This window comes from Mesorhizobium sp. EU05-FHT14A09 (assembly GCF_058790995.1).
Genome location: NZ_JBYTDF010000014.1, coordinates 56,689 through 139,860, shown reverse-complemented (window position 1 = coordinate 139,860; position 83,172 = coordinate 56,689). Strand labels below are relative to the sequence as shown.

At 63.1% G+C, this 83,172-nt stretch carries 76 protein-coding genes, 2 tRNA genes and 1 pseudogene (1 of these 79 only partly in view); 33 read left to right on the top strand and 46 right to left on the bottom strand.

The features are described from left to right. From AC3WTO_RS29755 to AC3WTO_RS29705, 11 genes and pseudogenes are all read right to left on the bottom strand, one after another. Positions 1–854: ABC transporter permease (locus AC3WTO_RS29755; RefSeq protein ID WP_492464433.1), on the bottom strand; the 854-nt coding region annotated here is incomplete at its 3' end. Beyond that, positions 851–1,918 (bottom strand): ABC transporter permease, encoded by a 1,068-nt coding sequence (locus AC3WTO_RS29750; protein WP_492464434.1) that lies wholly within the window; start codon positions 1,916–1,918, stop codon positions 851–853. The genes AC3WTO_RS29750 and AC3WTO_RS29755, both read right to left, overlap by 4 nt. A 21-nt stretch (positions 1,919–1,939) precedes the next feature. Next, on the bottom strand, positions 1,940–3,583 hold the full coding sequence (locus AC3WTO_RS29745; protein WP_492464435.1) for an ABC transporter substrate-binding protein: 1,644 nt from the start codon (positions 3,581–3,583) through the stop codon (positions 1,940–1,942). A gap of 241 nt (positions 3,584–3,824) precedes the next feature. After that, positions 3,825–5,033, bottom strand: a complete 1,209-nt coding sequence (gene pcaF / locus AC3WTO_RS29740) for a 3-oxoadipyl-CoA thiolase (RefSeq protein ID WP_492464436.1) — start codon at positions 5,031–5,033, stop codon at positions 3,825–3,827. A 69-nt stretch (positions 5,034–5,102) separates the two neighbouring features. Continuing rightward, positions 5,103–6,154 (bottom strand): annotated as a pseudogene (locus tag AC3WTO_RS29735) (D-alanine--D-alanine ligase family protein). Positions 6,155–6,274: 120 nt separating this feature from the next. After that, positions 6,275–7,147, bottom strand: coding sequence for an SMP-30/gluconolactonase/LRE family protein (locus AC3WTO_RS29730; protein ID WP_492464437.1), 873 nt, complete (start codon positions 7,145–7,147; stop codon positions 6,275–6,277). Beyond that, complete coding sequence (locus AC3WTO_RS29725; RefSeq protein WP_492464438.1) at positions 7,144–7,785, bottom strand: 2-dehydro-3-deoxy-6-phosphogalactonate aldolase; 642 nt, start codon at positions 7,783–7,785, stop codon at positions 7,144–7,146. Before AC3WTO_RS29725 ends, AC3WTO_RS29730 begins: the two co-directional genes overlap by 4 nt. Continuing rightward, positions 7,782–8,726: a 2-dehydro-3-deoxygalactonokinase gene (locus tag AC3WTO_RS29720; RefSeq protein ID WP_492464439.1), complete on the bottom strand. Its 945-nt coding sequence runs from the start codon at positions 8,724–8,726 to the stop codon at positions 7,782–7,784. Before AC3WTO_RS29720 ends, AC3WTO_RS29725 begins: the two co-directional genes overlap by 4 nt. Next, positions 8,723–9,490 (bottom strand): SDR family NAD(P)-dependent oxidoreductase, encoded by a 768-nt coding sequence (locus AC3WTO_RS29715; protein WP_492464440.1) that lies wholly within the window; start codon positions 9,488–9,490, stop codon positions 8,723–8,725. The genes AC3WTO_RS29720 and AC3WTO_RS29715 overlap by 4 nt, the downstream gene beginning before the upstream one ends. Before the next feature lie 158 nt (positions 9,491–9,648). Beyond that, positions 9,649–10,998, bottom strand: a complete 1,350-nt coding sequence (locus AC3WTO_RS29710) for a putative bifunctional diguanylate cyclase/phosphodiesterase (protein ID WP_492464441.1) — start codon at positions 10,996–10,998, stop codon at positions 9,649–9,651. A 117-nt stretch (positions 10,999–11,115) separates the two neighbouring features. After that, positions 11,116–13,119: a GtrA family protein gene (locus AC3WTO_RS29705; RefSeq protein ID WP_492558468.1), complete on the bottom strand. Its 2,004-nt coding sequence runs from the start codon at positions 13,117–13,119 to the stop codon at positions 11,116–11,118. On the opposite strand from AC3WTO_RS29705, the gene AC3WTO_RS29700 reads away from it, so the two are divergent. From AC3WTO_RS29700 to AC3WTO_RS29675, 6 genes are all read left to right on the top strand, one after another. Further along, positions 13,017–13,997: a glycosyltransferase gene (locus tag AC3WTO_RS29700; RefSeq protein ID WP_492464443.1), complete on the top strand. Its 981-nt coding sequence runs from the start codon at positions 13,017–13,019 to the stop codon at positions 13,995–13,997. The genes AC3WTO_RS29705 and AC3WTO_RS29700 overlap by 103 nt on opposite strands. A gap of 23 nt (positions 13,998–14,020) precedes the next feature. Continuing rightward, entirely contained in the window at positions 14,021–14,719 is a 699-nt protein-coding gene (locus AC3WTO_RS29695; protein WP_492464444.1) for a class I SAM-dependent methyltransferase, read from the top strand. Positions 14,720–14,721: 2 nt separating this feature from the next. After that, positions 14,722–15,084 carry a DMT family transporter gene (locus tag AC3WTO_RS29690; RefSeq protein WP_492464445.1) on the top strand — a complete coding sequence of 121 codons (363 nt, stop codon included), beginning with the start codon at positions 14,722–14,724 and terminating at the stop codon, positions 15,082–15,084. Between the two features lie 192 nt (positions 15,085–15,276). Further along, positions 15,277–16,218 (top strand): glutathione synthase, encoded by a 942-nt coding sequence (gshB, locus tag AC3WTO_RS29685; protein ID WP_492464446.1) that lies wholly within the window; start codon positions 15,277–15,279, stop codon positions 16,216–16,218. A gap of 165 nt (positions 16,219–16,383) precedes the next feature. Further along, positions 16,384–17,916, top strand: coding sequence for a YifB family Mg chelatase-like AAA ATPase (locus AC3WTO_RS29680; RefSeq protein WP_492464447.1), 1,533 nt, complete (start codon positions 16,384–16,386; stop codon positions 17,914–17,916). 36 nt (positions 17,917–17,952) lie between these two features. Then, positions 17,953–19,044 carry a hypothetical protein gene (locus tag AC3WTO_RS29675; RefSeq protein ID WP_492464448.1) on the top strand — a complete coding sequence of 364 codons (1,092 nt, stop codon included), beginning with the start codon at positions 17,953–17,955 and terminating at the stop codon, positions 19,042–19,044. 69 nt (positions 19,045–19,113) lie between these two features. Here AC3WTO_RS29675 and AC3WTO_RS29670 read toward each other — a convergent pair whose 3' ends face one another. The 12 genes from AC3WTO_RS29670 to AC3WTO_RS29615 all read right to left on the bottom strand — a co-directional run bounded on the left by AC3WTO_RS29670 (position 19,114) and on the right by AC3WTO_RS29615 (position 31,395). Next, positions 19,114–19,737: a transglutaminase-like cysteine peptidase gene (locus tag AC3WTO_RS29670; protein WP_492464449.1), complete on the bottom strand. Its 624-nt coding sequence runs from the start codon at positions 19,735–19,737 to the stop codon at positions 19,114–19,116. A gap of 249 nt (positions 19,738–19,986) precedes the next feature. After that, a complete protein-coding gene (locus AC3WTO_RS29665) occupies positions 19,987–21,264 on the bottom strand; it encodes a polyhydroxyalkanoate depolymerase (protein ID WP_492464450.1) in 1,278 nt (425 codons plus the stop codon). Positions 21,265–21,566: 302 nt separating this feature from the next. Further along, the gene (locus tag AC3WTO_RS29660) at positions 21,567–21,929 is read right to left on the bottom strand and encodes a septal ring lytic transglycosylase RlpA family protein (protein WP_492464451.1); all 363 of its coding nucleotides are present in this window, start codon (positions 21,927–21,929) and stop codon (positions 21,567–21,569) included. A gap of 443 nt (positions 21,930–22,372) precedes the next feature. Then, positions 22,373–22,457 (bottom strand) — tRNA-Leu (locus tag AC3WTO_RS29655). A 208-nt stretch (positions 22,458–22,665) separates the two neighbouring features. Beyond that, positions 22,666–23,286 (bottom strand): 2,3-bisphosphoglycerate-dependent phosphoglycerate mutase, encoded by a 621-nt coding sequence (locus AC3WTO_RS29650; protein WP_492464452.1) that lies wholly within the window; start codon positions 23,284–23,286, stop codon positions 22,666–22,668. A gap of 117 nt (positions 23,287–23,403) precedes the next feature. Then, positions 23,404–24,225 (bottom strand): 4-hydroxy-tetrahydrodipicolinate reductase, encoded by an 822-nt coding sequence (dapB, locus tag AC3WTO_RS29645; RefSeq protein WP_492464453.1) that lies wholly within the window; start codon positions 24,223–24,225, stop codon positions 23,404–23,406. A 3-nt stretch (positions 24,226–24,228) separates the two neighbouring features. Then, positions 24,229–26,070, bottom strand: a complete 1,842-nt coding sequence (locus AC3WTO_RS29640; protein ID WP_492464454.1) for an ABC transporter ATP-binding protein — start codon at positions 26,068–26,070, stop codon at positions 24,229–24,231. Between the two features lie 174 nt (positions 26,071–26,244). Further along, a complete protein-coding gene (locus tag AC3WTO_RS29635; RefSeq protein ID WP_492464455.1) occupies positions 26,245–27,261 on the bottom strand; it encodes a glucokinase in 1,017 nt (338 codons plus the stop codon). Between the two features lie 231 nt (positions 27,262–27,492). Then, the gene (gene mepA, locus AC3WTO_RS29630) at positions 27,493–28,587 is read right to left on the bottom strand and encodes a penicillin-insensitive murein endopeptidase (RefSeq protein WP_492464456.1); all 1,095 of its coding nucleotides are present in this window, start codon (positions 28,585–28,587) and stop codon (positions 27,493–27,495) included. 66 nt (positions 28,588–28,653) lie between these two features. Beyond that, positions 28,654–29,559 (bottom strand): SDR family oxidoreductase, encoded by a 906-nt coding sequence (locus AC3WTO_RS29625; RefSeq protein WP_492464457.1) that lies wholly within the window; start codon positions 29,557–29,559, stop codon positions 28,654–28,656. After that, a complete protein-coding gene (gene queG / locus AC3WTO_RS29620) occupies positions 29,556–30,722 on the bottom strand; it encodes a tRNA epoxyqueuosine(34) reductase QueG (RefSeq protein ID WP_492464458.1) in 1,167 nt (388 codons plus the stop codon). Before queG ends, AC3WTO_RS29625 begins: the two co-directional genes overlap by 4 nt. Further along, positions 30,703–31,395, bottom strand: a complete 693-nt coding sequence (locus AC3WTO_RS29615) for a glutathione S-transferase family protein (RefSeq protein WP_129412184.1) — start codon at positions 31,393–31,395, stop codon at positions 30,703–30,705. The genes queG and AC3WTO_RS29615 overlap by 20 nt, the downstream gene beginning before the upstream one ends. Positions 31,396–31,647: 252 nt before the next feature. On the opposite strand from AC3WTO_RS29615, the gene AC3WTO_RS29610 reads away from it, so the two are divergent. Continuing rightward, positions 31,648–32,586, top strand: coding sequence for an undecaprenyl-diphosphate phosphatase (locus AC3WTO_RS29610; protein WP_492464459.1), 939 nt, complete (start codon positions 31,648–31,650; stop codon positions 32,584–32,586). 176 nt (positions 32,587–32,762) lie between these two features. On the opposite strand, the gene AC3WTO_RS29605 is transcribed toward AC3WTO_RS29610, so the two are convergent. From AC3WTO_RS29605 to AC3WTO_RS29580, 6 genes are all read right to left on the bottom strand, one after another. Then, positions 32,763–33,740 (bottom strand): complex I NDUFA9 subunit family protein, encoded by a 978-nt coding sequence (locus AC3WTO_RS29605; RefSeq protein WP_492464460.1) that lies wholly within the window; start codon positions 33,738–33,740, stop codon positions 32,763–32,765. Positions 33,741–33,938: 198 nt separating this feature from the next. Further along, positions 33,939–34,940 carry an Ldh family oxidoreductase gene (locus AC3WTO_RS29600; protein WP_492464461.1) on the bottom strand — a complete coding sequence of 334 codons (1,002 nt, stop codon included), beginning with the start codon at positions 34,938–34,940 and terminating at the stop codon, positions 33,939–33,941. Between the two features lie 150 nt (positions 34,941–35,090). Continuing rightward, entirely contained in the window at positions 35,091–35,888 is a 798-nt protein-coding gene (locus AC3WTO_RS29595; RefSeq protein WP_492464462.1) for an ABC transporter permease, read from the bottom strand. After that, positions 35,888–36,637: an ABC transporter permease gene (locus AC3WTO_RS29590; RefSeq protein ID WP_492464557.1), complete on the bottom strand. Its 750-nt coding sequence runs from the start codon at positions 36,635–36,637 to the stop codon at positions 35,888–35,890. Before AC3WTO_RS29590 ends, AC3WTO_RS29595 begins: the two co-directional genes overlap by 1 nt. Before the next feature lie 248 nt (positions 36,638–36,885). After that, positions 36,886–37,683, bottom strand: a complete 798-nt coding sequence (locus AC3WTO_RS29585) for a transporter substrate-binding domain-containing protein (protein ID WP_379064762.1) — start codon at positions 37,681–37,683, stop codon at positions 36,886–36,888. Between the two features lie 67 nt (positions 37,684–37,750). Next, complete coding sequence (locus AC3WTO_RS29580) at positions 37,751–38,566, bottom strand: ABC transporter ATP-binding protein (protein ID WP_492464463.1); 816 nt, start codon at positions 38,564–38,566, stop codon at positions 37,751–37,753. A gap of 211 nt (positions 38,567–38,777) precedes the next feature. Here AC3WTO_RS29580 and AC3WTO_RS29575 point away from each other — a divergent pair, with 211 nt between their 5' ends. Genes AC3WTO_RS29575 through AC3WTO_RS29560 form a run of 4 tightly spaced genes read left to right on the top strand, consistent with a single transcriptional unit; the run spans position 38,778 to position 42,680 of the window. Further along, complete coding sequence (locus AC3WTO_RS29575; protein WP_492464464.1) at positions 38,778–39,650, top strand: dimethylarginine dimethylaminohydrolase family protein; 873 nt, start codon at positions 38,778–38,780, stop codon at positions 39,648–39,650. Then, positions 39,620–40,339 carry a TetR family transcriptional regulator C-terminal domain-containing protein gene (locus tag AC3WTO_RS29570; RefSeq protein ID WP_492464465.1) on the top strand — a complete coding sequence of 240 codons (720 nt, stop codon included), beginning with the start codon at positions 39,620–39,622 and terminating at the stop codon, positions 40,337–40,339. Before AC3WTO_RS29575 ends, AC3WTO_RS29570 begins: the two co-directional genes overlap by 31 nt. Beyond that, positions 40,336–41,913 (top strand): 5-guanidino-2-oxopentanoate decarboxylase, encoded by a 1,578-nt coding sequence (locus tag AC3WTO_RS29565; RefSeq protein WP_492464466.1) that lies wholly within the window; start codon positions 40,336–40,338, stop codon positions 41,911–41,913. Before AC3WTO_RS29570 ends, AC3WTO_RS29565 begins: the two co-directional genes overlap by 4 nt. 59 nt (positions 41,914–41,972) lie before the next feature. Then, positions 41,973–42,680 (top strand): SDR family NAD(P)-dependent oxidoreductase, encoded by a 708-nt coding sequence (locus AC3WTO_RS29560; RefSeq protein WP_492464467.1) that lies wholly within the window; start codon positions 41,973–41,975, stop codon positions 42,678–42,680. Positions 42,681–42,867: 187 nt separating this feature from the next. Here the strand turns inward: AC3WTO_RS29560 and AC3WTO_RS29555 are convergent, their stop codons facing one another. The 3 genes from AC3WTO_RS29555 to cmk all read right to left on the bottom strand — a co-directional run bounded on the left by AC3WTO_RS29555 (position 42,868) and on the right by cmk (position 45,961). Next, positions 42,868–43,242 carry a VOC family protein gene (locus AC3WTO_RS29555; RefSeq protein ID WP_492464468.1) on the bottom strand — a complete coding sequence of 125 codons (375 nt, stop codon included), beginning with the start codon at positions 43,240–43,242 and terminating at the stop codon, positions 42,868–42,870. A 177-nt stretch (positions 43,243–43,419) separates the two neighbouring features. Beyond that, positions 43,420–45,120, bottom strand: a complete 1,701-nt coding sequence (gene rpsA, locus AC3WTO_RS29550) for a 30S ribosomal protein S1 (RefSeq protein WP_492464469.1) — start codon at positions 45,118–45,120, stop codon at positions 43,420–43,422. A gap of 190 nt (positions 45,121–45,310) precedes the next feature. Continuing rightward, complete coding sequence (cmk, locus tag AC3WTO_RS29545) at positions 45,311–45,961, bottom strand: (d)CMP kinase (protein WP_492464470.1); 651 nt, start codon at positions 45,959–45,961, stop codon at positions 45,311–45,313. A 163-nt stretch (positions 45,962–46,124) separates the two neighbouring features. On the opposite strand from cmk, the gene AC3WTO_RS29540 reads away from it, so the two are divergent. Continuing rightward, positions 46,125–46,655: a dihydrofolate reductase family protein gene (locus AC3WTO_RS29540; protein ID WP_492464471.1), complete on the top strand. Its 531-nt coding sequence runs from the start codon at positions 46,125–46,127 to the stop codon at positions 46,653–46,655. Between the two features lie 135 nt (positions 46,656–46,790). Here the strand turns inward: AC3WTO_RS29540 and AC3WTO_RS29535 are convergent, their stop codons facing one another. Together AC3WTO_RS29535 and aroA are read right to left on the bottom strand one after the other, a co-directional pair. Then, the gene (locus AC3WTO_RS29535; RefSeq protein WP_492464472.1) at positions 46,791–48,413 is read right to left on the bottom strand and encodes an ABC-F family ATP-binding cassette domain-containing protein; all 1,623 of its coding nucleotides are present in this window, start codon (positions 48,411–48,413) and stop codon (positions 46,791–46,793) included. 119 nt (positions 48,414–48,532) lie between these two features. Continuing rightward, entirely contained in the window at positions 48,533–49,885 is a 1,353-nt protein-coding gene (gene aroA / locus AC3WTO_RS29530; RefSeq protein ID WP_492464473.1) for a 3-phosphoshikimate 1-carboxyvinyltransferase, read from the bottom strand. A 202-nt stretch (positions 49,886–50,087) separates the two neighbouring features. On the opposite strand from aroA, the gene AC3WTO_RS29525 reads away from it, so the two are divergent. The 4 genes from AC3WTO_RS29525 to AC3WTO_RS29510 all read left to right on the top strand — a co-directional run bounded on the left by AC3WTO_RS29525 (position 50,088) and on the right by AC3WTO_RS29510 (position 52,733). Further along, positions 50,088–50,474, top strand: a complete 387-nt coding sequence (locus AC3WTO_RS29525; RefSeq protein ID WP_492464474.1) for a TIGR02300 family protein — start codon at positions 50,088–50,090, stop codon at positions 50,472–50,474. A gap of 176 nt (positions 50,475–50,650) precedes the next feature. Next, positions 50,651–50,726 (top strand) — tRNA-Ala (locus tag AC3WTO_RS29520). A gap of 202 nt (positions 50,727–50,928) precedes the next feature. Then, positions 50,929–52,029: a hypothetical protein gene (locus AC3WTO_RS29515; RefSeq protein WP_492464475.1), complete on the top strand. Its 1,101-nt coding sequence runs from the start codon at positions 50,929–50,931 to the stop codon at positions 52,027–52,029. An 86-nt stretch (positions 52,030–52,115) separates the two neighbouring features. Continuing rightward, positions 52,116–52,733 (top strand): nucleoside triphosphate hydrolase, encoded by a 618-nt coding sequence (locus tag AC3WTO_RS29510; RefSeq protein WP_492464476.1) that lies wholly within the window; start codon positions 52,116–52,118, stop codon positions 52,731–52,733. Positions 52,734–52,847: 114 nt separating this feature from the next. Here AC3WTO_RS29510 and AC3WTO_RS29505 read toward each other — a convergent pair whose 3' ends face one another. The 3 genes from AC3WTO_RS29505 to AC3WTO_RS29495 all read right to left on the bottom strand — a co-directional run bounded on the left by AC3WTO_RS29505 (position 52,848) and on the right by AC3WTO_RS29495 (position 55,157). Next, the gene (locus AC3WTO_RS29505; RefSeq protein WP_492464477.1) at positions 52,848–53,552 is read right to left on the bottom strand and encodes a glutathione binding-like protein; all 705 of its coding nucleotides are present in this window, start codon (positions 53,550–53,552) and stop codon (positions 52,848–52,850) included. A 131-nt stretch (positions 53,553–53,683) separates the two neighbouring features. Next, entirely contained in the window at positions 53,684–54,892 is a 1,209-nt protein-coding gene (locus tag AC3WTO_RS29500; protein ID WP_492464478.1) for a beta-ketoacyl-[acyl-carrier-protein] synthase family protein, read from the bottom strand. A 10-nt stretch (positions 54,893–54,902) separates the two neighbouring features. After that, positions 54,903–55,157, bottom strand: a complete 255-nt coding sequence (locus AC3WTO_RS29495) for an acyl carrier protein (protein ID WP_326894184.1) — start codon at positions 55,155–55,157, stop codon at positions 54,903–54,905. A 266-nt stretch (positions 55,158–55,423) separates the two neighbouring features. Here AC3WTO_RS29495 and AC3WTO_RS29490 point away from each other — a divergent pair, with 266 nt between their 5' ends. The 6 genes from AC3WTO_RS29490 (at position 55,424) to AC3WTO_RS29465 (ending at position 58,818) form a co-directional block, all read left to right on the top strand. After that, positions 55,424–55,681, top strand: a complete 258-nt coding sequence (locus tag AC3WTO_RS29490; RefSeq protein WP_492464479.1) for a DUF1272 domain-containing protein — start codon at positions 55,424–55,426, stop codon at positions 55,679–55,681. 65 nt (positions 55,682–55,746) lie between these two features. After that, a complete protein-coding gene (locus AC3WTO_RS29485; RefSeq protein WP_492464480.1) occupies positions 55,747–56,103 on the top strand; it encodes a GFA family protein in 357 nt (118 codons plus the stop codon). Between the two features lie 37 nt (positions 56,104–56,140). Next, on the top strand, positions 56,141–56,734 hold the full coding sequence (locus AC3WTO_RS29480) for a hypothetical protein (RefSeq protein WP_492464481.1): 594 nt from the start codon (positions 56,141–56,143) through the stop codon (positions 56,732–56,734). A 56-nt stretch (positions 56,735–56,790) separates the two neighbouring features. After that, complete coding sequence (locus tag AC3WTO_RS29475) at positions 56,791–57,390, top strand: glutathione S-transferase family protein (RefSeq protein WP_492464482.1); 600 nt, start codon at positions 56,791–56,793, stop codon at positions 57,388–57,390. A 142-nt stretch (positions 57,391–57,532) separates the two neighbouring features. After that, entirely contained in the window at positions 57,533–57,973 is a 441-nt protein-coding gene (locus AC3WTO_RS29470; RefSeq protein WP_492464483.1) for a DUF3995 domain-containing protein, read from the top strand. Positions 57,974–58,056: 83 nt separating this feature from the next. Beyond that, positions 58,057–58,818, top strand: a complete 762-nt coding sequence (locus AC3WTO_RS29465; protein WP_492464484.1) for a class II aldolase and adducin N-terminal domain-containing protein — start codon at positions 58,057–58,059, stop codon at positions 58,816–58,818. A 213-nt stretch (positions 58,819–59,031) separates the two neighbouring features. On the opposite strand, the gene AC3WTO_RS29460 is transcribed toward AC3WTO_RS29465, so the two are convergent. The 3 genes from AC3WTO_RS29460 to pncA form a co-directional block, all read right to left on the bottom strand. Further along, positions 59,032–59,664 (bottom strand): HAD family hydrolase, encoded by a 633-nt coding sequence (locus AC3WTO_RS29460; RefSeq protein WP_492464485.1) that lies wholly within the window; start codon positions 59,662–59,664, stop codon positions 59,032–59,034. A 171-nt stretch (positions 59,665–59,835) separates the two neighbouring features. Beyond that, entirely contained in the window at positions 59,836–61,236 is a 1,401-nt protein-coding gene (locus AC3WTO_RS29455; protein ID WP_492464558.1) for a sodium:proton antiporter, read from the bottom strand. A gap of 88 nt (positions 61,237–61,324) precedes the next feature. Beyond that, on the bottom strand, positions 61,325–61,924 hold the full coding sequence (pncA, locus tag AC3WTO_RS29450) for a bifunctional nicotinamidase/pyrazinamidase (RefSeq protein WP_492464486.1): 600 nt from the start codon (positions 61,922–61,924) through the stop codon (positions 61,325–61,327). Between the two features lie 288 nt (positions 61,925–62,212). Between pncA and AC3WTO_RS29445 the strand changes: the two genes are divergently transcribed. The 6 genes from AC3WTO_RS29445 (at position 62,213) to AC3WTO_RS29420 (ending at position 69,382) form a co-directional block, all read left to right on the top strand. Continuing rightward, positions 62,213–63,070 carry an FAD binding domain-containing protein gene (locus AC3WTO_RS29445; RefSeq protein WP_492464487.1) on the top strand — a complete coding sequence of 286 codons (858 nt, stop codon included), beginning with the start codon at positions 62,213–62,215 and terminating at the stop codon, positions 63,068–63,070. Then, positions 63,067–65,841: a molybdopterin-dependent oxidoreductase gene (locus AC3WTO_RS29440; RefSeq protein WP_492464488.1), complete on the top strand. Its 2,775-nt coding sequence runs from the start codon at positions 63,067–63,069 to the stop codon at positions 65,839–65,841. Before AC3WTO_RS29445 ends, AC3WTO_RS29440 begins: the two co-directional genes overlap by 4 nt. After that, positions 65,838–67,373, top strand: a complete 1,536-nt coding sequence (locus AC3WTO_RS29435) for a 6-hydroxynicotinate reductase (RefSeq protein WP_492464489.1) — start codon at positions 65,838–65,840, stop codon at positions 67,371–67,373. The genes AC3WTO_RS29440 and AC3WTO_RS29435 overlap by 4 nt, the downstream gene beginning before the upstream one ends. Then, positions 67,370–68,263 (top strand): UPF0280 family protein, encoded by an 894-nt coding sequence (locus AC3WTO_RS29430; protein WP_492464490.1) that lies wholly within the window; start codon positions 67,370–67,372, stop codon positions 68,261–68,263. The genes AC3WTO_RS29435 and AC3WTO_RS29430 overlap by 4 nt, the downstream gene beginning before the upstream one ends. Beyond that, positions 68,256–68,840 (top strand): amino acid synthesis family protein, encoded by a 585-nt coding sequence (locus tag AC3WTO_RS29425; protein WP_492464491.1) that lies wholly within the window; start codon positions 68,256–68,258, stop codon positions 68,838–68,840. The genes AC3WTO_RS29430 and AC3WTO_RS29425 overlap by 8 nt, the downstream gene beginning before the upstream one ends. 62 nt (positions 68,841–68,902) lie before the next feature. After that, positions 68,903–69,382 (top strand): MarR family winged helix-turn-helix transcriptional regulator, encoded by a 480-nt coding sequence (locus tag AC3WTO_RS29420; protein WP_492464492.1) that lies wholly within the window; start codon positions 68,903–68,905, stop codon positions 69,380–69,382. A gap of 30 nt (positions 69,383–69,412) precedes the next feature. On the opposite strand, the gene AC3WTO_RS29415 is transcribed toward AC3WTO_RS29420, so the two are convergent. From AC3WTO_RS29415 to AC3WTO_RS29400, 4 genes are read right to left on the bottom strand one after another with little or no spacing between them, the layout of a single operon-like run. Beyond that, on the bottom strand, positions 69,413–69,853 hold the full coding sequence (locus tag AC3WTO_RS29415) for a hypothetical protein (protein WP_492464493.1): 441 nt from the start codon (positions 69,851–69,853) through the stop codon (positions 69,413–69,415). 58 nt (positions 69,854–69,911) lie between these two features. After that, positions 69,912–72,974: an efflux RND transporter permease subunit gene (locus tag AC3WTO_RS29410; RefSeq protein ID WP_492464494.1), complete on the bottom strand. Its 3,063-nt coding sequence runs from the start codon at positions 72,972–72,974 to the stop codon at positions 69,912–69,914. Between the two features lie 10 nt (positions 72,975–72,984). Next, a complete protein-coding gene (locus tag AC3WTO_RS29405) occupies positions 72,985–74,049 on the bottom strand; it encodes an efflux RND transporter periplasmic adaptor subunit (protein WP_492464495.1) in 1,065 nt (354 codons plus the stop codon). Further along, positions 74,046–75,188 (bottom strand): efflux RND transporter periplasmic adaptor subunit, encoded by a 1,143-nt coding sequence (locus tag AC3WTO_RS29400; RefSeq protein WP_492464496.1) that lies wholly within the window; start codon positions 75,186–75,188, stop codon positions 74,046–74,048. The genes AC3WTO_RS29405 and AC3WTO_RS29400 overlap by 4 nt, the downstream gene beginning before the upstream one ends. A gap of 354 nt (positions 75,189–75,542) precedes the next feature. Here AC3WTO_RS29400 and AC3WTO_RS29395 point away from each other — a divergent pair, with 354 nt between their 5' ends. After that, the gene (locus AC3WTO_RS29395; RefSeq protein WP_492464497.1) at positions 75,543–76,817 is read left to right on the top strand and encodes a 4-aminobutyrate--2-oxoglutarate transaminase; all 1,275 of its coding nucleotides are present in this window, start codon (positions 75,543–75,545) and stop codon (positions 76,815–76,817) included. Positions 76,818–76,871: 54 nt separating this feature from the next. Here the strand turns inward: AC3WTO_RS29395 and AC3WTO_RS29390 are convergent, their stop codons facing one another. Together AC3WTO_RS29390 and AC3WTO_RS29385 are read right to left on the bottom strand one after the other, a co-directional pair. Then, complete coding sequence (locus AC3WTO_RS29390; RefSeq protein WP_492464498.1) at positions 76,872–77,747, bottom strand: EamA family transporter; 876 nt, start codon at positions 77,745–77,747, stop codon at positions 76,872–76,874. 131 nt (positions 77,748–77,878) lie between these two features. Next, positions 77,879–79,120 (bottom strand): NAD(P)/FAD-dependent oxidoreductase, encoded by a 1,242-nt coding sequence (locus AC3WTO_RS29385; protein WP_492464499.1) that lies wholly within the window; start codon positions 79,118–79,120, stop codon positions 77,879–77,881. Between the two features lie 581 nt (positions 79,121–79,701). Between AC3WTO_RS29385 and AC3WTO_RS29380 the strand changes: the two genes are divergently transcribed. The 4 genes from AC3WTO_RS29380 to AC3WTO_RS29365 all read left to right on the top strand — a co-directional run. Next, on the top strand, positions 79,702–81,006 hold the full coding sequence (locus AC3WTO_RS29380; protein WP_492464500.1) for an imelysin family protein: 1,305 nt from the start codon (positions 79,702–79,704) through the stop codon (positions 81,004–81,006). Positions 81,007–81,097: 91 nt separating this feature from the next. Further along, complete coding sequence (locus AC3WTO_RS29375; RefSeq protein WP_448116051.1) at positions 81,098–81,409, top strand: (2Fe-2S)-binding protein; 312 nt, start codon at positions 81,098–81,100, stop codon at positions 81,407–81,409. Further along, positions 81,375–81,860, top strand: a complete 486-nt coding sequence (gene bfr / locus AC3WTO_RS29370) for a bacterioferritin (RefSeq protein WP_492464501.1) — start codon at positions 81,375–81,377, stop codon at positions 81,858–81,860. The genes AC3WTO_RS29375 and bfr overlap by 35 nt, the downstream gene beginning before the upstream one ends. An 11-nt stretch (positions 81,861–81,871) precedes the next feature. After that, a protein-coding gene (locus tag AC3WTO_RS29365) for a di-heme oxidoreductase family protein (protein WP_492464502.1) crosses the window boundary here: on the top strand, positions 81,872–83,172 show its 5' portion. It continues 322 nt past the right edge of the window; only the first 1,301 of its 1,623 coding nucleotides appear in the window; its start codon is at positions 81,872–81,874; its stop codon lies beyond the right edge, outside the window.

The following is an 83,172-nucleotide window of genomic DNA, read 5'->3' as shown; positions in this document are numbered from 1 at the left end:
ATGAGGATGGCCATGCCGGGCATGGCTGCCACCCACCACTGGTCGAGGATGAACCGGCGGCCCGACGCGATCATCGCACCCCATTCCGGCAACGGCGGCTGCGCGCCGAGGCCAAGGAAACCGAGGCCGGCGGCAATGATGATGATGCCTGCCATGTCGAGGGTGACACGCACGATCAGCGACGAGATGCACATCGGCATGATGTGACGCAGGACAATGCGCCCCGGTGACGCCCCCATGATCTCGACGGCCTTGATGTAATCGGAGTTGCGCACCATCAGCGTTTCGGCGCGCGCAATGCGGGCATAAGGCGGCCATGAGGTGATGGCGATGGCGATGATGGCGTTCTCGATACCAGGCCCGAGTGCCGCCACGAAGGCGAGCGCCAGGATCAGCTTCGGAAAGGCCAGGAAGATGTCGGTGATGCGCATCAGGATCGCATCGGTCCAGCCACCGGCGTAGCCGGCGACAGTCCCGACGATAAGGCCGATCGGCGCGGCAATCAGCGCAACCAGCACGATGACATAAAGCGTCAGCCGCGAACCATAGATGACTCGCGAAAGGATATCGCGGCCTTGGTCGTCGGTTCCCATCCAATGCGTCCAGTCAGGCGCCAGCAAGCGCGAGCCGCGCAGATCGCCGACCACCGGCGAATAGGGCGCCAGCAGGCCGGCGAAAATGGCGACGAACACCAGCGCCAGGATGATGAAGAGCCCGATCACCGCCAGTCTGTTGGCGGTGAAGCGGCGCCAGGTCATGTAGGAGCGGCCAAGTCGCGCCTGCGTGCGCGATTGAGGCCGCTCCGACAGCAGCCATTCGCGCCAACTCGTCTTCGAGGTGTCGGCTATGCTCATGACCGGGTCCTCGGATCGAGAAGCTGGTAGAGCAGGTCCGAAAGCAGGTTGAGTGCAATGAACACCGCACCGATGACAATGGTGGCTCCGAGTACGGCATTCATGTCGGCGTTCTGCAGCGAGTTGGTCAGATAGAGCCCGATGCCCGGCCAGGAGAACACCACCTCGGTCAACACCGATCCCTCGAGCAGCGTGGCGTAGGACAGCACAATCACCGTCACCAATGGCACCGCTGCGTTACGCAGCGCATGGCCCCAGATGATGCGCGCTTCCGACAGGCCCTTGGCGCGCGCGGCGACGACATACTCCTGGCTGAGTTCGTTCAGCATGAAGGAACGCGTCATGCGGCTGATATAGGCCATGGATGTGTAGCCGAGCAGCGAAGCCGGCAGGATGATGTGGGAGAAGACATCGCGGAATGCGCCCCAGTCGCGCTGAATGACGGCGTCGACCAGATAAAGGCCGGTTATCGGCGTGAAAGTATATTCGTAGGCGATGCCGATACGACCAGGTCCTTCGACCCAGCCGAGCCTTGCGTAGAAGACGAGAAGACCGAGCAGGCCAAGCCAGAAGATCGGCATCGAATAACCGATCAGGCCGATGACGCGCACGGCCTGGTCTATGAACGAGCCGCGTTTGACTGCTGCCAGCACGCCGAGCGGGATGCCGAACAGCAAGCCGATCAGCGTACCAACGGTCGCCAGTTCCAGCGTCGCCGGGAAGACGCGTCGGATATCCTGCATGACCGGATAGGTCGACAGCACCGAAGTTCCGAAATCACCGGCCAACGCCTTCTTCAGATAGAGGAAAAACTGCTGCCAGACCGGCAGGTCGAAGCCGTATTGCTGGCGCGCCGCCGCGACGACGCTGGCCGGCGCACGATCTCCGACGATCGCCAGCACCGGATCGATCGGCATGACGCGGCCGATGAAGAAGGTCACCGCGATCAGCCCAAGGAAGGTGGCCGCGGCAATGAATACGAAGCGCAAAAGCGCAAGCGCAAGGGCGGAAGCGCTTTTGCGCCTCCGCCCCTGGTCATGGAAGGTTGGTTCGGCGAGGGACAAGAATCCGGACTTTCCGGTTCGTTACTTGGTCACCGGCGCCACAAAGTTGGTGTCGAATGTGGGTCCAAGCTTGAAGCCCTGCACGTTCTTGCGCAGGCCGGCAACCTCGGTCTGTTGCCAGATGAAGTTGAATGGACCCTGTTCACGAATCTTCTTCTGAACGTTCTGGTACATCTCGGTGCGCTTGGCAGGATCGCGCTCGAGCAAGGCGGCCGCCGATTCTTTCTGGATGTCCGCCGGCACGTCCCAGGCGTTCCGCCAGGCCAGCGTCTTGTTCATGGAATCGTCGGCATTGTTCGGATTGGTGGCGAAGGTTTCTGAATTCGAATTCGGATCCCAGTAGTCGACGCCCCACATCAGGATCGCTGCATCGTGCTGGCGGGCACGGTAGCGGGTCAGCAGTTGCTTGAAGTCCTCCGGGACCAGTTCGATCTTGATGCCGGCTTGCGCCGCGGTCTGCTGGATCGACTCGGCAACGCCGGATTCCGGCTGGCCGCTACGGGTATCGAGCGTGATGGTGAACCCGTCCTTCAGACCAGCCTTCTCCAGCAGTTCCTTGGCCTTGGCGATATCGAGCTTGTAAGGCTTTTCGTCCACCGAGCCGAGAATGCCCTTGGGCAGGAAGTTCTGGTGCACCACGCCGATGCCGTTGAGCAGCGTATCGCCGAGCGCGTCGTAGTCGATCAGGTATTTGAAGGCTTCCCGCACTTCCGGCTTGGCCAGGTTGGGGTTCTTCTGGTTGAGGCTGACGTAATAAACCGTGCTCTTCGGCACTGAAGCAGTGGCGAGATCGGCATTCTTGCCGACAGCCTCGTAGTCGCCTGGCTGCAGGTTGCGCGCGATGTCGATGTCGCCCTTTTCCAGCAGCAGGCGCTGCGCGGCACTTTCCTTGACGTGACGGTAGATCACGCGCGTCATGTTGCCCTTGGTGCCGTAGTAGTTGTCGTTGCGCTCCAGCACCACGACTTCGTTCGCACGCCATTCACGGGTCTTGTACGGGCCGGAACCGGCATAGTTGGTCTTCATCCAGGCATTGCCGAAGTCGTTGTCGAACTTGTAGTCGGCGCTCGGCGTGGCGGCGGCGACATGTTCCTTGACCAGCTTGCTGTCGACGATGGCGCCGACGGTGGCGGTCAGGCAGTTCAGCACGAAGCTTGGCGCATAGGCCTTGTCGACCGTGAACACGAAGGTGGACGCATCCGCCGCTTTCGCCTTTTCGGCGACATTGTCGGCGGTCAGTCCGAACTGCTGGATGATGAAGGCAGGGCTCTTGTTGAGTTTGACAACGCGCTCGAACGACCAGGCCACGTCCGCGGCAGTGATTTCGTTGCCGGAGGCGAACTTCAAGCCAGGCTTCAGCTTGAAGGTGTAGGTCAGCGCATCGTCCGAGACGGTCCAGCTTTCAGCGATGCCGCTGACCACCTTGGTGGTGTCGTTCGCGTCGAGGCGGACCAGCATGTCGTAGGTGTTGCCGGTGATCTCGCCGGTCGACAATTCGAAGGCTTCGGCCGGGTCGAGCGAAATGATGTCATCGATTGCCCAGGCCTGGACCAGCGTATCGGGCGGGGTGTCGGCCAGCGCCGGGGCGCCGGCATAAACCAGGGCTGCAAGCGCGGCACCCGTCAGAAAAGTGCGCGAGCGGAGAGCGATCTTGTGCATCATCATCTTCGGTTTTCCTTGTTTCGTCGCCCCTGTTCCCCGATGGGACGCGACGTCGTTGCGCCGACAGGCTCTATTTGTTGAAGCCTCGAACAACCATATCCGGCGCCCTTCGGCCCGGCAACGAGCATTTGTGTGACAAAAGCCGATTGAGCACGGCGTGTTGAGTTTCGAGCGACGCTGGCCCGTTCATGATGGCTTGCACCTCTCTCGCAGGGCAGCAACACGCCCCAAAACGTCTTTCCGCTCACACCCTTTCGAGTGCGATGGCGATGCCCTGTCCGACACCGATGCACATGGTGGCGAGTGCGAGGCGGGCGTTGCGTTCCTTCAGTTCCAGCGCAGCCGTGCCGGTGATGCGCGCACCCGTCATGCCGAGCGGATGGCCGAGTGCGATGGCGCCACCATTCGGGTTGATGTGAGCAGCGTCTTCGGCGAGGCCGAGTTCGCGCAGCACGGCCAGGCCCTGCGCCGCGAATGCCTCGTTGAGTTCGACCACGTCGAAGTCCTGTGGCGTCAGTCCAAGCCGAGCGCACAGCTTGTTGGTCGCCGGCACCGGACCGATGCCCATGATGCGCGGCTCGACACCGGCCGTGGCGGCGCCCAGCACGCGAGCGATCGGAGTGAGGCCGTATTTTCGCACGGCGGCTTCCGAGGCCACGATCAGCGCGGCCGCGCCGTCATTGACGCCCGATGCATTGCCCGCCGTCACCGTGCCGCCCTCCTTGCGGAATGGCGTTCCGAGCTTGGCCAGCGTTTCCATGGTGGTGCCGGCACGCGGATGCTCGTCCTGCGCCACCACGATGGCATCGCCCTTCTTCTGCGGAATGGTGACAGGGACGATCTCCTTCGCCAGCCGGCCATTGGCCTGGGCTGCCACCGCCTTGTCCTGGCTGCGCACCGCAAAGGCGTCCTGGTCTGCACGGCTGATGGCGAACTGTTCGGCGACGTTTTCGCCGGTCTCCGGCATGGAATCGATGCCATACTGCTTCTTCATCAGCGGATTGACGAAACGCCAGCCGATGGTGGTGTCGTGGATCTCGGCATGGCGCGAGAAGGCGGTCTCGGCCTTGGGCATGACGAAGGGCGCGCGGCTCATCGATTCGACGCCGCCGGCAATCAGCAGTTCGGCTTCACCTGCCTTGATGGCGCGGGCGGCAATGGCCACCGCGTCCATGCCCGAGCCGCACAGCCGGTTGACGGTCGAGCCTGGCACCGCCACCGGCAGGCCGGCCAGCAGCGCCGCCATGCGGGCGACATTGCGGTTGTCTTCGCCGGCCTGGTTGGCGCAGCCATAATAGACATCGTCGACCGCTTCCCAGTCGATGCCGGCATTGCGGGCAAACAGCGCCCTGATCGGCGCAGCGCCGAGATCATCCGCACGAACCGACGCAAGCACCCCGCCAAACCGGCCGATCGGCGTGCGAACATAGTCGCAGATATACGCTTCGCTCATGTCGTGATTCCTTCCCTCGCCCGCGCCGGCCAGCGCAGAACCATCCGATCGCATCGGAGTTTCGTAATTTCAGCCCACCAGACGGCGGGCAGCGGTTTCGGCCATGGCCTCTGCGAGGCTCATCGACCACTGCGCGCGACAATAGGCGCGGAAATCGAAACAGGGCAAGCCGGGACAGACCTCGAATTCGATCAGATGGACCGTGCCGTCCGCTTCCACCCGCAGGTCCATGGAAAAGACGTCGCGCAGGCCAAGACCCGTCATAAGCCTTGCCGCGACCCGGCGAATTTCGCCATCCGCCCGGGGCTGGCTTGCGGCGAGCGGCACCAGCTCTGGCTCAACATAAACACCGGTCGATTTGGCCACGGCGCCGGTATCGCCATAAAGCGCCAGGCTGTCGGCCATGGTCTGGAAGTCAGCGCCGGACTCGACCAGGAAAACTCCCAGCGACGACATGTCGGCATGTCCTGTCACGTCGAGGAAGCTTGCGCGCACATTGCGGCCGGCGACATATGGCTGCACGACGACATCGTCGTGGTAATGCGAAAAGACACGGCGACTGAGTTCCAGCGCATGGTCGAGATCATGGCAGTGCGAATCCGGCCAAATGCCGATCTTGGCGCCGAGCCGGTTCGGTTTCACGAACCAGCCCTTTTCGCTGGCCGGCGGCTCGACCAGCCACAAGCCGTTCCGGGCCAGGCCGGCTTGCGGAACTGGCAGGCCGAGAGCGGAAAGCACGGCACCCGAGCGGAATTTATCCTGGCAGAGAGCGAAGAGGGAATCGTCGGCACCAAGCGTCTTCATGCCCGCAAGCCGGGCCAATGCAGGGGCTGTACCGCCACGGAAGTAGGCAATGCCATCCGTCAATGTCCAGACAAGCGAAGTGCCAGGGTCTGCACTGGTGATCACCGCAGCAGCTTCATCCAGTTCCAGGGGCGTGAAGGTCAGGCCTCGTTTGCCTGCCTCACGCCAGAGCTCGGCAAACTCCGGCGCGAGGTCGGTCGATTGGGCAAGATATGACGAGATCTCCGCAGCGCGGTCCCGCGGATAGCCTTGCTGGATCAGCCGGTCGAGGCAGGCTTTTCCGGTTCATAGACAAGGAAGAGACGCGGCTGCGGCATGGCGGACTGGACCATTGGATCGGAACCAGTCTCGCTGTTGCACCATCGCTCGGTTCCGACGAAATCGACCTGTGCGGCAACGCCAGCGACCAGAGTTGAGCGCGCTCAAAAGCCTGTGGTTCAGATCAGCACGCGTGGCTCAAACCGACCCCGGACCGGGAAATCGATCACGAAGGTCTTGCCGGCATCGGGATCGGCCGCCCGCTGCGCCTCATTCTGGTCAGCCCAAGCCGAAGTCACTGCCAGCCGATCGGCGTTTGCGCCGATGAAAGCCGGGCAGGACGGCTGGGTGACGGGCATTGGAATGGAACGCACCAGCTTGCCGTCCGGCGCATAGGCATTGACCGCGGAAGCACCCCAGCACGCATTCCAGAGAATGCCGTCGCGATCGACGACCGAGCCGTCGACATCGCCGACACTCTGCCGATGGTCGCCGAACAGCCTGGGCTCGCCCACCGGCAGCCCGGTCGTCGGATCGCAATCCACGCGCATCAGCAGCTTTGCGTCACTGTCGACATAGTAGGCGAAGGTCCCATCCTCGCTGAAGGCAATCGAGTTCGGGATGGTGATGCCATCATAGAGTTTACGCAGTTCGCCCTTGAAGAACCAATAGATCGCGCCTGCCTTCTTTTCATGGGTCTTGCTCATCGTTCCGAGCCAGAAAGCGCCGCAGGGATGCACGCGCGCGTCGTTGGATCGGGTACTCTTGTTCTCGGCCTCGACCGGCGTGTGAAGTGTGAGTTTGCCGGTAGCCGTGTCCCGCACGTGCAAGCCGGTTTCGGTGAAGACCAGTTGCCGCTTGTCGTCGACGATGGCGATGGCGCTCGCCATCTGGCCGAGTTCGTGCGCTTTGGTTGCACCGCTGCGGTTGCGCTGGAGCAATTGGCCATGCACGATGTTGAACCAGTAGAGCGTTCCCGTCGTCTGGTCGTAGCTCGGACCCTCGCCGAGTTCGCAGACATAGTCGGACAGGACCGAGACGATACCAGTCATTTCAGCTCTCCAAAAACCTGATCCCAGACGGTGACGGCAGCTTCGGCACGCGCGCTGACATCAGCCACCATCATGCCGGGCTTGAACAGGCTGGAACCCAGCCCGAAGACTGTCACGCCCGCCGTCTTGTAGCCGGCGAAGTCTTTTTCCGAGACGCCTCCCACTGCCCCCACCAGCGTGTCGGCAGGCAGGACCGCGCGCATGGCGGCAATGCCGCCGGCGCCGAGCGCGCTCGCCGGAAAGAACTTGAGCGCCGAGGCACCAAGCCGGATCGCCTGGAAGGCTTCGGTTGGGGTGAAGACACCCGGCATGGTGACCATGCCATGATGTGCGGCGCGGCGCATGACATCGACGTCGATGTTCGGGCTGACCAGAAGCCGTCCCCCGGCGTGCTTCAAGGCGTCGACATCCGCGGCGGTCAGTACCGTGCCGGCGCCGACGAGCGCGTTGTCCGGCAACGCCTTGACGATGGCAGCAATCGACATGAACGGATCGGGCGAGTTCAGCGGCACCTCGATGGCTTCGATGCCGGCGTGATAGATCGCCTCGGCGATGGCGACTGCTTCGTCGGGACGCAAGCCGCGCAGAATGGCGACGAGGCCGCGCTTCAGTTTCGGGAATGGCGCGGTCTGGCTCATCTGGTTTCTTCCTCGCGGGCAATCATGCCGTTTTCCCGTGCGGCGGCAAAAAGGCCGGCGCGTACGGCGGCATCGGCGTCGACGGACCGAACCTCAAGTCCGGCCAAACTCAAAGCTTCGGCGTAAAGTGCGCCGAGCGCGCCCGATCCCACCAGCACGACTGAGTCGCCGACGATATCATAGCGCCGCTTGGCTGAAGCGATCTCGCCACCGATGAGCAACCCCGACAGGCGAGCGGCGGCATCGCCCGGCGTCAGGTCTTGCAGCAAGCCGGCGGCACGGATGGCAAACAGCCGCGACGTGACATCGCCACCGTCGGTGAGAGCCTGCCGGCACCAATATCGAAACCCCTCGTTGCCGGCGGCGACCGCGGCAGGCTGCTCACCCAGCGAATGGCGCAGGATCGAATGGGCCGCCAGAACGGAAAACAATTCGCCTGTCGGCCAAGTACCGAAGCTGGCCACTGCGCCATCGTCCACAAGTACCCATTTCGAGTGGGTTCCAGGCATGCAGACGAGATGCTGTCCCTTGGCCGGCAGACCCGCGCCTGCGAGTTGCGTTTCCTCGCCGCGCATCACGTCCGGTGCGTCCGCAAGCCGCTGCGCCAGGCCAGGGACAATGCGCACGTCGCGCGCCGTATCGGGCACACGGATGGCACCCTTCAGGATGGCATTGATAGGGGCAGGCACATCGACATAAGGCGCCTCGATCCAGCCCTGGCGCGAGCCGGCCATGCCGCAGATCACCACCGGCAAGCTGGCCGGCGCATCCATGGCGGCAATATGCCTTTCGAGCACGGTGGAAAAGCCGACTTCTCGCGCCGTAATCAGGCCGTCGTCGCCACGCCGTTCGGCCAGCACCTGGCCGTCGTCGGCAAGCAGCCAGGCACGCAACCGGGTCGTGCCCCAATCGACGGCGGCGATCACGGGTTTTGTGCTCACAAGAGCCCTCCGTCGACGATCAAAGTCTGCGCCGTCAGCATGGCCGACGCGTCCGACGCCAGGAACAGGCATGGTCCGACCATGTCGTCCGGATGCATTTCACGTGGAATGGCCTGACGAGCGATGTGGGCTTCGAGCTTGCCGGGCGCGGCCCAGAGCTCACGCTGGCGCTCGGTGATGACCCAGCCGGGCGCGATTGCGTTGACCCGAATGCCATCCTTGCCGTAGCGGCCGGCAAGTCCCTTGGTCAGGCCGATGATCCCGGCTTTGGCTGCTGTGTAGGCCGGCATGTCGCCGATGTTCAGCATGAAGGATGTGGAGGTGAAATTGACGATGGCCCCATGTCCCAATTTCTTCATTCCCGGCACGACCGCCTGAATAGTGAAGAAATGCGGCCTCAGATTGATCGACAGATTGTCATCCCATTCGTCGGCGGTCACAGTTTCGGCGGCATGGCGAATGTCGTTGGCGGCGTTGTTGACCAGGACGCTGATCGGTCCATGCGCTGTCTCGGCGGTCTTTACCGCTGCCCGCAGTGCTTCGATGTCGCGCAGGTCGGCATGAAGGAACAGCGGCTTGCTGCCGGTCAGGCTTGCAATGTCGTCACACAAGGCCCGACTCGCCGTTTCGGCGATATCGATGAAGGCAACCCTGGCGCCTTGGCGGGCGAAACCTTCCGTCAACCTGGCGCCGATACCGGTGCCTCCGCCGGTGATCAACACCGACGCGCCTTCCAGATCGGCGAAACGCGCCGATGGCATCATGTAGCGTCCTCCACTCGTCTGACGGCGCCGCATCCTAGCCAGCGGCTTGGCCGGAGCAAGCGTGAAAGTGCTCACCGGATCATTTTGTCGGACAAATGAGAAACAGGAAGAAAAGCCGCCGATCCGCGTGGACCCGCAGCATCGCAGTGTTTCAGATATCAGATCGCCTTGGCGCGCAATGCACCGCGAAAGGAATCGCGAAGATAGCCGAGCGTCGCATCGGCATTGGCCGGCTTGCCGAACAGATAGCCCTGGCCGCCGGCACAGCCGAACTGCACCAGCCGGTCGGCTTGTGCCTCCTGTTCGATGCCCTCAGCGACCACATCCATGCCAAGTCCCTCGCACATGGCGAGGATGGCGCGGATGATGTGCTCCGAAGGGCGATCTTCGAGGATCGATGAGACGAAGGCGCGGTCGATCTTGAGCTTGTCGAAGTTGAACTCGCGCAAGCGGCCGAGTGACGACTGGCCCGTGCCGAAATCGTCGAGCGAAACACGGATGCCGACGCGGCGCAGATCCTCGACGATCTTCTCTGCCGAGATGGGATCGTTCATCAGGCCTGTCTCGGTGATCTCGATCTCCAGCCGGCGTGGATCGAAGCCGGTGCGATCGAGGATCGACAGGATGTGCAGCCCGGTGTTCTGGTCGACGAGCTGCGACGGCGACAGGTTGAAGGACAGGAACAGGTCGCCAGGCCAGCCGCGCGCTGCTTCGGTCGCCTTGCGCAGCACCAGTTGCGACAACGGTCCGATGATGCCGCGTTCTTCGGCGATCGGAATGAAAACGGCCGGCGAGACCGGGCCGAGATCTGGATCCGACCAGCGCGCCAGCGCCTCAAAGCCGATGGTGCGCCGCGTGCCGAGATCGACGATCGGCTGGAAATGCGGCTCGACCTCGCCGGCAGAAACGGCACGTCGCAACGCCTGCTCGATGCGGGTGACGCGTTTGGCCGCCTCTTCCATCTCGCGGGTGTAGACGACAACCTTGCCGCGGCCTGAGCGCTTGGCGTGATAGAGCGCCGTTTCCGCCTTGTTGAGCAGGATCTCGGTGGTCTCTTCTCCGGAATAGAACAGCGAGCAGCCGGTGGAGGCGGAAAGCCTGGCAGTGCGTTCGCCGACATCGTAGGGCGCCGACAGGATCTCGATCAGCATGCGCGCCCGCTCGGTGGCTGCCTCTTCGCTGAACACCATCGGGTAGAGGAAGGCGAATTCATCGGCGCCGATGCGGCAGACGGTGGAATGGCTGTCCATCGAGGCGCGCAGGCGCATCGCCACCTGGATCAGGATGTCGTCGCCGGCCTTGTGGCCGAACAGATCGTTGATCGGCTTGAAGCCATCGAGGTCCAGGATGCCGACGGCAAAAGGGGCAGGGTCGTCCGAACGGTCCGCAATGAGGCGTTCCACCTTGTCGAAGAAGCGACGGTGGTTGCCAAGGCCGGTCAACGGATCGGTGAAGGCCAGATCCGTATTCTCCCTGTTTGTCTGCCCGGTGCCAAACGAGGTTTGCATCGGCGTCCCTGTTCTTATTCTGGTATTTCTTATCAGAGTGACAGCAAACCGTTTAAGAAAGGTATCTCGAATATAAGCCGGCGCTTTCGAATTGAATCGCCTCGGCGGCGCTGAAGATTAGCCGGGCCTGACCCGATAAAGCTCGATTGGCCTGCCCGGTGTGCCGGGTACCGGTTCCAGCCAGGCTGGCAGTTGTCCTTTGATCAGGGCTGCAAGAAAGCCATCCGGCGCGACGTTGGAGAAATTTTGAGTTTCAGCATCGCTGCGGCAAAGGGCAACGAGCCCGACATGCTGATCGCGTATGATTTTTTCGGCAGCCGTGGCCGACCCCAGAAATGCATCCATGACGAGAAGATTGCCGTCGACATTGCGATGATAAGGGCCGGCTAAAACGCGGTGTCCTGTGAGGACAAGGATTGGCGAGCCGAGATTGGACACCGCCAGCACAGTCGTGGTGGGTTGGGCAGCCAGCGGCATGTAATCGCCGGGATTTGCGCAGGTGTAGCTTATGGTGCCAGCTACCGGATTTGCCTTGCCGTCGGTGAGCATGGAAATCGTGGCCGCGCCGACGCTCCATACGCCGTTCAGGGAAACGAGCCAGGCCGCAACCATGGCGATTGCCGCTTTCGTTGACGGCGTTGCCGCAGCGTAGCTGCGCCAACTGGCTACCCAGGTGGAGAGCGGGATGACGGCGATGGCGATCGAGAAATTGGCACCACGCACCTGCCAGACGCTGATGGCGAAGGCAGCCGAGAGAAGAACGGCGACGATCCAGACTTCGCGGCGTCGATCGCCATTCAGCAATTGGCGCATGAGCAGGATGAGAGCGATCAACGGCGTAACATATGCGCCGATCACGGCCGTGGGCTTCTCGGTTGCAAGTTGAAAGAGGGACTGGGCCTCTGAAACCGTGTCCAGCCACAGCGTGTGCAGGCGTGGATCGAGATCGGCGAATGGCGTGCGCAGACACTGCGGAAAGAACAGCAGTGTGACCGCTGCCCCGACGGTGCCGAGTAAACCTAGCGCCATCAGTCTGCGCAGCCGGTTCGATCGAAGCGAGGGTACCGATGCGGTGAGAGCAAGGCCGAGGCCTCCAACGGCTGCCAGTGTGAACTGTACGACCGAAAAGGCATCACAGGCCGCGACACCCCACGCGGATGGTCCGATGGTCGAGACGAAGACCACCGCCGAGATCATCGCAAAACCCAGTCCGAAACCGATCGGCGTGCTCGCTTCTTGATCGCCTCGGAAGAAGAAAATACCCGCTACGCACAACCCGATCACCGCGACAAGCGGGGCGGTTTCCATCCCGACAGCCAGCGTCAGCGCGGCGCAGGCGCCAGACAGCGCGGCGGCTGGCCGCCAATCCGGAGCCGCGAGCAGGAAATGCAGGCTCGCTGCAACAAGCATCAGCTGGACATTGTGGTGGTCGATGTTGCCGGGCTCATAAGCAGCAAGAAAAAACAAACCGGCGGCGGCGATCACCATGGCCGGCAGCGCCACACAATCGCCGCCAAAACGGCGCGCGGCACGGACAAAAAAGAAGACCGTCAAGGCGTAGGTCAGCGTTGGCCAGGCGATTTTCGCGAAATACTCAGCGGCAGACGCGGAAAAACCGAACGCTTCGGCAGTTTTTATGAGCGCGGCAAGTGGCGCATCCACAAGGCGCGACCAATGCATGATGAAGCCACCATTCGGACCCATGCGGTACTGGTGCATATCGAACCAGCCCTGGCCGGCCAGGAGGTCGCGGACTTGAACCAGCCTCAAAAGGCTGTCGTTGTCGCCATTGCCTTGAGTCATGGCCCGAAAGCCATTGCCGGCATTGATCGCCAGCGCAACGAAGGCCGCGACCACCGCCCAGGCGAGATCGCGCCGCCACCCGACGACTGAATTTTCGGCCGCGCGCATCGAAAGTCCCCAAACCCCGGATGTGTCTAAACCTAGCCTTAACGGCTTCAATAAATAGTAAAGCCGCCCCGCGCGCTCGGCCGCCCTGGGGTTTGCGAGAGCCACCCATGGTACACGAAGTCCGCTACGAACCAACGATCGCGGTACTGTTGCCCTGCTACAATGAAGAACCGACCATCGCTGACGTTGTGTGTCGATTTCGCGAGGCACTGCCCGCCGCGACCATCTATGTCTATGACAACAATTCCAAGGACCTCACCGCACTGAAGGCGCGCGCGGCCGGTGCGGTCGTGGTGCGTGAACCCAGGCAGGGCAAGGGCAATGTCGTGCGGCGCATGTTCGCCGACATCGATGCCGATATCTATTTGATGGCCGACGGCGATGGCACCTACGCGCCCGAGGATGCGCCGCTGCTCATCAATACTCTGCTGACCGAGCGTTGCGACATGGTCGTTGGCACACGTCGCGGTGTGACAGACGATGCCGGCCGGCAGGGCCATGCTTTTGGCAATCGTCTGTTCAACAGCCTGTACAAGCGTCTGTTCGGACGGGATTTCACGGACATTTTCTCCGGCTATCGCGTCTTCAGCCGGCGTTTCGTCAAGAGTTTCCCGGCGGTCTCGGGCGGTTTCGAGATCGAGACGGAGATGTCGGTGCACGCTTCACAGCTCAAGCTGCCGGTCAGCGAGATCGCGCTCGACTATGGCCGCCGTGTTGAAGGCTCATCGTCGAAGCTCTCGACCTTTCGGGATGGCGCCAAGATTTTGTGGATGTTCACCATGCTGATGAAGGAAACGCAGCCGCTGCGCTTCTTCGGAGGGATTTCCGTTTTTCTGCTGACTGCCAGCGCAATTCTGGGCGTGCCGGTGTTTGTCGAATTTGCCGAAACGGGTCTCGTGCTGCGCATTCCCACCTGGGTGCTTTCGGTCGGATTGCTGCTCCTGTCGATGTTGATGCTGGCAACCGGACTGGTTCTTGATTCCGTCTCGCGTGGCCGGGCAGAGCAGAAGCGTATTTTCTATCTCAGCATGCCGGGTCGCCAAAGTAATACTGCCTCGACACCAGCTGCGTCGAAGAGAGCGGCCTGACAGCCATCGTTGGAGAGTTCTGCTTGAATCGCGAAACCACCAATCGCATCCGTTTCGTTCTGGAAGATGTTCTGCCGCCGGTCATCCGTGACTCACGACTGTTCCGGTCGGTCGCCAGTCTGGCCTGGGGCGATCATATCTCTCGGCTGGCGTCATTTCGGGAACGCGCACCTTTTCTGACCGCTGAGGAGTACGAGACGCTCTATCGCGACCATCCAAGGGTTCATGAGGGCACAGACAACTCCGAAGCCTGTATAGAAAAGATCATTGCTGCGGCCGTTGGCCAGTCGCTCTGCGACGTCGGCTGCGGCACCGGCGTTCTCTTGAATCGTATCCGCGCTTCGCATGGAAGCGGACGCTATGTCGGCGTCGATTTTGTGGTGGACGACGCAGCGGCAATCGACGGTATCGACTATGTTGCCGCGCGCATCGAAGACCTGCCGTTTGAAGACGGCACCTTCGACACGGTGGTCTGCACGCATGTCATCGAGCATGTCCTCGAATACCGGCAGGCCATTGCCGAATTGCGGCGTATCGCGCGCAAGCGCCTGATCATCGTCGTACCGCGCGAGCGGGAGTACCGCTATTCCTTCAACCCACATTTCAATTTCTTCCCCTACACGCACTCGTTCCTGCGGGCGATGCATCCTGTGCCGACCAACCATGTCTGCGTCGATATCGGACGCGATATCTTCTATTGCGAAGACCGGCCCGGGGCCTGATCGTGATCGGTGCGCTGCCTTTTCCCGTTCTGGCCGGGCTGTTGCTGACGCCGCTGATGATTTCGGCAGGTCAGGTACTCTTCAAGCTCACAAGCGCCCGGGCCGGCGCCGCTGATCTGGCAGGTCTGATGGCGACCATCCTGGATCCTTATCTGCTTTCGGCCTTTGCCATCTATGGCATCGGCACGATCGTCTGGGTCTATGTGCTGAAATCCGTGCCGCTCACGGTTGCCTATCCTTTCATGGCGATGACTTTCTGTGTCGTGCCGCTCCTGGCCTGGGGTCTGCTGGGAGAGGCACTCACCTTGAGATACATGCTGGGCACGGCACTGATTGTCGGTGGACTGATCGTCATCAACGCCTGATGCAGACGAACCTTGCGTTGTGGGCCGATGCGGCGCTTGACAGGTTCAGGCTCGTCCCTTCATGTCCTGCTCATTGAAGCGTTTCGGCTTTTCGCGGAAACGCGGAGCGCCCTAACTCTTTGTTATTGTGCAATTCCGAACGCAAAACCGCCACGCACTTTTGCTGGAAATGCTCTAGATCGGAGACCCTGCATGTCCCTCAAAGTCGCTGTCCAGATGGACCATGTCTCGACCGTCAACATCGCCGGCGACACGTCCTTCGCGCTCTCGCTCGAGGCGCAGCGGCGCGGGCACACGCTGTACCACTACACGCCCGACCGGCTATCGCTGCGTGACGGCAAGGTCTTCGCCCGCATCGAGGAGATGCAGGTGCGCGATGTCAAGGGCGACCATTTCACGCTCGGCGGAGCCGTGCGCACCGATCTCTCCGAGATGGATGTCATCCTGCTGCGTCAGGACCCGCCCTTCGACATGAACTACATCACCACCACACACATTCTGGAGCGCATCCATCCGAAGACGCTGGTGGTCAACGATCCGGCCTGGGTTCGCAACAGTCCGGAGAAGATATTCGTCACCGAATTTGCTGATCTGATGCCGGAAACGCTGATCACCAAGGATCCGCAGGAAGTGGCGGCTTTCCGCAAGGAATTCGGCGACATCATCGTCAAGCCGCTTTACGGCAATGGCGGCGCCGGCATCTTCCATCTGCAGGAGGCCGACCGCAATCTGGCCTCGCTGCTGGAAATGTTCGGCCAGCTGTTCCGGGAGCCCTATATCGTCCAGCGCTATCTGAAGGATGTGCGCAAGGGCGACAAGCGCATCATCCTCATTGACGGCGAGCCAGTCGGCGCCATCAACCGCGTGCCGGCCGAATTCGAGTCGCGCTCCAACATGCATGTCGGCGGGCGGGCCGAAAAAACGGATTTGACGGCGCGCGAGCGCGAGATCTGCGCCCGCATCGGCCCGTCGCTGAAAGAACGTGGCTTCATTCTCGTCGGAATCGATGTCATCGGCGACTACATGACCGAGATCAACGTCACCTCGCCGACTGGCATCCGCGAAGTGAAGCGTTTCGGCGGTGCCGACATCGCCGCGCTGTTCTGGGGTGCGGTGGAAGCCAAGCGCGGTTAGCCTTGTTCCAGGTCACCTCGGCGCGGCAGTACAACCGGCCGCATGCGATGCAATTCCTGCGATTATTTGTTCCTGTATTGTTCTTGATCTGATCGGAAAACCATGCTTTCTTGATCCAGTGGCCGTTCCGGCCATGCGGGTTGGGTACCCGCCCTGGGGGCTCGGATGGTTTCTCGCGTTCGCACGGTGGCGTTCCAGGGCATCGAGGCCGTTCCGGTCGACGTGCAGGTGATGATCGCGCCCGGCAAGGTTGGCATGTCGATCGTCGGCTTGCCCGACAAGGCGGTGGCTGAGAGCCGCGAACGCGTCCAGGCAGCGCTTCATGCCTCCGGCCTGTCGATGCCGGCCCGCAAGGTGACCGTCAATCTGGCTCCCGCGGATCTGCCGAAGGAAGGCAGTCACTACGACCTGCCGATTGCGCTCGGCCTGATGGCCGCGCTCGGCGCAATCCCCGGCGACATGCTGGCCTCCTACGTCGTGCTGGGCGAGCTGTCGCTGGACGGCACGATCGCGGCGGTTGCCGGAGCCTTGCCGGCGGCAGTGGGTGCCAACGCCGAGGGACGCGGGCTGATCTGCCCGCATGCTTGCGGCCCCGAGGCGGCCTGGGCCGGCCCCGACATCGATATCGTGGCGCCGCGCAGCCTGATCGCCATGGCCAATCATTTTCGCGGCACGCAGGTGCTGTCGCGCCCCGAGCCCGGCGTGCATCAGAGCGCACGCAACCTGCCCGACCTCGCCGATGTCAAAGGTCAGGAGAGTGCCAAGCGCGCGCTGGAAGTCACGGCCGCGGGCGGGCACAACCTGCTGATGGTCGGCCCACCAGGTTCCGGCAAGTCGATGCTGGCACAGCGCCTGCCTTCGATCCTGCCGCCGCTGGAGCCGAAGGAGCTGCTGGAAGTCTCGATGATCGCCTCGGTCGCAGGCGAACTCGCCGGCGGCAAGTTGACCGACCGGCGGCCATTTCGAGCGCCTCATCATTCGGCTTCGATGGCGGCGATGGTTGGCGGTGGCCTGAAAGTACGCCCTGGGGAGGTATCGCTCGCCCACAACGGCGTGCTCTTCCTCGATGAATTTCCCGAGTTCTCGCCGCAGGCGCTCGATGCGCTACGCCAGCCACTGGAGACTGGCGATTGCGTGATTGCGCGCGCCAATCATCGCGTTGCCTATCCGGCGCGCTTCCAGCTGATCGCGGCGATGAATCCGTGCCGGTGCGGCATGGCCGGTGAACCCGGCTATCGCTGTCTGCGCGGCGATCGCTGCCGCACCGACTACCAGGCCCGCATCTCGGGACCGCTGCTCGATCGCATCGACCTCAGGGTTGATGTGCCGGCCGTCTCGGCCAGCGATCTGATCCGTCCGGACCGGGCGGAGGCGAGCGTGGTGGTTGCCGAGCGGGTGGCACGGGCGCGAAATATCCAGCGCCGGCGTTTCGAGACTCAGGGCATCAGCGGCGTTGCTCTCAATGCCCATTGTTCGCCGGCCATGATCGAGGTGATCGCGGCGCCGGACAAGGCGGGCCTTGCTCTGCTGAGCGAAGCCAGTGAAAAACTCGGTTTTTCGGCTCGGGCCTATCACCGTGTGCTGAAAGTTGCCCGCACGCTTGCCGATCTCGATGATTGCGAAACCGTCGGGCGGATCCATCTCGCCGAGGCGATCTCGTATCGCATGGCTCCAGAGCGTTTGTCGCATGCAGCCTGACGCTGCAGCCGGTTCCAGAAATGAGCGAGATCCGTTTTGTCGATCAAGTTGTTCATCACTACGATGTTTCTGTTGCTGGCGAATGCGAGTTCCAGCCATGCGGCAGGGGTGAGCATCGAGAAATGGCGGGGCCACACCGTTCTTCGCCTGTCCGGCCGCATCGCCGAGGGGACGGCGGACGAATTTGCGAAGCTCATCGACGCTGTCCCACCACTCCCGCATGGGGTTCCGGTTCTGTTGCTCGACAGCCCGGGAGGTCTGGTTGAGGAAGCCCTGGTGATCTCAAGATTGATGGATACCCATCCGTTCCATGTGATTGTGCCCGATGGAGCCAGATGCGCATCCGCCTGCGCATCCATCATTTTCGTGGCCGGCGGCTATCGCACCGTCGAAGAGCATGGGCTGCTCGGGCAGCATTCCTGTTCTCTTGCAGGGGTGCCCAGCCAGAAGTGCAATGACTTGCTCGGCCAACATGCCGTTGCGCATGGCGTACCGCATGGCAGCGTCGCGGCTTTTGTCACCGATGTCGCGCCGGATGACATTCTCTGGTTCAGCCGGGAGGATGCCGAAGGCTGGGGGCTAACCCGTTATCCGGGGGAAGTGCAAAGCGGATTTGTCGCGTCGGCACCCCGGGTGACCCGGGCGTTGACTGGCGAAATGCCGCCAGCGCAGGCGGCGTGGCGCCTGCAATTTCGCGAGGATGGCTACCAGGCGTTTTCGCGAACCGTGTCTGATGTCGAACGAGAAATGCAGATCGGTTTCTTCTGCACTGCCAAGCGTCCTGGCCGATTGTTCCTGTCCATGGAGGTCAATGGCCCGGTATCGACCTTGTCCGACGCCCTGGTAAAGATCCGGGTCGAAACCGATAAATTCTCCTGGGAGGATCCGGCACCGGTTGTCTGGCAGGAAGACGAGCGCGTTTCCGAAATGATCACCGAAATCCCACGGCAGCATCTTGCCGAATTTCTCCACGACGCCGATGCCCTTGCCTTCAAGGTGTCGCTTCGCAGTCCGTTCCAGCCCATGGTCGGGGAAACATATCTCGCGTCCAGCCGCTCGATCCTGGAATTTGTCGCAAACCACTGCGTCAGTGGCGACCCTCAATCCAGCAGAATGCCTCTGCAATAGCCACGGCAAAGGGTAGCGGCATCCTGCGGGCACTCTTGCGACAGCCTGTTCTGTCGAGAGAAACTGAGCTTACTGAACAGCGCCGACCAGCACCTGCTGACCTTCGCGGATCGAGACCCAGCGGCCGGTGTTGTCGATGGCTTGCCGCTTCAGGAAGCGATAGCCGCTCTGATCCCACGGCTTGACCTTGTCGGTCAGGTTGTCGAGCACGAAATCGCCCTTGTCGGTGCGAACCGTCAGCACGGCGTGGCCTTCGCCATCCGGCTTGCGAACCACCGTCACCAGCAGGTTGGCCAGCGAAACGCCCTGCCTGGCCAGCCGACGACGCTTTTCGAGCACATAGTCCTCGCAGTCACCCACACCCTTGTCCGGGTAGGCCCAGACCTCGTCCTTGCCGTAGATTTCCTGGTCGCTCAGCGGCTTGACCGCGGCGTTGACCGCAACGGTAACACGGGTCAGCTTACCCCAGAGTGCTGACGTCAGCCTGGCCGGCGCCAGATCTTTCGGGCGAACCGAGCACTCGGCTGGGCGCGTCTTGCAGAATTCGTAGTGACCGATGGGTTGGGTGGTCGGGCCGCCGGTTGCCATCGCGCTCGCGGCAAAAGCCGAAGGCGTCGTCCAGATCGCCGCGGCCAGCCCGATCGCTGCCACAGCAAACACACGCAAACCTTGCGTCGCTGGTGAGGAATTCATCGTCCCCCGCTCGCCCCTGTTATTAACGAAACGTTAATGAGGATTTACATGGCGTGTCAATTCATCCGTGCGGCGGATTCGTCGAAAGGGTTAACCGCGTCCCGACCATTGCGCTGATTGCGCAACACTCGGCGCTGGCGATTTCATCCAAAATCCGATCTGGCTGGAAAAATAGACGCGCGGCAGCCGGTTTTGTCGAACCGTCCGTGCGTCGACTGCAGCGCGCTGCTGCAGTTCACAACTGTGTGATCAGGCCTGAGCCGGCCTGGTAGCTCTCCGCTTCACCACGACCTTGTTGGTGCGGCCGTAGCTGGTGATGAAGTCGACGATGCGCGGCACGATCTCGGAACGGAAGCGCGAGCCGTTGAAGACGCCATAGTGGCCAACGGCAGGCTGCATGTAGTGCGCTTTCATGTCGGCGGGGATGTTGGCGCACAGGCGATGCGCAGCCTCCGTCTGGCCGAGACCGGAAATGTCGTCGTTCTCGCCTTCGACCGTGAACAGCGCGACATTGCGAATGGCGCCGGTGTCGACTTTGGTGCCACGATGCTTCATCTCGCCCTTCGGCAAGGCATGGCGCACGAACACCGTTTCCACGGTCTGCAGGTAGAACTCGGCGGTCAGGTCCATCACCGCCAGATATTCGTCGTAGAACTCACGATGTTTCTCGGCGCTATCGCCATCGTTCTTCACGAGGTGCATGAAGAAGTCCTTGTGGGCGATGATATGCCGGTCGAGATTCATGCTCATGAAGCCGGAAAGCTGCAGGAAGCCGGGATAGACATCACGCCCGAAGCCAGGCACCGGCCATGGCGCCTGCATGACGACGTTGTCGCGGAACCAGTCGATGCCCTTTTCCTCGGCCAGCAGATTGACCGCGGTGGGGTTGCGACGGGTGTCGATCGGACCGCCCATCAGGGTCATGGTGGACGGTGCGAAACGATCGCCGCGCGCTTCCATCAGCGCCACTGCGGCCAGCACCGGCACCGAAGGCTGGCATACCGCCATCACATGGGTGTCTGGCCCAAGCTCATGCAGCATCTCGATCACGTAGTCGATGTAGTCATCGAGATCGAAATGGCCGGCCGAGAGCGGAACCATGCGCGCATCGACCCAATCGGTGATGTAGACCTCGGCATGAGGCAGCATCGCCTCAACCGTGCCACGCAACAGCGTCGCATAGTGGCCTGACATCGGCGCCACGATCAGCAGCTTCGGGTCGTTGCGACGACCAGCCGGAACCTGGCGCTGAAAATGGATGAGGTTACAGAACGGCTTCGACCAGACGACATGCTCGGTCACCGGCACCGTTTTCCAGTCGACCACTGTCTTGTCGAGGCCAAAAGCCGGTTTACCGTAGCGGCGCGTGGTCCGCTCGAACAGTTCCGCTGTCGCCGCGATCGAGCGGCCCCATGGCGTGTGCGAAAACGGGTTCAGTGGATTGGTGTAGAGAACCCGTACGGCCTCGGCATACGCACGTGCCGGCTGCAGGGCAGCATGGTTCATCTCGTAGAATTGGTAGAACATCTGAAACTGTCTCCGCTGCCCTCGGATCGAAGGGCGATAAGCGGCCCAGCCGCTTCACTCTGTCGCAACGAAGTTAACAAGAAATTGTTGCGGCGCAATAGATCACGCAGGGTGAGTTATCCCCATACTTTAGGCCAAAGCCTTGGAAAAAGCCGAGTCAGGGGCTCAGCCGGCTATGGGTGCAGGTGCGAAGGGCGCCTTTCGATCCGCCGCGCAGGCGCAAAGCATCACACGTGGCGAATCAAACAAAAAGCGCCGCAGCATGGCGGCGCTTTTTGTTGTTTCGCGAATGGAGGCCTTGATCAGACCCGGGCCATGCAGACCGCCGCGTGACCGGAACTGACGAAACCCAGCTGGTTCGCCGCGCCACGCGACAGATCGAGCACCCGGCCCTTGATGAACGGGCCACGGTCGTTGATGCGCACGACGACGCTCTTGCCGTTATTTTTGTTGGTAACCTTGAGCCGGGTGCCGAAAGGCAGGCTGCGATGTGCGGCAGTCAGGGCTGAAGGGTTCATGCGCTCGCCCGATGCAGTCTTCGAATGCAGGGCATACCAGGAAGCGCGGCCGCATTGAGCAGCGGCAGAGGAGGTGGACGCGCCAGCGAAAAGGCCGACTGCGACGGTGGCCGCGGCAAAGGCGGCCTTCTTTTTGTTGATGGTCATCCCGAGGGAACGGCTCCGTTAATCGTATAGGAGGCCGTTAGGGGGAAATGCGGCGGCAAATCCGGCACGTTTCGGGCGATTCCGTGGCGAGCGCGCACGTTTTGAAACACCGGGAAACAGTCTGTCAGAATATTGTCCGACAATTGGGCAGTGCAGATTGCGAATCGCGGCGCCCAGAGACAGAATCCCAGTAGCGCGTGCGAGTCTGATCTCCAAGTACAGTTTCGGAATTCATCTGTGTAATCTGAGCCATCGCTCAATCATGCTGCATCAGCCATGATGCGGACCATCCCATGGCCTGAGACGGGCTTCACTCTTCCATCGCAGATCAGAGTCATCTGTCGGGACCCCATTGGTCTGCCGAGGCTGGAAAATGAAAAAGCCCGGCATTGCCGGGCTTTTCAAAATGCGAACTGCTCCTCATCGAAGCAGCTGCGGAAACTTGGTGCCCAGAAGAGGACTCGAACCTCCACGCCTCGCGGCACACGGACCTGAACCGTGCGCGTCTACCAATTCCGCCATCTGGGCTGGTGGGCGCTCATGTAAGCGGGCAGACGGACCCTGTCAACGCGCTTTTTTCAAGCAATGCGAAGGCAGGTCATAAATGCCGCTGACTGGCGCCGGCAAATTGTCACAACCTGGTCGATTTGCCGGAAATCAGGCTCGTTTTTCGGCAAGCACGGCGCCAAGGCAACTCCAGCAAAAGTGCGTAGCGGTTTGCTGGAGTTGCGCCAGCTCAGTCGGCCAGGACTTCCTTCGATGCCACGGTCGAATCGGCATTGAGCTGGTAGATGACCGGCACGCCGGTGCCGAGCTCCAGCTTGACGATCTCGTCGCCGGTCAGCCCGTCCAGCGCCATGATCATCGCGCGCAGTGAATTGCCGTGGGCGGCGACCAGGACGGTTCCGCCGGCGAGCACATGCGGCTGCAGCGTGTGCAGATAGTAGGGCCAGACACGGGCGCCAGTGTCCTTCAGGCTTTCGCCGCCGGGCGGCGGCACGTCATAGGAGCGGCGCCAGACATGCACCTGGTCCTCGCCCCATTTCTGGCGGGCATCATCCTTGTTGAGGCCCGACAACTCGCCATAGTCACGCTCGTTGAGCGCCTGGTCACGTATCGTGTTCAGGTCGCCCTGGCCAACGGCGTCGAGAATGTGCTGGCAGGTCTTCTGCGCGCGCTGCAAGGTGGACGTGAAGGCGATGTCGAACTTCAGCCCGCGTGCCTTCAGCTTGGCGCCGGCGGCCTTGGCCTCGGCATGGCCCTGTTCGGTCAGGTCGGGATCGCGCCAGCCGGTGAACAGGTTCTTCAGGTTCCATTCGCTCTGGCCGTGGCGCACGAGCACGAGAGTTCGCGACATATGTTCTCCTTAGGGGCGTGATCCCGAAAAGTTGCAGACCTTTCGGGCAAAGATCATGCGATGAATCAATCAACAGACTGCCGTGATCCATTGAATGCGGCGTTCTGATATTCTTTGTCAGGCGACCCGGCCGAGGCCTAGCACGTCCCGCATGGAATAGAGCCCTGGCTTGCGGCCATGCGCCCACAACGCCGCCTTGACGGCGCCGCGAGCGAAAATGGCACGATCCTCGGCGTGGTGGCTGAGCGTTATCCTCTCGCCTGGCCCGGCAAGGAACACCGAGTGTTCGCCGACGACCGAGCCGCCACGCAGCGTGGCGAAGCCGATGGTCTTTGCCTTGCGGGCGCCGGTGTGGCCGTCGCGCGTGCGCACGCTGTTTTCGGCGAGCGCGATTTCGCGGCCGGCCGCAGCGGCTTCGCCAAGCAGGAGGGCGGTGCCGGACGGTGCATCCACCTTCTGCCGGTGGTGCATCTCCAGGATCTCGATGTCGAAATCCTCCGGGTCGAGCGCCTTGGCCGCCTGCTCGACCAGAACGGCGAGCAGATTGACCCCGAGACTCATATTGCCGGATTTGACGATCGTGGCATGTCGCGCTGCTGCGGCGATCGCCGCGTCGTCCTCGTCTGAGCAGCCGGTGGTGCCGATGACGTGCGCGATGCGCGCCTGGGCAGCATAGCCGGCGAATTCGACGGTCGCAGCAGGCGACGTGAAGTCGAGCACGCCGTCAGCCTTGGCGAAAGCGGGTAGCGGATCATCGCCGATCGTCACGCCGATCGGACCGATGCCGGCGATCTGGCCGATGTCCTTGCCGACATGGGGCGAACCCTTGCGCTCGACGGCGGCGGCAACGGCTGCGCCGGGTATGGTGGCGATGGCACGGACCAGTGCCTGGCCCATCCTGCCTGCCGCACCCACAACCACCAGCTTCATTTCGCTCATGCGCTATCCCCCGGTCGTTCCATCGGCCCTGTTTGCGATCGTCTCGACCTCGCCATCATCGACCAGGCCAAGCCCTTGCCCACCTTGCAGATTGTAGAAATGGGCATAAGCGCCGTTCGGCCTGGCGAGCAGCTCGCCATGCGTTCCCTGCTCGACAAGACGGCCTTGTTCCAGCACGACGATATGATCGGCGTTGATCACTGTCGACAGCCGGTGCGCGATGACGATGGTGGTGCGGCCTTGCATGATGGTGGCCAGTGCCTGCTGGACCCGTGCTTCCGACTCATTGTCGAGAGCCGACGTCGCCTCGTCGAGGAGCAGGATTGGCGCCTGACGCACGATGGCGCGCGCGATCGACAGACGTTGGCGCTGTCCGCCCGACAGCGTGACGCCGTTTTCGCCGACCGGCGTGTCATAGCCCTCCGGCTGCCGGCGGATGAAATCATCGGCTGCGGCCTGTTGCGCCGCAAAGCGGATTTCGCTGTCGCTGGCGTTCGGGCGACCGTAGCGGATGTTGTCGCTGATGGTGCCTTCGAACAGGTAGGGCTGCTGCGAAACGAAGGCGATCGACTCGCGCAGGGATCGTTTGGTGACCTTGGAGATATCCTGGCCATCGATTTCGATCAGGCCGTCATTCACGTCGTAGAAGCGCTGCAGCAAGGCAACCAGCGTCGACTTGCCGGCACCGGATGCGCCGACGATCGCAGTGGTCTTGCCGGCGGCCGCGGTGAAAGTGAGGTTGCGGATCACCGGCTGGTCGGGTGTGTAGCCGAAAGTCACATTGTTGAAGCGGATCTCACCCTTCTCGATCCTGGCTTCTTTCGCACCCTCCGCGTCGCCTTGCCGCGGCTCGACATCCAGCAGTTCGTAGATCATGCGCGCATTGACCATCGCACGCTCGACATTGACCTGGGTGCGGGCAAGGCGGCGTACCGGATCATAGGCCAGCATGAAGGCGGTGATGAACGACATGATGTTGCCGGGCGGCTGGCTGCTGTAGGCCGAACGGTACACCGAATAGGCGACGACGCCGGCAATGGCGAAACCGGCCAGCATTTCGGTAATTGGCGCCAACCGCTCCGAAACGCGGGCGATCTTGTTGTAGCGCGACTCCGCCCGGTCAACGAGGTCGCCGATCTTGTGGGTCAGCTGCTCTTCCATGGTGAAGGCCTTCACCACGGCGATGCCTTGCACCGATTCCTGCATGGCGCCGATCAGGCGCGAATTGATCTCGACAGATTCACGCGTCACCCGGCGCACACGACGCATGATGTAGCTGACCGCCCAGACCAGCGGCGGCCCGATCAGGAAGGTGCTGGCAGCCAGGAAAGGCGCCTGATAGACCATCACAGTCACCAGCCCAATCAGGGCAACCAGGTCGCCGGCGATCGATTTCAGCGTCATCGAGAACAGGTCGCGGATACCGGCGACGTTTTCGTTGATGCGAGCCGCCAACTGGCCGGAGCGTGTTTCGGTGTAGAAATCGATGCCAAGCTTCATCAGATGGCCGAAGACGCGCTTCTGATAGTAGGCAACGATGCTGTTGCCGATCTTGGCGAGCGTGACGGCGGAGCCGTAGGTGGCAAGGCCGCGCACCAGGAAAATGCCGACGATGGCGCCACAGATCCACGGCACCTTGTCATATTGGCGCCTGTAGAACAGCTCGTCGATCATGGGCTGCATGATCCAGGCCGCGCCGCCGGTCGTCGCCGCCAGGGCGATCAGGCAGAATGCCGCCAGCCAATAGGACTTCAGATGCCCTCGGCCCGCCTCGTCGTAGATGCGGCGCAACACAGCGAAGACTTCGCCGGGTTCAGCTCTTCTTTTGGGTTCGTTGGAAGCCAAATTTCAGTCCGCGCACTGTCTTCGTCGGGTCGCCCTTCGGCGTCGGGGCATCCTATTAGCCTCATCGGCCGTTTTTGCCTATGGCCAATGGGCAACGCGCACCAAAATGCTTTGGCGTCCCAGGCAGGTTTCGCAAAATATCCCACAGTTTCGCGATCGGAACCTGCGGCTGGCTCAGGCACTCCAGCGGCGACCGTCGGTCTCCACGCCAAACAAGGACGGCGCCCGTGCATAGGCAGCGAGCCCGGCCAGTGCGGCCAGCGGGTGCGTGATGACATAGACGGGTAGTGAGCGCATCATCTCGCTGTGTGGCGCCTTGTCTTCGAAGGCGGCGCGGAAATTGCCGGCTTTCAGCGCCGGTACGATCTTCTGGGCAATGCCGCCGGTGAGGAAAACGCCTCCGCGGCTCTTGAACACCAGGGCGAGATCGCCGGCCGTGCGGCCAAGGCAGGTTACGAAAAGCGACAAGGCCTCTTCCGCGACCGCATCGGAATGCGCCAGCGCCGCGGCCGTGATCTCGGCCGGCTTGGTGAAAGGCGCGGTCTTGCCGTCTGCCTCGGCGACAGCCCGGTAGACGTTGACCAGCCCGCGTCCGCACAGGATCTGCTCGCCGGAGATGCGGCCGTCGATCTTCTCGATATGCGGAAACACCTGGAAGTCGCGCGGCGTACGCGGTCCGATATCCATGTGTCCGCCTTCGCCCGGCACCGGGATCCAATGCCCCAGCGCATGGATCAACCCGGCAACGCCCAGTCCTGTGCCTGGACCCAGCACGACCCGGCCGGCATTCGGTTCGGGTTCGCCGCCACCGATCTTTTCCATATGTTCGTCGCCGAGCGCCACCACGGCAAGCGCCTGTGCTTCGAAATCGTTCAGCACGACGACATCGCTGAAGCCGAGATCGCTTATCATCACCTTGGGGCGGATCACCCATGGGCAGTTGGTGAGGGGGATTTCATCGCCGTCGACCGGTCCGGCAATCGCCAGGACCGCCGAATTCGGCCGCACCGAAGAGCGATCGAGCACGGCTGCCTGAATGGCTGCGTCGATAGTCTCGTAGTCGGCTGTCTGGACGATATGCGGCTCGCCGGCTTCCGCATTGGCATCCACCACGACAGAAAAGCGCGCATTGGTGCCGCCGATGTCGCCGATCAGGATCGGGAATCTCAGCCCTCCGGTTGCATCAGTCATACCCATCCCCGGTTCGACGCGGCGACGCCTCGCGCTCTGTCCGCCTGATTGCAGTTTTCACGCCGATTCGGCTGCCTGCAACCTTCTCAATCGATTGAACGCTATAAACAAACAGAAGCGCCCCTGAAAGAGGTGCTTTTCGGGCCGCCGCCCTGGATCATGGGGTTCGCAATCGATCTGAAAAGCACCCGGGAAAGGGCGCTTTTCGTGTCCGTTCAAAGGTGCGGAGCGTCAGTTGCCGGGGCGCGGGCGTGGCAGCGGGATGCCGACCTTCGGCGTCGGTGCGAAGGCATTGGCGGTCACGGGTGTGAGCGGCGCCTCGCCGATCGTGCCTGCCGGTGCGGGAGCCGGCTCCGGCGATGCGGCCACGGCGACCGGCGGCCGGCCGCTGCCGTAGTAGGTCGCAGCCTCGGCCGATACCGGCCCCGGCGCCTGCAGCACCAGCCGGCACTCCTTCGGCAGGCTCGCCATGGTCATGATATCGCGTGCCTTGGGCGCGTCCGGATTCTTGTTCGGGCGCCATGGTTCCTCGGTGAACCACCAGGCCAGCGACTTGTCGCAGCCGTCGCCCACTGCTGTCGCCGCCTGCTCCTTGCAGCCATGCGACCCGGGCTGGCAGCCGATGCGGACGTGGAAATGATAGTCATGACCCCAGAACGGCCGGACCTTGCGCAGCCAGCCGCGGTCGCCGGTCACCGTGTCGCAGAGCTTCTTCTTGATGCCCGGGTTGACCAGGATGCGCTCGACTTCGGGATAGCTCGCCGCACGCTTGAGCAACTGGGTGTGCTGGGCGGTCCAGAGCTTGTCGTAAACACGGTGCGTCTTGGGATCGACCATCAGCATGGCGCTCTTGTTCTCGCGCTCGGCGATGGTCAGGTCGCGACGTGGTTTTGGCGTCAGCCAGATGTCGGCATCGAGGCCGATCTGGTGCGAAGCGTGGCCGGTCAGCATCGGCCCGCCGCGCGGCTGCGAGATATCGCCGAGCAAGAGACCCGGCCAACCGTCAGCCTCGGCGTCGCGCGAGAATTTCTCGAGCAGCGCGATCATCGCCGGATGACCCCAGCGCCGGTTGCGCGAAGGACGCATCACTGTCCAGGTATCCCCTTCCAGCGGGATGGCGACGCCACCGGTGAAACAGCCCTTGGAATAAAAGCCGAAAGACTGAGGCTCGGTTGCCGCCGGCAGCTTCTCGGCACCGAACAGGTTCTTGGCCAACTCCTCGGCCATGACCGGACGTGCCTCGAGCTCGAGAGCGCCCGCAAAAGCAGCCACCCCTGCCAGCGTCAGGATCGTCTTGCGAGCAATGGTTCGCAGCCGTTTTCTCACTTACCCTCTCCCTGCTCGCGCGTCGTCCCGCTGCGAATCATACCACGGAGCGATCGTTGCCCGCGATCACGAGCGCTTCATCGCGCTGCGCGCCGTTCCCTTGTCCCAGTCTCCGCTTGCCCACATCTGGTCGAAGGCGGCGTGGTAGTCCGGGAAACGGAATGCATAACCCGTGGCCTTGATCGCCGCGTTGGAGACACGTTTGTTCTCGCCATAAAAGGACCGCGCCATGGGCGAAAGTTGGGCAGTGGCGAAATCGGTCTCCGGGGGCGGCGGCACATCCATTACCGTCGCGGCATAGGTCACGACGTCCTGCGGTGGTGCGGGCATGTCGTCGGTGACATTGAAGACGCCGCCTTTGTCGCTCTCGGCCAGGTGGCGAAGTGCGCCCGAAATGTCGTCGCGATGGATGCGGTTGAAGACCTGGCCGGGCTTGATCAGCCGCTTGGCGGTACCGTCCTTCAGATTGACGAAAGCGTTGCGGCCAGGGCCATAGATGCCGGACAGGCGCAGCACGGCGACCGGCAGTCCGGTTTCGTCACCAAGGCGCTGCCAGGACTGTTCCGCCCGCAGTCGCAGGGTCGAACGATCCGATACCGGGCGGCATTCGGCGTTTTCGTCGACCCATGCGCCGCTGTGGTCGCCATAGACGCCGACCGTCGAGAGGTAGCCGATCCAGCGCAGTGCCGGCATCCGAGTCGCAATCGTGCCGTGGAAGGCATTCAGCACCGGGTCGCCGGCCGTCTCGGGCGCGATCGAGATCAGCAGATGCGTGGTTTCGGCGAGAGCGGCTTCGATCTCTGCCGTTGACGTTCCATCGAAGCGAAAGGGCTCGATGCCGGCTTGCCGGAGCGCCTCGAACTTGTCCTGCGAACGCGTCGTGCCGACAAAGCGACCGTAGTCGCGGTTCTGGCTGGCGAAGGCCTGGGCGGAATAGCCGGCGCCGAAAATGAAGATCCTGTTGCCGGTCATGCTGCTCTTCCGTTGTTGTCAGTTGCACCGAGAGCCAATCGCCATTCATCCCGGACGGTAGCCTCGTCCTCAGCCTGCAATGCCGTCGCTGCCAGCTCGCGCACTGTATCGTCTGCCGCCAGCCGCGACAGTGCCCACACCGCCGCACCCCGAACCAGAGGCGAAGGATCGGCGAGCAGTTCCAGGGTCGGCGCGATCAGGTTTTGGTCATCGGAATTGCCGGCGGCAATCAGCACATTGCGGATGAAGCGGTCGCGGCCAATGCGCTTGACTGGCGAACCGGAGAAGAATGCACGGAAGCCGACGTCGTCGAGCCTAAGCAGGTCGGCGAGTGCGGGTTCGCGCAGATCAGCGCGCGCAACGAGTTTCGCCTCCGAGGCGGCCTGGGCGAACTTGTTCCAGGGGCACGCAGCCAGGCAGTCGTCGCAGCCGTAAATGCGGTTGCCGATGGCGCTCCGGAATTCAGGAGGGATCGGCCCTTTGTTCTCGATGGTGAGGTAGGAGATGCAGCGGCGCGCATCGAGCTTGTAAGGCGTGGGAAACGCATCGGTCGGGCAGGCATCAAGGCAGGCACGACACGAGCCGCAATGGTCGTCTTCCGTCTTGTCCGGCTCGAGTTCCGCCGTCGTGAAGATGGAACCGAGAAACAGCCATGATCCATGCGCCCGGCTGACAAGATTGGTGTGCTTGCCTTGCCAGCCCAGTCCAGCCGCCTCGGCCAAAGGCTTTTCCATCACCGGGGCGGTGTCGACGAACACCTTCACATCGCCGCCCGCAGCAGCGACGATCTTGCCGGCAAGTTCCTTCAGCCGACCCTTGATGACGTCGTGATAGTCACGGTTGCGTGCATAGACGGAGATCGCGCCGCGATCTGGTTGCCCTTGAAGCGTTCGCGGGTCGTGATCAGGGCCGTAGTTCATCGCCAGCACGATGATGGAGCGGACGTTCGGCCATAAAACGGACGGGGCGGCGCGACGTTCGAGCGTTTCGGCCATCCAGCCCATCGAGCCGTGATAGCCCGCGGCCACGAACTCCGCCAGCCGTGCCGGTGCCTGTGGGATGGCAACTGGTGTGGTGACAGCGACGGCATCGAAACCGGCACGCCGCGCTTCACGGTCGATCAGCTTGCGCAGCTTGGCCCGGTCAGAAGTCGAGGTCCGCATAGTGCGATACCGGCGAAAGGCCGCGAACGCGGTCGGCCAGAAGTGGCCGGAAGGAGGGGCGCGATTTCACGCGTGTGTACCATTCGCGCGCCGCGCCATGTTCACGCCAGTCGATCTCGCCCAGATAGTCGAGCACGGAAAGCGTGGCCGCCGCGGCGAGATCCGCATAGGTGATGCGGCTGCCGGCCAGCCAATGGCGCGTGCCAGCCAGCCAGTTGGTGTACTTCATATGCTGTCGGATGTTGGCGCGCGCCGCGCGGATGGCGGTCGAATCCGGTGAGCCACCGCCCGCGTCTGCCGGCATATGCGGTTTCAGCACCCGCTCGCGCACGAGATGGCGCGTCACTTCGCTTTCCGCCTTGATGAGGTACCAGTCTGTCAGCCGGCGGATTTCCGCGCGCTCCATCGGCCCTTCCACGAACAGGCGCTTCTCGCGCTTCAGCACGCCGCGTGTCTCGTCGAGATATTCGGCAATCACGCCGGCGCCGATGATCGGCACGTCGCCTTCGGCAAGCAGGATCGGCAGCGTGCCGGCTGGGTTGAGCGCCAGGAACTCCTTGCGCCGCGTCCAAGGTTTCTCTTCGATCAGCGCAAGCTCCTCGCCATACTCGCCGAAAGCGAGGCGTACGAAGCGGCAACTGGCGAACATGGGGTGGTGGAAAAGCGTCAGCATCGTCCGAATGATTATATGCGCTGGCGAATCGCTGGCCGCGCCGATAAGTCTTTATTGCCCGAGTACACGGGTTGTCAGGGTGCTGCGAGCTATAGGAGCAGTTGGGCACGCTGACAAGCAAGCCCCGACGCTGCATTCGTCACAGTTTTGCAACTTTGGCAGTGTTCTAAGCGCCTGTTCTACAGATTCGAGCGCGAGCGGACACAAAGACCGGGTCCCGCTTTGCCGGTCGCGCCGCCCGCGAGGTACTTTATGAATTTCCAGACTTTGGTGGAAGCGCTGCTGCTTGGCCTGCTTGAAGGGCTGACCGAATTCCTTCCTGTGTCCTCGACAGGCCACATCCTGCTGGCGGGCCATTTCCTCGGCTTCGAGTCCACCGGCAAGGTTTTCGAGGTGCTGATCCAGCTCGGTGCCATTCTCGCCATCCTCAGCCTCTACGCCGGCAAGATCTGGGCGTTCCTGCGCCGACCAGGTGCGTTCGGCCGGCTGGTCGAGGCTGCGATCGGCTCCATTGCTTCGATCATATGGCTGGGAGGCTGCGCCTTCGAACTGGTTGCAGCGACCGTCAAGCGCCGGCGCGTCAACATGTTCGTGCCGCCGGAAATCTCCAGCGACCACAGCGTACGCCTGCTTGTCGGTGTTTTTCTGGCCTTTCTGCCGGCGGTCGTCATCGGTGTCCTGGCACATGACTTCATCAAGACGGTTCTATTCGAAACGCCGAAGCTGATCTGCCTCATGCTGATCCTGGGCGGCATCGTGCTGCTGTGGATCGACCGGCTGGACCTGAAGCCGAAATATCACAACGCCTCCGAACTGCCGCTGTCGATGTGCCTGAAGATCGGCCTGTTCCAGTGCCTGGCGATGATCCCCGGGACGTCGCGTTCCGGCGCGACCATCGTCGGTTCGCTTCTGATGGGCGTCGACAAGCGAGCTGCGGCCGAATTCTCGTTCTTCCTCGCCATTCCGACCATGCTGGGCGCCTTCACGCTCGACCTGATCAAGAATCGCCACCTGCTTACGAGCGGCGATTTCCCGATCATCGCAGTCGGCTTCATCGCGGCCTTCATCACGGCGGTCATCGTCGTGCGCAGCCTGCTCGGCTACGTCTCGCGGCATGGCTATTCACTGTTCGGCTGGTGGCGATTGATCGTCGGCAGCGTCGGACTGGCTGCGCTGTTCATCTGGGGCTGATAGCCCGGAGCATTTTGTAGCCAAGTGGAATCACTTGGCGTTAACAAAATGCAGCGAAAACTGGAACTTAGAGCGTGTCCGCGTTTCCGTGAAAAACGGAAACGTCCTAGCGAGCAATCTAAAAGAAAAGGCCGGATTGAACCGGCCTTTTTTGATGCTTGCGAGATCGGGAAAGATCAGGCGGCAGGCTTGCGCTGGTCGAACTGTCCGGTGGCGCGGAAGCGCCAGAGGTAGCTCGGCAGGATCGCCCCGATCGTGCGCGGTGTGATGCCGACTGCGGCGAAGGTACGGCCTTCCTTGATCGCTTGTTCCGAAACGACATTGTCAGACTGCAGCTGCGTGACCTGGTCGTTGGTGAGCAGCGGCTTCGGCAGCAGGCCCAGGATCGATGCCTGCAGCCGGGCAGCCCACCATGGCACCGACACCAGCAGGCGCTTGCGTTCGATCACCGCCAGCATGTCCTGCATGCACTCCTTGAAGGTCAGCACCTTCGGTCCGCCGAGTTCGTAAATCTTGCCGCCTTCGACGGCACCGTCGACCGAACGTGCGATCGCCTCGGCGACATCGCCGACATAGACCGGCTGCAATCGGGTCTCGCCGCCGCCGAGCAGCGGCAGAACGGGCGAGAGGCGCGCCATGGCGGCGAAACGGTTGAAGAAACCATCCTCCGGACCGAAATTGATCGACGGGCGATAGATGACTGCGTCCGGTACCGTGTCGAGAACGGCTTTTTCACCGAGCGCCTTGGTGCGGGCGTAGTCGGATTCGGAATCGACACTGGCGCCGAGTGCCGAGACATGGGTCAACCCGGCACCGACCGAACGGGCAGCCTCGGCGATCGCGCGAGCCCCGAAATCCTGCACGGCGCCGAAGCGCTGGCGGCCACTCTCGTAGAGAATGCCGACGAGATTGACGACGTGGTCGGCACCTTGGACGGCGTGGTCGACCGACCAGCGCACGCGCACATTGGCTTGGATCGGCTGAATCTGGCCGACATTGCCCAGCGGCTGCAGGTGGCCGGCAAGGTCAGGACGGCGGCAGGCGACCCGGATGCGATAACCGCGCATGGCCAGCGCGCGCACCACATGCCGCCCGACGAAGCCTGAGCCGCCGAAAACGACGACGAGCTTGGGGGTTTGCAGGATTTCGGTCATGGCTGGCTCCGGCGCTCGAAAGCTTGGCTGAAGCCGTTTCATAGTCGGTTTCTCGCCAAAGGCAAAGGGCGACGGGAGGTCGCCGTAACGGGTTTTGTCGGGGCCTGATCGGGTTCTCCATCGATCGTCGAAAACCTCGGAGCGTTTCCGGTTTTCACGAAAAGACGGAAACGCTCTTATGCGCTATTGCGCTCGACGTCAGCGCTTGTGCCGCTCGGCGAAATCGGCGATGCGCTCGATGATGTCCTTGGAAACGGTGATGCCACGCGCTGCCGCCTTTTCGGTTGCCGCCGCTTTCGAAAGACCTGGAATGTGAACACCGTAGCGGCGGTCCAGCCGGTTGACCTGGTCTCTCATGCGCTTCTCGAAGTCGGGATCGAGCAGCTTGGGTTCGATCGCCAATACGAACAGCCCGGTGCCGGGGCTATCCGGCCCGCCGCTGAACCAGGGTGCGTCGAGCGACCAGTTGGCACCGGAAAGGCCGGCTGCCAACACCTCGACCATCAGGGCGATGTTGGCACCGCGCGCGCCGCCAAAGGCCAGCAGCGCGCCCTTCATGGCGGAGGTCGCGTCGGTCGTCGGATTGCCGTCGGCATCGAGCGCCCAGCCTTCCGGGATCGCCTTGCCGTCGGCGGCGGCCTTGCGAATGTTGACGAAAGCGGTGGCGCTTGAGGACTGATCGATGATCAGCGGCGCGCCATCGGCCTGCGGGCAGGCAAAGGACATCGGGTTGGTGCAGTAGACCGGTTTTGTCGAGCCGGAGCCGGCTAGCACGGCGGGGCCGTTGGTTGCGGCAAAGGAGATCAGTCCCTGTTCGGCAAGCCGGCCGGTGAAATAGCCGAGTGCCCCGGCGGTATAGGCATTTCTCTGCGAGAAGATGGTGACACCGAACAGTCGCGCCGCCTTGGCAAGATCGTCGAAGACGCGGTCGAAGCCGGTATGAGCGGCTCCACCCTGCGCGTCCGAGAGATAGACGGCGAGTGCTGGCCGGGTGATCACCGGCTCCGCCTTGCCGCGGATGCGGCCGGCTTCCAGTGCTTCAAGATAGTCGATGTAGTGGGACAGGCCGACGGCCTTGTTGCCCTCGGCCTCGGCAGCGATCGCGGCGGCGGCGATGGAGCGCGCGGTTTCGTCGCTGGCGCCGGCTCCCAATGCCGCCATGCGGCACAGCGCACTAGCCTGTTCGAGACTGAGCTGCATGTCTTCCACCCCTAGAGCGTTTCCGTTTTCCACGGAAACACTCTATCTATTTGTTTTTACACATGATCTCTGTCCGAAAAGTCTGCAACTTTTCGGGATCATGCTCAAGCTGCGTCCGCAATTCTACCTATGCCGCGATCCGGGCCGCAATTAGCCTAGCCTTGCCGGAATGCGCGCTTCGATCTTGCGGAACGCAAAGACGATAACCCCGGTAATCGCCATATAGACCAGCGCGAGCAGCAGCAAGGGTTCATAGGTGACGAAGGTCTCCTGGCGAACCCGCGAGGCGACGGAATAGATGTCGACCATGGTAATGGTCGCCACCAGCGGGGTCGCTTTCAATTGCAGGACGGTCTCGCCGGCCAGCGTCGGCAGCGCCCGCCTCAGCGCCTGCGGCAGCCAGATCCGGCGGAAAGCGGTCCAGCGCCGCATGCCGAAGGCGCGGGCTGCTTCCAGCTGTCCTTTCGGCACGCCGGCAAAGGCGCCGCGCATCACCTCGCCTTCATAACCGGCATAAGACAGGGTGAGCGCCAAAACGCCATACGGCCAAGCCTGCCTCAGATATGGCCACAGGAATGACTCGCGGATCCAGGGAAATTGCGGGAACAGCGAGCCGAGCCCGTAATAGAGCAGCCACAGCTGCAGCAGCAGCGGCGTGCCGCGGATGACGGTGCAGAACAGGCGCGCCGGCACCGCCAGGAAGGCCGGTCCGGCCGCTTGCGCGAAGCCGATCGGGACCGCCAGCAGGATGCCGAGCGTGGCCGTGACCACCAGCAGCCAGATGGTGCGCCATATGCCTTGCAGGGCGAGCGGCAGATAGGCCGGCAGCCAGTCCCAGCGCATGAAGAACGCGCAGGTCAGCACGATCGCCGCTGCCAGGATGACGAGGATGATGCGGTGCGGCTGCAGCCATTCCGATTTACGGGCAACCGTTGTCGTCATGGCCATCAGCGTGTCTCCACCACGGAAGGCATGCCGCGCCGCGAATGGCGTTCGAAGCGTGAAATGATCACGTTCGAGACCAGCGTCAGCGCAAGATAAAGCACACCGGCGGCGATGAAGAAGGTGAAGTAGGCCTTGGTGGCGCCGGCAGCGAGGCGTGTCGTCTGCGTCAGCTCATTGAAGCCGACGACAGCCAGAAGCGCCGTATCCTTGGTTGCGATGAGCCAGAGGTTGGCGAGGCCGGGGATTGCATAGGGGGCCATTGCCGGCAAGGTGATCCGCCTGAGCTGCAGCGACGGCGACATGCCATAGGCGCGCGCTGCCTCGATCTGGCCCTGCGGGATGGCGAGAATGGCGCCGCGCAGCACTTCCGTCGAATAGGCGCCCTGGACGACGCCGAGCACGCAGATGCCGGCAACCAGGCCGTTGATGTCGACAGGGGCATAGCCGAGCAGCGTGAGCAGCCGGTTCACCAGGTCGGTGCCGGCGAAATAGAGCAGCAGGATCAGGACAAGTTCCGGAACCGCGCGCACGATGGTGGTGTAGAGGCCGAACAGGTCGCGCACCATCGGGCTGCCGTAAAGCTTGCCATAAGCGCCGCAGATGCCGATCAGCAGGCCGAGGCCGAACGACCCGCAGGCAATGCCGACCGAAGCCAGCAGGCCGCGCAGCAGGTTGCCGCCCCATCCGGGTGGATCGAATGCCAGAAGTTCGCCAAGGCTGGCCGCCGAGGCTGAAAGGAAGAAGTCTGTCAGCGTCGTCACTCCGACTGAGGCGATTTCGAAGAATTATTGCCTTCCGATGAGCGCGACTTTTGGTCCAAAATCGATGCAATAATTCTTCGAAATCGCCTTGAACGGCGCCGCATGCCGCCGTTGGAGGATCTCGAATGAGCCGGCGCGCCCCCCGACGTGCCGGCTCACGACCCAGCCTGACGCGAAGCGCCGGCCGGATGGCGCGTCGTTTCTCGGGAACGACGCGCGGAACCTGCTACGCTGCGGTGCTAGTTCGACTGCACCGCGTCGCCATAGACATCGAAGTCGAAATACTTCTTGGTGATCTCGGCATATTTGCCATTGGCGCGGATGCCCTTGATGGCGGCGTTGATCTTGTCCTTCAGTTCGGTATCGCCCTTGCGCACGCCGGCGCCGACGCCCGGCCCGAGCACTTCGAGGTCAGGGGCCACGTTTCCTTTCATGTCGCAGCAGGCCTTGCCCTGATCGGACTTCAGGAAGGCGTCGAGCGCGATCTGGTCGGCTTGCGTGGCATCGATGCGGCCGGCGGCGAGATCCTGGTTGGCCTCATCCTGGGTCTGGTATTCCTTGATCTCGGCCGCGGTCGAGGCGAAGTGCTTCTTGGCATAGGCGGCATGGATGGTAGAGACCTGCACGCCGATCACCTTGCCTTTGAGGCCTTCCGGCGAGGCGTCGAACTTCTGGTCCTTGGCGCCGGCGATCGAGGTTGGTGTGTTGTAGTATTTGTCGGAGAAGTCGATCTCCTTCTGGCGCTCCGCTGTGATCGACATCGAGTTCATGATCGTGTCGATCTTCTTGGTCTTGAGACCCGGGATCAGGCCGTCCCAAGGAATCGGCGTCAGCACGCAATCGAGCTTGGCTTCGGCGCAGATGGCCATGGCGATATCGACTTCCCAGCCGCCCCATTTGCCGGAGGAGTCCTGTGAATAGAAAGGCGGATAGGCCTCCGGCGAGAAGCCGACCTTCACCTGTTCGGCGCTGGCCGCGAAGGTTCCCGCCAACGCGATCGCGGCAGCGGCGACTGCCGTCTTCAGAAATGTTTTCATGCCTTGTTCTCCCGTTGTTTTTGATTGTTCCCGTAGTCTTTTTCTTGCAGCCGCCCGTCCCTGAAGGTCAGCCGACATTGCGCAGAAACTGCTTCAGCCGTTCGGATTTCGGCGCACCGAACACCTGTTCCGGCGACCCTTCCTCCTCGACCAGTCCGTTGTGAAGGTAGATGACATGTGTCGCCACTTCGCGGGCAAACTTCATTTCATGCGTGACCAGCACCATGGTGCGTCCCTCGCGCGCCAGATCGCCGATCACCCTCAGCACCTCGCCGACCAGTTCCGGATCGAGTGCCGAAGTCGGTTCGTCGAACAGCATCACCCTTGGCTGGATGGCCAGCGCCCTCGCGATCGCCGCACGCTGCTGCTGTCCGCCCGACAGGAAGTGCGGATAGACATCACGCTTCTCCGCCAGCCCGACACGCGCCAGCAGCTTTTCGGCGGTGGCGATCGCTTCGTCGCGCTTCACGCCCAGCACATGCACCGGCACCTCGATGACGTTCTGCAGAAGCGTCATGTGGCTCCAAAGATTGAAACTCTGGAACACCATGCCCAGCCGTGAGCGGATGCGTTCGATCTGGCGGCGGTCGGCCGGCACGGTGTGGCCGTGGCTGTCCGCCTTGAGCTTGATCTCTTCGCCGTTGACCCGAATGATGCCGCTGGTCGGGTTCTCCAGACAGTTGATGCAGCGCAGCAGCGTCGACTTGCCCGAGCCGCTGCCGCCGATAATCGCCACGACCTCGCCGTCGCGCGCCGACAGCGACACGCCTTTCAGGACGTGAAGTTCGCCGAATTTCTTGTGTAGGTTCTCGACATGAATGGCTTCGGCGGCGCTGTTCAGCGCCTCGCCGGCTGGGATTGTGGCAACTTGTGCCGCGCTCACCGGGCGGTCTCCGTACGGTCGACGGCAGTTCGTCGAACGACTATCCGGCTAATCAACATACGCTGTGTTGTCCCGCTCCAGACTTCAGCATGGACCCGGCGGCGCGAGCCCGTCAATCCCGCTCATTACGGCACTTGCGACCTTGTTGTGCAAGTGTATAAATAGCCTTCGATGAAAATTTCTCGATTTTTTTCAGCTTAGAAGGGCATCGATGAGCGCTTTCGGATCACAGTCCATGGCGGCCCCGCTGCGTCGCGTGCTGATGCGGTCAGCGGCCAATGCCATGCGCGACGCTGACCGGGCCGCCTGGCACTATGGACCGGGATTCAATCCGACGAAAGCGGCAGCACAGCACAAGGCGCTGGCCGATCTTGTGGCGGCTTCCGGCGCCGAGATCGAGTGGATCGAAGACAGGGCCGACGGCTTGTCGGATTCGGTGTTCACCCACGATCCATCCCTCATGACCGACCGCGGCGCGCTGATCCTGTCCATGGGCAAGCCCCTGCGCGCCAAGGAACCCTCCCTGCACGAGGAAACCTACAAAAGACTGGGCATTCCGATCCTCGGTCGTGTCGAGGCGCCCGGCCAGGTCGAAGGTGGCGATTGCGTATGGGTGGATGCCCATACGCTGGCGATCGGACGCGGCGTCCGCTCCAACCAGGAGGGTATCCAGCAGGTGTCCAACCTGCTGACGCCGCTCGGCATTTCCGTCTACGGCTTCGACCTGCCGCTGTGGCAGGGCGAAGAAGCCTGCCTGCATCTGATGTCGGTGATCAGTCCGCTGGCAGACGATCTTGCACTGGTCTATTCGCCGCTGTTGCCGGCGGCCTTCTACCAGATGCTGAAGGCGCGCGGCATCCGGCTGGTCGAGGGCGATGCCGAAGAATTCGCCGCCTCCAACGGGCTTAGCCTCAACGTGCTGCCGACCAGCCCGCACAAGGTCATCGCGGTCGCCGGCTTCCCCAGGACCAAGGCTGCGATGGAAGCAGCCGGCTGTGTTGTCGAAACCTTCGAAGCGGATGCGCTCTGCATCGCCTGTGAAGGCGGGCCGACATGCCTGACGCGGCCAATCCTGCGGCAATGAATGCGCCGTCGCGCCGCAAGTTCCGCCGCGAGGGCGAGGAGCGGCGGCGGCAGGATCTGATCGAGGCGACCCTGGACAGCGTGGCCGAGCGTGGCCTGCAGGGCGCGACCTTGCGCACCATCGCATTGCGCGCCGGTGTCACCGCAGGGCTGATCCGGCACTATTTTCCGGGCAAGGAAGACCTGTTGCAGGCGGCCTACACGACGCTGGTCGGCCGCATGACGGAACAGGCCAAGGCGGCATTGGTCACGGAAGGCGCGTCGCCGCGCCGGCGTCTCGCGGCTTTCGTTACTGCCAACCTCAATGCGCCGATCATCGATGCGCGGGTGTTTTCGCTGTGGGCGACCTTCATCGGCCGCGCCAGCGCGGATCCGGCTCTCGCCCATGCCCATCGCGAAGGTTATCTGGGTTTTCGCAACGAGGTGGAAGCGCTTGTCGCCGACGTGCTCGCCGCCGAACGGCGCAAGGCGGACGCAAGCCAGCTGCGCCACCATGCCATCGCGATCAACGCAATCATCGACGGACTGTGGATCGAAGGCTGTCTCGCGGGTGAGATGTTCTCGCCCGGCGAACTGGCGACCATCGGTATTCGGGCTGTCGAAGCCGAGCTCGGCCTTGCGCCGGCAAGGTCCGAAACGCTGCAGTCTTTTCGCACCATGCGTCTCGCGCAAAAGGGAGAGAGCCAATGACCACCGTCGGCGAGGCGTTGATTGCGCTGCTCGAGGCGCATGGTGTGGATACCGTGTTCGGCATTCCCGGCGTGCATACGGTCGAGCTCTATCGCGGTCTTGCCGGTTCGCGCATCCGTCACATCACGCCGCGCCATGAGCAGGGCGCCGGCTTCATGGCCGACGGCTATGCGCGTGCCAGCGGCAGACCGGGCGTCGCCTTTGTCATCACCGGGCCGGGCCTGACCAACACCATTACGGCCATGGGGCAGGCACGGGCCGATTCGGTACCCATGCTGGTCATCTCCGGCGTCAACGCGACGGCGACGCTAGGGCGCGGCCTGGGTTATCTGCACGAACTGCCCGACCAGCAGGGCATGATGGCCAAGGTGGCGGCGTTTTCGGAACGCATCACCGATCCGGCCCGGCTGCCCGCCGTTCTCGGCCGCGCCTTCGATCTTTTCCGCTCCGCCCGCCCCGGTCCGGTGCACATCGAAATCCCGCTCGACGTCATGGCCTTGCCTGCCGGAGCATTGCAGGCGGTATGCTCCGAAGCTCGGCCGGCGGCGCCGGACGCCGCTGCGATCGAGCAGGCCGCCGCGCTTCTTGGCGGCGCTCGACGACCTCTCATCCTCGCCGGCGGCGGTGCGCGCCATGCCGAAGCGGCGCTGCGCCTGCTGGCCGAACGCCTCGATGCTCCCGTTGTGCAGACCGCCAATGCGCGCGGCCTCATGCATGGCCATGCGCTGACCGTTCCAGCCAGTCCGAGCCTCAAGGCAGTGCGGGCGATGATGGCCGACAGCGATGTCGTGCTGGCAGCGGGCACAGAATTCGGGCCGACCGACTATGACATGTATGGCGACGGCGGTTTCGTGGTGCCGGGCCAGCTTGTGCGCATCGACATCGACGCAAGCCAGCTCCGGCGACATCCGGCCATGGTTGCCATCGAGGCCGATTGCAAGGCAGCGCTCGAGGCGCTGGTCACGGCAATCGATCGGCCGAAGGCCTCGGCCAACGGCGCCGAGCGCGCCAAGACCGCACGACTGGCAGCCTTTGCCGAGATTGGTGCCGCCATGCAGGCGCAGGTGGCAGCCGTCGAAAGCATCCGCACAAGCCTGCCGGGGGCCATCATCGTCGGCGATTCGACGCAGCCGATCTATGCCGCCAACCTCTACTACGATCACGATCGCCCCGCCGGTTGGTTCAACGCGGCGACGGGTTTTGGCGCCCTCGGCTATGGCCCGCCGGCGGCGATCGGAGCAGCCCTGGCCGTCCCCGATGCGCCGGTTGTGTGCCTCACCGGCGATGGCGGCTTCCAGTTCACCTTGCCGGAGATGGCAGCCGCGCTCGATGCGCAGGCGCCGGTCATCTTCGTCGTCTGGAACAATCGCGGCTACCGGGAGATCGAAACCTCGATGCGCGATGTCGGTGTTGAGCCGGTCGGCGTCTCGCCTGCACCGCCGGATTTCTGCAAATTGGCCGATGCTTATGGCATTCTTTCGCAGAGACTGGAGGGGCCGGCTGGGTTCGGGCAGGCTCTCGGCAGGGCGCGGGCGACAAAAAAGCCTTTCCTCATAGAGATTTCGGTTGAGTGAGAGCGCGAAAGGCGCGACTTTCGAATATCCTTCAAATGACTGAGCAGGAGTTGTCGCGGATGGCGGCTACGCTGGACCAAAAACATGTTGTCGTCACCGGCGGGACGGGTGCGCTGGGCAGTGCCGTGGTGGCGCAGCTCTTGCAGGAAGGCGCTATCTGCCACGTGCCGAACAGCCATGCCGCGGCGCCAGCGCATTTCCCCTTCACCAAACACGACCGCGTGCATCTGGTGAACAACGTCTATCTCGAAGACACCGAAGCCGTCACCGCTTTCTACGCTGGCGTGCCGGACCTGTGGGCCTCGATCCATCTGGCCGGCGGCTTTGCCATGGCGTCGGTCGAGAAGACCGAATCGGCTGCCTATAACGAGATGATGGACACCAACGCCCGCACCGCCTTCCTGTGCTGCCGCGCGGCCGTTCGTGCCATGCTTGCCTCCGGCACGCGCGGCCGTATCGTCAATGTTTCGGCGCGCGCCGGGCTCGATCCGCGTCGCGGCGCCGGCATGGTCGCCTATGCCGCCAGCAAGGCCGCGGTGGCGGCAATGACGGTGGCACTGGCCGAAGAGCTGAAGGGCAAGGGCATCCTGGTCAATGCCATCGCCCCCTCGACACTCGATACGCCGGCCAACCGGGCAGACATGCCCGACGCCGATTTCTCGAAATGGGTAAGTCCCGACGCCGCGGCCGAGACGATCGTCTATCTTGCCTCGCCGCGCAACGAGGCAATGAGCGGAACCCTGGTTCCGCTCTACGGGCGCGCCTGAGCGGCGCAACCCGAACCCATAGATTCGCAGGGGCGACCGCCCGTCGGCCGCCAGGCCGCCCCATCGGAGCCGTGAGCGAAGCGAACTGGCGTGAGATCAGGTCGAACGCTTGGTTTCGCAAGGGCGACGGCCCGTCGGCTGCCAGGCCGCCCCATCGGAGCCGTGAGCGAAGCGAACTGGCGTGAGATCAGGAAAACGGCGCGTCGATCATGGCCTCGATGTTGTAGCCATTCGGATCGATCACGAAGGCTGCGTAGTAGTCCGGCGTGTAGGCCGGTCGCGGTCCCGGCGCGCCATTGTCGGTTGCGCCGGCGGCCAGCGCCGCGTGATAGAAGGCATCCACCTCGGCGTGGCTTTTGGCGCGGAACGCGACATGCAGGCGGGTCAGCGGGCCGGCGCTTGCCGACTGCATGATCTCGAACAGGCCGTCGCCGATGTCGAAGGCCCAGAAGACGCCATCTTCCCCGAATGAAAGCTTGTAGCCGAGCGGCTCGAAGGCCTTCTCGTAGAACAGCTTGCTTGCAGCAATGTCGCTGACCGCGACGGTGACGTGATCGATCATCCTGAATTGCTCCCGCCCAACACCAGCATTCTGCCGGCGCGGCGAATGTTCCCGGCCGCCCGTCGACTTGCAAGGCTGGCCATTCGACGCAGGGACAACAAAAAACCCGCCGGATCGCTCCGGCGGGTTTCTTTTGACTTTGGCTTTGCGCCGCGAAGGCGGCGCAAAGGGGCTGACTTAGTTGCCGCCTTGCTTCTTCAGCGCGGCGCCAAGGATATCGCCCAGCGAAGCGCCGGAGTCGGTCGAACCGTACTGAGCAACGGCTTCCTTCTCCTCGGCGATCTCCAGCGCCTTGATCGAGACCTGCAGCTTGCGGGTCTTCTTGTCGAAGGCGATGATGCGGGCGTCGACCTTCTGGCCAACGGTGAAGCGTTCCGGACGCTGCTCGTCACGATCACGCGACAGGTCGGAGCGCTTGATGAAGGTGTCGATGCCGCTTTCGACCAGCCGCACGTCCAGACCACCATCCTTCACACCGGTGACTTCGCAGGTGACGACGGCGTTCTTGCGCAGTTCGCCCGAAGCGGCGGCGTCGCCCGCCGCATCGCGCTCAAGCTGCTTGACGCCGAGCGAGATGCGCTCCTTGTCGATGTCGACGTCGAGAACCTGGGCGCGCACGATCTGGCCGCGCTGGTACTCTTCGATGACCTGCTCGCCCGGACGGTTCCAGTCGAGATCCGACAGGTGCACCATGCCGTCCACGTCGCCGTCGAGGCCGATGAACAGACCGAACTCGGTCTTGTTCTTGACTTCGCCTTCCACGGTCGAGCCGACCGGATGGTTGGCAGCGAAGGCATGCCACGGGTTCTCCAGCGTCTGCTTGAGACCCAGCGAGATGCGGCGCTTGGCCGGATCGACTTCCAGCACGACCACGTCGACCTGCTGCGTGGTCGACAGGATCTTGCCCGGATGCACGTTCTTCTTCGTCCACGACATTTCCGAAACGTGGATGAGGCCCTCGATGCCCGGCTCCAGCTCGACGAACGCGCCGTAGTCGGTGATGTTGGTGACAGTGCCGGTGATCTTCTTGCCGATCGGGAACTTGGTACCGATATCCGACCACGGATCGCTCTCGAGCTGCTTCATGCCGAGCGAGATACGATGGGTTTCCTGGTTGATGCGGATGATCTGCACCTTGACCGTCTGACCGATGTTGAGGATCTCGGTCGGATGGTTGACGCGGCGCCAGGCCATGTCGGTGACGTGCAGCAGGCCGTCGATGCCGCCGAGGTCGACGAACGCACCGTAGTCGGTGATGTTCTTGACCACGCCTTCGACCACCTGACCCTCTTCGAGGTTCTGGACGATCTCGGAGCGCTGCTCGGCACGGCTCTCTTCAAGCACGGTGCGGCGCGAAACGACGATGTTGCCGCGACGGCGATCCATCTTGAGGATCTCGAACGGCTGCGGGTTGTGCATGAGCGGGGTGACGTCGCGGATCGGACGGATATCGACCTGCGAACGCGGCAGGAAGGCCACGGCGCCGTCCAGATCGACGGTGAAGCCGCCCTTGACCTGGTTGAAGATGACGCCTTCGACGCGCTCGCCCTTGGCGAACTTCTCTTCCAGCTTGACCCAGCTTTCTTCGCGGCGAGCCTTGTCGCGCGAGAGCATGGCTTCGCCCAGCGCGTTTTCGATGCGCTCGACATAAACTTCAACGGTATCGCCTGGCTTGAGGGTGCCGTCCTTGCCCTTGGTGCCGAATTCCTTCAGTGCCACGCGGCCTTCGACCTTGAGGCCGACGTCGATGATGGCCATGTCCTTTTCAATGGCAGTGACGATACCGCGAACAACCTGGCCTTCGCCCGAGTGACCGTCCGAGAACGATTCTTCGAGCATGCTCGCGAAATCGTCGCGAGTCGGAATGGATTGAGACATACTTTCTCCTGAAAGCCTCTCGTGGAGGCTGGCGCCGTGGGTTAGCGTTGCGATGACCTGCCGGTATTCCGGGTCAAGACCCTGTGCCGCTGTGAAGCGGCGGTTCGGCGCAAAGAATGCTGGCAGGCCGGTTATTGCCCTAAATAGGTATTTTCACGCAGCTCGCAAATGCGGGCGGTAAAACACCTGATCAGGCCTTGTCTCCATCGGCCAGAACGTCGTCAACGATCGTTTTGGCCGCCAGAAACGCGGCTTCTATAGACATTTGCGACGTATCAAGCAAGTGCGCGTCGCTGGCAGGCCTCAGCGGTGAGTCGGCGCGGCCCATGTCGCGTTCGTCGCGGCGGGTGATGTCGGCAAGGATGGTGGCGAAATCGCCGGTGCCGTCATTGGCCTCGATCTCCGCGAGCCGGCGCCGAGCCCGCACTTCCGCGCTTGCGCTCACGTAAAGCTTCACCGCCGCGTCCGGGCACACCACGGTGCCGATATCGCGGCCGTCGAGAACCGCACCACCCGGTTGCGCCGCGAAGGCGCGCTGCTTCTCGACCAGGATGCGGCGCACCTCCGGAATGACGGCTACTTTCGACGCGGCCTCGCCGACGGCATGCGCCGACAGCACCGAGCGGTCGAGATTGCCGAGGTCGATCAGCCGTGCGGCTTCGACCGCATGCGGCTCATCGCCAAGCGGCCAGCCCTTGGCAAGCAGCATCTGCGCCACAGCGCGATAGGTCAGGCCGGTGTCGAGGTGTGGCAGGTGGTAGTAATCCGCCAGCCGCCGGGCCAGCGTTCCCTTGCCGGCGCCAGCCGGACCGTCGATCGCTATGGTGAGAGACTGAGGCATAGCCATGCTTCAAGCCGAGACGCCAGGGGAAAGCAAGTGTGTTCCTGGCCAAACCCGCTTCCGGTCGACAGAATGTCTGATCGACGGAATTTGGACGGGCTGCGTACCGTTATCGTCCTTGTTGCATTCTTCCTGGTGTGCGTTTCCTGCGATGGAGAGCCGAATGAGGAAAGTCATCGTCACCGAATTCATCAGCGCCGACGGTATCGCCGAGGTCGAGAAACTGACGGGCGTCGCCTGGAATGCCGAGATGGACAGGTTCAAGGAGGATGAGCTTTCCGACAGCGGCGCCATGCTGCTGGGGCGTGTGACCTACCAGATATTTGCAAGGTCCTGGCCGCACGAGACTGGGGATTTCGCCGACAAGTTCAACGCATTGCCGAAATATGTCGCATCGACCACGTTGAGGCAGCTCGACTGGCAGCCCGTTCAAAAGCTGGAAGGGCCCTTGCCCGAGGCTGTCAGGAAGCTGAAGCAGGGCGCCGGCGGCAATATCTATGTCCACGGCAGCATCAGCCTGGCCCAGCAACTGCTGCACCACGGTCTCGTCGACCGCATCAGGCTGCTCAGCTATCCGCTCGCTGTCGGCCAGGGAAAAGCGTTTTTCGCACCCGGAGAACAACAGACATTCGAGCTGGTTTCAGCAGCGCCGTTCAGCAACGGTGTCGTGGCTCTGGAATATGCGCCGACGTAGAGCGTTTCCGTTTTTCGCGGAAACGCAGAAACACTCTAACTCTCTGTTTCGACGCAATTCCGGACGCAAAACCGCTGCGCACTTTTGCTGGAATTGCTCAACGCCAGCCTAGAGACAGCCGGCTGGCGCGCTTTCCTACCCGCGCAGGCCCGGCGCTTCATGTCCCGTGCGCTCGACATATTCGGTGTAGCCGCCGCCATAGGCGTGCATGCCGTCTTCCGTCAGCTCCAGCACGCGGTTGGACAGCGCCGCCAGGAAATGGCGGTCGTGGCTGACGAACAGCATCGCACCTTCATAGCGTGACAGCGCCTCGATCAGCATCTGCTTGGTGGCGATGTCGAGGTGGTTGGTCGGCTCGTCGAGTACCAGGAAGTTCGGCGGATCGAACAGCATCTTGGCCATCACCAGCCGGGCTTTTTCGCCACCGGAAAGCACGCGGCACTTCTTCTCCACCTCATCGCCGGTGAAGCCGAAGCAGCCGGCGAGTGCGCGCAGCGGCGCCTGGCCGGCCTGCGGGAAGGAATCCTCCAGCGATTCCAGCACGGTGCGCTCGCCCTCGAGCAATTCCATCGCGTGCTGCGCGAAATAGCCCATCTTGACGCTGGGGCCACGCGACACCGTGCCATCGTCAGGCTCGGAGGCACCAGCCACCAGTTTCAGCAGCGTCGACTTGCCGGCGCCGTTGACGCCCATCACGCACCAGCGCTCGCGCCGGCGCACCTGGAAGTCGAACCCGTCATAGATGGTGCGGCTGCCATAGCTCTTGGAGACATTCTTCAGCGTCGCCACGTCTTCGCCCGAGCGCGGCGCCGGCTGGAATTCGAAGCGCACGGTCTGCTGGCGCTTGGGCGGTTCGACCTTGTCGATCTTCTCCAGCTTCTTGACGCGGCTCTGCACCTGCGCGGCGTGCGAGGCGCGCGCCTTGAACCGCTCGATGAAGGCGATTTCCTTGGCCAGCATCGCCTGTTGGCGCTCGAACTGCGCCTGCTGCTGCACCTCGGCGATGGCGCGCTGCTGGCGGTAGAATTCGTAGTCGCCGGAATAGCTGGTCAGCGCGCCGCCGTCGATCTCGACGATCTTGCCGACGATGCGGTTCATGAATTCGCGATCGTGCGACGTCATCAGGATGGCGCCGTCGTACCCTTTCAGGAAGTTCTCCAGCCAGATCAGGCTTTCAAGGTCGAGATGGTTGCTCGGTTCATCGAGCAGCATGGCATCGGGCCGCATCAAAAGGATCTTGGCGAGCGCGACGCGCATCTTCCAGCCGCCCGACAGCTTGCCGACGTCGCCGCTCATCATCTCCTGGCTGAAGCCGAGCCCGTCGAGCACCTCACGCGCACGGCCATCGAGTGCATAGCCATCCAGTTCGTCGAAATGAGCCTGCACCTCGCCATAGCGAGTGATGATCTCGTCCATGTCGTCGGCACGATCCGGGTCGCCCATGGCGGCTTCCAGCTCGGCCATTTCGGCGGCAAGCGCGCTGACGGGGCCGACGCCGTCCATCACCTCGGCCACGGCGCTGCGGCCGGCCATGTCGCCGACGTCCTGGCTGAAATAGCCGATCCGTACGCCGCGATCGATCGCAACCTGGCCTTCGTCAGGCAATTCCTCGCCGGTGATCATGCGAAACAACGTGGTCTTGCCGGCGCCGTTCGGACCGACAAGCCCGACCTTCTCGCCGCGCTGGATCGTGGCCGAGGCCTCGATGAAGACGATCTGCTTGCCGTTCTGCTTGCCGATATTTTCAAGGCGGATCATTGGTTCGAGCTCAAAGCGTTCTTTAGGATGCCGGTCTGCTGAAACAGGACCGGCAGTGAATATGAGGTGTGAGCCGGGCTTGTATCACCCGGCCCATGACAGGATGGAGGCGTTTATGACTAGTCGATCTTGGCGCCCAGGCGCGTCATCAACCCCATGAATTCCGGGAAGCTGGTGGCGATCATGGCGCGGTCGTCTACCGTGACCGGCTTTTCGCTGGCAAGGCCCATGACGAGGAAGCTCATGGCGATGCGGTGGTCGAGATGGGTTTTCACCGCCTCGCCCTTTGCTTCGCCGCCCAGGCCCTTGCCGTCCGGAACACCGCGCACGCTGAGCGAAGCTTCGCCTTCCGTGCAGTCGACGCCATTGAGCTTGAGGCCGTTGGCGACGGCGGCGAGCCGGTCGCTTTCCTTCACCCGCAGCTCTTCCAGGCCCTGCATCACCGTTTCGCCCTCGGCGAAAGCGGCCGCGACCGCCAGCACCGGATATTCGTCGATCATCGACGGCGCGCGTTCAGCCGGCACGGTGACGCCCTTGAGCTCTGAATAGCGCACGCGCAGGTCCGCGACATCCTCGCCGCCGGCGTTGCGCGGGTTGAGGATGTCGATCTGGCCGCCCATCTCCTGCAGCGTCAAAAGCAGGCCGGTGCGGGTCGGGTTCATCAGCACGTTTTCGATTGTGATGTCGGAGCCGGGCACGATGAGCGCGGCCACCAGCGGGAAACCGGCCGACGACGGGTCGCCTGGCACGGCGATGACCTGGCCGGTGAGTTTGCCCTGGCCTTCGATGAAGATGTGGCGCACGCCGCGCTCGTCGGTTTCGACCGTGAGATTGGCGCCGAAGCCCTTCAGCATCTTTTCGGTATGGTCACGCGTCATCACCGGTTCGATCACCGTGGTGATGCCCGGCGTGTTGAGACCCGCCAGCAGCACCGCGGATTTCACCTGCGCGGAAGCCATCGGCACGCGGTAGGTGATCGGCGCGGCATGTTTCGGTCCGCGCAGGGTGATCGGCATGCGGTCGCCGGCTGCTGCCTGCAACACCTGCACGCCCATCTGGCGCAATGGCTCCAGCACCCGGCCCATTGGGCGGCTGGACAGCGAGGCGTCGCCGATGAAGATGGTTTCCATGTCGTAGGTGCCGACCAGGCCCATGGTGAGGCGCGAGCCGGTACCGGCATTGCCGAAGTCGAGCGGGCTTTCGGGTTGCAGCAGCGCGCCGTTGCCGGTGCCGCGGATCACCCACTCGTTGCCATGTTTCTCGATATGGGCGCCCATCGCCTTCATGGCCTGTCCGGTGCGCATCACGTCCTCGCCCTCGAGCAGGCCGGTGATGCGGGTCTCGCCGGAAGCCAGCCCGCCGAACATGAAGGAGCGGTGCGAGATCGATTTGTCGCCCGGCACGCGCGCCGTGCCGGAAAGCGGCGGCGAGCGCCGCGCGGTCGCAGGTTGGTGTGTGGCGTCGTGCGCCATGTCGGATGTCCTGGATTTGTCGGGCCGAGCTTTGCTCGAGGCCTTGGGTGGTCATTGTTGCAAGGAAGTTCCTAACACGCCCGTTCCATGTCGTCATCCCGAAAAAGGCGGCAAAACGGCTGATGGCAAGGCGGTGGCATTAGGCTTTGACAGCGCCGCAAACTGCCATTAAGGGGACCAATCTTTCTGTACGAGGCTTGCCGTGGCAAAAGCAGAACTTGGCACAAAACGCGTGGACCCTGAAACGGGCCGCAAATTCTATGATCTGAACAAAGATCCGATCGTCTCTCCCTATACGGGCAAGAGCTATCCCCGCACCTACTTCGAGGACGGCAAGGCTGTCGTGATCGAAGAAGAGGACGAAGTCGAGGACAAGGAACTCGACAACGAGGAGGAAGGCGCTGAAGTCGTGTCCCTGGAGGATGCCGACGAAGAGGCGAAGGGTGACGACCTGCCGGATCTGGGCGACGACGATGACGACGTCGACCTGGGCGACGACGACGACGACACCTTCCTCGAAGACGAGGAAGAAGAAGATGACGACGTTTCCGACATGATCGGCGTCGGCGACGACGACGACGACGTCTGATATTGTGGCAGGCGGAAAGCGCCTGCCAGCTTTCGAGCCGGCTTTGCGAAAAAAGCTGTTTCGAAAGACTTGCTATTGCGGCAAGGCGGCGCTAGAAGCCGCCCTGCACTGACCCGGCGGGGTCCCAACCTCGCCAGAATATCCCGCCCGAAACGGCGGTCGGCGGAAGCCGGAGTGGGGCCATAGCTCAGTTGGGAGAGCGCTTGAATGGCATTCAAGAGGTCGTCGGTTCGATTCCGATTGGCTCCACCAATTTTCTAATATCTCACGGCAGTTCGCTTCGCTCACGCCTCCGATGGGGCGGGCAAGGCCCGGGCCGCGGTCGCGGCCTTGTTCCGATTTGACTGCTGCCTGATTCCCCGGAGTGTCTGAAAAGCGGTTGCCATGCCTGGCCGCATCTTGCGCGTCACCCTGCCGTCACGCTTTGCTGGCTACACGCGAATCGGAGCAGGCGATGGACACGGTCACATTCACGGCCAAGGGCATTTCGGTTTCAGTTGATACAGCCGTCGGCCACATCGCGGACCTGACCATCGAGACGGGCGGCCGCAGCCTCAAACCACTGCACCGGGCGCCTTGGATTGATGAACCGCAGGAGGCGCTGCCTCAGGGCTTGCCCGATGGCGTAACGCGGCTTTCCGGCGATTTTCTGTGTGCGCCATTTTCGCGCAGCGATGTCGAGGAAGCGCCGTTGCATGGCTGGCCCGCCAACAGCCGCTGGGATCTTGTCGACAGTTCTGCGACAGCCGATGGCTGGCGCGCAGCCTTCAAGCTCCAGCGTCCTGTGATGGGAGCCGTCGTCGAGAAGATCATCACGCTGCGTGACGGCCACCCGTTCCTATATCAGGAACATGCTTTCATCGGCGGAAACGGCGCGATCTCTGTTGCACACCATCCCATGACGGTGATGCGCGAAGGCGGACACCTTGCCTTTTCGCCAAAGCGAGCAGTGGTGACCGACGGCAATCCGCCGGAACCGGATCCGGCGCGGGGTCGTTCCCTGCTTTCCTACCCGGCTCGCAGCGAAGACCTGCATCATTTTCCCGGCAAGGATGGTGCCGTCGTCGATCTCGCCGAATACCGGCTCGACCGGCGCCATGAGGACTTCGTCACGCTTATCGAGGCCAGCCATGGCGGTCCGGGCTGGACCGCGGTTTCGCGCACCGCGGAAAAGGATGTCGTGCTGATCCTGAAGAACCCGGCCGATCTGCCGGTTACCATGCTCTGGATCTCGAATGGCGGGCGCGACTACGCGCCTTGGAACGGCCGCCATCGCGGCGTGATCGGCATCGAGGACGGGCGCACGGCGGTTGGCCATGCTGCGTCGCTCGGCGACAACTGGTTGAAACGGGAAGGGGTGGCAACCGCTTTCGAGCTCGCCCCCGACCGTCGCGTCGCCTTCCGTCATGTCATCGGAGTTCTGCCTGTGGCAACGGACAAGGCGGTGCGTGACGTTTCCGCCGCTGCGGGCCGGCTGCAGGTCGCGACCGCCGCCGGCGCCGTGCTCGACGCCACCTATGATGCCGAATTCCTGCGCGGCGGCGGTCTCGGCTGAGCCGGATAGTCTTCCGTCACGGGAGATTTGAAAGTTTCATGGATGACCGGCAAGATGCCATCACTGTAGCGCGGAGGGAACGGCTCATGTCTGAAATTGCCACCATTGCCGCAACGATCTTCAAGCGTGCGGCCAAGGCGAAACGTTTCGTCGTTGCCATCGCCGGCCCGCCCGGCTCTGGCAAATCGACGCTCTCGGCGGCGCTGCATGACGTGCTGCCGGATGGCACCGCGGAAGTGGTGCCGATGGACGGGTTCCACTATGACGACATCATCCTCGACAAGCGCGGCCTGCGCGCCCGCAAGGGCGCGCCGGAAACCTTCGACTTCGCCGGCTTCGAAGTCCTGCTCAGGCGCATCCGCGCCGGCGAACCGGACATCGCCATCCCGGTCTTCGATCGCAGCATCGAGTTGTCGCGGGCAGCTGCAAGTATCGTGAGCAGCGATACCCGTTTCATCCTTGTGGAAGGAAACTACCTGCTTCTGGATGAAGAGCCATGGTCGCGGCTGGCGCCGATGTTCGACTTCACCATTTTCGTCGACGTGACGCGTGGCGAGCTCGAGCGTCGATTGCGCCAGCGCTGGCACGAGCATGGACGCAGCGACGAGGATGCGATCGCCTGGATTGCGTCCAACGACATGCCCAACATCGAACGCGTCCTGACCCGCCGCCGATCGGCGGACCTTGTCATCCAGCAGGACTGACGAGCGGCCGCGCCGATAGAGCAAGTCCAGCAAAAGTGTGAGCGGTTTTGCGTCCGGAATTGTGTGAAGACAAAAGTTGGAGCATTTCCGCGATTCAGAGAAAACGGAAATGCGTCAGGGCTTGGCCGGAATGGCGAGGCCGCGCTGCACGGCTGGCCGCGCCAGGCAGCGTTCCAGCCAGGCTGCGACGTTCTTGAAATCGGCGAAGCCGACCAGTTCGCCGGCTTCATAGAAGCCGATCAGGTTGCGTACCCAGCCGACCAGCGAGATGTCGGCGATGGTGTAGTCGTCGCCCATGATCCACTGGCGGCCTTCGAGGCGCTTCTCGAGCACGCCAAGCAGGCGGCGCGATTCGTTGCGGTAGCGCTCGAGTGGGCGCTTGTCGGAAATTTCGCGGCCGGCGAATTTGTGGAAGAAGCCGAGCTGGCCGAACATCGGGCCCACGGACGCCATCTGGAAGAACACCCACTGGATGGTTTCGTAGCGCAGCGCCGCATCTTCGGGCAGCAGTTTGCCGGTCTTCTCGGCCAGATAGAGCAGGATGGCGCCGGATTCAAACAGAGGCAGCGGCTTGCCGTCCGGTCCGTTGGGGTCGATGATTGAAGGGATCTTGCCGTTCGGATTGAGGGACAGGAACTCCGGCGTCCAGCTTTCGTCCTGGCCGATGTTGACGAAATGGGGTTCGTAAGGCAGCCCGATCTCCTCAAGCATGATCGACACCTTCACGCCATTGGGCGTTGCCGTCGAATAGAGCTGCAGGCGGTCCGGGTGTTGTGCCGGCCAACGCGCATTGATCGGGAAGGCGGAAAGATCGGTCATTGTTGCCTCGGAAAAGGGGCGGTGCGAACGCCTCGCCAGGGTGGGTTTGGAAGAATTAGACCTGCCTGCGCCATATTCAAGAAGCGCCACAGCGTCTCGGCGTTTCCGTGGAAAACGGAAACGCCCCAGCGTCAAACCGCCTTGAACGCCAGCACGGCGTTGGTGCCGCCAAAAGCGAACGCGTTGCTCAGCGCGGCACGAACAGGGCGTTCCTTCGCGACGTTCGGGGTGATGTCGAGATCGCAGTCCGGGTCCGGCTCGCGGTAGTTGGCTGTCGGCGGCACGATACCGTCGCGGATGGCCATGACGCAGGCAATCATCTCCAGCGCGCCGGACGCGCCCAGTGCATGGCCGTGCATCGACTTGGTCGATGACACCGAGAGCTTGTAGGCATGATCGCCGAAGGCGCGCTTGATCGCGGCTGTCTCGATCTGGTCGTTCGCCTTGGTGCCGGTACCGTGCGCATTGAGATAGTCGACGTCTTCCGGGCTGAAGCCGGCATCGGCAAGACAGAAGCGCATGGCGGCCTCAGGCCCTTCGACGGTCGGCGCCACGATATCCGAGGCATCCGCCGAAATGCCGACGCCGGCGATCTCGCCCAGGATGGTAGCACCACGTGCCATAGCGTGTTCGTAGCTTTCCAGAACGGCCATGCCGGCGCCTTCGCCCATCACCAGGCCCTGGCGATCGGCCGAGAACGGCCGGCACGTGTCGGGAGAGAGCACGCGCAGAGCTTCCCAGGCCTTCATGATGCCCCATACCAGCGGGGCGTCCGAGCCCCCGGCCAGCATGACATCCGCCCGGCCGAGCCGAATCTGGTCGACGGCCGAGGCGATGGCGTGGTTGGCGGAAGCGCAGGCCGAGGTGACACCGAATACCGGGCCGCGCAGGCCGAATTGCATGCTGATTTGGCCAGCCGCAGCGCCCGGCATCACCTTGGGCACGGAAAAGATATCGGCTCGGCTTCTGCCATTCAGAAGCAGAGCGCGGTAATTCTCCTCGACGGTCTCCCAGCCGCAGACGCCGACGCCGACGGTTGCGCCGATGCGATAAGTGTTCTCGGCGCCGACGGTGAGGCCAGACTGCTGCATGGCCTCGGTGGCGGCGATGATGGCGAGAAGACTGAAACGGTCGAGCGTGACCAGCCGCTTGCGTTCCAGGCCATGCTCCGGCAGCGTTTTGATCTCGCTGCCAACTTGCACCTTCAACTGATGCAGATCCGCGCCGACCACCTGCCCGATCGCCGAGCGGCCTGCCTTCATCTCGTTCCAGATGGAGGTGGCATCATTGCCAAGTCCGCAGATGCCGCCAATACCGGTGATAACGACGCGTGTGCGCATGGAGCCTCGGTCAGGCTTTCTTCGCGATCAGCGCGCGAACAGCCTCGACCATGTCACCGACATTCTTGAGGTTGCTCCAGGCATCGACCGTGTTCATCTCGATTTCGATATTATAGGCCTCTTCGAGATCGAAGATGATTTCAGTGAGCTCGAGCGAATGGATGCCGAGCGCCGTCAACTCGGTATTGGTCGTGATCTCTTCGCCGCCGGGCTCGGCATGAGCCTTGATCTTAGCGATGATCTCGTTTGCCAATTCGTCAGCCATTCGAAGTCCTTCCCCCAAATCCGCATTTCGTGCCTGGGAGGCGTCTCGACGCCCCTGTTCTCGTTGCCCCTGACGGAAGCATGACGCGTAGAGCCGCCGGTTGTGGCGGCATCAAGGCCGCACTCTCTATAGAAACCGAAACCCGGCGAGGCAACAACCGATATGGACATAGCCGTTCCATACTTAACTTGCAGGATCGCTAACTTTCCACGACAAAGGGCAAACGCCGGCTCCAGCCGCCGGAATCCGACGATTGGGAGAACGTAATGCTCGAACTGCGCCCCGGATGCGAATGCTGCGACAAGAATCTGCCGCCAGATGCCACCAACGCCATGATCTGCACCTTCGAGTGCACCTTTTGCACGGAATGCGTCGAGATGGTGTTGAAGGGTGTCTGCCCGAACTGCGGCGGCAATTTCTCGCAACGGCCGATCCGTCCGGCAACTCTCCTGCAGAAATACCCGGCGTCGACCAAACGGGTGTTCAAGGCCGAAGGCTGCCAGTCGCGCGCGGACGCGGCCTGAGCAGGCGTCCCACGGCTTAAGGTTTGGCTACGAAACACGAACAAGCGGCGGTAGAGGGATTTCACATGGCGATTAAGACATACAACGGCAGTTGCCACTGCGGTGCGGTGAAGTATGAGGCAACCGTCGATCTCGACCACACCATATCCTGCAACTGCTCACGCTGCGGCAGGTTGGGCAGCATCCTCACTTTCGCACCGGCGGAGAACTTCACCTTGCTGTCCGGTGAGGATGTCTTGACGGATTACCTGTTCAACAAACATGTCATCCATCACCTGTTCTGCCGGGTCTGCGGCATCGAATCCTTTGCCCGCGGAACCAAGCCCGACGGCACGGCATCGGTTGCCATCAACGCGCGCTGCCTCGAAGGGGTCGAACCCGATGCGCTGACGCCGCAGAAATTCAACGGGCGGGATCGCTAGGTGGTGGCGGACTTCTGACAAAGCGACGGTGAGCCCGATGGAGCAGCCTCTATCCCAGGCGCATGACGTTTTCCCGCATCTGCGCATCGTCATGGGCATGGTGATCGGTCTCGGTGTCACGCGCCTGCTGTCCGGTGTCGCCCGCATCATCCAGCACCCCGCGGCCTACAGGCTCTATCCGGTGCATCTGGCCTGGGTGGCGTCGCTGCTGCTGACGCTGGTGCATTTCTGGTGGTGGCAGTTCGGACTCTTTGAGGTCGCCGAGTGGACCTTCGGCAAGTATCTCTTCATCATCGGCTATTCGGTGACGCTCTATCTGTTGTGCGCGTTCCTGTTTCCCGATTCGATGCAGGATTACCAAAGCTACGAAGACTACTTCTTTGCGCGCCGGAACTGGTTCTTCGGCCTGCTGGCAGCGACCTATCTGCTCGATGTCGTCGATACACTGTTGAAGGGCGAGGCGCATTTCGCGCGTTTCGGTCACGAGTATCTGATCCGCACGCCACTGTTTGTCGTCCTGTGTGGCATCGCGATCTTCACTGCGAACCGGCGCTTTCACCTGGCTTTCATCGTCTTCACGATGATCTACCAGGCATGGTGGATCCTGCGGCTCTTCGACACCATCGTCTGACCGTGCTTGGGTGCGAGAGCGCGATGGTCTAGAACGCGATCTTCGGAGGTAGCGGCATGTACAAGGCTGTCGGATCGCGTGGGTCGCGGGTTTCCCGCGTCACGTGGATGCTGGAAGAACTCGGCGAACCCTATGAGTTCGTTCCGGTGAAGCTGCGTTCGGCGGAGGCTTATGCGCTGAACCCCTCGGGCAAGGTGCCGATCCTGATCGACGACGATTTGACCATCACGGACTCTGCCGCGATCTGCATCTACCTGGCCGACAAGCACGCCGACAAAGGCATGGGCGCCAATGCCGGGCTTGCCGGGCGTGCGGAAATGGATTCCTGGATGCATTTCGCGCAGTCGGAGTTCGAGGCCCCGCTGTGGAACAAGCTGCGTCATCGTTTCATCCTGCCAAGCGACGTACGCGTCGATGTCGGGCCGGCGGCGGCGTATGATTTCGCCTCCGAAGTGAAGGCGTTGGAGCGCCGCCTGGGCGAAAAACAATTTGCGCTGGGCGATCGCTTTTCAGCAGTCGATGTGTTGTTGGGCGACATGGGCGCCTGGGCACGCGCCGGCAAGTTCCCGATCGCGTCGGACAGCGTCAACGCTTACATGGATCGTGTGCTGGAACGGTCCGCCCGCACCCGCTCGCAAGCCGTTTGCGGCTACTAGGGCGCCGCGCGTCCTTTTGGACGCGCAAAGGTCGCTCTAGCACTTTGATTTTGCGCATGATCCTTTCCGAAAATCGATTCCGATTTTCGGGGTCATGCGCTGATAGCCAGCTCAGCCATCGCCCATTTCGAGCATATCGTTCATGATCGTTCTTGCCTTCGCGCTTTCCGCAATCCTGCTGGTGATCACCACGCTGCATGTCTATTGGGGCATCGGCGGCATCTGGCCCGGCCATGATGCCGCCTCCTGCGCCCGTGCGGTCGTCGGAACGCGCGGCATCAGCGAGATGCCCTCGACCTTTGCCTGCTTCGCGGTTGCCGCCTGCCTGGTCCTGGCAACGCTTTGGCCGTTGGCGTTGATGGGTGTTTTCGCAACGCCGTTTCCACAGCAGGGCCTTGCCGCCACGTCGGTAATGATCGCCTTTGTGTTCCTCGGCCGTGGTCTGCTCGGCTTCACGTCCTGGTGGCGCCACCAGGCCCCGGAGCAGCCTTTCGCGCGGCTCGACCGGAGTTTCTACTCGCCGCTCTGCCTGTTGATCGGTCTGGGCTTCGTGGTTCTCGGCGTCTCACAGTTCCCGACCTGATTTCGGAAAACTGGATCATCCGTTTCCGGTTGCCGTCACCTCAGGCGCGCGTCATGCTCGCATCTCCACGGAGGAGAATGACGATGAGCCTTGCGCGCCTGCAAAAGCAGTCCAATCTGCCCTTCTATGACGAGCGGGTCGACCTTGCCTGCGCCTTCCGCTGGACCGCGCGCCTCAACATGCATGAAGCCGTTGCCAATCATTTTTCCTTGGCGGTCAACGACGATGGCACGCGCTTCCTGATGAATCCCAACCAGGTGCACTTCTCGCGCGTCAAGGCGAGCGACCTCATCCTGATCGACGCCAACGACCCCGAGACCCTGAGCGGCCCCAACGCACCGGACCCTACCGCCTGGGGCCTGCATGGCGCCATCCATCGCAATGTCCCGCACGCGCGTTGCGTCATGCATGTGCATTCGATCCATGCCACCGTGCTGGCGTCGCTGGCCGACTCCACCTTGCCGCCGATCGACCAGAACTCGGCTGCCTTCTTCAACCGCACCATCGTCGACGAGCACTATGGCGGGCTTGCCTTCGAGGAGGAGGGCGAGCGCTGTTCGAACCTGCTGGCCAATCCGAAGCACAGGGTGATGATCATGGGCAACCACGGCGTGCTGGTCATCGGCGACAGCGTGGCCGATGCCTTCAACCGCATGTTCTATTTCGAGCGTGCGGCCGAGACCTATATCAAGGCTCTATGGACCGGCCGGCCGTTGCGGGTGCTTTCCGACGAGGTCGCCGAAAAGACGGCATCGGAAATGGACGATTATCCCGGCCAGGCCGAACGACATCTGGCCGAGTTGAAGGCGATCCTCGACGAGCAGGAGCCTGCCTACCGCAATTGACCCGGCGGTTGATACCAATGGTCGTATGACCGTTGGAGCGCGCGCCAATTGACCGTGTGCTTGGGCGCCGCGCCTGTTGGCGCGTAGGCTGGAGCGTTTCCCTTTTTCGGAAACGCGGGGACGCTCCAATTCTTGCTGGAATTACTCTGGCAGCCCGGATGGGCCGCGCCGGCGATTGAGGCGTCCTGGATGTATCAACATCCAGGACCGTATTCAGAGCCCGAGTTCGGCGCGCAGTTCGTTCGCCGTATCGATGTTGACAGCGCCGTCGGGGCCTGGCATCGGCCGTTCCGGCCAGAAGATCGTCTTCATGCCGGCGGCCAGGCCCGACATCGCGCCCGTCACGCTGTCGTCGATCGCGACCGCTTCACTGGGGTCGACATCGAACAGCCAGGCCGCGCGCAGGAACGGTTCGGGGTGTGGCTTGCCCTCGCGCACGTCGTTGCGGCTCACAGTCTTCATGCCGGCATGGGAAAGGCCGACCGCACCCAGATTGGCATCGACGATCAGCCGGTCCGAGTTCGACACCACCGCCTGCGGCACGCCAAGCGCCCGCAGTTCCTGATAGATTTCGATCGCCCCCGGCCGCGGCTGCAAGCCGGCGACATTGGCCATGTAGTAATCATATTTGAGCGTGATCCATTCATCGAACGGCAGCGTCAGGCCGAATTCGTCGCGCATCATGTCGTAGACGAAGGCGGCGGTCTTGCCGAGCACGCGCTCGTGCAGGTCGGCGGGTGCCTCAAGGCCCACACTGCGCATCGCCGAAACCAGCGCCGCATCGTGCAGCGGCTCGCTGTCGACGAGCGTTCCATCCATGTCCCAGAAAACGGCTTTTGGCAGCATTGGTTATCCTTTCGCCGTTATAGCGCCGCGCGTTCTTTCGAATGCGCGGCGCTATAACACGTTGATTTGGCGCATGACGGGTGACGCATGTCACCCCGGGTGACGCATGCCACCCCTGCCTTTCCGAAAATCAATTCCGATTTTCGGAGTCATGCGCTGGTCTTTACAGCCTCACCGGAAGAAGACAAACCCGGCGAGGATGAAAGTTGGGATCAGCACCGCGCCCGACCATAGCATATAGCCGAAGAAACCAGGCATCCTGACGCCCTGATGGCGAGCAATGGCGTAGACCATGAAGTTGGGTGCATTGCCGATATAGGTGTTGGCGCCCATGAAGACGGCGCCGGCCGAGATCGCGGCCAGCGTCGTCGCCAGTTCCGTCATCAGATGACGCGCATCGCCACCGGCCAGTTCGAAGAAGACGAGATAGGTCGGCGCATTGTCGAGGAAGGAAGACAGCGCTCCGGTCAGCCAGAAATAGGCGAGATCATTGGGTGTTCCGTCAGCGGCCGTCACCAGGGCAACCAGGGGCGCCAGGGCGCCGTCCTTGCCGGCTTTCAGGATGGCGATCACCGGCACGATGCAGATGAAGATCGCGGCGAAGAGTTTCGCCACCTCCGCGATCGGTCCCCAGGCAAAGCCATTGGCATTGCGGTATTCGGCGCGCGACACCGCCAGCGAAACGAAGGCAAGCGCCAGGATGATCGCGTCGCGCACCAGGTTCTGCAGTTCCAGCACCACGCCGAACACCGGGATCTCGACACCGGGTTTCCAGGATGCCGACAGCAGGATGGCGGCGATCACGCCGGCAAGCAACGGCAGGTTGGGCAGGCCGCGCAGGCGCACTTTGGAATCCGGCGTCGGGTCCTTGATCTTTGGCCGGCCCCCTTCGCGCCGATGCAGGATGAAGTCCAGCACCAGGAAGGCGGCCAGCACCAGCACGCTGACGAACAGCGTTTCCCGCCACAGGTTCGCCGTCGTCCAGAAGAAATCGACGCCACGCAGGAAACCGACGAAGAGCGGCGGATCGCCGAGCGGGGTCAGCGAGCCGCCGATGTTGGAGACCAGGAAGATGAAGAAGACGACGACATGGGCGTTGAACGGCCGGTTGTCGTTTGCGCGGATGACGGGCCGGATCATGATCATCGAGGCGCCGGTGGTGCCGACCACCGAGGCAAGGATCGCGCCGATCAGGAGCAGGCCGGTATTTGTCCACGGCGTGCCATGGATGTTGCCGGCAACGAGGATGCCGCCCGCGATGGTGAACAGGGCAAACAGCAGGATGATGAACGACATGTACTCGGTGAGTAGTGCATGCAGCACGGCGCCGAGGGAAAGCTCCGCCCCGAACGCCATCGCCATCGGCGCGACGGCCAAGGCAGCCCAGCCCGCTGCGATCTTGCCGTAGTGGTGTTCCCACAGATGCGGAAACAGCAGCGGTCCGCTGGCGATCGACAACAGCAGGCCGGCGAAAGGCAACGCCCACCAGAGTGACATCGCCGCGCCTGGCAATCCCTCGGATGCGAAAGCGGGAACGATGCTCCCACACAGCAGCGCAGCAGCCGCGAGAATTTTCCTGAAATGCACTCTGCCCCTCAAACGCCTAAAGCGTGATCCCGAAAAGTGGGAACCGGTTTCGGATCACGCTTCCAACAAGAACTTAAACCAGCACCACGCCGGCGTCGCGCATGCGGCCAAGCATGGCATCGAGCGAGCCGTTCAGGTCGATGCCGCGGCAGGCATCGAGGCGTACCGTCGTCGCGAAACCCTGGCTGATCGCATCGAGCGCCGAGAAGGCCACGCAGAAATCCGTTGCCAGGCCAACCAGCGTGACGGCGCCGATGCCGCGCTCACGCAGGTAACCGGCGAGGCCGGTCGGCGTCGAATGATCATTTTCGAAGAAGGCCGAATAGCTGTCGATGCCGGGGCGGAACCCCTTGCGGATGATCAGTTCCGCCTTGCTCCAGGCGAGGCCTGAGTGGAAGTCGGAACCGAGGCTGCCCTGGATGCAATGGTCGGGCCACAGGGTCTGCGGGCCATAAGGCATCTCGATCATCTCGAACGGCTGCTTGCCCGCATGGCTGGATGCGAAACTGGAATGACCGGCCGGATGCCAGTCTTGTGTCATCACCACGTGCCCGGCGTTGCGGATCAGGTCGTTGACCAGCGGTACGATCTCATCGCCATCAGTCACGGCAAGGGCACCGCCCGGACAGAAATCGTTCTGCAGATCGACAACGATCAATGCTTCGTCAGCCATGGGGTTTCCTTTCGACATGCAGGAGAAGGCCGCCCGTTGAGGACATACCCCGACGACCGGGGTGGAGAAACTTTATCAGATGGCCGCCCGCGTCAACCTTCTAAAGCGAGAGACCGCCGAAGACGGCCACCAATGCCGTCCGCTTTGACAAAGCCGGTGCGACTGATATCATTTGCATACGAATGAATTTGCCGGCGATGCACCGGTCGATCGTGGTGTATGAGCCTGAAAAGATCATGCGCCAATCAGGGGAAGAAACCTCCTTCGGGAGGAACCGGGAAGGCAGGCGTGATCCGTTACGCGAAACCCGCCACACTCGACGAAGCGCTCGCGCTGCTCGGCGAAACATCGTGGCGTGTGCTTGCCGGCGGCACCGACTTCTACCCGGCCTTGGGCAATAAACCCATTCGCGAAAACATCCTCGACATCAACGGCATCGGCACGCTGCGCGGCGTTGTCGAAGACGAGACGTGGTGGTCGATCGGCGCCCGCACGACCTGGACCGACATCATCCGCCAGCCGCTTCCTGCCGCTTTCGACGCGCTGAAGCAGGCCGGGCGCGAAGTCGGCTCGCCACAGATCCAGAATGTCGCGTCGGTCGCCGGCAATCTCTGCAACGCATCGCCCGCGGCAGATGGTGTGCCCGCATTGCTGGTACTGGACGCCGAGGTGGAATTGCGCTCGCTCGAAGGTGTCCGGCATCTGCCGCTGGCAGACTTCATCCTTGGCAATCGCCGCATCGCCCGCCGACCCGACGAACTGCTCACTGCAATCCGTGTCCCCAAGACCGGTGCGGTCGGGACGTCTGGTTTCGTCAAGCTCGGCGCGCGGCGATATCTGGTGATCTCGATTGCCATGGCGGCTGTCCGGCTGTCCGTCGAGGACGAGGTCATCCGGCGCGCCGCAGTTGCCGTCGGCGCCTGCTCGGCCGTCGCGACGCGGCTGCCGCATCTCGAGCAGGCGCTTGTCGGCAAGATGCTCGCCGATCCCCTGGTCGATATCGTCAATGCCGCTCCGATGCCACAGCTGGCGCCGATCGATGACGTGCGTGGCTCCGCCGCCTATCGACTCGAGGCGGCCCGCGAAATCGTTGCCCGCGCCGTCCAGGCTGTCGCCGGTGAATGCTCGGAGAGGGCTGCGGCATGAGCATGCAGCGCGGGGAGATCAGCTTTCAGGTCAACACCGTTCAGGCGTCCGTATCGGCTTCGCCCGTCAGCCGGCTGTCGTCGATCCTGCGCGATGAATTGCGGCTGACTGGAACCAAGGTCGGGTGTGATGCAGGAGACTGCGGGGCCTGCACCGTGCTTGTCGATGGCGAGCCGGTCTGTGCCTGCCTGACACCCGTCGCGTCCGTCGAAGGCGCCAGCATCACGACCGTCGAGGGGCTGGCCAATGGCCGGCTGTCTGCGCTGCAGGCATCGTTTCTCAAACACGGCGCCGCGCAGTGTGGCATCTGCACGCCGGGACTTCTGGTGACCGCGACCGCGCTTCTGGAGAAGAACCCGCATCCCGATGAAGCCGAAGTGCGCGATGCGCTGGGTGGAATTCTCTGTCGCTGCACCGGCTATCGTAAAATCATCGCGGCGGTTCTGGATGTCGCGGGGAGCAATCCGGACGGGCAACACGCGGACATGGACTTCCGCTTGCCACTTGCCGGCAGGGCAGTCGGATCCTCGCCCGTACGGCTGGATGGCGTGCCGAAGGTGACGGGCGCCGAGACGTTCGGAGCCGACGCTTTCCCCGAAGATGCGCTGGCCGTCCTGGTCGTGCGCTCTCCCCATCATCATGCCCGTTTCTCATTCGGCGACCTCACAGCCTGGCAGGCCGTGCATCCCGGCGTTGTCGCCATATTCACCGCTGTCGATGTTCCGGGCCGGAACCTGGTCGGCGTCATCCCGGCTTTCGCCGACCAGCCTGCGCTGGCGGAGCGTGTCGTTCGTTTCCGCGGCGAGGCGGTGGCTCTAGTCGCCGCGGAACGGTCGGCTGCGGCCGATCTCGACCTCGCCGATTTCCCGATTTCATGGTCGCAGGATCCGCATCTCCTGACCGTGGACGAGGCGCAGGCGCAGAACGCCGTTGCGATCCATACGGCCCGCGCCGGCAATCTTCTGACGAAGGGTTTCGTCGAACGCGGCGACCCCGACAGCGCTCTGGCGGCTGCCTTCATCACGGCGTCGGCGACGATCGAAACGTCTTATGTCGAGCATGCCTATATCGAGCCGGAAGCGGGCTATGCCTATCTGGATGGCGACACCCTGGTTGTCGTCGCCTGCACGCAGGCTCCCTACATGGATCGTGACGATACCGCGCGCGTTCTGGGGCTCACCCCGGACAAGGTGCGTATCGTGCCGACGGCGACCGGCGGCGGTTTCGGGTCCAAGCTCGATATCTCGGTGCAGCCATTGATCGGCTTGGTCGCCCTGAAGACAGGCCGGCCGGCTGCCCTGGCTTTCTCCCGGTCGGAATCGATGATGGCGACGACCAAGCGTCATCCGGCAGCGATGCGCGCCATGGTCGGTGCGGGGGCTGACGGCGCGATCTGCGCCATGCGCTTCGAGGGCGATTTCAATACCGGCGCCTATGCCAGCTGGGGACCGACGGTGGCCAACCGTGTGCCGGTGCATGCGTCCGGCCCCTATGTCACGCCGCACTACCGTGCCGAGGGTCGCGCCATTCACACCAACGGTCCGATTTCCGGCGCCTTCCGCGGCTTCGGCGTGCCGCAGGCTACGATCATGCAGGAGGCGCTGTACGACCAGCTGGCCGAAAGGCTCGGGATCGATCGGCTGCAGTTCCGGCTGAAGAACTGCCTGCGCGACGGCTCGGAGACGGTCACCGGCCAGAAGCTCGAAGCCGGCGTCGGCATCGGCGCCTGTCTCGAGGCGCTCGAACCGCATTGGACGCGCGCGCTGGCCGAGGCGGATCGCTTCAATGTCGGCGATGAAACGGCAAGAGATTTGCTGCGGCGCGGTGTCGGCATCGCGTCCTGCTGGTATGGCTGCGGCAACACCTCGCTGCCCAATCCTTCGACCATCAGGCTGGGCATCGCGCGGACGGGTGCAGTCATTCTGCACCAGGGCGCGGTCGATATCGGGCAGGGCTCCAACACCGTCATTGCGCAGATCTGTGCCGACGCGCTCGGCATCCCGCTGCACGATATGAAACTGAAAGGTGCCGACACCGCAATCTCCCCTGACGCCGGCAAGACGTCGGCCTCTCGCCAGACCTTCGTCACCGGCAAGGCCGCGGAAAAAGCAGGGCGTGCCTTGCGCGAGCAGGTCTTGCGCTATGCCAATGTCTCCGGCGCCGCCACGCTAGCGTTCGAAGAAGGCCTGCTCCTCATCCGCGAAGGGGATGCCACGCGCCGCATCGATCTCGCCGCACTGGCCCTGGATGATGACGGCTACGTCTTCCGCGCCGAGGAGACCTACGATCCGCCGACCTCGGCACTCGATGCCAAGGGACAGGGCAAGCCCTATGCCGTCTACGGCTATGGCGCGCAGATCGCCGAACTCGAGGTGGACATGCGCCTCGGCACGGTGCGGCTGATCAAGATCACGGCCGCACACGACGTCGGCAAGGCGATCAATCCGGTGCTTGCCGAGGGTCAGATCGAAGGCGGTATCGCCCAGGGCATTGGCATGGCACTGATGGAAGAATACATCCCCGGTCGCACCGAGAACCTGCACGACTATCTCATCCCGACCATCGGCGACGTGCCGCCGGTCGAGACGATCCTGGTTGAGGTGCCGGATCCGGAGGGGCCTTTCGGCGCCAAGGGGCTCGGCGAGCACTCGCTGATCCCGACCGCGCCGGCAATCCTCAACGCCATCCGCCATGCCACCGGCGCGATGATGGCGAAGGTGCCGGCTACACCGTCGCGCATCCTCGCCGCCATCCGGGAGGCGGGCCAGTGAGCGAACTCGCCGAACGTTTCGACACGCACGACCCGGGCGAAAAGCAGCTTGCTGAGAAGATCCGCTGCGATGCCTGCCCGGTCATGTGCTACATCGCCGAAGGCCGCACGGGCGCCTGCGACCGATATGGCAACCGGGCCGGGCGGGTGGTGCGGCTCGATCCACTGACCATTCTTGAGCATGCCGCCGAGACCGGCCAGGCCGTCGTCCCCTTCGTCGCGGACGGCGAGGCGTGGTCAGGCGAACTCGTCAACACCGGCCGGCGTTTCGTGACGGCGATCGGTGCCGGCACCACCTATCCGGACTATAAGCCGGCGCCCTTTATCGTCAGTCAGGAGGTGGAAGGGGTCGACCTCGTCACCGTGGTGACCGAGGGCATCTTCTCCTATTGCGGCGTCAAGGTGAAGATCGACACCGACCGTCATGTCGGCGACGAGACGGCAACCGTGCGCGCGGGCGGCGAGGCGATCGGCCACATCACCACCGGCGAATATGGTTCGCAGATGTTGTCACTGGGCGGCGTGCATCACCTCACCGGCGGCTCCAAGTCGGAAGGCCGCGCCACCTGCGATGCCTTGCTGGCGCTGTGCAATCAGCAGCCGGTCGAGCTTGCCATTGATGGCGGCGCCACCGTCGTCGTGCAGGCGGGCAAGGCTCCGGTAATCGACGGCAAGCTGGAACATCGCATGCGGGTTGGCTGCGGTTCGGCCACCATCGGCATGTTCGCCGCGCAATGGCGCGGGCTGGTCGATGAGGTTGTCGTGGTGGACGATCACATCACCGGTGTGGTTTCCGAACATCAGGCCGGCAAGGTGCTCGGCTGGCCGGACACCGGCATTCGCATCGTCGGCCGCCGCTCCACGCCGGGCCGCTATTTCAAGGTCTCGGAACCGGGGCTCGGCTGGGGTGGCACCGCCATCGATGATCCGTTGTCGATCCTCGGTGCCTGGAATGCCGGCAAGGGCGCCCGCCCAGGCCTGTCGCTGCTGATGGTTTCCACCACCGGCGAGCAGTTTGCCTATTACGAACTGGATGACGAGCTGAAACCGGTTGAAAAGCCGTTCCCCGAACGGTTGCGCAAATCGGTGACGCTCATCGAGGAGAATTGCGAGCCGGCACTGTGCACGGTGCTGTTCATCGGCGGCGCTGGCGGCAGTCTCAGGGCCGGCGTGACGGAAAACCCGGTCAACCTCACGCGGTCCGTGCAGCGGCTGGAGACCTATGTCACCGTTGGCGGTGCGCCGGTCTATGTCTGGCCGGGCGGCGGCATCACCTTGATGGTCGATGTCAGTCGCGTGCCGCAAGGCGCGTTCGGCTATGTGCCGACGCCGGCACTGGTGGCGCCGATCGAATTCACCCTGCGCCGCGACGATTATCTCCGGCTGGGCGGTTATGAGGCCGAGATCCGCAGCCTTGCCGATATTGTCGCGCGCGGTGGCGAATATCTCAATGCGCGCAGCAACAGGGGAGCGTCCGAGGAAAATCCCTGGCCGCCCCTGGCGCAGCTCAAGCGCAACGGAGGTGGCTTGTGAACGGGCCGCAGGCGCATTGGCTCTCCGACGGCAGGAGGCTGCATCTCAATCACGGCCCCATCGACCTGATCATCGAAGCATTCGGCGATGCGATCGAGGTGCGGACAGCCTATGAGCAGGCGATCGGGCGCTTCCAGACCGTCCTGTCGGAGCTGGTTGGGGAGCTGCCGGCCCTGCGCCGTCCCGCCTCGGTCGGCCAACGCTCCTTCACGGGACCGACCGCGCGGCGCATGGAAGCCGCTGTCTCGCCTTTGGCGGAACACTTCATCACACCGATGGCGGCCGTTGCCGGCTCGGTCGCCGACGAAATGCTGGCCGCGATGGTTTCGGGACGAAAGCTCGATCGTGCCTATGTCAACAATGGCGGCGACAGCGCGTTGCATCTGGCCCCCGGCCGGTCGATGACGCTGGCGATCGCGGGGACCGGGCACGGCATGGCAGACCGTATTCTCCTGCGTGCCGAAGACGGCGTGCATGGTGTTGCCACCAGCGGCTGGCGCGGGCGATCATTTTCGCTCGGCATCGCCGATGCGGTCACCGTGCTGGCGACTTCGGGAGCGGCGGCCGATGCGGCCGCCACGCTGATCGCCAACGCCGTCGACCTGCCCGGCCATGCTTCAGTTAAACGACAGCCGGCTGTTGAACTCGCTCCCGACAGCGATCTCGGTGCGCGGCTTGTGACGGTTGAGGTCGCGATGCTATCGCCGCCGGAAACGGCGCAAGCTCTGCAAGCCGGACTGGCCGTCGCCGAGGGCTATCGCCGGCGAGGCCTGATCGCGGCGGCGGCTCTGTTCCTCAACGGCGCGACCGCTCTCGCCGGGAATTTTCCCAATCCTGACAGCGATCGCATGCTGTCCTCCGACAAAACCAAGGATCTCGTCCATGCCTGAATTTCCCATTCGCAAGATCGCGGTGCTGACCGAGGAAATCGTCCACGATGGCGGACCAGCGGTGAATGTGCCGCGCCGGCGCGCTGCGGCGATGGCGTTGGTCAGGAACCCGTTCGCCGGGCGCTATGTGGAAGAATTGCAGGGCGCGATGGAGGATTTGAAGCCGCTCGGCCTGATCCTGACCGACCGGCTGATCGCGGCGCTCGGCGGCGACGCTCATGTCATCGACGGCTATGGCAAGGGCGCCATCGTCGGCAGCGCTGGCGAACTCGAGCATGGTGCGCTGTGGCACGTGCCCGGTGGCTATGCGATGCGGGAGCGGCTTGGCGAGGCCAAGGCGATCGTGCCTTCCGCCAAGAAGGTAGGCGGTTTCGGCGCTCGCCTCGACGTACCGATCGGCCACATCAACGCGTCTTACGTGCGCTCGCATTTCGATGCCATGGAAGTCGGGGTCGCCGATGGACCAAGGCCCGACGAGATTCTGTTCTGCCTGGTGATGACCTGTGGTCCGCGCATCCACAACCGCATGGGCGGGCTGGAGGCCAAGGACATCAAGATCTGGGACGGCCAGCGATGACGACAGCAGAGATACCGCCGGAGCATGATCCCGAAAAGTTGCAGACTTTTCGGACAAGGACCATGCTCCAGAATAAGGAAACAGAACGGAAGGCGGTGCCTTCCGTTCTGGCGATCGTCGACGATGAGCAGGTCGGCAGCTACCGCCTGCAGGATCAGGTCGGGTTTGTGTTGCGCAAGGCGCACCAGCGCCATGTGGCAATCTTTGCCAGCCGCATCGCTGATCTGACGCCGCCGCAATTCGCGGCTCTGGCCAGGCTCTATGAAGTCGGGGAGGCCTCGCAAAATCAGCTCGGCCAGATGATCGCCATGGACGCCGCCACCGTGAAGGGCGTCATCGACCGGCTGAAATCACGAGGCTATGTCTCGCTCCAGAAACACGACACCGACAAGCGGCTTCTTCTGGTGTCGCTCTCGGCGGCGGGACGCGACGCCGTGGAAGAGCTCATTCCCCTGGCCAGGACGATCACCGAGGAGACGCTGGAACCGCTGACGGCGAAAGAAGCCGCCCAGTTCCTGCGCCTGCTCGGCAAACTTGCCTGAGGTCGCTCGCACGGGAGTAGCCTTGGCTGCTCATCCAGGTTCCGGCGAGAACAGGCTCTTTGAAGTCGTGATCATTGCCGCCGCACGCCTTTGAACGTCTGGCGGCTCGAACTCCATTCTCGTCTGCTCCAGCGCGTGGCACATGGCAGGTGTAAAAGGCATCCAGTTCTGGAGGCTGTCGAGCAGTTCGTTGCTCATCATGTTTTCAAGCGGGCCAACGCCCAATTGACCGAGTGCCTTCTCGTGATCGGGTATCCGAGCCTGTTTGATGATGGCGAGAGCTCGTTTCAACACAATGGCGCTTTCGGCCGGCGAATAATCGTTCGTCGTCCACCACCACTCTTCCGGGTCGCACAGATATTGCCAGACGTAGGTTTTCGCGTTCACCGGCAACAATCCCAGCGAGACGGTGTCCGGCACCCAGGAAAGATCGGATGCGATTTCCCACGGTGCAAAATCGCCTGCCTGCAACCCACCGCGGCCGCCACGCCGTCCAGTCATGCGAAAGCGTGTGCTCCGATCATCGATTTCATCCAGCAGCCTGCTGTTCTTCCGTCGGCTCCTTCAGCCGGAACCATGCGATGTAGAGCGCCGGCAGGAACAACAGGGTGATTGCCGTGCCGGCGATGATGCCACCCATCATCGCATAGGCCATCGGGCCCCAGAACACCTCGCGCGCGATCGGGATGAGTGCCAGCGACGCAGCGGCGGCGGTGAGCGCGATCGGGCGCATGCGGTGTTCGCTTGCCTCGATCACCGCCAGCCAGCGGTCCTTGCCTTCCCTGACAAGGTCCTCGATCTGCACGATCAGGATCACCGAATTGCGGATCAGGATGCCGATCAGCGCCAGCACGCCGAGCAGGGCGACAAAGCCCATCGGAGATCCCGAGGACACCAGCGCCACCACCACGCCGATCAGGCCGAGCGGCGCCACCGCCACCACCAGGAACAGGCGCTGGAAACTCTGCAGCTGGATCATCAGGATGGTCGCCATGACGAACAGCATCAGGGGCACCACGGCAGCGATCGGTCCCTGGCTCTTGGCGCTTTCTTCGACCGAGCCGCCGGTGACGACGTTGTAGCCCGCAGGCAGGTCGGCAATGAAGGCATTGATCGTCGGCTTCAGCTCGTTGACGACGGTATCCGGCAAGGCATCGCCGACCAGCCCGGCCCGCACCGTCAGTGTCGGGATGCGGCTGCGTCGCCAGATCGTCGGCTGCTCCAGCGCGTAGTCGAAATTGGCCACCGCGGCGAGCGGGATGGACTCGCCCGTGCCGGTCGGCAACTGCATGTTCTTCAGCGTTTCCAGCGAACTGCGCTCGGCTTCGCGCGAACGCACCACGACATTGACCAGATAGGTCGAGTCGCGCACCTGAGTGATGGTGACGCCGCCGACCACGCTGTTGAGTGCCGAGGCGATGTCCTGTGAGGTGATGCCGAGCTGGCGTGCCTTGTCCTGCAGCACGTCGACCTTCAGCACACGCTCGGGTTCGTTCCAGTCGAAATTGGGCGCAGCGAGCTTGGGATTGGTCGAGATGCGCCCTGCCAGATCCTGCGCCAGGCTGCGCACCACCTGCACGTCGGGCCCGCTGACGCGGTATTGCACCGGCCGCCCGACCGGCGGTCCGAGCTCCAGCGTCTTCACGAAGGTGTCGGTGCCGACGAAGTCTTCGCGCAAGATTTTGTCGATCGCCGCATGCACGCGGTTGCGCTCCTCGACCCCCTTGGTGACGATGACGGTCTGCCCGTAATACGGATTGGAGGGCTGTACGTCATAGGCCAGCACGAAGCGCACGGCGCTCTGGCCGACATAGGAACTCCAGTGGTCGACGTCCTTGTTGCCGACCAGCGCCATCTTCTCGAAGCGCTCCATCTGCGCGCGCGTTTCGGCGATCGAACTGTTCTGCGGCAGGTTCCAGTCGACGATCAGTTCCGGCCTGTCGGAGGCCGGGAAGAACTGCTGCTGCACCAGGGTCATGCCGGCAAGCGAGGCCAGGAAAAGCAGGACGGTGGCGACGATGGTCAGCCAGCGGCGGCGCACCGACCAAAGCAGGACACGCTGGAAAAGCGTGGTGAAGCGGCCTGGCTTGTCATCATGCTTCTTCATCGTTGCGGGCAGGAAGGTGACGCCGAGCAGTGGTGCGAACAGCACCGCCACGATCCACGAGACCAGCAGTGAGACCGCGATGACGACGAACAGCGTGAAGGTGTATTCGCCGGCGGCGCTCGAATTGAGGCCGATGGGGATGAAGCCGGCCACCGTCACCAGCGTGCCGGTGAGCATCGGGAATGCCGTTGAGGTGTAGACATAGGTCGCCGCCTTGTTGAGCGGGTCGCCTGCTTCCAGCCGAGCCACCATCATCTCGACGGCGATCATGGCGTCGTCGACGAGAAGGCCAAGCGCGATGATCAACGCCCCCAGCGAAACGCGCTGCAGCGAGATGTCGAGATAGGTCATGAACAGGAAGGTAATGGCCAGCACCAACGGGATCGACAGCGACACCACGAAGCCGGCACGCACGCCGAGGCTGACGAAGGAGACGGCGAGCACGATGGCGACCGCCTCGAACAGCGCGCGCGTGAAGCCAGAAACCGCTTCCTCGACGATCAATGGCTGGTCGGCGACCAGATGCACGCCAACGCCGATCGGCAGCTCGCCCTTCACCTCATCCATCTTGTGTTCGAGCGCCTTGCCGAAATCGAGCAGGTTGGCATTCGGCTTCATGCCGACGGCAAGTCCGATCGCTTCTTCGCCGTTGAAGCGGAACAGCGAGGCTGGCGGGTCGGTGTAGCCGCGCGTGATGGTGGCGACGTCGCTCAGCCGGAAGAAGCGGTTGTTCACCCTGAGATTGATGGCGCGCAGGCTTTCTTCGGAACTGAACTGGCCGGTGACGCGAACACTGACCTGTTCGGGCCCGGACTGGATGACGCCGGACGGCGCGATCGCATTCTGCGCCTGCAGCGAGGCGATGATCTGCTGCTGGTTAAGGCCGAGCGCAGCAATCTGGCGGGTGGAGAATTCGAGATAGATGACCTCGTCGCGCGCGCCGATGAGCTCGACCTTTCCGGCATTCGGCACGGTCAGTACCTCGGCACGGACGGTCTCCACATAGTCGCGCAACTGCCGCGGCGACAGCCCGTCGGAGGTGAAGGCATAGACGTTGCCGAACACGTCGCCGAAGCGGTCGTTGTAGAACGGCCCGAGCACGCCCTGCGGGAACTGCTGCTTGATGTCCTCGATCATGTTGCGGACCTGCAGCCAGGTTGGCACCACGTCGCGCGCCTTGGTGTTGTCCTTCAGATTGACGAAGATGATGGTGCGCCCGGCCGTGGTGACCGAACGGGTGAAGTCCAGCTTGTCGAGCTCCTCAAGCTTCTTCTCGATGCGGTCGGTGACCTGCTTGGCCTGTTCGTCCACCGAGGCGCCCGGCCAGTTGGCCTGGATCAGCATCGTCTTGATGGTGAAGGAAGGATCTTCCTCGCGGCCGAGCTTGATGTAGGCGAAGACGCCCGCCACGATGAAGACCAGCATGAAATACCAGACCAGCGAGCGGTGCTCGAGCGCCCAGTCGGACAGGTTGAAACGCTTCACGTGTCCGCTCCTACTGCAGCTTGATCTTCTGGCCGGGCGTCAGGCTGTGCACGCCGGCGGTAACCACGCGCGTGCCTGCCGACAGGCCTTGCGCCACTGTGAAAGTCGCACCGGTACGGGCGGTCACCTGGATATCCTGTGGTGCCACGCTCGCCGTTTTCTCGTCGACGATCCAGACCTGCGTCTTGCCGTCCTTTTCCAGCAGTGCGGACAAGGGCAGCTCGATCGCCGGCTTGATGGCGGATGCGCGCGTCACCGTGACGGTCGACCCCAGCCGGAACGCATCCGGCGGATCGACAAGCGAAAGCCTGACGCGGCGGCTGCGCGTGGAATCGTCGGACTGCGGCGCCAGTTCGCGCAACTTGCCTTGCGTTTTGATCGACGGCAGCGATTGCAGCGCAACCTCGAACGGCGCGTCGGCTGCCAGGTCGCCGGTCAGCCAGTCGGGAATGTCGACGACCGCTTCGCGCGTGTCAGCGCGCGCAACGGTGACAACCATTTGTCCCGGCGGCACAGTCTGGCCAACCTCGGCGCCGACCGCCGTGACGACGCCGTCGAAATCCGAGAACAGGCGGGCATAACCAAGCTGTTCCTCCGATTTGGCAAGCGAAGCGCGGGCGCGTTCGACATTGGCGTTCGCGGCCTGCTGCGCCTGTTTGGCTGCATCATAGACCGCCTGCGAGGCGTTTTTGGAGGCGAGCAGCTGGCGCATGCGCTCTTCACTGGCATTGGCGTTGGCGGCCTGCGCCTCCGCGTTGGACAGTTCCGCCTTGGCGGCTTGCACGGCGAGATCGAGCGCGGTCGGATCGAGCGCCGCCAAAGTCGCGCCCTTGGCCACCGTATCGCCGACATTGACGTCGCGGGCGACGACGCGGCCAAGCAGCCGGAACGAAAGCCCGGCGCTGTAGCGGGGTTCGATGGTTCCGGCGAAACCGAAGCTCTCGGCGGCGCGCGGCTCAACGACAACCGACAGCACCGGTCGCGGCGCCTCCGCTGCCTTGTCGCCGGATTCTTGCGAGCAGGCTGAGAGAACTGCCGCGGCTGGTAAAGTCGCGAGGAAGAGAAAACGTCTCATTGCGCCGCCTCCGTGGTCTCGACAACCAGACCCGGGCTGAGCAGCTGGCCGCCTGCGGTCACCACCGTCTGCCCTGCTTTCAAGCCGTCGCCGATGGCAATGGTGGCAGTGCCATAGGCAAGCACGGTGACTGGCGCCACGGTGACGGCCTTGCTGGCCGGGTCGACCACCCAGACCGCCGGCTTGCCATCGCTGGAGGTCAGCGCCTGCCAGGGCAGAACGACGGCCTGGCCATGCATGCCGCTGACGGTACCGACGACAGCCGCGCCAAGCGGCATCGTCGCAGGTGTCTCAGGGATCGCGACCTTGACCCGCACCGAGCTGGACGCCGGATCGACCACCGGCGAAATCTCGCGCACCGCGCCCTGCGCGATGATCTTGGGATTGGCCACGAGCACGACGGTGACCGGCGGCGGCCCGCTGCCATGCACGCCGGCCACCAGCGTTTCCTGCACGTTGAAGACAGCATCGCGGTCACCGTCCTCGGCGACGACGAACACCGTCTGTGCTGCCTGCACCACCTGTCCGGCTTCGACGGTGCGGGCGGTGACGATGCCCGGCGCGCCGGCCCGCAGTTCGGTGAAGGAGAGGTTTTCCTTGGCGTTGGCAAGCGCGCTTCTCGCCGCCTCGACGCTGCCTTGCGCCACTTTCAGCGCCTGGTCGGCCTGATCGTAGTCACGCCGCGTCGTATAGCCTTGCGCAAGCAGCGTCTTCTGGCGGTCGAAGGTGGCGGATGCCTGCGTCAGCTGGGCCTGGGCGGCATCGAGGTTGGCCTGTGCCGTCCTCAGGTCGGATTCCTGCTCCTGCGGGTCGATGCGGGCAATCACCTGGCCCTTGTCGACATGGTCGCCGACCTCGACCAGTCGCTCGGCCACCCGGCCGCCGACGCGGAAGGACAGGTTGTTCACCGTGCGTGCGGCAATCACCCCGGTCAGCGACACGGTGTCGGCATAGTCCGTGACCTCGGCTTTCTGCGTGGCGACCAGCACGGGCAGCTTTTCCGCCTTCTTGGCCTCCTGCCGCTGGCAGCCAGACAGCGCGGCGGTCGCAGCGACAGCGAGCAGCAGGCAGGCCATACGTGGCACTGATGGCCGCAACCGCGCTGCCGTTCTCAACGGGACCGGTCGTCGTCTCGCCATGGGACACCCCTGCACCGGCGCGCCTCAACGGCGAGGAGCGCTACTCACAAGGCAGGATACCTTGCGGTCCAGAATTTGAAATAGGTCATCGAAAGCGTACCGCTGACGCGGCGGAACCAGGAAAAACAGCGGCTTGCGCAGGCACAACGGCTTGATCCAGGCTGCCGGCTTGAGTTGGGCCGAAAATAAAGCCAGAAGGCTAGCGCATGACCCGAAAATCGGGATCGATTTTCGGAAAGGCCCATGCGCAAATTCAAAGTGCTAGAGCGACCTTTGCGCGTCCAGAGGACGCGCGGCGCTCTAGGCGAAGGCTGAAAAGATACAGGGCAACGAAGCCCCGAGGAGAGAAGCACGATGAGCAACGCGACCATTTCCGCCCGCAAGAATGCCGCCATCTCGCGCGGCGTGGGCATGACCACGCAAATCTATGCCGAACGCGCTGAAAATTCCGAAATCTGGGACGTCGAAGGCCGCCGCTACATCGACTTCGCCGCTGGCATCGCCGTGGTCAACACCGGCCATCGTCATCCCAAGGTGATCGAGGCGGTCAAGGCGCAGCTCGACCGTTTTACCCACACCTGCCACCAGGTCGTACCATACGAGAATTATGTGCGTCTGGCAGAGCGCCTGAATGGGTTGCTGCCGGGCAAGTTCGACAAGAAGACCATCTTCGCCACCACGGGTGCCGAGGCGGTCGAGAACGCCGTCAAGATCGCACGCCATGCCACCGGCCGCCAGGCGGTCGTTGCCTTCACCGGCGCCTTCCACGGCCGTACCTTCATGGGCATGGCGTTGACCGGCAAGGTCCAGCCCTATAAAGCCGGCTTCGGTGCGATGCCGGGTGATGTCTTCCACGTGCCGTTCCCGATTGCGCTGCACGGCGTGACCACGGCGGATTCGCTGGCAGCGCTCGACAAGCTGTTCAAGGCCGATGTCGATCCGGCCCGCGTCGCGGCCATCATCGTCGAACCCGTGCAGGGCGAGGGCGGCTTCTATGAAGCACCGCGTGATTTTGTCGCTGCGCTGCGCAAGATCTGCGACCAGCACGGCATCCTGCTGATTGCCGACGAAGTGCAGACCGGCTTTGCCCGCACTGGCAAGATGTTTGCCATGGAACATCACGATGTTGCGCCGGACCTCACCACGATGGCCAAGAGCCTCGCCGGCGGCTTCCCGCTTTCAGCCGTCACCGGCCGCGCCGAACTGATGGATTCGCCGAACCCCGGCGGCCTCGGCGGCACCTATGCCGGCAACCCGCTCGGCGTCGCCGCCGCCAATGCGGTGCTCGACGTGATCGAGGAAGAGAAGCTCAACGACCGCGCCAACGCGCTCGGCTCGCGCCTCAAGCAGCGGCTGGAAGCCCTGCGCGACGACGTGCCCGAGATCGTCGACATCCGTGGCCCCGGCTTCATGAACGCGGTCGAATTCAACGATGCCAAGACCAGGCTGCCGTCGGCGGAAATCGCCAACAATGTGCGGCTGAAGGCGCTGGACAAGGGCCTGATCCTCCTCACCTGCGGCGTCTACGGCAACGTCATCCGCTTCCTGGCGCCGATCACCATCCAGGACGATGTCATGACCGAGGCGCTCGATATCCTCGAGGATTCGATCCGCGCGGCAAGGGCGTAAACTCTTTCCGCATCTGAATCTAAAGGCCGACGCCTTGGCGTCGGCCTTTTTGCGTCAGGCTCGCGCGCTGAGCGTTGCCCCGACGCTTGCGCAGATGACGCAGGCGATGCCGACGATCTGTTGCGGGCTCAGCGGTTCGTGGAGGATGAGATAGCCGGCAAGCGCGCCGATGCCGGGCTCGGCGCTCATCAAGATGCCGAATGTGGCTGAAGGCAGCCTGCGCAGGGCCTGCATTTCCAGCACATACGGCAAAAGCGGGGTCAGCACCGCAAGGCCCACCGTTTGCACGATGAGACCGGTGGGGAGGCCGAGACCTGTTTCATAAAGGCCAAACGGCGTGGCGATGACCGCCGCCGCGACGAAGGATATTGCCAGGCCATCAAGGCCCTTGAAGGCACTGCCGACGCGCTTGTTCAGCACGATGTAGGTACCCCAGCCGAGGCCTGCCGCCAGGGCGAAGGCGAGGCCAATCAGATCGATCGTCCATCGTTCGAGGTTGCGTACCAGCAGCAGCACGCCGACGAAAGCCAGGGCGAGCCAGATCAGGCGCCAGCTGCGGGCAAAGCCGAATGCTGCCACGCCAAGCGGACCGAGGAACTCGATGGCAACGACAAGACCAAGCGGCACGCGCATGATCGCCAGGTAGAACGTCAGGGTCATGACCGCGATCGTGGCGCCCAAAGCGAGGGCGGCAGCCAGATCTCGTGACCGGTGGCTGCGGATATCCGGCCGCACGACGAGCCAGAGAAGGATCGCGGCCCAGGTGAGGCGCCCCCAGGTCACCGCGAACGGCCCGAAGCTGTCCATGGCCGGTCGCGCCAGCGCCGCTCCCAGTTGCACCGAGATCATCGCCGTGACGGCCATCAGCACGGCCAGCCCCAGTCGCGAGGATGACTGATCCGCTGCCGCCTTGTCGGGTGCGTTTTGCAAATTCGTCCCTCGTGGAGGCTTCAGATCGTAGCCGCATGGCGCAATCAGAAAACTCCATAACGTGCTGTCTGGCATTCGCGCAGCTCCACGCTGCACAACAACCCGATCCAGACGGCTCTCGTGAGGGGCTGCTAAGAGGCAGGCTCGGTCTGGTGCGCTGCCAGGGCTGCCTTGAGCGCATCGGTGCCGGCCTCGACCTGGGATGGTGTCGGCGAGAAGCCGGCGCCCAGCATCTTGCGACCCAGCATGTGATCGGCCGGCCGGTTGATGGATTCGATGGCAATCAGCCGGTCACCGCAGAAATGATAGACGGAAAGCTTGTTCTCGGCTGCGTCGCCGGAGACGATGTGGCGGTCGCCCGCGGTCGTCAGGCCGACCATCTGCAGCTTCATGTCGCCGATGTCGGACCAGAACCATGGCACCGCCGCATAGCTTTCCTCGCGGCCAATAATCGTGCGAGCGGCAAGCTTGGCCTGGTCGGTGGCGTTCTGCACGGATTCCAGCCGCACGTCGGTGTCCGTCGCCCAATGCCGGTAGTTGGCAACGTCGCCCACCGCCAGCACCTCGGGTAGCGATGTGCGCATGCTTGTATCGATGCGGATGCCGTTGCCGGTGGCGATGCCCGCCGTTTCGGCCAGTTCGACATTCGGCACCACGCCGATGCCGACGATGACCAGTTGCGCCGGCAGCCGTTCTCCGGTCGAAGTGACGGCCGCCGCGACATGGCCGTTCTCACCCTCGAGCCTGGCCACCGTGGTGCCGGTCAGGATGCGCACGCCGCCGGCAAGCAGCCGCTCATGGACATGGCTCGCGATCACCGGCGCCACGGCGCGGCCGAGCACCCGGTCGGCCGCCTCGATCACCGTCACTTTGCGTCCGCCGGCACTCAGCGTCGCCGCGATCTCCAGTCCGATGAAGCCACCGCCGAGGATGACGGCATCCGACGCGGCCGCGCTGAGCTCGCGGATGATGCGGGCATCGTCCAATGAACGCAGCGAAATGACGCCTGCCAGATCGCTGCCCGGCAAGGGCAGCGTCCTTGGCCGCGACCCGGTGGCCAGGATCAGCCGATCGAACGGGATCGTGCCGCCACCGGCAATGTCGAGCGCTCGCCCGCCAGCGTCGATGCGCTCGATGCGCACGCCCGGGCGCAGCTCGATATTGTGGCCGGAATAGAAGGTTTCGCCGCGCAGTGGCTGCGGCTTTGCCTCGCTGTCCTTGATGAAGGTCTTGGACAGCGGTGGCTTGTGATAGGGCAGGTCCTTCTCGTCGCCGAGCAGCACGACCGGGCCGTCATAGCCCTCTTCGCGCAGGCTGGCAGCGGCCTGAACCCCCGCATGCCCGGTCCCGACAATGACGACACCATTCTTCATCTCAACCCGCCTCAGGATGGAATTTAGGTCGAAGCCGCAAGTGGCGATTGTCCGCCGCCGTCACAAGAGGCCACATCCGGGTCGCACCCTGGACAGCTGGCTGTCAATGCCATTGCCGACCCATCGATTGGTGCGAGCCAAGTCGTCTTGTCAAAACGGGACGCGGTTTTGCGGCGAGAATCCCTGACAAAACAAAAAGCTAAGCTGGCGAAGAATGGCCGAAGCCACGCACCCATGCCTGGTTTAAACTTGATCCTTCTAGTTTAGAATAATTCTAAACTATTGTTTTGAAAGGCTTTCTTGCCGATTTGCGTTGACTTTCGCCGTTCTCGCCGCTTTATGGAAAGTCGCGCAACCCCGCGCATTCCTTTGATGTCTGGGCCTTGAACCCTTTCGATTGGAGGCAGTCTTTGCTTTTTCCGCGTGCGCCGCGCCTTTCGGCGGTTATCCGCTCGGCCCCTGGCGACAGCCGTCGCTGCATCCGCACGCCCTTTTCTCACCATTTGCGCCATCTGCCGGTCGGGCTCTGCTTCCCGGTTCAGGTGGCTGGTCTTTAGCTTGTCCCGAGGGAGACGTTTGAAATGCAGAACAACAAGGTGACGGCACGCTTCGGCGGCAAGATTGCCGCGATCGCCGCCACGCTGGCGCTGACCACGGCCATCTTCGCGCTGCCGGCCAGGGCCGACACCGACCCGAAGGCAGTGATCAAGACGTACTCCGATATCGCGCTGGCCAAATATGAGGACTCGCTGACCACCGCCAAGGCGCTGGATGCCGCGGTCGACGCGCTGATCGCCAAGCCGTCGCAGGAGACGCTGGACGCCGCCCGCACCGCCTGGAAGGCGGCGCGTGTGCCTTACCAGCAGTCCGAGGTGTACCGTTTCGGCAATCCGGTGGTCGACGCCTGGGAAGGCCGCGTCAACGCATGGCCCCTCGACGAGGGCCTTATCGACTATGTCGACAAGAGCTACGGCACGGAATCCGACCAGAACGCGCTTTATACGGCCAATGTCATCGCCAACAAGGAAATCGAGATCGACGGCAAGAAGGTCGATGCGTCGAAGCTGACCAAGGAATTCCTGTCAGGCTCGCTGCAGGAAGCCGGCGGCATCGAGGCCAACGTCGCCACCGGCTATCACGCCATCGAATTCCTGCTGTGGGGCCAGGATCTGAACGGCACCGGTCCCGGCGCCGGCAACCGTCCCTTCACCGACTACGACACCAAGAATTGCACCGGCGGCAATTGCGATCGCCGTGCCGATTATCTGAAGGCGGCCAGCGATCTTCTGGTTGACGATCTCCAGGAGATGGTCGGCAACTGGAAGGAAGGCGGCGCGGCGCGCAAGGCGCTGGAGGAAGGCGATCCGAAGGCCGGCATCGCCGTCATCCTCACCGGCATGGGCTCGCTCTCCTACGGCGAACTCGCCGGCGAGCGCATGAAACTCGGCCTGCTGCTGCATGATCCGGAAGAGGAGCACGACTGCTTCTCCGACAACACCTACAATTCGCACCTCTATGATGCCGTCGGCATCCGCGACGCTTATCTCGCCAGCTACAAGCGCGTGGACGGCAGCACCGTTTCGGGTCCGTCCGTGGCCGATCTCGTCAAGGCGACCGATCCGGCGCTCGACAAGGAACTCACCGGCAAGCTGGAGACCAGCGTCGCCAAGATGGAAGCGATCAAGGCGCGCGCCGAAAAAGGCGAGGCCTACGACCAGCAGATCGGCGAAGGCAACAAGGAAGGCAACGCCACCGTACAGGCTGCGGTCGACGCGCTGGTCGACCAGACCAAGTCGATCGAGCGTGTGGTTGCGGCGCTGAAGCTGGACGCCATCGCCTTCGAAGGTTCCAACAGCCTCGATGCACCCGATAAGGTGTTCAAGTAGCAGCACGGCACTCGCCGAAAGGCGGGTGCAAACAGAAACCCAGAAAGCCATGCGGCGCCGATGAAGCGCCGCCAGCCATCCAGAACCGCCAATGCTGATCTGTCATTGCAACATCATCACCGAAAAGGAGATCGAGCAGGCGATCATCGCCTTGCTGGATGAAGATCCCTGGCAACTCATCGTGCCGGCAAAGGTCTATCATTCGATGCGCAAGCGTGGTCGCTGTTGCGGCTGCTTCCCAAATGTGGTGGAAACGATCATTCGGGTCACCGAGAACTACCACGTCCGCTCGGAGGCGGGCGGCGTGGATATCGTTTCACATCTGGATCGCGTGAGAGAATTGCGCGTCCAATACGGGAGCAAAACCCATGAAGGGCGAAAAACAGGTCATCGAGCGGCTTAACGAAGCTCTGTTCCTAGAGCTCGGTGCCGTCAACCAGTACTGGCTTCACTATCGCCTGCTGGAGGACTGGGGTTACACCAAGCTCGCCAAGAAGGAGCGGGCGGAATCGATCGAAGAAATGCAGCACGCCGACAAGCTGGTGGCCCGCATCATCTTCCTCGAAGGCCACCCGAACCTGCAGTCGGTCGCGCCGCTGAGGATCGGCCAGAACGTCAAGGAAGTGCTGGAATCGGACCTTGCCGGCGAATATGACGCCCGTGCGTCCTACAAGCAGTCGCGTGATATCTGCTACCAGCACGGTGACTATGTGACCATGAAGCTCTTCGAAGAACTGCTGGCCGATGAGGAAGGCCATATCGACTTCCTCGAGACCCAGCTCGATCTGCTCGGTTCGCTCGGCGAAGAAAAATACGGCCTGCTCAACGCGGATGCGGCCAACGAAGCGGAATAGGACATGCGCGCATGCGGCGCATCGTAGACGTGTTGCGCCGCGCTCGCGGATGGAAAGCAGAACAAACCGACCAACCCTTCAATGGGATGGTCGGTTTTTATCGACCATCTGCTGTGCCTCTCGTCTTTGCGGCATCGCTGGCAATCTTGTCGCCATCGCCGCTTGCCTTTGCGGGCGACGCACCCGAGCTACCCGCCAGTCGAACCGACCTTTCCGAGCCGGATCGCGCGCGCGTCGAGGCCATCACCAGGCCGACGACCGACTTCTCCAGGCCGGAAGAGTATGAGTTGATGCAGGGAGGTGCCGGCACCTCCAGAAAGCGCGTCACAGCCGATGCATTTTCACAATCCTCGGCCAACATCACCTTCGAGGAAGAAGGCACCTTCAAGCTCGGCAACGCCCTTTTCCGCAAGAACTGGGTTTCCTCGCCTTCTTCGACGCAGGCATCGGACGGGCTCGGGCCGCTGTTCAATGCCCGTGCCTGCCAGACCTGTCATCTCAAGGACGGTCGCGGGCATCCGCCGGAAGGCAAAGCCGACGCCACCTCGATGTTCCTGAGGCTGGCGCGTGAGGCGTCGACCGAAGAGGAGAAAGCGCAGCGCGCCGAACGCAAGGTGCTGAATTTTCCCGATCCGGTCTACGGCACACAGCTGCAGGATCTCGCCGTGCCCGGCCTGGCGGGCGAAGGACGTATGCGCATCACTTATGTCGAGCAGTCGGTGACACTGGCCGACGGCACCAAAGTGTCGCTGCGCAAGCCAAGCTACGCGGTCGACGGTCTCGGCTATGGCCCGATGGATCCTAGCACGACGCTTTCGCCGCGCGTGACGCCTGCCATGATCGGGCTTGGGCTGATCGAGCAGATCCATCCCGCCGATATCCTGGCCAAGGCCGATCCGGATGATCGCGACGGCGACGGCATTTCCGGCCGCCCCAACATCGTGCGCGATGAACTCAGCGGTGAGCTCACCCTCGGCCGCTTCGGCTGGAAGGCGCAGACGCCATCGATCCGTCAGCAGTCGGCGGATGCCTTTGCCGGCGACATCGGTATTTCGACACCCGAAAAGCCTTTGCACTGGGGCGATTGCACCAAGGCGCAGAAGGCTTGCCTGGATATGCCGAACGGCGTGCAGGAACGACTCGGACCCGCAGAAGCGCCGTCGCCGGTGATGGATCTGGTCACGTTCTATTCGCAGAATCTCGCCGTGCCGGCACGGCGCGACGTCAACAAGCAGCAGGTGCTGGCAGGCAAGAAGGCCTTCTACGAGATGGGTTGCGCGTCCTGCCATACGCCGAAATTCGTCACCCGTCG

What these genes read in the sequence shown, in the direction of transcription:
- rpsA (WP_492464469.1), bottom strand. Translation starts at nt 45,120, where the DNA reads ATGTCTCAATCCATTCCGACTCGCGACGATTTCGCGAGCATGCTCGAA.
- AC3WTO_RS29585 (WP_379064762.1), bottom strand. Translation starts at nt 37,683, where the DNA reads ATGAAAACATTTCTGAAGACGGCAGTCGCCGCTGCCGCGATCGCGTTG.
- aroA (WP_492464473.1), bottom strand. Translation starts at nt 49,885, where the DNA reads ATGGCGCACGACGCCACACACCAACCTGCGACCGCGCGGCGCTCGCCG.
- AC3WTO_RS29485 (WP_492464480.1), top strand. Translation starts at nt 55,747, where the DNA reads ATGGCGATTAAGACATACAACGGCAGTTGCCACTGCGGTGCGGTGAAG.
- AC3WTO_RS29385 (WP_492464499.1), bottom strand. Translation starts at nt 79,120, where the DNA reads ATGAAGAATGGTGTCGTCATTGTCGGGACCGGGCATGCGGGGGTTCAG.
- AC3WTO_RS29510 (WP_492464476.1), top strand. Translation starts at nt 52,116, where the DNA reads ATGTCTGAAATTGCCACCATTGCCGCAACGATCTTCAAGCGTGCGGCC.
- gshB (WP_492464446.1), top strand. Translation starts at nt 15,277, where the DNA reads ATGTCCCTCAAAGTCGCTGTCCAGATGGACCATGTCTCGACCGTCAAC.
- AC3WTO_RS29715 (WP_492464440.1), bottom strand. Translation starts at nt 9,490, where the DNA reads ATGATGCCATCGGCGCGTTTCGCCGATCTGGAAGGCGCGTCGGTGTTG.
- AC3WTO_RS29600 (WP_492464461.1), bottom strand. Translation starts at nt 34,940, where the DNA reads ATGCAGCTCAGTCTCGAACAGGCTAGTGCGCTGTGCCGCATGGCGGCA.
- AC3WTO_RS29470 (WP_492464483.1), top strand. Translation starts at nt 57,533, where the DNA reads ATGATCGTTCTTGCCTTCGCGCTTTCCGCAATCCTGCTGGTGATCACC.
- AC3WTO_RS29480 (WP_492464481.1), top strand. Translation starts at nt 56,141, where the DNA reads ATGGAGCAGCCTCTATCCCAGGCGCATGACGTTTTCCCGCATCTGCGC.
- AC3WTO_RS29395 (WP_492464497.1), top strand. Translation starts at nt 75,543, where the DNA reads ATGAGCAACGCGACCATTTCCGCCCGCAAGAATGCCGCCATCTCGCGC.
- AC3WTO_RS29500 (WP_492464478.1), bottom strand. Translation starts at nt 54,892, where the DNA reads ATGCGCACACGCGTCGTTATCACCGGTATTGGCGGCATCTGCGGACTT.
- AC3WTO_RS29710 (WP_492464441.1), bottom strand. Translation starts at nt 10,998, where the DNA reads ATGCAAACCTCGTTTGGCACCGGGCAGACAAACAGGGAGAATACGGAT.
- AC3WTO_RS29560 (WP_492464467.1), top strand. Translation starts at nt 41,973, where the DNA reads ATGGCGGCTACGCTGGACCAAAAACATGTTGTCGTCACCGGCGGGACG.
- AC3WTO_RS29680 (WP_492464447.1), top strand. Translation starts at nt 16,384, where the DNA reads ATGGTTTCTCGCGTTCGCACGGTGGCGTTCCAGGGCATCGAGGCCGTT.
- AC3WTO_RS29490 (WP_492464479.1), top strand. Translation starts at nt 55,424, where the DNA reads ATGCTCGAACTGCGCCCCGGATGCGAATGCTGCGACAAGAATCTGCCG.
- AC3WTO_RS29615 (WP_129412184.1), bottom strand. Translation starts at nt 31,395, where the DNA reads ATGCTGACGCTTTTCCACCACCCCATGTTCGCCAGTTGCCGCTTCGTA.
- AC3WTO_RS29700 (WP_492464443.1), top strand. Translation starts at nt 13,017, where the DNA reads ATGGTACACGAAGTCCGCTACGAACCAACGATCGCGGTACTGTTGCCC.
- AC3WTO_RS29605 (WP_492464460.1), bottom strand. Translation starts at nt 33,740, where the DNA reads ATGACCGAAATCCTGCAAACCCCCAAGCTCGTCGTCGTTTTCGGCGGC.
- dapB (WP_492464453.1), bottom strand. Translation starts at nt 24,225, where the DNA reads ATGAGCGAAATGAAGCTGGTGGTTGTGGGTGCGGCAGGCAGGATGGGC.
- AC3WTO_RS29420 (WP_492464492.1), top strand. Translation starts at nt 68,903, where the DNA reads ATGCTCCAGAATAAGGAAACAGAACGGAAGGCGGTGCCTTCCGTTCTG.
- AC3WTO_RS29380 (WP_492464500.1), top strand. Translation starts at nt 79,702, where the DNA reads ATGCAGAACAACAAGGTGACGGCACGCTTCGGCGGCAAGATTGCCGCG.
- cmk (WP_492464470.1), bottom strand. Translation starts at nt 45,961, where the DNA reads ATGCCTCAGTCTCTCACCATAGCGATCGACGGTCCGGCTGGCGCCGGC.
- AC3WTO_RS29665 (WP_492464450.1), bottom strand. Translation starts at nt 21,264, where the DNA reads ATGTTCTACCAATTCTACGAGATGAACCATGCTGCCCTGCAGCCGGCA.
- AC3WTO_RS29460 (WP_492464485.1), bottom strand. Translation starts at nt 59,664, where the DNA reads ATGCTGCCAAAAGCCGTTTTCTGGGACATGGATGGAACGCTCGTCGAC.
- AC3WTO_RS29660 (WP_492464451.1), bottom strand. Translation starts at nt 21,929, where the DNA reads ATGACCATCAACAAAAAGAAGGCCGCCTTTGCCGCGGCCACCGTCGCA.
- AC3WTO_RS29465 (WP_492464484.1), top strand. Translation starts at nt 58,057, where the DNA reads ATGAGCCTTGCGCGCCTGCAAAAGCAGTCCAATCTGCCCTTCTATGAC.
- AC3WTO_RS29635 (WP_492464455.1), bottom strand. Translation starts at nt 27,261, where the DNA reads ATGACTGATGCAACCGGAGGGCTGAGATTCCCGATCCTGATCGGCGAC.
- AC3WTO_RS29570 (WP_492464465.1), top strand. Translation starts at nt 39,620, where the DNA reads ATGCCTGACGCGGCCAATCCTGCGGCAATGAATGCGCCGTCGCGCCGC.
- AC3WTO_RS29475 (WP_492464482.1), top strand. Translation starts at nt 56,791, where the DNA reads ATGTACAAGGCTGTCGGATCGCGTGGGTCGCGGGTTTCCCGCGTCACG.
- AC3WTO_RS29610 (WP_492464459.1), top strand. Translation starts at nt 31,648, where the DNA reads ATGAATTTCCAGACTTTGGTGGAAGCGCTGCTGCTTGGCCTGCTTGAA.
- AC3WTO_RS29425 (WP_492464491.1), top strand. Translation starts at nt 68,256, where the DNA reads ATGCCTGAATTTCCCATTCGCAAGATCGCGGTGCTGACCGAGGAAATC.
- AC3WTO_RS29535 (WP_492464472.1), bottom strand. Translation starts at nt 48,413, where the DNA reads ATGATCCGCCTTGAAAATATCGGCAAGCAGAACGGCAAGCAGATCGTC.
- AC3WTO_RS29505 (WP_492464477.1), bottom strand. Translation starts at nt 53,552, where the DNA reads ATGACCGATCTTTCCGCCTTCCCGATCAATGCGCGTTGGCCGGCACAA.
- AC3WTO_RS29625 (WP_492464457.1), bottom strand. Translation starts at nt 29,559, where the DNA reads ATGACCGGCAACAGGATCTTCATTTTCGGCGCCGGCTATTCCGCCCAG.
- AC3WTO_RS29575 (WP_492464464.1), top strand. Translation starts at nt 38,778, where the DNA reads ATGAGCGCTTTCGGATCACAGTCCATGGCGGCCCCGCTGCGTCGCGTG.
- AC3WTO_RS29725 (WP_492464438.1), bottom strand. Translation starts at nt 7,785, where the DNA reads ATGAGCCAGACCGCGCCATTCCCGAAACTGAAGCGCGGCCTCGTCGCC.
- AC3WTO_RS29555 (WP_492464468.1), bottom strand. Translation starts at nt 43,242, where the DNA reads ATGATCGATCACGTCACCGTCGCGGTCAGCGACATTGCTGCAAGCAAG.
- AC3WTO_RS29495 (WP_326894184.1), bottom strand. Translation starts at nt 55,157, where the DNA reads ATGGCTGACGAATTGGCAAACGAGATCATCGCTAAGATCAAGGCTCAT.
- AC3WTO_RS29540 (WP_492464471.1), top strand. Translation starts at nt 46,125, where the DNA reads ATGAGGAAAGTCATCGTCACCGAATTCATCAGCGCCGACGGTATCGCC.
- AC3WTO_RS29745 (WP_492464435.1), bottom strand. Translation starts at nt 3,583, where the DNA reads ATGATGATGCACAAGATCGCTCTCCGCTCGCGCACTTTTCTGACGGGT.
- AC3WTO_RS29440 (WP_492464488.1), top strand. Translation starts at nt 63,067, where the DNA reads ATGAGCATGCAGCGCGGGGAGATCAGCTTTCAGGTCAACACCGTTCAG.
- AC3WTO_RS29375 (WP_448116051.1), top strand. Translation starts at nt 81,098, where the DNA reads ATGCTGATCTGTCATTGCAACATCATCACCGAAAAGGAGATCGAGCAG.
- queG (WP_492464458.1), bottom strand. Translation starts at nt 30,722, where the DNA reads ATGCGGACCTCGACTTCTGACCGGGCCAAGCTGCGCAAGCTGATCGAC.
- AC3WTO_RS29565 (WP_492464466.1), top strand. Translation starts at nt 40,336, where the DNA reads ATGACCACCGTCGGCGAGGCGTTGATTGCGCTGCTCGAGGCGCATGGT.
- AC3WTO_RS29400 (WP_492464496.1), bottom strand. Translation starts at nt 75,188, where the DNA reads ATGGCGAGACGACGACCGGTCCCGTTGAGAACGGCAGCGCGGTTGCGG.
- AC3WTO_RS29405 (WP_492464495.1), bottom strand. Translation starts at nt 74,049, where the DNA reads ATGAGACGTTTTCTCTTCCTCGCGACTTTACCAGCCGCGGCAGTTCTC.
- AC3WTO_RS29730 (WP_492464437.1), bottom strand. Translation starts at nt 7,147, where the DNA reads ATGACTGGTATCGTCTCGGTCCTGTCCGACTATGTCTGCGAACTCGGC.
- AC3WTO_RS29515 (WP_492464475.1), top strand. Translation starts at nt 50,929, where the DNA reads ATGGACACGGTCACATTCACGGCCAAGGGCATTTCGGTTTCAGTTGAT.
- bfr (WP_492464501.1), top strand. Translation starts at nt 81,375, where the DNA reads ATGAAGGGCGAAAAACAGGTCATCGAGCGGCTTAACGAAGCTCTGTTC.
- pncA (WP_492464486.1), bottom strand. Translation starts at nt 61,924, where the DNA reads ATGGCTGACGAAGCATTGATCGTTGTCGATCTGCAGAACGATTTCTGT.
- pcaF (WP_492464436.1), bottom strand. Translation starts at nt 5,033, where the DNA reads ATGAGCGAAGCGTATATCTGCGACTATGTTCGCACGCCGATCGGCCGG.
- AC3WTO_RS29650 (WP_492464452.1), bottom strand. Translation starts at nt 23,286, where the DNA reads ATGTCGCGAACTCTCGTGCTCGTGCGCCACGGCCAGAGCGAATGGAAC.
- AC3WTO_RS29670 (WP_492464449.1), bottom strand. Translation starts at nt 19,737, where the DNA reads ATGAATTCCTCACCAGCGACGCAAGGTTTGCGTGTGTTTGCTGTGGCA.
- AC3WTO_RS29595 (WP_492464462.1), bottom strand. Translation starts at nt 35,888, where the DNA reads ATGGCCATGACGACAACGGTTGCCCGTAAATCGGAATGGCTGCAGCCG.